Annotated in this window: 80 protein-coding genes, 1 tRNA gene and 1 pseudogene (2 of these 82 running past the window's edge); 51 read left to right on the forward strand and 31 right to left on the reverse strand. The window is 63.3% G+C overall.

Annotation, left to right across the window (positions count from 1 at the left end):
* Positions 1–35, reverse strand: partial view of an FtsX-like permease family protein gene (locus NFR41_RS00865; protein ID WP_251230308.1) — the 5' end (the start) only. 1354 nt of this gene lie to the left of the window's left edge; 35 of the gene's 1389 nt are visible here — the first part of the coding sequence; its start codon is at positions 33–35; its stop codon lies off the left edge, out of view.
* Between the two features lie 273 nt (positions 36–308).
* Here NFR41_RS00865 and NFR41_RS00870 point away from each other — a divergent pair, with 273 nt between their 5' ends.
* Together NFR41_RS00870 and NFR41_RS00875 are read left to right on the forward strand one after the other, a co-directional pair.
* Positions 309–632 carry a hypothetical protein gene (locus tag NFR41_RS00870; protein ID WP_251230309.1) on the forward strand — a complete coding sequence of 108 codons (324 nt, stop codon included), beginning with the start codon at positions 309–311 and terminating at the stop codon, positions 630–632.
* 1 nt (position 633) lies between these two features.
* Positions 634–1143, forward strand: a complete 510-nt coding sequence (locus NFR41_RS00875; RefSeq protein WP_251230310.1) for a VanZ family protein — start codon at positions 634–636, stop codon at positions 1141–1143.
* Between the two features lie 30 nt (positions 1144–1173).
* Here NFR41_RS00875 and NFR41_RS00880 read toward each other — a convergent pair whose 3' ends face one another.
* The 4 genes from NFR41_RS00880 to NFR41_RS00895 form a co-directional block, all read right to left on the reverse strand.
* On the reverse strand, positions 1174–2118 hold the full coding sequence (locus NFR41_RS00880; RefSeq protein ID WP_251230311.1) for an NAD(P)-dependent oxidoreductase: 945 nt from the start codon (positions 2116–2118) through the stop codon (positions 1174–1176).
* Positions 2119–2352: 234 nt separating this feature from the next.
* Positions 2353–3012 carry a DNA-3-methyladenine glycosylase family protein gene (locus NFR41_RS00885; protein ID WP_251230312.1) on the reverse strand — a complete coding sequence of 220 codons (660 nt, stop codon included), beginning with the start codon at positions 3010–3012 and terminating at the stop codon, positions 2353–2355.
* 73 nt (positions 3013–3085) lie between these two features.
* Positions 3086–3871 (reverse strand): GTP pyrophosphokinase, encoded by a 786-nt coding sequence (locus NFR41_RS00890; RefSeq protein WP_251230313.1) that lies wholly within the window; start codon positions 3869–3871, stop codon positions 3086–3088.
* 922 nt (positions 3872–4793) lie between these two features.
* A complete protein-coding gene (locus tag NFR41_RS00895; protein ID WP_251230314.1) occupies positions 4794–5960 on the reverse strand; it encodes a helix-turn-helix transcriptional regulator in 1167 nt (388 codons plus the stop codon).
* A gap of 604 nt (positions 5961–6564) precedes the next feature.
* On the opposite strand from NFR41_RS00895, the gene NFR41_RS00900 reads away from it, so the two are divergent.
* The 7 genes from NFR41_RS00900 (at position 6565) to NFR41_RS00930 (ending at position 16021) form a co-directional block, all read left to right on the forward strand.
* The gene (locus NFR41_RS00900) at positions 6565–8481 is read left to right on the forward strand and encodes an FAD-dependent oxidoreductase (protein WP_251230315.1); all 1917 of its coding nucleotides are present in this window, start codon (positions 6565–6567) and stop codon (positions 8479–8481) included.
* Between the two features lie 207 nt (positions 8482–8688).
* Positions 8689–9177, forward strand: coding sequence for a hypothetical protein (locus NFR41_RS00905; protein WP_251230316.1), 489 nt, complete (start codon positions 8689–8691; stop codon positions 9175–9177).
* A gap of 131 nt (positions 9178–9308) precedes the next feature.
* A complete protein-coding gene (locus NFR41_RS00910) occupies positions 9309–10982 on the forward strand; it encodes a c-type heme family protein (RefSeq protein WP_251230317.1) in 1674 nt (557 codons plus the stop codon).
* Positions 10983–11124: 142 nt separating this feature from the next.
* Entirely contained in the window at positions 11125–11847 is a 723-nt protein-coding gene (locus NFR41_RS00915; protein ID WP_160213344.1) for a response regulator transcription factor, read from the forward strand.
* A 236-nt stretch (positions 11848–12083) separates the two neighbouring features.
* Positions 12084–14603 carry a molybdopterin-containing oxidoreductase family protein gene (locus NFR41_RS00920; protein WP_160213345.1) on the forward strand — a complete coding sequence of 840 codons (2520 nt, stop codon included), beginning with the start codon at positions 12084–12086 and terminating at the stop codon, positions 14601–14603.
* Positions 14604–14617: 14 nt separating this feature from the next.
* Positions 14618–15283, forward strand: a complete 666-nt coding sequence (locus NFR41_RS00925; protein ID WP_160213346.1) for a 4Fe-4S dicluster domain-containing protein — start codon at positions 14618–14620, stop codon at positions 15281–15283.
* A gap of 60 nt (positions 15284–15343) precedes the next feature.
* Entirely contained in the window at positions 15344–16021 is a 678-nt protein-coding gene (locus NFR41_RS00930; protein ID WP_251230318.1) for a molecular chaperone TorD family protein, read from the forward strand.
* Between the two features lie 498 nt (positions 16022–16519).
* Here NFR41_RS00930 and NFR41_RS00935 read toward each other — a convergent pair whose 3' ends face one another.
* Entirely contained in the window at positions 16520–16660 is a 141-nt protein-coding gene (locus NFR41_RS00935; RefSeq protein ID WP_251230319.1) for a hypothetical protein, read from the reverse strand.
* A 326-nt stretch (positions 16661–16986) separates the two neighbouring features.
* Positions 16987–18585: a helix-turn-helix transcriptional regulator gene (locus NFR41_RS00940; protein ID WP_251230320.1), complete on the reverse strand. Its 1599-nt coding sequence runs from the start codon at positions 18583–18585 to the stop codon at positions 16987–16989.
* A 253-nt stretch (positions 18586–18838) separates the two neighbouring features.
* Here NFR41_RS00940 and NFR41_RS00945 point away from each other — a divergent pair, with 253 nt between their 5' ends.
* The 3 genes from NFR41_RS00945 (at position 18839) to NFR41_RS00955 (ending at position 23019) form a co-directional block, all read left to right on the forward strand.
* Positions 18839–20356, forward strand: a complete 1518-nt coding sequence (locus NFR41_RS00945) for a flavocytochrome c (protein WP_251230321.1) — start codon at positions 18839–18841, stop codon at positions 20354–20356.
* Positions 20357–20701: 345 nt separating this feature from the next.
* On the forward strand, positions 20702–21739 hold the full coding sequence (locus NFR41_RS00950; protein ID WP_251230322.1) for an alpha/beta fold hydrolase: 1038 nt from the start codon (positions 20702–20704) through the stop codon (positions 21737–21739).
* Positions 21736–23019 carry an amidohydrolase family protein gene (locus NFR41_RS00955; protein WP_251230323.1) on the forward strand — a complete coding sequence of 428 codons (1284 nt, stop codon included), beginning with the start codon at positions 21736–21738 and terminating at the stop codon, positions 23017–23019. The genes NFR41_RS00950 and NFR41_RS00955 overlap by 4 nt, the downstream gene beginning before the upstream one ends.
* Before the next feature lie 157 nt (positions 23020–23176).
* On the opposite strand, the gene NFR41_RS00960 is transcribed toward NFR41_RS00955, so the two are convergent.
* Positions 23177–24211 (reverse strand): VanZ family protein, encoded by a 1035-nt coding sequence (locus NFR41_RS00960; protein WP_251230324.1) that lies wholly within the window; start codon positions 24209–24211, stop codon positions 23177–23179.
* 450 nt (positions 24212–24661) lie between these two features.
* Between NFR41_RS00960 and NFR41_RS00965 the strand changes: the two genes are divergently transcribed.
* Positions 24662–25201 (forward strand): GNAT family N-acetyltransferase, encoded by a 540-nt coding sequence (locus NFR41_RS00965; RefSeq protein WP_160213354.1) that lies wholly within the window; start codon positions 24662–24664, stop codon positions 25199–25201.
* A 2589-nt stretch (positions 25202–27790) separates the two neighbouring features.
* Here the strand turns inward: NFR41_RS00965 and NFR41_RS00970 are convergent.
* Positions 27791–28924 carry a helix-turn-helix domain-containing protein gene (locus tag NFR41_RS00970; protein WP_251230325.1) on the reverse strand — a complete coding sequence of 378 codons (1134 nt, stop codon included), beginning with the start codon at positions 28922–28924 and terminating at the stop codon, positions 27791–27793.
* A gap of 251 nt (positions 28925–29175) precedes the next feature.
* On the opposite strand from NFR41_RS00970, the gene NFR41_RS00975 reads away from it, so the two are divergent.
* Positions 29176–29883 carry a nitroreductase family protein gene (locus NFR41_RS00975; protein ID WP_251230326.1) on the forward strand — a complete coding sequence of 236 codons (708 nt, stop codon included), beginning with the start codon at positions 29176–29178 and terminating at the stop codon, positions 29881–29883.
* 145 nt (positions 29884–30028) lie between these two features.
* Here NFR41_RS00975 and NFR41_RS00980 read toward each other — a convergent pair whose 3' ends face one another.
* Complete coding sequence (locus tag NFR41_RS00980; RefSeq protein WP_160213357.1) at positions 30029–30211, reverse strand: DUF6440 family protein; 183 nt, start codon at positions 30209–30211, stop codon at positions 30029–30031.
* 891 nt (positions 30212–31102) lie between these two features.
* Here NFR41_RS00980 and NFR41_RS00985 point away from each other — a divergent pair.
* The 5 genes from NFR41_RS00985 to NFR41_RS01005 all read left to right on the forward strand — a co-directional run bounded on the left by NFR41_RS00985 (position 31103) and on the right by NFR41_RS01005 (position 37314).
* The gene (locus NFR41_RS00985; RefSeq protein ID WP_160213358.1) at positions 31103–31519 is read left to right on the forward strand and encodes a YjdF family protein; all 417 of its coding nucleotides are present in this window, start codon (positions 31103–31105) and stop codon (positions 31517–31519) included.
* Between the two features lie 592 nt (positions 31520–32111).
* Positions 32112–32807 (forward strand): response regulator transcription factor, encoded by a 696-nt coding sequence (locus tag NFR41_RS00990; protein ID WP_251230327.1) that lies wholly within the window; start codon positions 32112–32114, stop codon positions 32805–32807.
* Positions 32807–33985: a HAMP domain-containing sensor histidine kinase gene (locus NFR41_RS00995; protein ID WP_251230328.1), complete on the forward strand. Its 1179-nt coding sequence runs from the start codon at positions 32807–32809 to the stop codon at positions 33983–33985. The genes NFR41_RS00990 and NFR41_RS00995 overlap by 1 nt, the downstream gene beginning before the upstream one ends.
* An 85-nt stretch (positions 33986–34070) precedes the next feature.
* Complete coding sequence (locus NFR41_RS01000) at positions 34071–34850, forward strand: ABC transporter ATP-binding protein (protein WP_251230329.1); 780 nt, start codon at positions 34071–34073, stop codon at positions 34848–34850.
* A gap of 10 nt (positions 34851–34860) precedes the next feature.
* Entirely contained in the window at positions 34861–37314 is a 2454-nt protein-coding gene (locus tag NFR41_RS01005; protein ID WP_251230330.1) for an ABC transporter permease, read from the forward strand.
* 152 nt (positions 37315–37466) lie between these two features.
* On the opposite strand, the gene NFR41_RS01010 is transcribed toward NFR41_RS01005, so the two are convergent.
* Entirely contained in the window at positions 37467–37838 is a 372-nt protein-coding gene (locus tag NFR41_RS01010; protein WP_251230331.1) for a DMT family transporter, read from the reverse strand.
* Positions 37839–38125: 287 nt separating this feature from the next.
* Here NFR41_RS01010 and NFR41_RS01015 point away from each other — a divergent pair, with 287 nt between their 5' ends.
* The 8 genes from NFR41_RS01015 to NFR41_RS01050 all read left to right on the forward strand — a co-directional run bounded on the left by NFR41_RS01015 (position 38126) and on the right by NFR41_RS01050 (position 48415).
* Positions 38126–38800: a response regulator transcription factor gene (locus NFR41_RS01015; protein ID WP_251230332.1), complete on the forward strand. Its 675-nt coding sequence runs from the start codon at positions 38126–38128 to the stop codon at positions 38798–38800.
* Positions 38797–40086: a HAMP domain-containing sensor histidine kinase gene (locus NFR41_RS01020; RefSeq protein WP_251230333.1), complete on the forward strand. Its 1290-nt coding sequence runs from the start codon at positions 38797–38799 to the stop codon at positions 40084–40086. Before NFR41_RS01015 ends, NFR41_RS01020 begins: the two co-directional genes overlap by 4 nt.
* Positions 40087–40213: 127 nt before the next feature.
* Positions 40214–41248, forward strand: a complete 1035-nt coding sequence (locus NFR41_RS01025) for a hypothetical protein (RefSeq protein WP_251230334.1) — start codon at positions 40214–40216, stop codon at positions 41246–41248.
* A gap of 3 nt (positions 41249–41251) precedes the next feature.
* Complete coding sequence (locus tag NFR41_RS01030) at positions 41252–42424, forward strand: WD40 repeat domain-containing protein (RefSeq protein ID WP_251230335.1); 1173 nt, start codon at positions 41252–41254, stop codon at positions 42422–42424.
* A 1-nt stretch (position 42425) separates the two neighbouring features.
* Positions 42426–43304 carry an ATP-binding cassette domain-containing protein gene (locus NFR41_RS01035; RefSeq protein WP_251230336.1) on the forward strand — a complete coding sequence of 293 codons (879 nt, stop codon included), beginning with the start codon at positions 42426–42428 and terminating at the stop codon, positions 43302–43304.
* A complete protein-coding gene (locus NFR41_RS01040; RefSeq protein ID WP_251230337.1) occupies positions 43295–44512 on the forward strand; it encodes a hypothetical protein in 1218 nt (405 codons plus the stop codon). Before NFR41_RS01035 ends, NFR41_RS01040 begins: the two co-directional genes overlap by 10 nt.
* Complete coding sequence (locus NFR41_RS01045; protein WP_251230338.1) at positions 44509–46521, forward strand: hypothetical protein; 2013 nt, start codon at positions 44509–44511, stop codon at positions 46519–46521. Before NFR41_RS01040 ends, NFR41_RS01045 begins: the two co-directional genes overlap by 4 nt.
* A 517-nt stretch (positions 46522–47038) precedes the next feature.
* Positions 47039–48415 (forward strand): MATE family efflux transporter, encoded by a 1377-nt coding sequence (locus NFR41_RS01050; protein WP_251230339.1) that lies wholly within the window; start codon positions 47039–47041, stop codon positions 48413–48415.
* Here the strand turns inward: NFR41_RS01050 and NFR41_RS01055 are convergent.
* The 5 genes from NFR41_RS01055 to NFR41_RS01075 form a co-directional block, all read right to left on the reverse strand.
* The gene (locus NFR41_RS01055) at positions 48376–48621 is read right to left on the reverse strand and encodes an antibiotic biosynthesis monooxygenase family protein (protein ID WP_251230340.1); all 246 of its coding nucleotides are present in this window, start codon (positions 48619–48621) and stop codon (positions 48376–48378) included. The genes NFR41_RS01050 and NFR41_RS01055 overlap by 40 nt on opposite strands.
* A gap of 38 nt (positions 48622–48659) precedes the next feature.
* Positions 48660–48733 (reverse strand) — tRNA-Gly (locus NFR41_RS01060).
* A 93-nt stretch (positions 48734–48826) separates the two neighbouring features.
* Entirely contained in the window at positions 48827–49075 is a 249-nt protein-coding gene (locus NFR41_RS01065) for a hypothetical protein (protein ID WP_251230341.1), read from the reverse strand.
* Between the two features lie 89 nt (positions 49076–49164).
* On the reverse strand, positions 49165–49320 hold the full coding sequence (locus NFR41_RS01070; protein ID WP_251230342.1) for a hypothetical protein: 156 nt from the start codon (positions 49318–49320) through the stop codon (positions 49165–49167).
* Positions 49317–49832 (reverse strand): hypothetical protein, encoded by a 516-nt coding sequence (locus NFR41_RS01075; RefSeq protein ID WP_251230343.1) that lies wholly within the window; start codon positions 49830–49832, stop codon positions 49317–49319. Before NFR41_RS01075 ends, NFR41_RS01070 begins: the two co-directional genes overlap by 4 nt.
* A 183-nt stretch (positions 49833–50015) precedes the next feature.
* Between NFR41_RS01075 and NFR41_RS01080 the strand changes: the two genes are divergently transcribed.
* Both NFR41_RS01080 and NFR41_RS01085 read left to right on the forward strand, forming a co-directional pair.
* Positions 50016–50585, forward strand: a complete 570-nt coding sequence (locus NFR41_RS01080) for a TetR/AcrR family transcriptional regulator (RefSeq protein ID WP_251230344.1) — start codon at positions 50016–50018, stop codon at positions 50583–50585.
* A 20-nt stretch (positions 50586–50605) separates the two neighbouring features.
* Complete coding sequence (locus NFR41_RS01085) at positions 50606–52072, forward strand: phytoene desaturase family protein (protein ID WP_251230345.1); 1467 nt, start codon at positions 50606–50608, stop codon at positions 52070–52072.
* 88 nt (positions 52073–52160) lie between these two features.
* On the opposite strand, the gene NFR41_RS01090 is transcribed toward NFR41_RS01085, so the two are convergent.
* A complete protein-coding gene (locus tag NFR41_RS01090) occupies positions 52161–52493 on the reverse strand; it encodes a hypothetical protein (RefSeq protein WP_251230346.1) in 333 nt (110 codons plus the stop codon).
* Between the two features lie 11 nt (positions 52494–52504).
* On the opposite strand from NFR41_RS01090, the gene NFR41_RS01095 reads away from it, so the two are divergent.
* A complete protein-coding gene (locus tag NFR41_RS01095) occupies positions 52505–52807 on the forward strand; it encodes an MptD family putative ECF transporter S component (RefSeq protein ID WP_432762676.1) in 303 nt (100 codons plus the stop codon).
* Positions 52808–52941: 134 nt separating this feature from the next.
* Here NFR41_RS01095 and NFR41_RS01100 read toward each other — a convergent pair whose 3' ends face one another.
* Positions 52942–53271 carry a winged helix-turn-helix transcriptional regulator gene (locus tag NFR41_RS01100; RefSeq protein WP_251230348.1) on the reverse strand — a complete coding sequence of 110 codons (330 nt, stop codon included), beginning with the start codon at positions 53269–53271 and terminating at the stop codon, positions 52942–52944.
* 112 nt (positions 53272–53383) lie between these two features.
* Between NFR41_RS01100 and NFR41_RS01105 the strand changes: the two genes are divergently transcribed.
* Positions 53384–53917, forward strand: a complete 534-nt coding sequence (locus tag NFR41_RS01105; protein WP_251230349.1) for a nitroreductase family protein — start codon at positions 53384–53386, stop codon at positions 53915–53917.
* 74 nt (positions 53918–53991) lie between these two features.
* Positions 53992–54207, forward strand: a complete 216-nt coding sequence (locus NFR41_RS01110; protein WP_251230350.1) for a hypothetical protein — start codon at positions 53992–53994, stop codon at positions 54205–54207.
* Positions 54208–54345: 138 nt separating this feature from the next.
* On the opposite strand, the gene NFR41_RS01115 is transcribed toward NFR41_RS01110, so the two are convergent.
* On the reverse strand, positions 54346–55023 hold the full coding sequence (locus NFR41_RS01115; protein ID WP_251230351.1) for an MATE family efflux transporter: 678 nt from the start codon (positions 55021–55023) through the stop codon (positions 54346–54348).
* 235 nt (positions 55024–55258) lie between these two features.
* Here NFR41_RS01115 and NFR41_RS01120 point away from each other — a divergent pair, with 235 nt between their 5' ends.
* Together NFR41_RS01120 and NFR41_RS01125 are read left to right on the forward strand one after the other, a co-directional pair.
* Positions 55259–55729, forward strand: a complete 471-nt coding sequence (locus tag NFR41_RS01120; protein WP_160214449.1) for a MarR family winged helix-turn-helix transcriptional regulator — start codon at positions 55259–55261, stop codon at positions 55727–55729.
* Positions 55723–56151, forward strand: coding sequence for a pyridoxamine 5'-phosphate oxidase family protein (locus NFR41_RS01125; protein ID WP_251230352.1), 429 nt, complete (start codon positions 55723–55725; stop codon positions 56149–56151). The genes NFR41_RS01120 and NFR41_RS01125 overlap by 7 nt, the downstream gene beginning before the upstream one ends.
* Before the next feature lie 3 nt (positions 56152–56154).
* On the opposite strand, the gene NFR41_RS01130 is transcribed toward NFR41_RS01125, so the two are convergent.
* From NFR41_RS01130 to NFR41_RS01145, 4 genes are all read right to left on the reverse strand, one after another.
* The gene (locus NFR41_RS01130) at positions 56155–56667 is read right to left on the reverse strand and encodes a hypothetical protein (RefSeq protein WP_251230353.1); all 513 of its coding nucleotides are present in this window, start codon (positions 56665–56667) and stop codon (positions 56155–56157) included.
* Positions 56664–57311, reverse strand: coding sequence for a hypothetical protein (locus NFR41_RS01135; RefSeq protein WP_251230354.1), 648 nt, complete (start codon positions 57309–57311; stop codon positions 56664–56666). Before NFR41_RS01135 ends, NFR41_RS01130 begins: the two co-directional genes overlap by 4 nt.
* Before the next feature lie 292 nt (positions 57312–57603).
* Positions 57604–58800, reverse strand: a complete 1197-nt coding sequence (locus NFR41_RS01140; protein WP_251230355.1) for an ATP-binding protein — start codon at positions 58798–58800, stop codon at positions 57604–57606.
* A gap of 245 nt (positions 58801–59045) precedes the next feature.
* Positions 59046–59315 (reverse strand): hypothetical protein, encoded by a 270-nt coding sequence (locus NFR41_RS01145; RefSeq protein WP_251230356.1) that lies wholly within the window; start codon positions 59313–59315, stop codon positions 59046–59048.
* A gap of 440 nt (positions 59316–59755) precedes the next feature.
* Between NFR41_RS01145 and NFR41_RS01150 the strand changes: the two genes are divergently transcribed.
* The 7 genes and pseudogenes from NFR41_RS01150 (at position 59756) to NFR41_RS01180 (ending at position 67075) form a co-directional block, all read left to right on the forward strand.
* Positions 59756–60370 (forward strand): DUF6088 family protein, encoded by a 615-nt coding sequence (locus NFR41_RS01150; RefSeq protein ID WP_251230357.1) that lies wholly within the window; start codon positions 59756–59758, stop codon positions 60368–60370.
* Positions 60363–61364: a nucleotidyl transferase AbiEii/AbiGii toxin family protein gene (locus NFR41_RS01155; RefSeq protein WP_160214444.1), complete on the forward strand. Its 1002-nt coding sequence runs from the start codon at positions 60363–60365 to the stop codon at positions 61362–61364. Before NFR41_RS01150 ends, NFR41_RS01155 begins: the two co-directional genes overlap by 8 nt.
* Before the next feature lie 329 nt (positions 61365–61693).
* Positions 61694–62782 (forward strand): annotated as a pseudogene (locus NFR41_RS01160) (VirB4-like conjugal transfer ATPase, CD1110 family); the annotation flags it as partial.
* A gap of 210 nt (positions 62783–62992) precedes the next feature.
* The gene (locus NFR41_RS01165; RefSeq protein WP_251230359.1) at positions 62993–63211 is read left to right on the forward strand and encodes a hypothetical protein; all 219 of its coding nucleotides are present in this window, start codon (positions 62993–62995) and stop codon (positions 63209–63211) included.
* Between the two features lie 9 nt (positions 63212–63220).
* Positions 63221–63562 (forward strand): C97 family peptidase, encoded by a 342-nt coding sequence (locus tag NFR41_RS01170; protein WP_251230360.1) that lies wholly within the window; start codon positions 63221–63223, stop codon positions 63560–63562.
* Positions 63563–63751: 189 nt separating this feature from the next.
* Entirely contained in the window at positions 63752–65224 is a 1473-nt protein-coding gene (locus NFR41_RS01175; RefSeq protein ID WP_251230361.1) for a helix-turn-helix transcriptional regulator, read from the forward strand.
* 126 nt (positions 65225–65350) lie between these two features.
* Positions 65351–67075 (forward strand): FAD-dependent oxidoreductase, encoded by a 1725-nt coding sequence (locus tag NFR41_RS01180; protein ID WP_251230362.1) that lies wholly within the window; start codon positions 65351–65353, stop codon positions 67073–67075.
* A gap of 213 nt (positions 67076–67288) precedes the next feature.
* On the opposite strand, the gene NFR41_RS10565 is transcribed toward NFR41_RS01180, so the two are convergent.
* From NFR41_RS10565 to NFR41_RS01210, 7 genes are all read right to left on the reverse strand, one after another.
* Positions 67289–67876: a Fic/DOC family protein gene (locus NFR41_RS10565; protein ID WP_432762679.1), complete on the reverse strand. Its 588-nt coding sequence runs from the start codon at positions 67874–67876 to the stop codon at positions 67289–67291.
* A gap of 200 nt (positions 67877–68076) precedes the next feature.
* Entirely contained in the window at positions 68077–68247 is a 171-nt protein-coding gene (locus tag NFR41_RS01185; RefSeq protein WP_285833834.1) for a ParA family protein, read from the reverse strand.
* A 448-nt stretch (positions 68248–68695) separates the two neighbouring features.
* A complete protein-coding gene (locus NFR41_RS01190; protein ID WP_251230363.1) occupies positions 68696–69205 on the reverse strand; it encodes a helix-turn-helix domain-containing protein in 510 nt (169 codons plus the stop codon).
* A 127-nt stretch (positions 69206–69332) separates the two neighbouring features.
* Complete coding sequence (locus NFR41_RS01195) at positions 69333–69602, reverse strand: hypothetical protein (protein ID WP_160214441.1); 270 nt, start codon at positions 69600–69602, stop codon at positions 69333–69335.
* Entirely contained in the window at positions 69599–69970 is a 372-nt protein-coding gene (locus NFR41_RS01200; protein WP_251230364.1) for a hypothetical protein, read from the reverse strand. Before NFR41_RS01200 ends, NFR41_RS01195 begins: the two co-directional genes overlap by 4 nt.
* Positions 69971–70223: 253 nt before the next feature.
* A complete protein-coding gene (locus tag NFR41_RS01205) occupies positions 70224–71234 on the reverse strand; it encodes a DMT family transporter (protein ID WP_251230365.1) in 1011 nt (336 codons plus the stop codon).
* Positions 71231–72247 (reverse strand): AraC family transcriptional regulator, encoded by a 1017-nt coding sequence (locus NFR41_RS01210; RefSeq protein WP_285833835.1) that lies wholly within the window; start codon positions 72245–72247, stop codon positions 71231–71233. Before NFR41_RS01210 ends, NFR41_RS01205 begins: the two co-directional genes overlap by 4 nt.
* Positions 72248–72659: 412 nt before the next feature.
* Here NFR41_RS01210 and NFR41_RS01215 point away from each other — a divergent pair, with 412 nt between their 5' ends.
* The 7 genes from NFR41_RS01215 (at position 72660) to NFR41_RS01245 (ending at position 81198) form a co-directional block, all read left to right on the forward strand.
* Positions 72660–73100, forward strand: coding sequence for an MOSC domain-containing protein (locus NFR41_RS01215; RefSeq protein ID WP_251230367.1), 441 nt, complete (start codon positions 72660–72662; stop codon positions 73098–73100).
* 244 nt (positions 73101–73344) lie between these two features.
* Positions 73345–74103: an SOS response-associated peptidase family protein gene (locus NFR41_RS01220; RefSeq protein WP_251230368.1), complete on the forward strand. Its 759-nt coding sequence runs from the start codon at positions 73345–73347 to the stop codon at positions 74101–74103.
* A 351-nt stretch (positions 74104–74454) separates the two neighbouring features.
* On the forward strand, positions 74455–76164 hold the full coding sequence (locus NFR41_RS01225) for an ATP-binding protein (RefSeq protein ID WP_160214435.1): 1710 nt from the start codon (positions 74455–74457) through the stop codon (positions 76162–76164).
* A 4-nt stretch (positions 76165–76168) separates the two neighbouring features.
* Positions 76169–76876: a response regulator transcription factor gene (locus tag NFR41_RS01230; RefSeq protein WP_160214434.1), complete on the forward strand. Its 708-nt coding sequence runs from the start codon at positions 76169–76171 to the stop codon at positions 76874–76876.
* Positions 76877–77112: 236 nt separating this feature from the next.
* Positions 77113–79638: a molybdopterin-containing oxidoreductase family protein gene (locus tag NFR41_RS01235; RefSeq protein WP_251230369.1), complete on the forward strand. Its 2526-nt coding sequence runs from the start codon at positions 77113–77115 to the stop codon at positions 79636–79638.
* 14 nt (positions 79639–79652) lie between these two features.
* Positions 79653–80315, forward strand: a complete 663-nt coding sequence (locus NFR41_RS01240) for a 4Fe-4S dicluster domain-containing protein (RefSeq protein ID WP_160214432.1) — start codon at positions 79653–79655, stop codon at positions 80313–80315.
* Between the two features lie 211 nt (positions 80316–80526).
* Complete coding sequence (locus NFR41_RS01245) at positions 80527–81198, forward strand: molecular chaperone TorD family protein (RefSeq protein WP_251230370.1); 672 nt, start codon at positions 80527–80529, stop codon at positions 81196–81198.
* 105 nt (positions 81199–81303) lie between these two features.
* Here NFR41_RS01245 and NFR41_RS01250 read toward each other — a convergent pair whose 3' ends face one another.
* Complete coding sequence (locus tag NFR41_RS01250; RefSeq protein WP_251230371.1) at positions 81304–81906, reverse strand: metallopeptidase family protein; 603 nt, start codon at positions 81904–81906, stop codon at positions 81304–81306.
* Between the two features lie 568 nt (positions 81907–82474).
* On the opposite strand from NFR41_RS01250, the gene hdcA reads away from it, so the two are divergent.
* From hdcA to NFR41_RS01265, 3 genes are all read left to right on the forward strand, one after another.
* On the forward strand, positions 82475–83425 hold the full coding sequence (hdcA, locus tag NFR41_RS01255; RefSeq protein WP_160214430.1) for a histidine decarboxylase, pyruvoyl type: 951 nt from the start codon (positions 82475–82477) through the stop codon (positions 83423–83425).
* Between the two features lie 67 nt (positions 83426–83492).
* Entirely contained in the window at positions 83493–85070 is a 1578-nt protein-coding gene (locus NFR41_RS01260) for a basic amino acid/polyamine antiporter (protein WP_251230372.1), read from the forward strand.
* A 1402-nt stretch (positions 85071–86472) separates the two neighbouring features.
* Positions 86473–115343, forward strand: part of the annotated coding region (locus tag NFR41_RS01265; protein WP_251230373.1) for a hypothetical protein (this coding region is incomplete at its 3' end). 4902 nt of the annotated region lie beyond the right edge of the window; 28871 of its 33773 annotated nt are in view.

Raw genomic sequence — 115343 nt, forward strand, 5'->3', positions numbered from 1 at the left:
CGTCTGATGTTGCCGAATGCGATTTTTACGAACATAGTGCCTCCCTGGGTTTTGCGGATGCTTCGCACTGTACGGCGCTCGGGCGGAGCGTGCCATCGATTGCGCTTACCGGCTGCGAACGTTTTCGTAAGGTTGCGGTGGTGGTGGCGGGCGAATCGGCTGGCACACTGGTCGCACATGCGCTAGCACCAGTTTCGGGGGAGAGTGAGGGAGGCCGGGCTGCGTATAAGGCGCCAGCTCTTGCAGCCGTGCGGTGTGGGCTTTGCGGGACCGGCCGGCGATAGGGCGAGCTGGGATATAATCGGCCCATGGATGATTTCGAGAAAAGATGGGCGCGGTTGCGCGACCAGCTGGGAGCCGAGGCCCGGGGCGAAGCGCAGCCGCGACTGTGTTCCCAGCGAACGCTCTTCGGCATCAAGAGTAGCGTGGAGGCTGCGATCGACCAGGTGACCGCCGAGCAGGAGGAACGAGCGCAGCGCAAGCTTGAGGCCGAACGTCAGCGTCGGCGGGAGGCGGCGGGCGCGAGGGGAGCCGAGGCCCGGGGCGGCGCGGATGGGCTGGCCGGCACTGCGAATGCAGCCGACGGCACGGTCGATGCGAGCGCCGACGCGGCCGACGGGGAGGATCTGTAGCATGGCGCTTTCTCGACGGCGGGCGCTGCGTTGGGTTACCGGCGCAGCCGCAATCGCGTGGATGATGGTGATCTTCTCCGCTTCGGCCCAGACCGGCTCCGACTCCGGTGGCATGAGCCGCACCGTGGCCGACGGACTGCTGTCGCTGTGGAGCGCCCTGACCGGCGCGTCCTTCGAGGGCGCTGCCCGGGACGCGGCCATAGAGGCGCTGCAGCTGCCCATTCGCAAGGGCGCCCATATGGCCGAGTACGCGCTGCTGGCCGTGCTGGCCTTCGCGCATCTGCTTACCTATCGGCCATGGGCGCGGATGGAAGTTGCCGCGCTTGGTAAACCTGCAGCTCTGGCCTGGGCTTTCGCTACCCTGTACGCGGCCACTGACGAGTTCCACCAGCTGTTCGTCCCCGCCCGTGCCGGCATGGTTACCGACGTGCTGGTGGATTCCGCGGGTGCCCTGGTCGGCGTGCTTCTGGCGTGGCTCGTTCTGCGCGTCCTTCGCCGTCGCCCTCGCTAACCGCCTGCAGCCTGCGCGATGCTGCAGACGTTAGAGAACCGCATTCTGCTGGTGGCCGCCCAGCCACGCATAGAGGTTGTCGAAGACTATTTCGGTGCGCTCTTCCATGGATTCGGCGGTGTAGAAACCGATATGCGGCGTGACCAGGATGTTCGGGCAGTGCAGCAGCGGGCAGTCGGCGGGTAGCGGCGGCTCTTGGTCGAACACGTCGCAGGCAGCGCCGGCGATGCGTCCTTCGCGCAGGGCCTCGGCCAGGGCATCGGCGTCCACCACGGGGCCTCGTGCGGTGTTGATCAGCAGCGTCGTCGGCTTCATGAGCGCCAGCTGCTCGGCTCCTATAAGCCCCTTCGTGTCGGCGGTAAGCGGGCAGTGCAGCGTGACGATGTCCGAACGCCGCAGCAGCTCGTCTAGCGACACGGACTCGTCGATAGCCGGGTCGCTTACGGGGCGGCGGTTGTGGGCTAGGGTGCGGCAGCCGAAGGCCTTGGCAAGCTGCGCCACGCGCTTGCCGATGACGCCGGCGCCAACGATGCCCACGGTCTTTCCCGCCAGCAGGTTCGCAGGCAGCCCCGCCTTCGTGGCGCCCTCGCGGCAGCGCACCTGGGCGGCGTCCACGCTGCGCAGCAGGTCGATCATGAAGCCGATGGTCAGCTCGGCCACGGCCTGGGTGGCGTAGCCCGACGCGTTGCTGACGGCGATGGACCGCTCGCGGCAGACGTCAAGCGGGATGTGGTCGACGCCGGTGAACGCCACGTCGATGAAGCGCAGGTTGGGCGCGGCGGCAACCGCTTCGGCAGCCAGGGGCATGTTCGCCAGGATGACGGCTTCGGCGCTACCGATCTGCCGGGCTTGGACGGTGGGGTCGGCGCTGCGCTCGCAAACGGCCAGGCTGTGGCCCATCGCGGCCAGCTTCTGCGCATGGCCTTCGATCACGGCGTCAGAAACGCCCAGGCTCTCCAGCAAAACGATGTCCATACGCCCATCTTCCTCTCGTTGTCGTACCAGTGCGTTAGTTCGCCTATTGTTCCACAACAGATGCGGCAAGCGATAAAGGGTGACAAAGGGTCACACCAAATGCCATAGTTTTTTGCCACGTGGTGTGACCCTTTGGCATCGGACGGCGGTGCCGACGCTTCACCCGTGTTCGCCCCGCTAGCGCGTATCCTCGTTACCCGTGTTCTCCCTGTTAGCGCGCCGCTTCGTCACTCTCTAGGGGCGACGTTTCTTCGGCGCCGGGTCGGTGAGGCCCTGGACGGCGCCGTGGGAGACCTCCCAGAAAAACAGCGAGGCGGTGGAGCCGTAGGGGCGCAGGCGTCGGCGGTACTTCGCGAAGAGCTGCGGCGTGATGGCGCGGTGGCGGTAGACCATGCGCATGCCCCGTTGGATGGCCAGATCGCCGAAGCTCAGGATGTCCGGCCGCCCCAGGCAGAACAGCAGAATCATCTCCGCCGTCCAGCGGCCGATGCCCTTGATGGAGCAGAGCGCGTTGATAGCCGCCTCGTCGTCCATGGCGGCCACCTCGTCCAGGTCGAAGCACCCGTCGCGCACAGAGGCGGCGAAGTCCTTGATGTAGAACGTCTTGCGGAAGGTAAGGCCGCAGCCCTGGACGTCTTCCTCGCTTGCAGCACAGAGGGTTTCGGGCGTGACAGCGCCGAACCGCTCCACCATGCGCCGCCAAACAGTCTCTTGAGCTGCGGTGGAGATCTGCTGCCCCACGATGGAGCGCACGACGGACTGGAACAGGTCCTCGTCCATGGCGCGGCAGATGTGCCCGCGCGCTTCGATGGCGTCGACAGCCGCCGCCAGCTTCGGGTCGGCCGCCCGCAGATGGGCCAGCTCGACTTCGCCGTATTCGAAGTACCGCGTCATAATCGCCCCCTTGTTGCGGTCATCATAGCAGGTTGCAGGAGCCGCCGGTCGAACGCGCGATCGCGCAGCGCGGCTACTCGTCGGTCTCCTTGGCGTTGTCCAGGAAGGTCCGCAGGGCTTGCATGCGCGCGTCCAGGTTCGCGGCGGTTTCCGCCAGGTCGGCCAGCTCGTCGGCGACGGCTTGGGCCTCGGCTTCGGGAAGATTCTTCTTGTAGCGCAGCTGGTGTTCCAGCGACGCCCAGAAGTTCATGGAGATGGTACGTAGCTGTACCTCCACCTTCACCAGGCGTTTCTCGCGCTCTAGGAAGATGGGAATCTCTACGATTAGATGCAGGCTGCGGTACCCGGTGGGCTTGGGGTTGCTCACGTAGTCGCGCCGCTCCACCAGTCGCACGTCGTCTTGGGCCAGCAGCGCGTCGGCCAGCGTGAAGATGTCTTCGGGGAAGGTGCAGACCACGCGCACGCCGGCCACGTCGAAGATGTTGCGCTCGACGGACTCCACAGACAGGGGGAATCCCTTGCGCGAGAGTTTCTTCGCCAGGCTGTCGGTGCTCTTCAGGCGTGTTTTGATGGACTCGATGGGGTTGCGGTCGTGCTGCAGGCCGAATTCCGCATCCAGCACACGGAACTTTGTTTCCGCCTCCATCATGGCGCACTCGTAGTAAGTCATGAGCCGGCGGTAGGGGGCGACATTACGCTGGATTGCGGCAGTGAGTTCGTCGCTGGCAGCCAGGCGCGTCACCACCTGGGTGGCCACATCCTCGCGACGGCGCTGCAGCTCGTTCAGTATGGTGACTCCGTTGTTGGAGGCAACGCGGTCAGGCATGTCATCGAAGAGGGGGCGGGCGAAGGGGTTCATGGCGGCTCCTCAAGCTCTTGGTTTGCCCTCATTGTGCCAAAGGTTCGAAGGAAGGTGGCAGTTGGCGACACGGTTTCGTACGAACAGCAAACTAGAGCCAGTGCACCCCGTGGCTTCCACCCTTTCGCAACGCCGCGCCGCCCAGTGCCCCTTCCGCCCCTCGCCTTCTTGCCCCTCTCGTCACTATCCGGCGCTCTTCGGCGTCGAAATGCCCATATCCGTTCACTTTGTTCAGCAATTATCGAGCTTCTGACCTGCAGTAACTTAGAAATCCCCAGTTCAGAGCGTTGAAATCTGCTGGACAAGATGAACGGATATGGGTAGTTTTTCGGGGGGGGGGTCGCGCATTGGCGAGCGTGCGTTGGCGCGACCCCTTGTCGCCCTCTGCCATCCACCCCCCGGTGCCCCTTGCCTCGCCGTATTGGGAGCCTCGATTTTTGGCTGGTTTCTCCGCTTTTGCATCAGCGATGGCTGAAAACTCCGGTTTTGCATGGCCGATTGGCTGATATCTTCGCTTTTGCATAGGAAAGGGCCGCCCCTCTCATGCAAAACCGGAGATATCAGCCAAAAAGTCGCCGATAGGACTCTCCGCCCTCATAGAAAGACTCGCCTCTTTGCGAAAAAACGAATAGAAGTCGACAAGAGGGATGGCGAGCGGCAGGGAAGAGGCGGTAGGGGAGCCATCCGGCGGCTACGCGTGGCTGGCGTCGATGGCGTAGCCGGTGAAGAGGCGGTAGGGGAGCCATCCGGTGGCTACGCGTGGCTGGCGTCGATGGCGTAGCCGGTGAAGAGGAGGTAGGGGAGCCATCCGGTGGCTATGCATGGCTTGCGTCGATGACGTAGCCGGCGAAAGGGGGGCGGGTTGAAGGGGGGCGGGAGGCAGCAATTCGACGCCGCTCACGGCTGATGAGCGTGCCGGATGCTAGCAATAACGATTCATCAGATTCGAAAATTCCTGGCGGCTGTGAACGCCTGCTTTCTTGTACATGTTTCGCAGGTGCGTGTAGAGCGTTGCCTTGGAAATGAAAAGCTCTTGGGATATGGCGGCATTGTCTTTCCCTTGGAGCACGCGAATTGCGATCTCCTTTTCGCGCTCGGTCAGCTTGATCTCGGCGGCCATTCGCTCCACGCACAGGCGGCATGCGCTCTCGTCGGCTCTATCGAGTAGGGTCCTCTGATCTTGAACCACCTCGCGAACCTTCTGCTCGTTCAGCAGGAACAGAGACGTGAGGATGGAAACAATGCAGATGGAGGCAATGATGAAGAGGCTGTCGACGCTGAAAAGTGCGGCAAGGGCTCTCAGCCCCTCCGCAGCAAGCGTGCACAAGGAAAGGATGGCCGACCCTAGAGAGAACGCGGCCAGCGGGGGAACGGTCGTTTTCGCGGCGGCGATGCACCATATTTCCCAGGCGAAAATGATGAAGAAGGTCCACCCGAATCCAATCGCCACCACCTCGTAGGGTTGCTGATCGGCCTCGATGGCGAACACGAGAAACGTACATATCACGATGATGGGAAGCATAAGCCTGAAGACGAAGGTGAGGTCCACGTTGCGCGGCAGGAACGCCGCAATGCCGGCGATGCACAGCGAGACCGCTAGACCCACATAAAGCGTGAGGAACTCGTCGGGTGCTCCGGTTTTGCCTTCGGACAGGCCGTTGGTCAGAAGCAAAGCTGCGCCGAATATTCCTACGCCCAGAAACACTCTGTAGGGAACGGTGCGGCTGCGTCCTCGCAGTGGCCCATCAGCCGTGCTTTCGTCGCAAGCGCCTGCGCGCTTCACCACGGCAAACCAGACGCCTGCCGACAAGGCCGGAAGCAGCAGTTGCGCGGCTTCGACCACGAAAGGCGGCGTGGCGACGAAGATCAGCGTCCCGATGTAGGAGAGCGCATACGATCCGGCGATGACCAGCAGAGAGGCGCGAATGCCTACCGAACATAGCTGCTCTCCCCAAAGCACGGCGATGCACGCGGCGCTGGCGAACATAACGCGGCCGGCTATCGAGAGAGGAAACGCCTGCGCCCCGAGTAGCGGGGCGAGCAGAAACAGCCCAACGCCGAGGCAGAGAATTGCGGTTGAGGCAACCATGAGCGCTTTTCGGTTGATGCGGTTCGTTCTCAACACAACGATGCTGAGGACGATGAGCACTGCGGCATAGACGACGTCTTCCCCAAACGCTGCGGACCGCTCCGCTGCCAGCAGCATGCTTTGGGCAGGTATGAACAGTGTGGGCGAGCCGCCTATCAAGCTCCATGTTCGCAGTAGTCCGAACCCCAGAATAACGAGAGCGGCAAGAGGGGCATCTGCAGGCGAGAGCACGGCGGGTCTTGCCCACGGCTCCCTCCCCCTGCGAGCTGAGCTCTTGAGAGACATGCTGGCGTCACCCCCCCCCCTATGCGTTGGTTGATTCCTTCCTTGTCGCTATTATGGCACAACCGCGCTTCCCTCGTTTCGCGCCGTTTCAAGGCCTTCGTCATCATGCCTGCTCACATGATCTATACCTAAGAAATACCAAACCCTATGACGCTGCTTACCCATTATTTCCGCAACCATGGGCCCTTGGGCGGTGGTTGCCTCCCGATAGACTCCTTCTAGGTCGAAGCGGCCGTGTGCGAATGAGCGAGGAAGGTCGTTCGGCCAGCTGTTGGGAGTCTGCGAAGGGCAGGCGAGCGAAAGGAAAGGAAGGGTTGATATGAGGGAGACGAAAACGGGTATCGACAGCTCCATGAGCCGGCGTGCGTTTCTCGCGAGCGCGGCTGCGGGAACGGCAGGCATTGCAGCGGCGGGTATTTTGGCTGGCTGCAGCAGCGGATCGGGAGCCAACGGCGCGAAAGAAGACAACGATCGGGACGGTCGTGCGGAAGAGGGCGATGCGAAGAAGACCGATGCGGTTGCTGCCCCCGATGTGTTCACCGACGGAATCTATTTGACGAAGGCGGTGAGCATGCATGGCCCCATCAACGTTAAAACCGTGATTGCCGATGGGAAGATTGCCGAAGTGGCCGTGCTCAACAACCGCGAAAGCTATGTTATCGGCGAAGCCGCCGTGAAGGCCATGCCGCAGCGAATCGTCGAAAGTCAGTTCGTCGATGTCGATTGCGTGACCGGAGCCACGCTGACGAGCATGGCGATTCGGAATGCCGTCCGCGAGGCTATAGGCAATGCCGGTGGGGATGCGCGCGATTTCGAGGGCTACGTGGCGCCCGAACTCCAGAAAAGCGATGTGTCCAAGGAGTGCGACGTCGCCATCATGGGTGCGGGCATGGCTGGGCTTATGGCGGCTTGGCAGCTGGCAGAGGATGGGAAGAACGTCATCGTTTTCGAGAAGATGCCCTATGTCGGAGGGTGCCTTCCCATTACGAGCACGGCCTGGAACGCTCAGGAGACGATCATTCAGAAGGCGTGGGGGCCGGAGCAGATCTTTGAGGGCTGGAACACTATGCAGGCTCAGCTTGATCAGTACCTCAACGGCAGAATCGAACCCGATAGCCCCTATTACAACCCCGACATGCCTTTCATCAAGCCCATGTTCGAAGCGGTTCGCGACGCGACGGACAAGATGATTAATATCGGCGTGGGCTTTTGTCCGATTAGTGACTGGCCGGCTCCGCAGCTTGCGCCGGGCGCGTTCTCTATCGGCGGCAAATTCTGCCTGGATATCATCACCAACTACCTCACCTATCAGCTTGGGGTCAATATCATCACCGAAGCGCCGGTGACCAAGCTGGTCATGGACGGCGATGCCGTGAGAGGGCTTGTTGCCGAAGGTGCGGACGGCACAACCTACAACGTCTCGTCTAAGGCGGTTCTGCTTGCCAGCGGCGGCTATGCCTACAATAAAGACCTGATGAAGCAGTACCAGCCCGACGACTTGAAGTTCACCATCATGGCTCCGCCGTGGGCGACGGGCGAAGGCATGCTCATGGGGCAAGATGCGGGGGCTGCCCTTGTCGCCATGGATCAAGGGGTCACCAGCCATTACTCCGGAGCCGTATCGAACGCCGAAATCTCCTACATTCACTACGTGTGCCCGGGCGTTGTCGTGAACGGTAACGGCAGTCGATTCGTCAGCGAGAGCTTGGAGTACAAGCAGGCTCTGAGGCAGTTCAAGGAGCAGGACTCCACGGATTTCTACTGGGTGTTCGACGAGATATCCCGTCAGGGAATGGTTCCTTCCGGCAATTCGTACCGCCTGGACTACACGTTTTTGCTGGAAACGGGCGACGCGACGGAAGGGGAGAACTACCGCGATCTCGCCGAGAAGCTCAACCTTCCGGAGTTGGTAGCTTCTCTTGACGCGGTCAACGAGTGCGTCGCGAACGGCACCGAAGACGAGTTCGGCAACGTCAAGCTGCGCACCATGTTGGTCGACGGCCCCATGTATGCGATCAAGGTCACGCCGACGCCCTATATTGCACAAGGCGGTCTTATGATCGACCCAGCGTGCCATGTGCAGCGCGAGGACGGCTCGCCCATCAAGGGCCTGTATGCTGCGGGCGACGTTACCGGCTCCGTCGAGAACCGCGATGGCGCCATGTACCGTATCGGCTTGACGCAGGCCATCGGCTATGGCCTCATTGCCGGAAGGACTATGGGCGCTGAGGTTTAGCTGCGTCCTTTTGCTATAGGTTTCCGATTCTTGCGAAGAAGGCCCGGCGAGTTGGGCTGCCCTTCGTTTCTCAGGTGAGAGAAAGAGGGGTGGCGCAATCGCAGGGCCTTTTTCATGGGCGAATTGCACGACAAACGGCGCAGCTTCTGTCACAATCGAATGGGCTACACAAAATGCGGGGTCTTTCGATAGCGGGAGGCTATGGGGATGGCGGAGGATAGCAGCGGTGCCGATAAAGTGATTGCGAGCTTTCGGGCTACGGATGGCTCGGGGGTGTGGGAACTGTACCGCTGGGGCATTTCCGTAGGCGGGCAGAAACATTATTTCACCAAGCAGTCCCATATCGTGTCCACGGGCGCTCTCGGCAGGACCGAGCGGAGCATGCAGGTGGTCGAGGAAGCCGACGATGGATTCGGTTCATTGGCTGCTTTAGCGGTCTACCAGGAGACAGGCAGCTGGCGGGATGCGGGATTGGCGGCCTGGGCCCTGGGCGGTTCGGATGTGCGGGTGCGGACCGAGGAGCGTCAAGTGCCGGGTAGCGTACAGCTGTCCATCGGCGGTCTGCGACTGGGCCGCCGACGCGACGTCTCGCTTCGCTATCGGGAGGACGGCCGGTGGGTCCAAGCAGATGCTATTGCCCGCTTTGCCGACGCGACCTTGGTTGCCATCAGGGATTATCGCATGAGCTCACTGTGAGGGGAGAAGGTGTTCAGGGCGTTGAGGTAGAGCAATCGCTGACCTCGCGGCTCCTTTGAACTCGGTGAGTCGGTATGGTAGGATTCCCGGGACTGCGCGTAGGCGGAGGGTTTTGGCGAAGACAGGGAGCCATGAGACATCGCAGGTTCAGCCTGAAGACCATCTATTTGGCCGTGCTTACGGCTGCGTTTTCCCTGTCGTTCTTCGCGTTCGTCATGTTCGATATCGGCTCCCAGCAGCGCCAGGCCGAGGCCGCCTTGCTGGAAGAGGCCCGCACCTTCGCTCGGGAGATGGACGCGGTGTGGCAGTTCATGGACAACTCGCAACACACCATCAACAACACCTCCGACGGCACCTACGAGTTCAAAGGCCTCCATTGCGCCGTGGTGGGCAAAAGCGTGGGGCGCCTGTTCTCCGTGGGCAGCGACTACGCCATCCGCTACACGAACTTCGACCCTCGCAGCGAGCAGGATATCCCCGACGCGTTCGAGTCGGAAGCCCTGGCATCGTTCTACGTCGATTCTTCGGTGACGGAACGCTACGGCGTGGCCGACTACAACGGCGAGCAGCGGTTTCGTTACATGCAGGCGCTCGAGGTGGACGAGAGCTGCTTGGAGTGCCACGGCTCTCCGGCCGGCGAGCTGGACATAACGGGGCACGCGAAGGAGGGCTGGGAACGGGGTGGCGTTGGCGGTGCCATCAGCATCGTCATTCCCATGGACCAGCAGCAGCAAGCGCTTCGGGAGAACGTCATCCACGACACGCTGTTCTTCCTGCTGCTCATGATGGTGATAGGCGGGGTGGTGTATCTGACCACCACCAAGTTCGTGATGAAGCCGCTGGGGCGTTTGCATGGCGCGTTCGAGGAGATGGGCGAAGGCCGCCTGGAAACCTATGTCGACGAGGGCAATGCGGCGAAGGAGGTGGGAAGCCTCATCGACGAGTTCAACGGCATGGCGGGCGAGCTGCGCGGCATGTACGAGCATCTGGAATCGCAGGTGCAGGTGCGCACCGGCGAGCTGCGCCAGGCCAACGAGCTGCTGGAGCGCCAGCGCGACTCTCTGGAGAAGCTCAACGGCGAGCTGGCGCAGGAAACGCAGTTCAAGTCAGACATGCTGTCCATGGTGAACCACGAGCTGCGCACACCGTTGACCTCCATCATCACCTTCGCCCAGATATCGCGCGACGCGTGCGGCCCCGACAGCGACAAGGAGCGGCGCGCCTGGGATCACGTGGAGAAGAACAGCCAGATCCTGCTGACCATGATCAACGACATGCTGGACATCGCCCGCTCCGACGCCGGCACCGTGCATGCCACGTGCGAGCCCATGGACCTGGGGGACGTGGTGGCGCTGGTGCGCGGTACCATGGCGCCGCTGGCGACCCGCTACGAGGTGTCCTTCTCCGCATCGGTAGCTTCGGATGTGCCGCTGGTGATGGGCGACTACGAGAAGACCGCCCGCATGGTGGAGAATCTGGCCAGCAACGCCATCAAGTTCACGCCCGATGGCGGAAGTGTGGACGTGCGCGTGACGCTTGCGAAGAAGCCGGCGGCGGTGGTGATCGCCGTGAGCGACACCGGCATCGGTATCGCCGACGAGGACCAGGGGCGCATCTTCGAACGCTTCGTGCAGGTGGACAGCACTTCTACGCGCAAGTACGCGGGAAGCGGGCTGGGCCTTGCCCTGGTGCGCGAGTACGCCGACCTGCAGGGATTCGCGGTGTCGGTGGAAAGCCGGCTTGGCCAGGGCGCCACCTTCACCATAACCATCCCAGCGAATCTGATTGTGGACGGGGACGAGTGATTCGGCGCATGTGACGGGAGACGGCGGCGTGTGCGGCTGAGCAGGCGGGTCGCGCGGTCGAGCGGGATGCGGGCGGCGCGACCGGATGCGGGCCGGCGCGTTCAGCCGAGGCGGGAAGACGAGCGAGGGCAAGGAGACGTTAATGCACAAGATCATGGTGATCGACGACGAGGAGGAGCTGCGCCAGGCCCTGGAGGAGCTTCTGGTGACCAACGGCTACGCCTACGTGGGGGCGGCCGACGCGGTGAGCGGCATGGAGTTGCTGGCCCGCGAGAAGCCCGACCTGCTGCTGCTTGACGTCATGCTGCCGGGCATCAACGGCTTCGACCTGTGCTCCCGCATTCGCGAAGAGGGCCGGCGCGTGCCCGTCATCTTCCTCTCGGCGAAGAACGATATCGTGGACAAGAGCATCGGTTTTCGCGTGGGCGGGGATGATTATGTGACGAAGCCCTTTGATGCCGCCGAGCTGCTGCTGCGCATCGAGGCGAACATCCGTCGCCACAAGGAGGACCTGGATTTCTCGCGCGTGCACAACCGGAAGGGGTCGGCGCGTATCGGGGAGCTGGAGGTACGCTTCGGGGAGTACGAGGTGCGGCTTCGAGGGCAGGTGGTGCCGCTCACCACCAAAGAGTTCGAGATTCTTGCCTGCTTGGCGGCCCATCCCGGCAAGGTGTTCACCCGCCAGCAGATTCAGGAGCACGTGTGGGGAGAGTCCGACGAGGGGCTCAAGCCCACTAACAACATCACCGTATTCGTGCGCAAGATTCGCGAGAAGATCGAGGAGAACCCTTCCGAGCCGAGGTACTTGTTAACGGTTCAGCGGGTGGGCTACAAGATGGCAGAAGCCGTGGAGCAGCTCTGTTGATACCGGTTTGACCAGGGAATTTATCTGCCGTTAAGATTTTTTTAACCGGCGGTTTCCCGAAACGGACCAAAACTAACGGCCGATTTATAGCTTCGTTTCGACCCCAGCCGTAAAGTTGCTCTCAGAAGCCCGGGGAGAGGGCTTTTCAGCTTGCCGAAGCGAGGGGCCGTCCCCCTCGTACCCCTCGTGGGTGCAGGCGAAGACGAGTGCTCGGCCATTTCGACAGGAGGAGACCTATGGCTGAACAAACGACGCAGGGGTTCACCCGCAGAAGCTTCATCAAGGGTGCGGCTGCGCTCACCGCTGCCGGTGCGCTGGTGGGCTGCAGCTCCCAGACCGACAACCTGAAGGAGATCGACGCCGATCAAGTAGCCGATTCCTCGCAGGGCGATACCCAGGTGAAGGCCGACGCGGTTCCGGTTCCCGAGACCAAGATCTTCGCCGGCGCCTGCCGCGCCCAGTGCGGCCAGGGCTGCTACCTGAACGTCCACGTGCGCGACGGCCAGGTAGTGCGCACCACGGCCGGCCACTTCGACGACGGGCCCGAATTCGACCGCATCTGCCCCAAGGGCCTCACGCAGCCGGCGCGCGTTTACAGCTCCGAACGCCTGCAGTACCCCATGCGCCGCGTGGGCGAGCGCGGCGAGGGCAAGTTCGAGCGCATCAGCTGGGACGAGGCCATCAAGGAGGTCACGGACAAGTTCAAGGCCTACACCGAGGAGTTCGGGCCGAAGTCCATCGCCATGTTCCTGGGCAGCGGCAACACGGCAACCCTTGGCGGCGCGGCGCCGGAAGGCTCGCTCATGAAGCGCCTGCTCGCCGTCATGGGCGGCAGTCGCGTGTTGCCCGATCGTGACATCGCTACGCCCATGGCCTGGGCTTACATGTTCGGCGCTGGGCCTTATGCGAACCGTTGCTCCGATACCGTCAATGCGAAGCACCATGTGATCTGGGGCGGCGACATCGCCGTGTCCGACAAGCAGCGCGCCCACTTCTTCCTGGAAGCGCGCGACAACGGCACCGAGCTGGTGGTCATAGATATCGCCTTCCGCACCATGCCTTCCAAGGCCGACTGGTTCATTCCCGTGCATCCCGCTACCGATGGCGCCTTGGCGCTGGGGGCCATCCGCTACATCCTGGAGCAGGGCTGGGAGGCCACCGACTTCCTTCGCGACCATACCGAAGCTCCTTACCTGGTCAAAGAGGACGGCATGTTCCTGCGCATGAGCGACCTTGGCGTCGAGCCTACCACCACTACCAATGCGCAGGGCCAGGAAGTGACCGTGGACCCGCAGTTGGTGTGGGACGAGGAGACCCAGGCCCCCGCGCTGCCCGCCGAAGCGGTAAGGCCGGCGCTTGGCAACGTGCCCGAGATCGAGGGCATCAAGGTGCGAACCGAGATGGACATGATCCGCGAGGCCGTGGAGCCGTGGACCCTGGAGCGCACCACCGAGGTGACCGGCGTGAGCGCCGAGGACATCCAGCATCTGGCCCATTTGTACACTCAGGAAGGCGACGTGCAGACCGACATGAAGTTCGGGCTGAACCACTACAACAACGGTATGTACAGCTCCAAGTGCGTCAACGCGCTGCTGTTGGTGGCAGGCCAGATGGGGCGCAGCGGTTCGGGCCTGTTCACCGGCGAGCCGAACTTCGGCGAGGGCAACGTTGAAGCCGCCATCACCATGCCCAGCTCCTCCGGCGAGGCGCCGCAAGGTATCGGTGCGATTCTGAACTGGACTGATTTCTGCAACAATATCGTACTTACGGGCAAGAAGATGGGAGAGGACTTCCCCATCAAGGCGTTCTACGTGTCCTGCACCAACATCGTGTCGAACCAGACCGAGCAGAACCGTACCATCGAGATGCTGAAGGCGCTGGACTTCTTCGTGGTCCAGGACATGACCATGAACGACACGGCCCTTTACGCCGACATCCTGCTGCCGGCATGCCATTGGTTCGAGAACGCCGACCTGCGCGTCCGCTACTACACCAACCCGTACCTGCTGTGGAACGAGAAGGCTGTTGAGCCGCTGTACGAGAGCAAGCCCGACGCCGAGATCTACCGCATGATCGCCGACGCCATGGGCTACGGCGACTTCTTCGACTTCACCGACGACGAGTATCTCAATGTGCTGCTCACCACTCCTTACGGCGTGGAGAACGGCATCACCATCGACAAGATTCGCGAGAAGAACTACCTGAAGTGCTCCAACGATCCCACCATTGCCTTCGAGGGCGGCATCTTCGGTACGGCGTCCGGACGCGCCATGTTCTATCGCGAAACGGCAGCGCCGGACTACAACATGGGCCAGGAAGTAGACATCGAGAAGGAGAAGTTCGCCTGCTATTGGGAGCCGGCGAAGGAGGCCGACCTGTCGAATCCCTTGCGCGAGCAGTTCCCCTTCACCATTTGCTGCGAGCATATGCGCACCCGCGCCCACACCCAGTGGTACGACGTAGACTATCTGAAGGAGTTCGAGCGCCAGCCCGTTTGCCGCATCAACCCGGAGGATGCCGCCGAGTACGGCATCAAGGAAGGCGACACCATCCGCCTGTACAACGACCGCGGCTCGGTTACGTTGCTCGCCACCATCAATCCTGGCCAGCAGCGCCGTGCGCTCCATTGCCCGCGCAGCTTCCTTACCCGCGAGCACATCGACGGCGACCTTGCCCGCACCACGTTCAATGAATACAACCAGGCATGCAGGAACCAGTCGTACTTCGACTGCGCTGTGGCCATCGAGAAGCTCTAAGGAGGCTGAGATAGATGACTCGTTACGGAATGGCCATCGATCTGCGCCGTTGCATTGGATGTCAGGCCTGCGCTGCTGCCTGCAAGGTTGCGAACAACAATCCCAAGGACGTCGCCTACAACATCGTGTACACCAAGCCCGATCGCGATTGGGAGGGCTCCTTCGGCACCGCGGTGGTGAAGGGGGCCCTTGCCAACGACAACGCCGGCGGCACCTTCCCCAACTGCACTATGGTGTTTCTGCCCGTGCAGTGCCAGCACTGCGAGAACCCGGCCTGCGAGGCGGCTTGCCCCACGGGCGCCACCTCGAAGGACCCCGAGACCGGCATCGTGTCGGTGGACAGCGAGCTGTGCATCGGCTGCGAGTCCTGCATCAAGGCGTGCCCCTACGAAAACGTGCGCACGCTGGTGAAGTCGCCGGAGTACTATCTTGACGTGGTTGTGGGCGAGCACGACGCGCCGCCCCATGTGGCCGGCACCGTGGAGAAGTGCACGTTCTGCAAGAACCTTATCGACCGCGGCGAGGTGCCCGCGTGCATGCAGCTGTGCCCGGGCCGCGCCCGCTACTGGGGCGATTTGGACGACCCGAGCTCGGATGTGTCCAAGGCCATCCAGGGCCGCGACACGGTGTTTCTGATGGAGAGCGCCGGCACGCAGCCGAACGTGTACTACCTGCAGTAGGTCGTGATGTGCGGGGTGGCGCCTCGTTGCCGGCGCCGCCCCTTTGCGTTGGAGGGGGAGATGAGGATGGAGTTGGAGTCGGTACGCAGGGCCATCGGCGTGGCCGATGCCTGCGAGTTGCTGGACTGCGCGTTCGCCTTTCCCGATGCGGCCTTCGCGGAAGGGGTCGCAAGTGGCGCCGTGGCAAGCGACGTGCGCAGCTGCCTGGCTGACGCCGGCGTGCCCGAGGGCGATGCAGCGGCTGCGGCTGCAGCCCTTGCGCCTTGGGAGGGCGCCGACGCTGCCGGGCTTCTGGCTGCCATGCGGCGCACCTATTCGTTGCTGTACCTGGCCCCCGGCGGCCATACGCCCATCTTCCCCTACGAGAGTGCGTTCCTGCACGTGCAGCGCGGGCTTTCCAAGGCCCCGGCGCTGTTCCGATCCCGCGTGACGCTGGACGTCGAGCGCCAGATGCGCGAGGCGGGCGTGCGGGCGAAGGACGACCGCGTCGAGCCTTGCGACAGAGTGTTCGAGGAGTTCGAGTTCCTATCCTACCTGTACGCGCACCAGGCTGAGGCTCTGCGCTGTGGCGACGACGGGGAAGCGGCTGTTTGGGGCGAGAGGGCCCAGCGCTTCGTCCAAGAGCATGCCGGTGCCTGGATGCCCGCTTTCATGGAGCGCACCATCGAGCTGGCGCCCGATTCCCCCTACGCCGGCTTGGCCCAGGCGGCCTTGGCCCTGTTGCGGCAGCTTCCCTAGGGCGCACGGGACTGCATAGAGGGCTGGCGACGCCCTGCCCACCCCCCTTCGCCCCTTTTGCCGCCCGGCGCCCACCCCCCTTCGCCCCTTTCGTCATCCGGCGCTCCCCTTTGCCCCCTTTGCCCCCTTCGCTCCTCTCGCCTCCTTCGCCGTCGCCCACCCCCCTTCGCCCCTTTCGTCATCCGGCGCTCCCCTTTGCCCCCTTCGTTCCTTTCGCTCCTCTCGCCTCCTTCGCCGTCGCCCGCTCCTTCGTCTTCCTTCGCCCCTTTTGCCGCCCGGCGCCCACCGTCGCCGAAGTGCCCATATCCGTTCATTTTGTCCGGCGGTTTTCGAGCTTTTGATCTGCGGTAACTCAGAAACTCCCAGTTCAGAGCGTTGAATTTCGCTGGACAAAATGAACGGATATGGGTAGTTTTTCAAAGGCGTGCGCATTGGCGAGCGCGGATTGACGCGACCCTTTGCCGCCTTCGCAGCTCTGACGTTGTTGCGACAGCTGCCTTAGCCGCCGCAGCGCTGACCGAAATTCGCGTCGTGCGTCGGCGCGCTTCGACTTTTGGCTGGTTTTTCCGCTTTTACATCGGCGATGGCTGAAAAACCCGGTTTTACATGGCTGGATGGCTGGTTTTTCCGGATTTGCATGGTTGGGCGGCACTTTCCTTATGCAAAGCCGGATTTTTCAGCCAGAAAGGGGCTGCGGGGCTGGCCGTCGGCGCGGGCGGCTAGGGGCTGCGGGGTTGGTCGGCGGCGCGGGCGGCTAACGGAGGCGGGGCAGGCCAGCGACGCGGGAGCCGGCGGCAGCAGGTCTTGCCCGGTGATGCGGCCGGCTAACGGCAGCAGGTCTTGCCCGGTGATGCGGCCGGCTAACGGCTGCGGGGCTGGCCGGCGGCTCGGGCGGCTAGCGGAGGCGGGGCAGGCCAGCGACGCGGGAGCCGGCGGCAGCAGATCTTGCCCGGCGATGCGGGCGATTAGCGGCGACGTGTCGCTTCTACGAGGTCGATGGCCTCCTGCTTGCCGTGAATTCCCAGCTTGGCGTAGACGTTTCGCACGTGCATCTTCACGGTGTTGCGCGACAGCACGAATTTCTCCTCCATGAAGGCCAGGTCGCGGCCTTGGGCAAGCTGTTCGAGCACCTCCGTCTCTCGCGGGGTGAGTCCGAAGCGGTCGGCTAGGGCGCGGCATGGGTCTGCCCAGTAGCGCTTCTCGTCGACGGGGGTTGCGCCTGCGCTCGCGGCATTGCCGTCGCGGCGAGCGCCGTCCGGGGCGGGCGCCCCTGCAGCCGAAAGCATCCTTGCGGCGGCTTCTTCGCCGCTTGCGTCGCCAGGGCTCGAAGCGGCCCTTTCCGCAGCCGGGTCCGCTGGCGAGAAAAGCGGGAAGTCCCTGGCGACGACCAGCAGCAGCACGACGTAGACGAACACGAGCGCCAGCGACGTCGCCTGCGACGCTTCGGGCAGCTGCGCGCCGGCGTTGGCAGCCAAGGCGGCCGCTACGGCACCCGCGAAGTGGCCGAACACCGTTGCCAGCCGCGTCCCGGCGGCAGCGCGAACCATCCTGAGCCTCGTACGTACGAGAGATACCGAGATGACCCAGATGAGAATCTCGAACAGGATGGTACCGCAGTCGGCTAGCACGGAGCTGGCCCGCGGCGCGGCAAGGTCGATCAAAGGCTCCAGCAGGAAGGCGCCGGAAACGCAGATGATTGCGGCGGCGAACAGGGAGCGGGTGTCGGCATTCGGGAGGCACCAGGCGCCGGCGGCGATGGCGACGAACACCGTGACGGCGGCGATGGCTCCTACCGAATTGCCCGGCGAGGCTCCCGTGCGAAGGTAGCCCAGCATCAGGGCCGTGGCGGCGATGCAGGCCAAGGCTTTGACGAGGAATTTGCGGCTCCAGCCGGGCTGCGCCGCCGCGTGCCTGTCGTCCAGCGGGTCGGGCGCCGAGCCGTGGCGGCAGGCCAGCGCCGAGGTGGCGCAGCAGCCGCCTATCTGGCAGAGCGCGCCGAAGATCAGCGCGGCCTCTCCACCGAGGGGCGTCAGCTCGAAAACAAGTCTGAGCAGGCATTCGGCCAGGAACGCAAGGGTCATGGCCAGGCCGGCGGCCTTCGATGCGCGTGCGGGCGCCATAGAGGCGAACAGCAGCAGCACGGCGGCGCTCAGCGGCGGCCCGACGCTCTTCACCAGGAAGATGAGGGCCAGCAGCGCGCCGTCGTCTCGCGGGGCGGCCGTCGTCAGGGCGATAGACCCTGCGACCAGCCCGATGCAGCCCAAGGCCATTCCCCGGCGCAGGATGGCGCTCGAAAGGCCGTATACGGCTGCCCGCCGCCGTTCGCGTCGACGTGCCGCCAGGCAAAGCAGCAGGAAGAACAGCAGGTAGGCAGCCAGGGATGTTCCGCGTATGGAAAGGTAGTCGCCCGGGGGAGCCGCGAGGCAGAGCACGGCGTAGTCGCACGTCCAGGCGCCTGTGAACATGAGGATGAGGCAACACGACGAGGCGAGGACGGCCGGCGGGGCGACAAGCGGGCTCGGCCCGACGGGCGCCGCGGTCCGCTTCGAGGCGGTATCGGCCACGGTCTCCTCCCTTCAGCCGCGCCGTTTCATGACGAATGCCCAGTATAACCCATCGCCCATCCCGTCACACCCCTTTTGGGCGTAATGGGCGCCGCGGGAGAAAACACCCATGGGGGGCGTAGGTGATACGCGCACGCAGCGATATGGTGCGCTTAGCTTGAACGTTATCCAAAACGGATCGGGCAAGCGGCGAGCCAGGGCTCTGAATGCGGCGCGGAGGGCGCCGGTGGCGACTACAAGGAGGATGCCGACCATGGAAACCAAGACCGACTTCACCAAGACCGATTCGTGCGTGCCGAGCGGGCTGACGCGCCGTAGCTTCCTCGTGGGCGTGGGCGCCCTCGGCGCATGGGCGGTGCTGGGCCTGAACGGCTGCGCTCCGTCGGGCGCGTCGAAGGGCGGCGACGATGCCGCCGGCTCGGATGCCATGGACGAAACGTTCGACGCTGTGATCGTGGGCACCGGCGGCGCAGGGCTTTCCGCTGCTATTGCCGCCCATGACAAGGGACTTTCCAACGTGGTGGTGCTGGAGAAGATGGGCGTGGCCGGCGGCAACACCAACTTCTCGTCGAGCGGCATGAACGCTTCGGAAACCAAGTTCCAGAAGGCTCAGGACATCGAGGACAGCAACGAGCTGTTCGCCACGGAAACCCTGGACGGCGGTCACAACACCGGCGACGAGGAGCTGGTGCAGTTCATGTGCGACAATTCCGCGGGAGCCATCGATTGGCTTGACAGCCTGGGCATCCCCCTGGACAACATCACGCTGACTGGCGGCATGTCGGTCAAGCGCTGCCACCGTCCTACCGACGGATCGGCCGTGGGGCTCACGCTGGTGCCGGGTCTGATGGCGGCCGTGAACGAGCGCGGCATCCCCGTGCGCATGAACTGCGAGGCCACCGAGCTTCTGACGGACGACAGCGGCGCCGTGGTGGGCATCAAGGTGAACGAGAACGGCAAGGAGAAGAACCTGGGCGCGCAGGCGGTCATCCTGGCGACCGGCGGCTTGGGTGCCAACCAGGAGATGGTGACGAAGTACCGTCCCGACCTGGCCGGCTACGTTACCACCAACCAGCCCGGCGCAACCGGTGACGGCTACGTCATGGCCGAGAACGCAGGCGCCGAGCTCATCCAGATGGACCAGATCCAGATCCACCCCACGGTGGAGCAGGAGACCTCCACGCTGGTTGCCGAGGGCGTGCGCGGTGGCGGCGCCATCTTGGTGAACGCCGATGGCAACCGCTTCTTCGACGAGATGTCCACCCGCGACAAGGTGTCTGCGGCCGAGCAGGAGCAGCCGGGCGGCTATGCGTGGTGCATGTTCGACCAGCAGGTGTACGACAACAACAAGGCCATTGCCAAGTACGACAGCGCCGGCATTGTGACCACGGGCTCCGATGTGGCCGACCTTGCACAGAAGCTCGACATGGACCCGGCCACGCTGCAGGCCACCGTCGACGCCTACAACGCCATTACCGCCGACGGCGCGACCGACGAGTTCGGCCGTACCGAAGGCTGCATCGTCTTCGAGCCGGGCGCCATGTACGCCATCAAGGTGGCGCCGGGCATTCACCATGCCATGGGCGGCATCCGCATCAACACCCGCAACGAAGCGCTGGACGCGGACGGCAATCCCATCCCCGGTCTGTACGCAGCCGGCGAGGTGACCGGCGGCATCCACGGCAACAACCGCATCGGTGGCAACGCCGTGTGCGATATCGAAGTGTTCGGCAAGAACGTTGGTGAAGTGGTCGCCGAAGCCCTCGCCTAGGGCAATCCTCCTTTTCGGCGGTTGCGGATACGAAAGGGGCGGCGCGTGCGTGCCGCCCCTTTCGGTTGCATGGGGCCGCGGCGGCTGCGGGACTGGTGCGGCCGATCGCTTTAGGTGTGGGGTGCCGGCGATGCGCCGTCGGAGGCGCCGCTCGTCAGCCCCGCCAGGCCGCCGCCTCGCGGGCTGCTGAAAATTCGCGGGGGCTGTTGGGGGCAGGCCGACTACAATAGGCCCGCGACCGCAGTCGCCTTGCGCCGCAGCAAGCTTGCGCGGGCGCGGGCGGCCGCGCATTCTGTTCGCGGCTGCTCACGAGGGGCGCCGGCGCAGACGAGAGAAGGAGGCCCTATGGGCAGCACAGGTGGCGCGTCGGACGGCAACGGCATGTCGGGTACGGCAGGCGCGGCGGGGGAGGGCGCACCTGGCACCGGACGCGCAGATTATGAGGAGTGGGTGACGCTCAACGGCGATCGGCAGAACATCGCTGTACTCTCCGAGGACGTGTCCAACCCGGTCATCCTGTTCGTCCACGGCGGTCCTGGCATCTGCGACCGCCATTGGGTGCGGCACTACCAGTCGGGGCTCGCGAAGGACTACACGCTGGTGTTCTGGGACCAACGCGGTTCCGGCAAGAGCTACACGAAGGCTGTCAAGCAAAGCGTTCCCCAGGTAGAGCAGTACATCCAGGACGCGAAGGTGCTGGTGGAGTACTTGTGCGAGAAGTTCGGTCAGGACAAGATCGTGGTAGCCGGGCACTCCTGGGGCACCGTCATCGGTGTGCCGCTGGTGCAGCGCTACCCCCAGCACATCGCCGCCTACATCTCCCAGGGCCAGGTGGTCAACGGGCCCGAAAACGAGCGCATCTCCTACGAGTTCTGTCTGCGTGAAGCGAAAGCCGCCGGCGACGAGAAGGCCATTGCGGCCCTGGAGGGCAACGGCCCGGTGGAGGGGGTCTATCCCTCCGCGAAGGCCATGCGCGCCCAGCGCGACTGCCTGGTGCGCTACGGCGGGTCGGATTACCAGGACCGCAGCGGCCTGATTCCCTCGCTGCTGATTCCGCTGGTCAAGATGGAAGGCTACAAGCTTGCCGACATCCCGAAGTACGTGGCTGGCGCCCTGTACCTTTCCGATGTCATGTGGCCCCAGGTGGTGGAATGCAACTACGACGCGAGCGCGAGGGCCCTGGGGGTGCCGGTGCTCATGACCGTGGGCCGGCACGACTACAACACCCCCTTCGAGCTGGCCGAGGCGTGGTTTAGCAGCCTGGAGGCCCCCTACAAGGAGATCGTCTGGTTCGACGACTCCGCCCATTCGCCCATCAAGGAGGAGCCCGAGAAGTGGGGCCGGGCCGTGGAGGCGTTTCTAGAGAAGGTGGTGCAGCGATGAAGAGGGCGTTTACCAATGCGACGCTTCTGGACGGAAGCGAGGCCATGGAGCCGCAGCCCGGGTTCACCGTGGTGACGGACGGCCAGACCATAACCGCCGTGGCGCCCGATGGGGAAGCGGACCTGACCGGGTGCGAGGTGACCGACCTGGGAGGGCGCTACCTGCTGCCTGGCCTGGTGAACCTGCACGTGCATATTCCGGCCAACGGGCGTCCGCGCAAGAAGCCCATGGACGCGAAGAAGATCGTGCGCGTGGCCACGGCCAACAAGCTCACGCGAAAGTACGTCGAGCACATGTACAAGACCTACGTGCGCACCCAGCTGCATAGCGGCGTCACCACCATGCGCACCGTGGGCGGCGTGGAGAACTACGACACCTGGGTGCGCGACCTCATCGAGGCGGGCAAGGTGGAAGGGCCGCGCATCCTGGCGGGCAACATGGCGGTGTCGGTGCCGGACGGGCATATGGCCGGGTCGCTGGCTTACGAGGCAACCACGCCCGAAGAGGCCGCGGCTTTCGTGGGCCGCATCGCCCAGGACAAGCCCGACCTCATAAAGCTCATGATCACCGGCGGCGTGCTGGACGCCACCGAGAAGGGCGAGCCGGGCGTGCTGAAGATGGCTCCCGATCTGGTGAAAGCTGCCTGCGACGAGGCGCATCGTCTGGGGTATACGGTGGCAGCGCACGTGGAGAGCCCCGAAGGGGTGCGCGTGGCCCTGGAAAACGGCGTGGACACCATCGAGCACGGCGCCCTGCCCGACGAGCGCATCATCAACCTGTTCCGCGAGCGTGGCGCGGCCCATGTGGCCACCTTGTCGCCGGCGCTGCCCTACGCGCTGTTCGACCCGGCGGTAAGCCATGCCTCCGAGATGGAGCGCTACAACGGCCAGATCGTGTTCGACGGCATCGTGGCCTGCGCGAAGGCCTGCCTTGCCGCCGGCATCCCCGTAGGGCTTGGCACCGACACCGGCTGTCCCTACGTCACTCACTACGACATGTGGCGCGAGGTGAACTACTTCCGCACGTACTGCGACGTGACGCCGGCCTTTGCCCTGTACACCGCGACGAAGCGAAACGCCCAGATAGCGGGCCTGGGAGAGGTGACCGGCAGTATCGAGCCGGGGAAGGGCGCCGACATGATCGTGGTGGCGCAAAATCCGCTGGAGGACCTGTCGCGGCTGCGGCAGCTGGACGCCGTGGTGGCGCGCGGGCGCATGATCGATCGCCCCGTGGTGAAGAAGATGCCCCAGGTGGAAGCCGAGCTGGACAAGTTCCTGTAGGAAGGGCGCCTCGCGCGGGCCGATGGGCGGTGGGCAGTGCGGGCGATTTGCGAACGATGCCGAGCGCGCCCGGCCGTGCGCTTGCTTTGCAGCCGGCACCCCCCCGGTTGTTCCGAGCGCTGGTTGCGTTCTGGCTGTTCGCAGGTTTGCGGCTGGCCTAGGGGATGTAGTCGTAGGGCATGCGGCGGGCGACGGCGTAGAAGATGAGCAGGAAGGGGAGCGCCAACCACGGGAGCGCCACCAGGGCCGCCAGCGTGAGGGTGCGCGCTGCGTAGAATGCCGCTCGCCAACCGGTGGTGCGCTCGTGACTTTCACAGGTCATATGCACGAAGGCACCACCCGGCGTGCTTCCGTGGTTCACCCAGGGCACTACGGTTTCCAGAACCAGGAACAGTATCGCCGGCGTCAGCAGAAGCGCCCAGGCGGTGAGGCTGGATGCGTCGCTGGAGTCGACAACGCGGATGGCCTCGGGCAACGAGGTGGCGGCTGTGAACAGCTGCACGGCCACGATGACCGACCACAGGACCACGGCGCCCGCGCCCGTCAGCATAAGGTCGATCCACAGGGCCACGCAGCGGCGCACGAAGCCGGGATGCCTGTCGGTTTCCACAGGCTTTGGCGCGTCGGGCAGCACCTGCCCCAGGGCCGCTGCCGCCAGCCACCCGATGCCGCCGCCGAGGGTGTTGGTGATCAGGTCGTCCACGTCGAAGCAGCGGTAAGCGTAAGGGTACATGCCGAATATGCCAGTGAGCTGGGCTGTTTCCACCAGAAGCGACACGGCGAAGGAGAGAAGCACCGTTGTGCCCAGCCGCAGGCGCAGCAACCGTTTGGCGATGAAGCCCAGGGGCATGAAGAACACCGTGTTGAACAGCAGCTCGAACACGGCTCGCAGGCCGTCCTCCTGGATGTTGCCGATGAGCCCGAGCGGGTTGAAATTGGGCTCGATGCCGTAGGTGATGCCCGGGCCGGAGGTGCCGTCGGGCAGCGGCCACAGGGTGAAGCAACCGATGCCCAGCAGGTAGAGCACCGCCAGGTAGGTGCCGACGACCGAGCTTGCCCGCAGCCGCCCGTCGCGATGGTAGAGGTAGGCCAGGATGGGCAGCGTCAGCAGCAGCGAGAAGGCGGGCCATAGGGCAAAGGCGGCCTTGACGTTGCCGCTGTAGTTCGACAGGAATCCGGTTACGGCGCCCATGGGTGCGTCTCCTTCGGTGGTTTCGGGGCGGTCGGTGGCTCATGGCTGTTGACCAGGGAGTATAGCGGCGTTTTTCGAAGATGAGGGCAATGTGACAACAGAGTAAGCCAACTGTTCGCTCCCAGTAAGGCGCCCTGTGAAGGGTGAGCCGCAGCCGCTGCCCGCCGTTCGTCTTTCCTTGCATCCTTGCCGCCTTTCGCTTGCTCTTCGCTCCGTCATGTTCTTCGCTGCGGGCTGGCAGCCCCTTCACCCGCCGCACTTCGTTTCGCGCCCTTTCACGTCTGCACGTTCTTCCGGGCGCGCACTTTCGCCCCCCTCGCAGCCGCTTGCGGTGCACGGCTTTCCCTTTCCGCCACGTTGCCGGCCGCATTAGGGTTTCTGTTACAATGGCGCTCATCTTTCGACGATGCGCGTGGGCTGGGCGCACTGTGCAGACGATGGGGGCTACAAGTGAGCGAAACGACTGTTGAACTGGGTATTCGTGACGACATAGACGAACTTTTGGCGCTTTACGAGACGGTGCAGCAGGCGGTGGCAGGCACCGACAACGATCCGCTGTGGAAGGTGGGCGTGCACCCGTGCCGTGCCCAGCTTGAGGCGGCTGCTGCGGGCGAGACGCTGTTCGTGCTGCGCAAGGACGGGCGCATAGCCGGCGCCATGGTGGCAGACGAGTCCATTACCCCCGGTTACGAGGCTGTTCCCTGGAACGTGCAGGCGGCGCCGGGCGAGTTCGCCACGGTGCACCTGTTCGCCATCCATCCCGATTTCCGAGGCCAGGGGCTTGCCCGGCCGTTTCTTCAGGCGGTGGAGAGAGCGGCTCGCGAGCGCGGGTACAAGGCCGTGCGGCTGGACACGCTGGTCACGAACCTGGGCGCCCAGCGCACCTACGAGCGCCTCGGCTACGCCAACATGGGCCGCCATCACCTGACCTACGGCACCTACATCGACACCGACGAGCCGCGCTTCGTCCTGTTCGAGAAAGCGCTGTAGTTTTTATCGAAGGCGCTGCTGCGTCTCCTGGCCGTTTTCGCCGTCTTCCTGCACTTTTGCCGGCTGCGCCCTTGCCGCCTGCGCCCCACCCATTGGCTGCCGAGCTCGAACCGCGGCTGTCTCGCCGTTCCATTTCCTGTCGTTTGCAGCGACGTCGCCTCCCCGCGTGTGCCCCCCTCTCTGGTGCGCCCCGCAGCCGCCCCCGGCGGCCGTTGCCTCTCTCGCCTCCGCCCGCCCTTGCCCCCAGCCGCCGTCGCCTCCCCGCGTGCCTCCGCTCGCCCTTGTCCCCGACGACCGTCGCCTCTCTCGCGTGCGCCTCCGCCCGCCATCGCCTCCCGCGTGTGCCCTCCTGGTGCGCCCCGCCCCCGGCGGCCGTTGTCTCTCTTGCCTCCGCCCGCCCTTGCCCCAGCCGCCGTCGCCTCTCGCGTGCGCCTCCGCCCGCCATCGCCTCCCGCGTGCGCCCCCCTGGTGCGCCCGGCAGCCGCCCCCGGCGACCATTGCCTCTCGCGTGGGCACATTCCCGGTGTGAAGCTATTGATTTTTGGACTTTCTGGTCACAAAAAAATGGACTTCTGACCTGCGATTTTCTGCAAATCACCTGGTCATATGAGCAAAAACGTCCGCCAAATAATCCGAAATTCAATAGCTTTATCATGCAAGAGAGGTGCAGAGGGCCGCAAGCGGCCGCGGGACGGTGCGGAGGGGCGCAAGCGACCGCGAGGTGGAGCGAAGGGGCGAGAGTAATCGCGAGGAAATACCGAAGAAGCGCAAGAAGTGGAGAAAATGTAAATCAAAGTTAACTTCGCAGAACAGCATTGACTCAGTCGGTGAGTTAGCTTAATCTAACAAATGTCAGCGGACGACAGTCGAGCAGGCAGCCAAACCGAAACTTGCTAGTGAGTGTCGAAGGCAAGCCGGCACGATCGGTACTCGGATGCAGCAGGGCGCCTCCTCTCCCTGGCTGCGAAAGGCCGAATCGCAAGTGCGACGCGCGTCCCGGACGTATTCCGATTTGCTGACCCGGCGGCGGTGGTTCTTCTCGTCTTACCAACCGTCGCACAGCATACCGGCGAGGGTTCTTTCCCCCTCTACCCTCGCCGGTCCCTTCTTTTGAATGAACCCTTCCGACCGAACATCTCGGGCTTTTGCGCGTTGCAAAATGTCGTGTGCAAGTGGTGTAGAGGGCCGTCCTCTGCGCCTGTTTTTTCCGCACGTCCCCCCGCATGCATTCCGTACGCGCCCCGCGCTCTCTATGCTGTCCCGCGCCGCCCTGCGCACGCGCGACGCTCATGTGCAGTATGGCGTATGCTCTGCGCCTGCCCCGCGCGTGCGCTGTCCGTGTGCCCCCTGTGCGCTCTCTGTGTCTGCCTGCGCTTCTTGTGCGCTCCCCGTGCATGGCCTGCGCGCGTCTCATCTTGTGCATGCCTCCCGATGCACGTGCCTCCTTCGTCCCCGCGCGTCCCCGTGCTGCTCTGTGCGTGCATCGTCCGTGCGCCCCTGCGTCCTCGCGCGTCTCCTGCACTGCCGCCTCTGCGCTGCTCTGCGCGCGCATCGTCCGTACACCCCTGCGCTCTCGCGCGTTTCCTACGCACGCCGCCTCTGCGCCACCCTGCGCTCCCGCGCCCTCTGCACATGTTCCATGCGCGCGTTCCCCGCGTACATGCCCCGTCGTTTCCGGCTGCGGCTTTTTGGCTGAAAATGACGGCTTTGCATAAGGAAAACGCTCCCTACATATGCAAAGCCGGAAAAACTAGCCTTTTGAAGATGCAAAACCGAAGATTTCAGCCACCGCCGATGCAAAAGCGGAAAAACCAACCAAAACGTCGCGCTCGGCCGCCAAATAGGAGGGCGGACGCGAGCACATAGGGAGGATGCGGCGGCTGAGGGCCGTCGCTATCGAACGCGAGACGGTTCTCCGAGGCGCAAAAGCATGGCGAGATGCGCCTCGCCGAAGTTGCCGTCGAACGCGGGGTCGAGCGGTTTTCTGAGGAGTCGCTATCGAGCGAGGGACGGCTCCCCTGCGCATTTCGCTGATTCGCCAAGGGGCGCCCGCTGTTGCCCGTGCCGTCTGCGGGCGGTCGTTTGGCGCACAGAACTGCCCCTCGGGCACCCCCGTCGGCGCGGGCGTCTGTAACCGATGACGGTTATGGCAACCGAAACGTGCCATAACCGTCATCGGTTACATGAAATCGTACATAACCGTCATCCGTTACAGCGGTTTTTGCCATAACCGTCATCGGTTACATTGGCAGGCCAGGAGGGTGATTTGCGGCTGCCGTTGGCTACGGTCGCGCGGATGCGCAGCACGGCGCGCGCAGCACGGGGCACACGGCACGGGGCGCGCAGCACGGGGCACACGGCACGGGGCGCGGCACAGGTGCACCCGGACGATGTGCAGGGAAATTTGTGCCGGGTGAGCAGGTACACAGCACGGGGCGTGCAGCATAGGAACGCAGGGATCGCACGGCATAGGTGCACACGGGGCGTGCAGCATAGGAGCGCGGGGATCGCACAGCATAAGTGCACAGGGGGCGTATAGCGCAGGAGTGCGGCGGCTTTCCGCATTGCTGCGGTCTCGCGCTGCCTCTCTCATGAGTAGCCGTAGCGTTTCCGCATGCCCCACAGCAGTCCTGCGGAAACGACGAAGGTGATCGCCTCGGCTATAGGCACGGCAACCCACACGCCGGTGACTCCCAGCATGCCCGGCAGCACCAGCAATGCGGCGGGGACCAGGCCGAAGGTACGCAGAAACGAGATGAGAGCCGAGGGCGCGCCGTTGGAAAGCGCGGTGAATGCCGCCGATGCGAATAGGTTCGTGCCCGCGAAGAGAAAGCTGGCGGAGAATAGGCGCAGGCCGTCGCTGGCCAGCTGATTGACCTCATGGCCTTCGGGGGCGAACAGGCAGGCAACGGCGGGCGCTCCTGCAAGCGACAGCAGGCTCGCTGCGACAGATGCCGCCCCGACGCACAGCAGGCACGAGCGGAACACGCGGCGAAGGGTCGTCCGGTTGCAGGCTCCGAAATTGAAGGCGATAACCGGGGCGCACCCCATGGAGAACCCGATGAAAATCGTCGAGACCATGAACTGCGCGTAGATGATCACCGTGACGGCCGCAACGCCATTCTCGCCAATGAGCTGCACCATCACGGTATTGAACATGAGCGTCGTCACCGCGGCCGCCGTTTGCCCCACCAGTTCCATCCACGAGGGAACATCGTCGGGCGAAGCGAAGCGCAGTCGGGTCGTCCGATCGGCTGGCGGCTGCGACGCGAACTCGTCCGCGAGCAGCGCCGGCAGCTGGAGCGGATAGAGCGCGCTTCCGCGGCGGAATCGGCACGGTGGCTGCTTGTAGCCGATCTTGAAGGCGCGGGTGAAGGCTTGCTGGCTGCCGAAACCGAATTCGATGGCGATGTCCACGATGCGTCGGTCGGTGAGGGCCAGCTGTCGCGCGGCTTCGGTCAGCCGCCTGCGCCAGATGTAGGCGGATGCGGTGATGCCGAGGGATTCGACGAAGCGGCGATGTAGGTGATATTTCGAGTAGTGGGACGCCTGCGCGATGACGTCCAAGGTCAGTGGTTCGCTCAGGTGCGCCTCGATGTACGCCACCGCCGCTTGCGGGCCCTGGAGGTTTCGAGTGCTTGCGCGCTGCACGATGCAGCGCCCCGTGGTGGTCTGGGCGCCCATCTGGCCCGGATTCGCCGCCGTGCGCGGATTGCTTGTCATTCCGTTTCACCTCCTCTCACAGCTTAGGCGTTTCGGTTGCGGCGGTTTTTACCCATGTTGCGGTTTTGACGCGGCATGCGGTGCGCGGGTGCGCGGGTGCGTGGCGTGCCAGCTAGCTGCCGTGGCAGCCGAGTGTCGCGAAATGCCAGCAAGGGTGCTGGCCGGCACAGCTTCGGCGTCAAGCGTTTGTGCGCGCTGGCCGGCTCTGCTACAGTGCAGCCCGACGACCAAGCTACGCCGAAGGAGACAGCATGGACATCGAGACGACCGATCCGACCGAGGCGCCGGAGGGCATGCCCGATCTGAGCGACGAGCGGCTGGCGGCCCAGATTCCGCTTCGCCATTCCGTCCGCAGCTTCACCGATAGGCGTATCGAAGGGCAGACGCGCGCGGCGCTTCAGCGCTTCGTCGACGAGTGCAACGAGCGCAGCGGTCTGTCGCTTGCGCTGTGCACCGACGAGCCCGGAGCGTTCTCCAGCCTGTTGGTTCGCTACGGCTTGTTCCGCAATGTGCGCAATTATATCGCCTGCATCGGTGCGCAGGATCAGGACCTGCAAGAGCGAGTCGGCTATTGGGGGGAGCGCTGCGTCTTGGCCGCGCAGGCGTTGGGGCTGAACAGCTGCTGGGTGGGGCTAACATACAGCAAGAAGAAGGTTGCTGTTCCTATTTCAGCTGGTCAGGAACTTGTTTGTGTTATTGCGCTCGGATACGGCACCATGGCGGGAAAGCCGCATAAGTCGAAGCGCGTCCTGCAGGTGGCGCCCGGGGTGGAGGGGAGCCCCGACTGGTTTCGCCGCGGCGTGGAAGCGGCGCTGCTGGCCCCTACGGCGGTGAACCAGCAGAAGTTCGCGATTTCGCTGGATGGCGACGAAGTGCGGTTCCAAAGCGAAGGCGGCGCCTACACGAAGGTCGACCTAGGCATAGTGAAAGCCCACTTCGAGCTGGGGGCGATGCGGTAGGGGGACGCAGACGCCCGGGCGCACCTGAGTGCATGCGGCGGTTCTCCGTACGCAGGTGCGGGTGGTTGCGCAGCGGATGCTCGTGCGCCCGCTTCGGGGAGCATCGTCTTGGTGCCCTCCCGAAGCGGGCGCACTCGGCGCTTTGCTAGGCGACGGGAGTCACGAGGGGCTTTCCGTCTTTGTCCACCAGCACGGTCAAGCCGCAGCCGCTTGTCATGGACGACGATGCCAAAAGGTAGTTGACCCCCGTTTCGGTATCCACGATCAGCTGACGCACGTTGATGACGCCCTCGGATTCCTGCACCATGAATCGCTCTTCCTTGGCCATTGCTTGTCCTTTCTCTCTTTTTGGGTACTGCATGGAAAGCGGCCAGGCAGCGAATGCGCTGCCGGTCGGCTCCCGAGGCGGCGGATATGATAGTCAAAGGATTATGGTTGTATCGCGTGAACAGGGAATCGCCGTTGTCGAAAGTCTTTGACAAGCGCCTCTGATCAGGCGATTCGCGAAACCCATGCCCCTTTGCGAGAGGGAGCCAAGGAAACGGAAGCCCTGGAAACGAAGGTCCTGGAAGCGGATAACCCAGGAAGCGGACGCCCCGGAAACGAAGGTTCCGGGAACGGAAGTGCTGGAGCACGGCGCAGAGAGGCTGGCTCCGTGTTAGTTTGCGCGCTTGTAACGGATGACGGTTATGGCACGTTTCGGTTGCCATAACCGTCATCCGTTACGCAAAATCGTACATAACCGTCGTCCGTTACAGTATTTTTTGCCACAACCGTCCTCCGTTACATCGCTGCCTTGGGAGGCGGAGGCAGCTTGCGGCTGCCATCGGCCGCATTATCGCCTTAGGAAGAGGCGGTGACTCGCGGCCGTCGTCGGTTGCGTCGCTACCCCAGGAGGCGGCTCGCGGCTGCCATCCGCTACATCGCTACCCCAGGAGGCGGGGCTGGCTCGCGGCTGCTGCCGGATGCGCCGGCGGGCCCGAATTCCACTTCGCCATCCGGGGCGGAGTGCGGCGGCGGCCATGTGTCGTGCGCTTTGCCCGCGTCTTTCGGGCCGGAAGCTTTTCGCCCCTTTCGCGGTATACTTGTCCCCGAAGGTAAAAACACGACCCCGTCGGGTAGTCGGGGTGCGGCCGCGTTCTTGCGGCGAGCCGTCAGTAACCTGCCTCCTTGGTTGTCCCTCCTTCAGGTTTGCCATCGACATAAAGGAGGAACAGCGATGAGCCTGTGCAAACTCACCGTGCGCTTCGAGGAGCCGTTCTGGATCGGCCTCATCGAGCGCGAGGACGGCGACAGCTACAGCGTGGCGAAGCACGTCTTCGGAGCGGAGCCCACGACACCCGAGGTGTTCGATTTCATTCGCGATCACTGGAACGACCTGCGCTTTACCCACGAGATTCAGGTCGAGGTTGGGGAATCCAAACGCATCAACCCCAAGAGGCTTCGCCGCATGATCGAGAAGGAGATGCAATCGGCTGTTGGGCGCGGAACCAAGGCGCAGCAGGCCCTCTCGGAACAGCGCGAGGCAGCGGCGGAGGCCCGCGCGGCGCTTTCCCGGCAGCAGAAGGAAGAGCGAAAGCGCGAACGGTTCGCCAAGCGAGCAGAGAAGCGCAAGAGGAAGCATCGTGGCCGCTAGCGGGCGAGGGCGAGCTGGCGGCGCTGGCGGGGGGGCGGCGCTGGCGCGGCGAGGGCGGACGGAGCAGCGACGGTCGGGCGGCGTAGCGGACGACGCTGAGTGGCGGACGGCTGCGTGCGGGGCGTTGGCGAGCGCGAGCGGGTGGTGCTGGGGCGGGCGGCTCTGGGGGCGAGTTGGTGGCGAGACCGCTATTGGTCGCTCAAATCCTATTCGCGCACCGGGTTTAGCTATAATGTGTGCGCAAGGGGACAGGCTGTTTCGGCCGCACAAGATGCGAGCTTTACTGGTGAGGCCAGGTCTATCGTGAACGGAAGGACCTGCTGTCCCGTATGCGGGGGCGGGCGTGAGCGAAAAGCGTGCAGCGCGATGCGCAAGAACGCTTCCATCCACCGAGGAGTGGGCTTCGCCCCCCATGCGAAAGCGGGGGCACTTGAAGGAGGAGCGTACTTTGTCCCCGCGCGAAACTCGGGGAGGCACCCGAAGGAGGAACTGCTTTGATAATGTCCAACAGCGGGGGAAATCTCGGGACCGCAACCGGCCTTGCCGTCGGCCTTTTTGCCAGCTTCCCCTGCGAAGGTGCGCGGGTGGCATCATGAAAAGGGTGCTGATCGTCGAGGACGAGCGCGAGCTGGCGCAGCTCATGGGCCGCGCGTTCGAGGCGGACGGCATCGCGGCCGTTATCGCCGGAAGCGCCGAGGAGGCGTACGACCTTCTGACCAGCGCCGTCTTCGACTGCCTGATGGTGGACGTGAACCTTCCGGGCGACGACGGCTACGCCCTCTGCCGCAACCTGCGCGAGCGCAGCGGGGTGCCCGTGGTGTTCGCCTCGGCGCGCATCGAGCCCGACGCGCGCATCCTCGCCCTGGAGGAAGGGGGCGACGCCTACCTCTCCAAGCCGTTCAGCCTGCGGGAAATGCTCGCCCAGGCGAAGGCGCTCATGATGCGGCCCGAGCGGAAGACCGGCGCCGATGAGGCCGTGCTCTCCGCCGGTCCGTTTCAGCTTGATGGCAGGGCCAAGACCATTCGCAAAGACGGTCGGCTGATCGCCCTGTCGCCCCGGGAATTCCAGCTCGCGTCGGCCCTCATGGGCAGCGCCGGCCAAAGCCTCAGCCGCGACGCCCTTCTGGCAAGGGTTTGGGGCGCCTTTGCCGAGGTGGAGCCGCAGACGGTCTCCGTCCACATGAGCTGGCTTCGCGCCAAACTTGAGGACGACCCGGCTCACCCCGTTTACTTCAAGACCGTTCGCGGCGAGGGCTATCGCTTCGATCTTCCCGAGGGCGATCGCTGATGGCGAAGCAGGGAGAACGCCTGACGAAGCGGCTTGCCGGCGCGGCCCTGGCCTCTGCGCTTGCCGTCGTTGTTGCGGCTGCTTTGGGCATCGCGGTTGTCGCCAACGGCGGCGAGGATGCGCTGCGAAGCCAAGTGGTCGAACTCAACGACGTCCGGCAGGAAATCGCGGAAACTGCGCCCGACGGCCGCGACGGTTCCCTGCAGGTGGCCGACCAAGCGCTCGCAAGCGCCCAAGATGCGCTGCGGGATGCCGCCGAATCTCGCAACGACGCGGCGGCCGGCGCCGTGGCGCTCACCGCGCTCGTCTCCGTTGCAGCCCTCGCGTTTTTGGCCATCTACCTGCACCGCGCGGTGGCGCGACCTTTCACGCGGCTGGAGGGCTTCGCCGAGGAAGTGGCATCCGGCAACCTGGATGCGCCGCTTGCCTATGAGCGGTCCAACCCCTTCGGCAAGTTCACCTGGGCGTTCGATCACCTTCGCAAGGAACTCGACCGCGCTCGGAAGGACGAGGAACGCGCGAGGGAAGACCACAAGGCCGCGCTCGCCTCGCTCTCCCACGACCTGCGCACCCCGCTCGCGTCCCTTAGGGCCTATGCGGAGGCCCTGGACATGGGGCTGGTGAACTCGGAGGAGGAGCGAGCGGAATACGAGCGCGCCATCATCCGAAAATGCGACGAGGCCTCATCTCTGGTGGAGGACCTGTTCCAGCATGCGCTCTCGGACATGGATCGCATCGCGGTGGCCTGCGAGCCCGTGCAGGCGGCCCCCATCGTGAGGCGCTGCGCCAGCGACTCATCTGGCCTGGCCCAGATTTCCTGCCTGCGCGTGGACGATGCCCGCGTGGATGCCGACGAGGCGCGGCTCGCTCAGGCCATCGACAACCTCATCGGCAACGCCATCAAGTACGCACGCGGTTCGGCCATCGATATCCAGGCCACGGCCGAGAACGGGCTGTACACGATAGCGGTGCGCGATTACGGGCCGGGCATGCCGCCTGAGGACCTGCCGTTTGCCACCGAGCGCTTCTATCGGGGCGCGAACGCGTCGGACAAGCCGGGTTCGGGGCTGGGGCTCTACATCTCGTCCTATCTGGCAGAACGCATGGGCGGCCGCCTGCACCTGGTCAATACCCACCCGGGGCTCAAGGCCACCATAGAGCTTCCCCTTTTGCCCTGAGCCGCAAGCGCTGTGCGCCTTAATGATTCCTTAATGGCCGGCTCTCTATGATGGGGCCGACGGCGCACAAGGGAAAGGACCAACCATGCGCGAAACCATACTCTCGACGCGAAAACTGTCGAAGACCTACGTAGCAGACGGCGTGCAGGCCCACGTTTTGGGAAGCGTCGGCCTTGAGCTCTACAAAGGGGATTTCACCTCGATTATGGGCCCTTCGGGCTCGGGAAAGTCCACGCTGCTCTACTGCCTCTCGGGCATGGATGCCCCCACTTCAGGCGAGGTCATCTTCGAAGGGGAGGACATCGCCCGCCTTGGGCAGGGCCGGCTCTCCGAGCTGAGGGCGCAGCGTTTCGGGTTCGTCTTTCAAGCGGCGAACCTCGTGAGCAACCTCACCCTGTACGAGAACATCGCCGTGCCCGGCTATCTGAAGCGGGGGCGCAGCGCCTCTGCGACGAGGCGCGCCACCGACGAGCTGATCGCGCGCATGGGGCTTTCCGAGGTCGCCTCGCACCTTCCCAGCCAGGCGTCCGGCGGCCAGAAGCAGCGCTGCGCTGTGGCCCGCGCGGTGGTGAACGAGCCGGCCATCGTGTTCGCTGACGAGCCCACCGGCGCCCTCAACCGAGCGAACAGCCTGGAGGTGCTCGACCTTCTGGGCGAGCTCAACCGCGACGGCATCAGCATCCTCATGGTGACCCACGATGTGCGCAGCGCCGTCCGCGGCAACCGCGTGCTCTACTTCGAGGACGGCGGCATCCGCGGTGAGCTGGAGCTGGCGCCTTGGGATCCGGCGCTCTCCGGCGACGAAGCCTACGTTCGCGAGCGCGAGGCCATGGCAAGCGCCTGGCTTGCGTCGCTTTCCTGGTAGGGGGTGTGCCATGGAACCGTTGCGCACGCTTGTGCTCGCAGGGTTGCGCAAGGACAAAGGGACGTTCGTCGGCCTCGCACTGCTTTTGTTTCTCGCCTCTCTTGCGCTGACGCTGATCACCAGCCTTTTCGTTGATCTTTCCGCGCGCGAGGAGGCCTTGCTCGACCAGGTTGCGGCGGGGGATGTTTTCGCCAATGACCTGGTCTCGAACCTCACCGACGAGGACGTTCAAGAGATAGAAGCGCTTCCCGAAGTGAAGGAGGTGAAGGTGACGGAAGCCTTCACGGCTCCGACCCGTGTCGAGGACGCTCAAGGAAACGAGATTGTTAAAAGCTCGCCGCCATTGGTGAACGTCTACGAAGCTTGGGGCTCATCCCTTGAATTCAATATTATCACCGACGACCTCTCGTCGTATCACCGCGATCGAAAGGGGCCGGCGGATGGCGAGGCCTACGTTCGCGTTGCGGAGCGCACCCTGCGCAATGTGCAGGTAGGCGATTTCATCGTACTTGACATCGGCGGGCGGGAGACCTCTCTGCGCGTCGCGGGATTCTATGAAGATCCGCAGCTGGGGACGCCCTTCATGGAGATGAAGCGCTACCTGCTGTCCTCCGGCACCTTCGATGAGCTGTTGGCGGAAATTGAGGAGACGGCCGCATCCGACGTGGGAGTTGCCAGCGGTGCCACGTCCGCGGAGAAGGCGGCGTACCCCATCAGGGAGATCAACGTGATGCTGACGCCCGAGGCGCGCTCCCAGGGCATCGATGGGCATGACCTGACGCAGCTGATCGACGACAAGACTTCGTGGGGCGAATCCCCGCACACGCTCTTCTCCCGGCAGACCCTCGCCGGCTACAGCCTTCTGGTGGTGCAGGTCATCACCGCGGTGCTCGCCGTGTTCTCGCTTATCCTGTTCGTGGTAGCCCTCATCCTGTGCCTGCACACGGCGTCCTCGAGCATACAGAGCGGCTATGCCGACTGGGGCGTTCTGAAAGGGGTGGGGCTTCCGCACAATGCGCTCCGTAGGGCCCTCGTCATGCAGTATGCGTTCGCCGCACTCATTGGCCTCGTCCTCGGCTTCGTCGCGGGCTGCCTTCTGGAGCCGCTCTTCTGGCCGGTGTTCTTGCTCATCACGGGAATCCTCGTAGTTGAGGCGTCCTTTCCTTGGATGGGCCTTTGCTGCTGCGCCGCCCTGTTGGCGGCCCTCGTGGTATGCGTTGCCGTAATGACCCGCAAGATAGGGCGCATCACGCCTTTGGCGGCACTCCGGCAAGGCGATGGCGACATCCGCTTCTCGCCACGCGGGGCGAGCGCGATATCGGGCAGCTGCTTGAGGGCATCGCTGGCATGGCGCGCAATCGTATCTGAGAAGGGGCGCTATGCGAGCATCGGCATCTGCTCGCTGCTGCTGTGCGCCTTCGTCACGCTGAGCTTTGGGATCGGCGGCGCAGTTGCCGGCAATGACGCGGTGTACAAGGCCTTCGGCGTGTGGAAGAGCGACGGCTCGGTTCGCTTCGACGGGCAGGAGGTGAGCCTTGACGAGGTTCGCGAGACCATAGAGAGCGTCTCTCCTATCACGCGCGAGTGGGAAGAGAGCGTAGCGGTGCTCAACCTAAACGGCGAGGCGTGCACTTTCGCCGGGGTTTCCGATACGGATGTTGTGGAAGAGGCGTCCATCGTCTCGGGACGCGCGCCAAAGCACGCCAATGAGGCGCTTGTGGGATTGAGCCTTGCCCGCGCCAAGGGGCTCTCGGTGGGCGATGAGCTGCAGGTGGAGAAGGGCAACGGCGAGGAGCGAACCTATATCGTGAGCGGGCTGCTCTCGTCGGTGTTCAATGGCGGCAACAGCGTCGTTCTCACCTATGAGGGGCTTCAGGAGCTGGTGGAGCTGAAGCCGGAATCGGAAGCCTCTGGCATTTCGCGCCAATATCAGCTGGCCGATCCCGACAAGATCGACGAGGTGGTAGAGGCGCTTGCAAGCCGATTCGGGGATAGCGTTGACACCGAATTGACCGGGCTGTTCGAATCGGCCTCGAACTTGCTCCCGCTCGTCAGGGACATGATGACGATTATGGGCTATGTCATGTCCGCCTTCGCGCTGGTTCTTGCCTGCGTTGCCGTGATGCTGGTCAGCAGGCGAACGCTCCTCTCCGAGCGCCGAGATATGGGCGTCTATCGCGCTATGGGATTCACGGTGGCCTCATTGCGCGCCTCGTTCGCGCTGCGCTTTCTCGGCGTGTCGGCGGTAGGTGCCCTGGCGGGGTCGGCTCTTACGATGGCAGCTGGGGGCGCTCTGATCAGCTCGCTGTTCGGCCTGTTCGGCGTCGGCGCGTTCAGCCTCGCGCTGCCTGTTTGGGAGGCGCTCGCCATCAGCGCGGCCTTCGCCCTCGCCTTCGCCCTTTCGGCCTTCGGAATGTCAAGGAGAATCAAAGACGTTAGCGTCCGCGAGCTCGTTGTGGAGTAACGTCCGCCGAGTTCGGGGAAATCACCGGCGGCACCTGGGTAGACGTCTGCAAGCTTCCCGCATAACGGAGCCGTTTGCGGCGGGAGCCAGGTGCCTTAGCCGGGCCTCTTCCGAACGCGAGACAAGCCGGAACGGCTTCGTGCACGCAGGGCCTAGTCGCGCTGTGGGCTGATCTGCTCTACGGCGGCCTGCTTGTCGGCGAGTGCGAAGCCGCGCGCCAGCTCCGCGATGCCGGCTATGATGAGCGCCATCCCGACTCCTAGCAGCCAGTTGAACGGATCGCCCCACAAAACCATGCCGATAACGGCCGTCGCCACGGTTCCGATGCCTCCCCAGAGCCCGTAGGTAAGCCCGATGGGAAGCCTCATCAGTACACGGGAAAGCATGAGGAACGAGGCCGCATACGCGACGATGGTGGCCAGAGCCCAAAGCGCATTCTCATCGAGCAGTCGTCTCGCCGCGATGCGCAGAAGAGGTAGAAGGCCAGCAGGGTGCCGAACGGCACGACCTCCAAGAAGACCCATATAGGCATCGCTTCGCTGTAGTGCGCTATGAGCGCCCCCGTGTACTCGCCGGCGGAGCCGAGCTTGCCGATGCGACCCTTGAGGTTCCGCTCGATGCTCGCGCGATAGCCTTTCACTTGCGACTGCATGAAGTCCGCGAGGAAAAATGGGACCAACGCTGTGGACATTGGGCGAATCACGTTAATGGACCATCGGGCGACGCCCGTGGCTTTGCCGCGGAGGACTGCTTGGGCTTGACAGTTTTTTGACTTTTCCGTCTTATGATTCCCAGGATTGGAGGCAACAGCATGACCCAAAAGATTCTCGTGGTTGATGACGAGCCCATGCTCACCGACCTGCTGGACGCGCACCTGACCCAGCGCGGATATTTGGTTTGCAAGGCTAACAACGCAGAAGAGGCCCTGGCGAAGCTGGGTTTGAAGCCCGATCTTATCTTGCTGGACATCGGCATGCCGGGGACAGACGGGCTGCAGCTGTGCCAGACTATCAGGAGCCATGTAGGCTGCCCTATTTTGTTTCTTACGGCACGTATCGCCGAGCAGGACAAGGTTGACGGCCTTGCAGTCGGCGGGGACGACTACATCACGAAGCCCTTCAGCCTGCGAGAGCTGACGGCGCGCATCGAAGCGCACCTGCGCCGGGAGGCCCGGGGACGCCAAACATCGGAAGTGGTGGCCGCGCAGGGCCTCCTCATCAATCGGTCCCAGCGGAAGGTGTTCTTCGGGGATCGGGAAATAGCCTTCTCGAAGCGGGAGTTCGACATCTTGGTTCTCCTGGCGTCCCACCCCAACCAGGTTTTCGACCGCGAGCGCATTTACGCGGCGGTATGGGGTATCGACGGCCAAGGGGATGCCGGCGTCGTCAAAGAGCACGTGCGCAAAATACGCCAGAAGCTCTCGGAGGCCTGCGGCAACGAGCCCCTTGAAACGGTCTGGGGAATGGGGTACCGGTGGAAGGCATGAAGAAGAAGTCGCTCAAAGGCGAGTTCGCCCGCACCGTGGCGGTGACCATGCTCGCCGTTGCTCTGGCCAGTGGCCTCGCGATCTTCGGCTGCAGCCAGCTGCAGAAATCCATTCTGCCGGATTCCAACGAGGCGTGGCTCACCCAGAGGATCACTGCCGCCGACGGCACGGTCTCGGAAGCGACCACCCGAGTTGAGATCGGCGGACAGGCGCAGTCGCTCGGCCGTCTTGTCCAGGACGGCGCGGAAGGCGATCCCGGCCAAACGGCGAGTTACGCCATCGAGCGCATAGACTCTAGCTTCTCGATGCTCACGGATAAGGCGAAAGCCGCCTACCGCGCCTCGCAGGTGGCCATGGTCGGCCTGCCGCTCCTCTTCACCGTCCTCGGCATCGCCCTGGCGGGGCAATGGTTCTATCGGAAGAAGCTGGAGCCTCCCATCCGCGCGCTCGCCGACGCGACCACCCACGTCCGCCGCCAAGACCTCGACTTTCGGGTGCGCTGCGCTTCCGCCGACGAGCTGGGCCAGCTCTGCATTGCCTTCGAGAGCATGCGTCAGGCCCTCGTCGACAACAACCGCCTTCTGTGGGACATGCTGGAAGAGCGCCGAGCCCTCCAGGCGTCCGTGGCCCACGATCTGCGCAACCCTATCGCCATCATGGGAGGCTATGTGGAGCACTTGCAAGAAAGCCGCAAGGCGGGCCTCCTGACCGATGAGGAACTAGACCGGGCGCTTGTCAACCTGGAATCCGCCGCCGACCGCATGGGGCGCTACACCGAAGCCATGCGCGAGGTGGGAGCCATCGAGGAGGTGGAGGTTTGCCTTAAAGAGGTAAGCCTTCCGGGGTTTCTGGAGGGGCTGGGCGATTCTCTAGCCGTGCTGTGCCGCGGCAGTTCCGCGCAGCTGACCTGCCGCATCTCCGTGCCGGAGCGCACAGCTGTCTTCGACGGCGAGCTTCTGTACCGCATTCTCGAAAACCTCGTGGGCAACGCCCAACGCTTCGCCCGCCGCGAGATCGTCCTTGAGTTCCACCTGGAAGGGGAATTGCTAGCAGCCACGGTAACCGACGACGGACCCGGCTTCTCAGAGACAGCGCTCCGAAAGAGGGACGCCCTGTTCTTCACCGAGGATGCTTCCGGCGGCCATTTGGGGCTGGGGCTTGCCATGAGCCGGATATTCTGCAGGAAGCTGGGAGGATTCTTGGAGCTGTCGAACGGCGATACGGGCGCCTGCGCAAAGGCGCTGATTGCTGTCAATCGCCCCCAGGGAAGCGTTGAGAAAAGCTAGCGCAAAATCGCCGCCGTCGATTTTCACCAGCGCCTCTTCAGCATCTCTGAATTTTTTTTTTCGCCGCTTGACCGGTTTTTGACTTTTGCGCCCTAGGCTGGAGCAGAAGATGCAAAGGAGGTCCTGTATGCGAATGAAGCCTATTTTGGCCATGCTGCTGGGGGCGGCTCTTCTGCCTATCTCCGCCTGCAGCGGTTGCGACATTCCGGAAGAAGTTCCCGTACCTGCGCAAAGCGATGCGCCGAACCCCTTCGAGGAAGCCCAGGACGACGCAAGCCTTATGGCCACGCTCAGCCACGAGGCCGCCAATCCGCCCCTGTCCGACAGCGGTGAGCGGGAGCCGTTTCCCTACGATGGCGGAGAGTTTCGCCTGGACTATCGCTTTTCTGTCAGCGGAGACCTGGAAAGTGTAGGGTTTCTCCTGTTCTTGGACGGGAAACCCCAGCCCTACCGTATCGACGGCCAATCGTCCGATTATTCCTTTTGCCATGCATTCGATGCGGCAGAGGATCAAGACGTTGCCTTCCTCTTCGAGCCGGTGGCCGGGCACGGCGGCGACACGCTGAACCTGACTATCGTCAGCATCACGAACCCCGACTTCCAGCCGGACATGGAAAGCACGTCCAGCTACGGGTGGTATCACAATGCGCTTTCCGCCAGTGTGGAGATGCGCTTCAACGCCGACCCCCCTTCGTCCGCCACCACAGCGCCGAACCCGGTGGAGGCTCTTTCCTCCTGCAGCGTGCACGAGGAAAAGGTCACGTCCCAATACCTGGAGAACGACCTGGCCCAGGCGGGATGGCCGGATATAACCATGGACACGCTGGACGACGGAACCTATTACACGCTCACCCTCGATGGCGACACGGTGTTCGACAACCTTCCCGTTACCGAGCCGGTAGCCGTGCGTTTCACCCTGTGCGGCACTCCCGGCGCGCGTTACCACATCTCCTTTTTCCTCGATCACCAGCCGATGGCGATGAGCGGAGAGGCATCGAGCGCCGTAGAGCTGAGCAAGGGGGGCGTGGCCGTGGTGGAGGGCGTCATCGACCCGTCCCTGTTAGGGAAGCTCAGCACGTTCTACTGCGTGGCGGTGCCTGCCGACAGCGCGGGCACGCCCTTCTTCAAAACCAACTCGATACTGCTCTTCCAGGAGGCCTAGATCATGAGAAAAGCACTTTGCGCCGCATTGGCCCTGTCGCTGCTTGTCCTGGGAGCCTGCAGCGCCCCGGCACCAACGGACAACTCCGAAAAAGCGGCGCCGGAGACACCGGCCGCCCCGCTGCCGGCTTCCGATGTCATGAAGAACGATGACCCCTCCCAAACGTCAGGTTTCTTCGCTTTCGACAGCGCTTTTTTCCAGGGAAAGCTGACGGGCTGTTCCTATGCCCAGGCGGGCACGTTGCTCGTCTGCGCTGATGAGCTGTACCTCTACGATACCGCCTCCGGCACGGTGCTGGCCCATTGCCCGGCTCCGGCGCCGATGCGAGACTTCGGCGCAGCACCGTTCAAAGACGGCATCGTTCTCACGGTTATGGGCGATGCGGGGGCGGTCGCGTACATCTACGACAGAGAGTTGAAGTTGGAAGAAACTCTGGCGCTGGAAGAGCTTCTGTCCGGTGATCCGGTGGTCGATCCCGGCTGCGTGGCGGCGTCGAGCGACGGAAGGCGGCTGGCCATCGCGGGCCTTAGCGCCCTCTACCTTTACGACCGTCCGGCCGGCCAGCTGACCACCCTGCTCGACACTGCCCAAGGTGCCGGCGGCGCCAGCTGCATGGCGACCTCGCTGAACGGCGCCGCATTCACCCCCGACGACGACCGTGTGGCCTTTTTCGGCGACGGCTTTTCCGCCGAAAGCGGAAAGAGCGAGGACAGCGCGCCGGTATGGGGAACTATAGGCATCGACGGCAGCGAGCTTGAGCTTGATTGGCTGGAATCGGAGGGCGTGGAGGAAATGCTGCGAGCCGACGGCCAGCTGTTCTTTCCCCCCGCGATTTCCCATGTCGACGGGAGTCTTCCCTGGGTCGATGCGGTAAGCGGCGCCGCGCATCGGCTCGCCTTTTCCGCGAGCGACGAGGGAGGGGACGGCATCTACGTGTCCGAACAGGGAAAATATGCCGCCACCGCCGAACTGGGCGACGTGCTCACCGTGCGGGTCTATGCCGTTGACTCCGGCGAGCTTCTGGCCACCGAGACCATCGAGGTGGACGACTCCCTCTATGTGGGGCGGATTCCCCAGGTGATCCTTCTAGATGATGCGCAGGCCGCCATCGTGCTTCTGGGCTGCGGCATAGAGGAAATCGACACGGTAGTCGCCACGTTCAGCTTTGGAGCCTAGCATGGAGATTCAGTTCGATAACGTAGCGAAATGCTACAAGGGCAAGTACGCCCTCAAAGACTTTAGTGCCACGCTGGGCGAAGGCGTCTTCGGGCTGCTGGGCGAAAACGGCGCCGGGAAGACGACGCTCATCAGCATCCTCGTGGGCATCTTGCGCGCCGACGGCGGGACAGTGAGAGCCGATGGGCGCGACGTTGGGGCGCGGGGCCGCGCATTTCTGGCCGATTTGGGCTATATGCCGCAGTACCCGGTCTTCTACCGCGACTTCACCGTGGGGGATTTCCTCCTCTACATGGGAGCGCTGAAGAGTCTGTCCCCGGCTTTGGCGCGAAGCCGCACGGCGGAATTGCTGGACACCGTGAATCTGTCCGACGCGCGGAACAAGAAGATCGGCGCCCTTTCGGGGGGCATGCGCCAGAGACTCGGCATTGCCCAGGCCATGCTATCCGACCCGAAGGTCCTGGTGCTGGACGAGCCCACAGCCGGTCTGGACCCGGGCGAGCGCATCCGCTTCCGCAACCTTATCTCCCGTTTCGCTCCCGGACGCACCATCCTTCTGGCCACCCACATCGTGCCCGACGTTGAGTGCATTGCCACGGAAATCCTGCTGCTGCGCCGCGGCAAGCTGCTCATGCAGGGAGCGCCGAGCGCGCTGGAGCAGAGCATCGCGGGCAAAGTATGGGAGGTAACGGCGGACCTGGAACAATCCCGGCGGCTGGCCGAACGCTGCTGCATCGGCAACATGAAACAGGACGGCCCCCTCTTCTCGCTTCGTATCGTCAGCGACGAGTGCCCCTGTGAGGGGGCTCGGCCGGCGCGACCGAACCTGGAAGATGTGTTCCTGTATTTCTGCCAGGACGGCGACGCATCATGCGCCTAGTCTGGTACGAATTCGCCAAGCTTTTCTGCCGGCGATCGGTTCTCGTGCTCTTCGTCCTGTTCAGCGTTATAAACCTGGCTAAGATCTACAGCGAGTGGGATGCCTATTCGTTTCTGGCCGACGGCGGCGGCGAGCGCAGCTGGCATACCGTCTACTGGCAGCTCTACGACCAGTACCGAGGCCCCATTGCGCCCGAAAAGGTGCAGCGGCTGCTGGCGACGTGGCAGCCTTTGGCCCAGGCCACGGCGGACATGACCGCCAACACCGCCACCGACGACGCCAACTCCCTGACGGGAAACCTCTACAGCGATCGGAATCTACTGGAGAAGTACTTCATCGACCCCATGCGGTATTGCTACGAATATGGCGACCGTGCTGCATCGGTGGCGGAAAAGGCGCGCCAGAACGCCGAGGCCGCGGCTCAGGCCGGGGCCTTGTACCAACAGCGGGAAAGCGCCGCCCTGTACCAGATCTACGCCGGTCGCACCGTACCCGACTTCGCCTACACGGAGATGGCCAACTACTACCTGAACTACGACTTCTCCCTCGTTCTCGTGCTGCTTCTAGGACTCTACGGCGTGGCTGGCACCTTTGTGGAGGAGCGGGAAACGCAGATGGACCGATTGCTGCTCACGAATCCCAATGGCGGCAGCCGCACTGTTCTCGCGAAGCTGATGGCAGCCAGCGGATTTTTGCTGCTGGTGACCACGTGGTTCTCGCTGCTTGACCTGGCGGGCTTCGGGGCCGCCTTCGGCACCTTAGAGGGCTTGGATTTGCCGGTGTACGCCATCCCCAGCTTCGCCGAGGCGCCGATCGACCTCAGCGTCCTCCAATTCGCGGTGCTGGCGGCGGCGCTGCGAAGCGGCGGGCTCTGGGCTTTGGGCATGGTCTGGCTTGCGGTGTCGCTGCGGGGCAGAAACGCCCTCGTTCCCCTTGTCGCCAACTTCGCGCTCACCGCCGTGCTCGTCATCGGCGGCGCCAGCGCGGCCTATTCCCACTTTGTCTGGGCGAAAGCGCTCGATCCCTATTCGCTGCTGGCGGGCCGCCCCCTCCTGGCCCAGACGGAGTTTCTGGACATCGGTGGCTTCCCCGTCCTGTCCTGGCAGGCAGCGCTCGCAATCTCCCTGGTTGCGGGGCTCGCCATTGCCGCAGCCATCTATCTGCTTTCGCCGCGAAACACCTACTGCCCCATAAGGAGGCTGCGATGATGGTACTCGCCTATGAATGGAAGAAGCTCATGATCGGGCAGCGGGGGCTGGCCTGTCTGCTGGCGGCCCTGGTGGTCAGCGGGGTTTTGCTGGCGGCGACCGAACAGCCCCAGAACATCGCTATGCAAGAGCACCGATCCGATTACGCCTGGTGCCTGGAAAGGCTGGACGGGGCGTTGAACGACCAGAAGGAGGCCTGGCTTCAAGACGAGAGCGAGGCCATCACGGAAGCGAAAGCCGCCCGTGCCGAAGCGCAGGAAAGCTACTACAGCGGCCTCACCTCGGCTGAGGATTACGAAAGTGCAGCGGCCCAGGCCGGGGAGGTGCTGGCCCACGAGCGGGGCTTCGACGCCGCCTTCCAGCAGTACCTCTATGTATCGGAGAACCCGACCAACCGATACTTCCTTGAGACGAACGGCTGGGCCGGGCTTCTCTCCGTCCAGACGCTGGATTTCGCGGTGCTGCTGGCCGTCTTGTATCTGGCCGCCGCGGCTTTCTGCTCGGAATACGCCTGCCAGATGGACGCGCTTTTGCGTACGACCCCCGAGGGCCGCGCAAGCGCCCGGTGCAAGGTGCTCATCGTCGTCGGTTCCGCCGTTGCCCTTTGTGTCGCGCTTTCCCTTCTCCAGCTCACGTTCTTCGCGGTGAAATACGGGCTGCCCCACGGGGACTATCCCCTCCAGAGCGTTCCGCTTTTCGGCACCAGCGAGAAGAGCCTCTCCCTTGCAGAGGCGTTCGTAGCGGCCGCCGCCCTCCGTTGCTTCGGCGCGGTGATGCTCGCGGCCGTGCTCCTCTTCGCCTCGGTTATAGTGAGGAAGTACGCACTGACGGCTCTTATCGGCGCCGCTGCTACCCTCATCCCCCTCATCGGACTACCGGAGCAATTCATCTTCCGCCTGCCCCTTCCCCTGCCGTTCTTGCTGGCGACGGGATTCTTGGAGGGCGGCCGCCTTGCTCAGGGCGACGGAGGGGAGGCAATCGCCGTGTTTGCCGAAGTGTCCCCGTGGGAATTCGCGCTGGTGGCGGGAATTTCGGCGGCGCTTACGATGCTCGCGCTGTACGGAACGGTGCGGCGCAGCACGAACTGCTGGCTCTTGGGGAGAAGGCCCCGCTTCGGCAGCAAGGCAAAGCCCGCGGCCGCCCTTCTGCTTGCCGTCGCCCTTCTGCTGCCCGTAACCGGATGCTCTTCCGAGGCCTCCGAGACCGTGGTCTACAACTCTGCCGCCCAAAGCTTGACAGGAGACGGCTTTGCCGTGGCGCTCGACGACGAAACCCGAACCTACACCTTAGAACGCGAAGGTGCCGCAGCGATGGCCGTGGAAACATCGCCGCTTTTCGGCGCCTTTTCGGACGGGGAGTCCGTGACGGGCGCCTATGTGGCCGGCTCTTGCATTTACTACCTTACTTCGCGAACCCAACAATACATCGACAGGGTTGGTAATTACAACAGCACGTTCACGCAGTTCAGCATCGTGCGCCTTAATGCGGACACGCTGGAGCGCCACGTGATTTTCGAGCAGATCGCCGACAGCGACCGCTCCCTGCTGGGAATCGACTACACGGTCGGCGATACCTGGGCATTTCTTCCGGATTGCCGCAGTTTTTTCCTGAACGACCGCAGTTTCTTTTTCGTGGTGAACGATAAGATCGTCGAGGTGGACCGAGCCGCGCGGTCGGCGCAGACGCTCGCCATCCCCGCCAGCGGCAACATAGCCTTCGACGGTCGCGCCATTTACTTTGTAGACGAGGATTCGCGCCTTCAGGCCTACGACACCCAAACCCGGGAAGTTGCTCCCGTGGGAAACATCGTCGCTCGCAGCTTCTGTCTCACCGAGGACGGCCTTTGCTTCGTCAACCGCCTGGACGGCGATGCAGTCTGCACCTGCACCAAAGACGGCTCCGATGCTGTAATGGTGTTGGAAGGGCCTGCCCTGTCGGTCGATTATGAAGACGGCGAGCTCTCCGTCACTCTGAAATCGGATGGCCGAACGGTTCCAGTTGAGTTATGACGGGCGGTTTTTCGCCTATGCGCAACTGGCCCAATGCGCGCTGCCTGCCCCCTCTTGCGCTACGAGGGTTGATGCCCGCCGCCGTCGCTTCGCCCGCATTTCTTGGTGACGCAGGGTGGGGATAACGCCATCTCTGCGTCATCCCGTGGTAACGCGGCGTGCACCAAGCTGCGCGGCCAGCAGGTTGCTGCATAGCCGCCTGTGAGCCCGTCGGTCATCCAGTCGCGGGCGTTCTCCTGTGACGCGGGCACCGATTCGCGCCGGCCCCTTGCCAGTTCGTGCGCTCGATGGGATAATCCATGCATTCGAGTAATCGCATCGACAGGAACAGCCATGAAGCTCTGCATTGGGGCGGCTCCGGAAGCATACAGACGAGACGCTGACCGGAGCGAAGCCTGATAAATCGTCGGCCCTGCAACCCGCCACGGGTTGCTTCGGCTTACGCAGATAAACGATGGGCACGGGAACGGGCATGCGTCCGTTCCCTTTTTGTTCTCACCCCATCGAAAGGCTTTCCATGTCAGAACCCACGAATCACGCGCCGTCCCTCCTGGAAGGAAGCGCCACAAGACGCCTGGCGGCGTTCTCCGCCCCGCTCGTCGCGGCGAACATCCTTCAATACGTCTACCAGTTCGTCGATATGGGCGTCGTTGGCAACGTCGTCGGCGAGTCGGGGCTCGTCGCGGTCAGCAACGCCTCCGCCATCGTCTTTATCATCAGCTCGATAGCCATAGGGCTCATGTCGGGCTGCACCGTCGCGGTGGGCGACCGCGTGGGCGCTCGCGACGAGCAAGGCCAGCGCCGTGCCTTCGCCGCATCCCTCGGTGTCGCCCTTCTGGGGGCTGCGGCGACAACGCTGGCAGGCTATGCGCTCGCGAAACCCATATTCGCCCTCATGGGCGTCCCCGATGCCTCTCTCGCCCCAACGGCCGCGTACCTCGAGGTCGTCTCCCTGGGCGCCGTCGGACTCTTCCTGCTCAACGCAGCGTGCGCGTTCCTGCGGGCGCAGGGTGATTCCGCCGGCCCACTCGCCATCATGGCCTTCTCCGCCGTCGCAAACGTGGTCCTCGACGTTGCTCTCATCGCGGGTGCCAGCCTCGGCGTGGTCGGCGCCGCCATCGCCACCGTCGTCGCCCAAGGCGCCGGAGCGGTCTTCGCCCTCTGGCTTGCGCGCCGTCGGTATGGCTGCGCTCGCTGCCTGCTCCGCTCCATGCGCGATGCCCGGGAGCGGGGAAAGGCGGTCGCGGCCGCACGGGACGTGCTGCGCGTGGGGGCTCCCATGGCCGTGCAGCAGGCCGTCATCAATCTCTCCTACGTTTTCGTGACCGCGTGGCTCAATTCCTACGGACCGGCCATCGCCGCCGCCTCTGGGGTCGGCCTCAAGATAAGCACTGTCGCAGGGCTTCCCTGCTGGGGCATCGGGCAGGCCATCTCCGCAGCTGTGTCGCAGAGTATCGGGGCCGGGATGCCCAAACGGGCGGTCGCGTTCGCCAGGTCGGGCTGCCTCATGTCCGTCGTCGTCACCGTGTGCATCCAGGTCGCCGTGCAGCTGGGCGCAGAGGGGCTCGTCTCGCTCTTCGGCGAATCGGACCGGGAGCTCACCGAGGCGGCGATCCTCTACCTTCGCATCACCTGCAGCGTGAACGGTGTCTTCTACGCGGCGATGTACGCCCTCGACTCGTTCGCCCTGTCGTCGGGCGCGCCGAAGCTGGCTCTTGCGAACTCCTTCATTGACGCCTTCGCCGTGAGGGCTGGATTGGCTTGGCTCCTGTCCGCTCCCCTGGGCTTTGGCTTCGTCGGAATCTACGCGGCGCAAGCGGCAGCACCGGTGCTGCCCGCCCTCATCGGGTTCGTTTATCTCAAGCGGTGGACGAAAAAGAACCTGAGCAGGTAGCGATCGGGCTCGCCGCCGGTCAGGGGGAGGAAGTACTCGTAGCGAAGGTTGCCTCGCTCGGCGCGAATGGCATCCACCGTGCCCGAAGTCGTCATCTCCTCAGCGAACCGCCGTGCGCTTCCGTTGGTGCCGCGGTAGTAGATGTTCACGGTGATGGACGCGGGCGTTTTTCCTTCCGTCGATCTAGTGCGGTCGGCTGAAAACACGAACGCCGCCCGGGAGGACGGCGTTCGGTGACTGTTTATGGAGCGGGCGACGGGAATCGAACCCGCGTGGTCAGCTTGGGAAGCTGAAATTCTACCATTGAATCACGCCCGCAGTGAGGAAATATTATACTCTAACCTCCTTAAACCCCTCGGTCATTTCAGCAAATCATCACGAGCGACGCCTAGGCGGCGGCTCGAAGGAAGCTCATGTAGCGCTGAACTCGATCCACGCCCGCGCGGTGTCGGCTGTGCAGTCGTCCACGTCCTCGGCGGTCATCTCGCAGATGGGGATCGCGCCTATGGCGGCATCGACGTATTGCAGGTAGCGGCGCTCGTTCGCTATGGTCTCCTTGCTGACCGAGCCGTTGCTCCTGATGCCGATGTAGCGCCCGGCGTAGCTCCCGATCGGGGTCGTGCAGCGCCCGGGCTCGCTCTTCCCTTCGCCCTGGCGCACCTAGCCGCGCTCTTCGAGCCCGCGCTCAAGCACGGCGTTCTTCTCGTCCTCGAAGGCTTCGACCTGCGATTTGAGGTCGTCCTTCCTGTTTAAGCGAACACCGTGCGAGTGAGCTTCTTCTTGCCGTCGAAGTACACGCGGTACTCGCTCGGCACGCGGATGGTCAGCTCGTAGGCTGTTGTGCGCGAGTCCTTGCGCCTGCGGCGCGGGAGCCCCCTTCTTCTTGCGGGCCTCGTCGATGTCATGGGGTTTGTCGCAGCGGAGCTTCTTCGTTTGCAGTGCCTTCCTTCTTGCGGCGACCCTTGTAGAGGTAGTTGAGCAGCCCTAGCTTCGGCACGAGCCGGCGGGTGCCGATGCGGCATCCCTGCATCTCCCCGCGACCGAGGAGCTTGCGTATCTCCTGGCTCGTGGTGCCGGTGAAGGCGGCCACGTGGTCGGGCGTCATCATGTAGGGGTAGTCCTCCAGCATGAAAAGGTACAGCCCGTCCGGGTCGGCCGCCCTGAGCCTCTGCTCGTCCGCTTCAAGTTCGCCAATCTGTCCTTCCGCATCCCCCTCCCTTCGCTTCTCTTCAGGCAGCGCGGGAGCGTCGAGCGCATGATGCGCCGCAGCTTCCCATGGGCCAACGATGCGAACGTGTCGAACGCGCAGTTGACCTCTGCGCCGCTTGGTGTGACTCAGTATGTGAGCGCATTCATCCGTCAAGGTTCGTGCCGCTGGACACGCCACCGCTTCATCGGTTTCAAGAATGGCGCTCATTTCGACTCCCTCACGCTAGGTCTGTGGGCCGGCTGGTTCAACGAAAGTCATCGCAGCTCGACAGATGTTCTCGAAACGAGAAGAGAAAGCCCGCCTTTTTCTATTCATTCTCCACTCAGATATCTACTTGAAATTGAATATATTTTCAATGAAAATGTATTCAATCTTTGAGAAGGAGCAGAGATGGGAACACGACAGGAACAGCGCGAGCAGAGGCGATGGCTAATACTGAAGTGCGCCCTCGATCTCTTCGTGAGGCGCGGATACCAGGAGACGACGATTGGTCAGATAGCTGAAGCGGCGTCCATGAGCACGGGGCTCATGTTCCACTACTTCCCATCCAAAGAAGACCTATACCTGGCCTTGGTGTCTATCGGCGAGGAAGGGACCAACGCGCCGAAAGGACAGCAAACGGATGACCCGATAGCTTACTTTCGTGATTTTTTGGAAGAGCTCTTCGCGCTCACCGAAGAGGAGCCTTGGATCCCCCAGATGTTCGTGCTTATGGCTCATGCGCAGCGCGAAGGGGCTCCCGAGACAGTGAGGGATGTGGCGCTCCGCGTCGACCAGGCCGAATACTCGGCAAAGATAATCGAGCGCGGGCAAGCGGCGGGAGTCATGCGCAACGGCGATCCGCTGGCTCTGTCGCGGACATTCTGGGCTGCGGTTCAGGGCGTCATGGAGCGGTGGGCTTCCAATCTGGAGGAGAAGCGCCCTGACCCCGAATGGCTTCTGGGTATATTGGCGAAGTAGAAGACGAGCGAGGAGGAGCCATGACAGAGAGGATCGTTGTCGTGGGAGCGGGCATCGCCGGACTTGCCGCAGCCATATACGGGCAGCTTGCTGGATACGATGTTGAGGTGTTCGAGAAGAACGCGGTGCCTGGAGGCGAATGCACGGGATGGGACCGCAGGGGGCACCACATAGACAACTGTATTCACTGGCTCACAGGGAGCAAGTCCGGAAACGCTTTGAACGACGTTTGGCTCACCACGGGTGCACTGGGCGATGATACAGAGTTTGTGCCGGGCGATAAGTTTTTCACAGCCCGCATTGACGGTCGTGAGGTCACACTGTGGCACGATTTGGACCGCACCGAGCGCGAGCTGTCGGCGCTCTCGCCTGCGGATGCCGGCGAGGCTAAGCGGCTCATGCAGGCGGTGCGCCAGGCGAGATGCTGCGAGATTCCTGCCGAGAAGCCCCTGGACATGATGGGAGTGCTCGACTATCTGAAGATGGGCCTGCGCATGAAGGACATGCCGAAGGTCATGAAGGCATACGGCGATGTGAGCCTAGGCGAGTTGGCGGAGCGCTTCAAGGACCCGCTTCTTCGAATGCTCGTCGGCGCATACATGCCTGCGGACTACGCCGCCTACGCATTCATCGTTTCCTATGCCACCATGGCCTCCGGCAACGGAAGGGTGCCCCGAGGGGGCTCGCGCGCACTGGCGCTGCGCATGTCTGCGAAACTAGAGGAGGTGGGCGGCCGGATCCATCTGTCAAGTCCGGTAAAAAGAATAAGGCAACACGAAGGCCGCGTGGCGGGCGTTATCCTCCAAGACGGTACGGAGGTTGCGTCCGACTTTGTGGTGTATGCCGCTGATATGAGCCTTCTGTTCGGAGGCCTTGTCGAAAGGGAGCTCATGCCCGAGGAATGGGCCAGGGCATACAAAGATCGAAGCAGCTATCCAGTGATGAGCGGACTTCAGGTGGCCTTCTCCATCCCCGAGGAGTCGGTGCCGTCGGGCACTACCTTGTTCGCATGCGCACCGTTCAGGGTGGGGCCGAGGGAGGCGTCTTGCCTGACCTCGCACTGCTACGACTATGAACCCACGTGGGCCCCGGAGGGCAGAGCCGTGGTACAGGTCAATCTCACCCAAAGCGATGCCGATTGGGAGTGGTGGAAGTCCCTTGGTAAGGCCGACTACCGGACATCCAAGGAGAGAGCTGCCGCCATTTTTGCCGATCGACTAGTAAGTGCGTTTCCGAAGGCGGCGGATGGACTTGAGCTGCTGGACGTGTGGACGCCGGTTACCTACGAACGTTTTTGCGGAGCATACCGGGGAAGCTATATGGGGTTCAAGGCCACACCCAAGACCAAGTCGCCGTCTTGCAAAGGGGTCGTTGAGGGCCTTCCAGGACTCTATCTTGCAGGTCAATGGATGACAAACCCAGGAGGTCTCCCCATAGCGGTTACTTCGGGGAAGTTCGCTATACAACGAATTCAAAGATCGAAATAGCTGGTAAGCGACGACTCCTTCCGGCAAAGCTTTTTTGTATAAAGCTGCGTGCAGCTCGCCGTCTCGAACCGCCCCATCCCCGCCGACCTCATCGGCCGCAGACGTCGGTGCCCATCTTCTCCCAGGGCCCGTCGGCCCCGAAGTCGCGCCCGATGACGTTCTCGAACGCCCTGCTGACCTTCCCCTTGTACGAGTTGTACCTGTGGTAGTCGGTCTCTCGGCGGATGCCGCAGCTTATGCCCATCTCGCGCATCATCTTCAGCACGGTCTTGTCGGCCATGATGGCCCTCTGCTCGAGCTCCTGCTTGCGCGTCATCGGCACCAGCAACACCATGGGCACGAAGAGCACCAGCGGGCGCGCCATGGTGAGTACGGCCGCCTTGCCGCCCTCGCCGATGGACTGCAGGAATGTGATGGCCATGAATCGGCGCCGTGCTCTGCGAATCCGTCATGATAATCGGGAAGCGCTCCAAATGGTCGACGGCCATCGGGTTTGCCGTCTTCATGCTCTGCTGGTGGTTCGGAATGCAATCCCTCATATTCTTCTCAGGCGCCGATTACGTGCAGATGGTCGTCGAGATGGGCATGAGCGAGGACTATGGATGGGGTCTGGTGAACTGGACCCAGAGCCCGATGTTCTATCTCTGCGGTGCAGTCACCTTCGCTTGCGGCCTCCTCGGCAGCCTTCTTGGCTTTCGGGTGTTCAAAAAACACTTCTCGAAGCTTCAGGGGTAAATGGACAAGTGCGGCATTCGTCACAACGGTCGAGCGCACGGCCGTTACCGGCGAAGCTGAATGGCACTTCTGAAAACAAGGGGGCGCGGCGCTGCATTGCGCCGCGTCCCCTTGTTTTGCGATGCTCTAGGCCATCATGCATCCTGCTCCATGATGTTCGCGCCCCACGCGCACATTGCGTCAAGGACCGGATATAGCGTCTCTCCCAGCGGCGTCAGGGAGTACTCCGTTTTGGGAGGGACGACGGGGTAGACCTTCCTTCGTATGAGCCCGTCGCTTTCCAGCTCGCGCAATTGCTGGGCGAGCATCTTGTCCGTCGCCCTCGGCACGCGCCGGTGGATCTCGCTGTAGCGCAGGGTCTCGCCTTTCAGGTGCCAGAGGATCACAGCCTTGTACTTGCCTCCTATCAGAGAAATCGTCGCATCGACGGGGCAGTTGAACTCCCTTTTCGCATGAACACCCATAAGCCTCCTACTATCCATTTGGGAAGTACCTACCCGAATAGTGCATTCTTCCTGTGCGTCGGTCCCAAGTATATCGTTGGTACCGTCAAGAAGGACGAAAAGGAGGCTTCGGATGGATTTTCTGGATTTGGCGAAGAAGCGGTGCTCGGTGCGCGAATACGACGCAGGTCGCCCCGTCGAGGACGAGAAGGTCGAGCGGATCCTCGAAGCCGCGCGCGTGGCTCCGACCGCTGCGAACCTCCAGCCGGTCCGGCTCGTCGTGGTCGACGACGAGGACGGGATGCGCAGGCTCGGCCAGGCAGCGAACGTGTACGGCGCCCCGCTCGCGATCATCGTGTGCGCCGACCGGGAGAAGGCATGGCGGCGCCCCTCTGACGGAAAGTCGACCGCGGACATAGACGCCTCCATCGCGACGGACCACATGATGATGGAGGCGACGGACCTCGGTTTGGGGTCGGTCTGGATCTGCTGGTTCGACCCCGCCCTCATCGTGGAAGCGTTCGGCCTGCCAGACTCTTTCGAGCCGGTGAACGTGCTCGCCATAGGCTATGGCGTCGGACCCGGCAAGCCGACCGACAGGCACGACGTGGAAAGGCTCTCCCCCGAAAGCCTGCTGGTGGACGGGTCGCGCGCCGGCATGGCGTAGCGTCGCCGCAAGGGGAGGGCGATCGACCAGAAGCGCGCTTCCACGACTTCGGCAACGCAAACCAGACAATGCGCATGGTAAAGCTCGCGCCCGAGATTGGCACCGCCGCTACCGACGCGAGCGCCGCCAATAAAATCACTTCGCTCGTGTGCTTGGCGGTCGTGACTGCATTGGCGGCGACGTTGGCCGTGCTGCGCGGGAAGCGCCGCAATCATGCCGACGATGAGACCGAAAGCGAAGAGACGGGAGAGGAGGATTCGGAAGAAGAGGAAGGGCTGCGAGATGAGTAACCCGCGACAACAGAAGAGATTTGAGATCCAGGATGAAGAGCGCCCCTCGATTGAGGGGCGCTCTTCGCTTTACGCGCTCGGATTATTGCTGCGACCGATACTCTGCCTGCAGGCATTGGCCCAAAGGAGCCAAAAGCGCTATTGCGCCGCTGCTTCCGAGCTTTCGGGAGCGATGGTCTTGCTTTCGCTGAGCGAGCCCTTCGATTGCGCGACAAGGACGAGCACCAAGAGGAACGAGAGCAAGTCGCCGATGGGTTGCGCCGCGATGATCCCGGGAAGCCCGAAGGCCGCCGAGCCGATGAGCAGCGCGGGGATGAAGAAGATGCCCTGCCGTCCGACTGCGATGAGCGCACCCTGCTTCGCTTTTCCGAGGGCCAGGAAGAACGCGGAGTAGACAGCCTGCACCCCGAAGGTGGAGAAACTGAGCGCGTTCCAGAACAGGGCGATTGCCCCGATGGCCACGATGGAGGCATTCCCTTGGCTGAATGCCGAGAGCAGCGGTTCCGCGAAGGCGATGAGGAGGACGGCCGCCACGCACGCGAAAGCCGTCTCCCACACGCATGCCGTCTTCGTGGCCTCCCGCACCCGGCCGAACTGCCGAGCCCCGTAGTTGAAGCCCGCGAAGGGCTGGTAGCCCTTGACGAAGCCGAACGCCACCATGCTCGCCAGGTTCATGATGCGCGCCACGATGCCGAGCGCGGCCACGGCGGCGTCCCCGTAGGAAGCGGCGAATACGTTGGTGAGCCAGAGCGCCACCGAGACGAGGAGCTGGTAGGTCAGGTTGGGGACGCCGATCTTGAGCACCTGCGCATACATCTCCGCCGTAGGCTTGAGATTTCGCGGCGATAAGGCGAGGCTGCTTTCAGAGGGTGAGGCTTCACTAGATAGATCGTCAGTCGTCAACTCGTGCAGCTTTGACCGCAGTGACCTGGTTCCGCCATCGTCGTCCCTTTTCGATCGCTGATTCAATGTAGCCTACAGTGTGCATACACGACTATGGTATAGTTAAATAGTTCTATATAGAACTATTATCGCATGAGGAACGAACACGATGGAAACAAAGGGCGGATTCTACATCGCGCAGATCAAGCAGCTTCAAGACAGGGTGTTCAATCGGCTGCTCGATGAAGAAGGAATCGACATCACCGGAAGCCAAGGGCGCATCCTCTTCATCTTATGGAAAGAGGATGCATTGTCATTGACCGAGATAAGCGAGCGCGCCTCCCTTGCGAAGAATACCGTGACCGTCATTGTGGACCGCATGGTTGCGAAGGGCGTATTACAACGCGATGCGGACCTTCATGATCGGCGCCAGGCTATCATTTCCCTCACCGATAAGGCCAAAGCCATGCGGGATGACTATGAAAAGGTATCCCAGCGAATGAACTCTTTGTTCTATGAAGGCTTCACCGAAGATGAGCGGCAGGCTTTCGAGAACTATCTCGCACGAATACTAGGGACACTCAAGGATGCGGAGAACGACCAAGAAAAGACCTGCGAAGAGGAGGATATGCGATGCTGACCAGGGAGAAGCTGTTCGATTTCATCCAGAAGCAAAACGTCACGATGCTCGCATCTATCGACGAGGATGGCTTTCCTAATGTGAAGGCCATGTTCGCGCCGCGCAAGATCGAGGGAGACTCGTTTTATTTCACGACCAATCTCTCGTCTTTGCGGACGAAGCAGTTCCTCGAGAACCCGAAGTCGTGCATCTACTTTTACAAAAAGGGACGCTTCAAGTACGAGGGCGTGATGCTCGCGGGTCTCATGGAGGTGCTGCAGGATGACGAGACTCGCCATGAGATATGGCGCCCGGGCGATGAGATGTTCTACCGGCAGGGCGAAACCGATCCGGACTATTGCGTATTGAAGTTCACGGCGATACGCGGTAGGCGTTACTGCGATTTGAAATCAGAGAGTTTTACTGTCGAAGAGCTCGCATAATTCCTAGAATCTGGGTGTCTGGTCTCTTTCCCGTTCGCTAGATGACGTGATCTCCGGCAAGATAGTTGCAGGAATGCCGAGGTCTTCGACTCTCTGCGCCCCGGTTGATTCCAAAAGACAATTGAATTGCGCGATCTGCGGAGCGAGACTGTCAGTTACCTCGGACGCCCACGATAGCGCCGATGCGTCCACGAGCTCACCAGCCATCTGCACGAGCACGGTTTCTCCGTCCAACGTGACGCGATTGAGCCTCTGCATGTCCTCGGCGTCAGCGAGAAGGAAGCTCCAGCCGTCGCGCCTGCGGGCCACAGGGAGGTCCTTCGGTCCCTTCTCGTCCTTATACGCTTGGGCCGCCTCGTAATAGTAAGAGCAGAGCCACAGGCTCTCGCCGTTCACGTCGGAGAGGTCGAGCGTGTAGTTCGTGAGCAGGTTTCCCGGCTGCGGCACGCCGTCGGTCATGCGGTCGGTATCGAACACGTCGATACGACCGCCGGAGTAGTAGGCTTTGACTATCACCTCTCGGAACCTTCCCTTCGCCTTTCTTGCATGTTCTGATGAGCGGGTTGAGCCATATCGCTCTTCGGCCGACTTCCGGCAGGACGGCTGCCAGTTCTTGCCTTGGGCTTCCTGATAGTGGGCGCAGGCCGTTCCTCCGGCAGAAGTCCCTTCTCCTTAACGTAGCGGACAAGCTGCGGCGTCGCTTTGCCCCCGCCCTTCTCCAGGAGCGCATCCAGATCGTCAAGGCATCGGGCACGAGAGGCGTCGATGAGGGCGACCGCCCCGGAAAGGCTCCGCAGCTCCGCGAGATCCCCGACCGCGACGGCCCGCTTCGCTATGGCAGCTATGGCGCGCTCCCCGGCGTCTTCGAGCTTTCTCACGCCGCCCGAGCGCAGCAGCGGCTCAAGTTGCTCGCGCCCGTAGGCGAGCCCCATGCGCTCTCCGGAGATCCTTCTCGAAGGGTGGCTTGCGAGCGCGTATATCCAGTCCCGCCGTTCCGCTTTGGGAGAGTTGTCGGCCACGGTCACGCCCATGGTGCCGAGGATGCTGCGGAACTCTGCCTCGCTCCCCGACACCGTGCGGGCTATGCGGACGCGGGCGCGGATGTCCGCCGTCCAGGAGTACTCGCCGCGCTCGGTGAGCTCCTGCTCCGCTCGGCGCACGTACTCGCTCCGAAAGGTCTCAGGCGCCCCCTTCGGGCTGCGCCTCTGGGCGCGCCGCCACGCCCGTTGCCTGCGGCGGCCTCAAGGCGGTGAGCCCTTGCGTCTCGGCGAGTATGCGGGTGAGAGGCGGGGCGGGGCTGCCGGAAAACTCCGGGAGGTCGGTGCGACTCCGTGCGGGAAGGCGAGGCGGCTGGCGGGGCATCAGGTTGCTGGCGCGGAGGGAGGAGGGGCGAAGAGAAAGCCCGCCGGCTTTGCGGGGCCGATGGGCTTAGGGGCGGAGGCTCTGTGAGCCCTATTCGGACGCTGCCAGCCAGGTGGCCAAGTCGCGCACCTCGATGCCCTCGTAGGTGTAGGTGCCGTGATGCGTGTTGGCGATGATGAGCTTGGGGTAGGCATCCCGGACGGCGAGCAGCGGCGCGCACTCGCGCTCGAATGTGGCCGAGTCGGAGATACTGTCGCTCACCTGGATGTAGACCTTCTCGCTTCGGCGCATGGCCACGAAGTCGATCTCCTTCTCGTAGAGCATCCCGGCGTAGACCTCGTATCCGCGCCTCATGAGCTCGATGGCGACCATGTTCTCGTAGACGCGCCCGTAGTCCATGTTGCGCGTTCCCAGCTTCGCGTAGCGGAATGAATGGTCGGCCAGGTAGTATTTGTTTCCCGAGGAGAGGTAGCGCTTGCCGCGCGTGTCGTAGCGGCGCATCTTGTAGAAGGCGAAGGCGTTGCAGAGATAGCCGAGGTACGAGCCGACGGTCTTGTCGTCGGCTTTTGATCCCATCGCCCCCAGGGAGTCGGCGACGCTCTTCGCTGAGGTCACGCTCGACACGTTGTCCATCAGGAAGTCCGCCACGCGGTCGAGGGCGTCCACGTTGCGGATGCCGTGCTTCTGGCGGATGTCGCGCACGATGAGCGTGTCGAACACGTCGGCCACGTAGGAGTAGCGCGCCTCGTCGGTCCGGTAGGCGTAGGAGCCCGGCATCCCGCCTTCGAGAGCATAGCGCTCGAAGGCCTCTCCGGGGTCTTCCAGCTCGTAGTACTCCATGAACTCCGAGAGCGAGAACGGGTAGACGGGAACCGAGAAGGTGCGCCCGGTGAACAGCGTCGCCAGATCGCTGCTCATGAGGAAGGCGTTGGAGCCGGTGAGGTAGATATCATAGCGTTCGGAGGCGTGCAGGCTGTTCACGGCGCGCTCGAAGCCCTCGCACATCTGCACCTCGTCGATGATGATATAGTTGGCCGCGCCTTCAGCATAGCGCGCTTCGATGTACTCGTGCAGGGCGCGCCATTCCATCAGGGGCTCGAACTCGGCGAGGTTGAAGTTCACCTGGATGACGTTCGCGCTCGGGTCGCGCTCGCACACGTCTCGGGCGAACTCCTCCAAGAGCTTCGACTTGCCGCAGCGGCGCACGCCCGTGACCACCTTGACGTCGGGCGTCCCCTCCACCTCGGCAAGCCTTGACAAGTAGGCTTCACGGCGAATCAGGCGCATGGCGGCCTCCTATTCCGAAAAAATCAACATGATTCATTTTCTCGGAATAGGAACCCTCATGCAAGATGCAAGGCGAAGAGAAAGCCCGCCGACCCGAAGGCCGGCGGGCTTGCAAGCTGCTATGCGGCGACCTGCTGGCCGCGCGGCTTGATGCGCCAGTCTTCCTCCTCGGAGGGCCCGAAGGAGCACATCCCGATGGGGTTCCAATCCGCGTCGTATTCCGTCCGCAGGTGATCTACGATATGTCAGCCCTCGATGATGTAGATGCCGTTGTCGCCGGGGTCCATCTGGCGATCGGTTGTGTAGGGGCCGATGCCGAGGGACGTGACTCCCCCGAAGAAGTTTCCCATGACCTGGCATATCCACGCCCAGCCGTAGTCGTCTTGGCTCGGCGCACGGTAGCCTTGGAGCTCGCAGTACTTGAGAAGCGGCTCTATGGTGTCACGTCCTCCGTTCCAATGCAGGTAGATGCCGACCTTGCGCTCGGGCGTGGTGATGACGGCTCGATTTCCCATGATATGACCTCCTGTTGTTCGCGGCGCGTCCTTCCTCCGGATGCGCCTTCCTGGGGAGAGGCGGCCGCCCGAGGGCGCGCGTGGTGGCAAGGGGGAAAGCGAAAACCGCAGGCCTGAGCTTTCGGTCACTTTCGTGGGTAATCAGCGGAGGGTTTTTCGTGGCCCTTGCCGCCGCGTGCGCCCTCGGGCAGCTTGGCTCCCAGGACGGGGCGTGCGAAGGAGGTCGGAGCGAAACGACAGGGCTGCACCGCTCTGTAATCTGTCGACAAGATATGAAGAGGAGGGTGTCAGCGATACGGCTTTCGAGATGCGCGATGAAAGCGTCGAAAGCGTCTGACGTATCGGAAGTACTGCCTGCCGCAAAGATTGCCTGCACAATTTTCAAGTAGTATAGATGTCACAAAAATGGTATAGTTTTTGTGACATGAAAGGAAGGTGGGATGACGAGGCGTAGGACGATAGAGGAGCTGATCTCCGAAGCACGGCCGGGAGATGTCTTCGTGCCGGCAGATTTTGCCGAGACCGGTTCAGCAGACGCTGTTCGCAAAGCACTGTCTCGATTGGTGAGCGCTGGTGAGTTGGAGCGACCGATAAGAGGGCTTTACCGAAAACCGCGACGGAGCGCCTTTTTGGGCAAAGGGGTTCCCGCTAGCCCCGACGAGATAGCCGAGGCTCTAGCCCGCAAATTCGAATGGCATATTGCGCCCTATGGGGACACCGCGCTTAACAGGCTTGGCGTGGACCCTCAAGTACCGTCGGTCGTGCGCTACGTGAGCGATGGGCCGTATCGAACCTACCAGTACGGCCCCTACACTATTGAGTTTCGGCATACAGCCAATAGGGATCTGTCGAGGTTGAATCCTGTCGCTGCTACCGTAGTGCAGGCGCTGAAGGCGCTCGGGAAGAGCGGCGTGACGGGCGAGAAGCTCGACATCATCTCCTCGCGGCTCGATGATTCCCAGATGGACAAGCTGATATCAGGAACCCGCAATGCCACGTCGTGGGTGAGGGAGGCCGTTAGAGAGATGCAGGAGAGGAGAACCCAGAATGCGTGAGTTCGCAACAATGCCTCAACAAGACCGCGCGGATGCGCTTGTTATCGCTGCGCGCGAGAAGGGTATGCATCCTGCCATAGTCGAGAAGGATTTCTGGGTTTGCTGGACACTCGACTACCTCTTCTCAGAATCTGCGTTTAGGGATTCATTCGCCTTCAAGGGCGGCACGAGCCTCTCGAAGGGGTTCGACCTCATCGAGCGCTTTTCCGAGGATATCGACCTGATTTTCGATTGGAGACTTCTGGGGTACGAGGCAGAAGAACCGTGGGAGAAGCGCAGCAACACCAAACAAGATGCGTTCGTAAGCCAGATCAACGACAGTGCTGGCACATTCCTTCGAGAAAGCCTGCTGCCCGAGATGCGCGCATATCTTGCCGAGCAAAAAATCTCGGGTGCATCGCTACGTATCGATGAGGATGACCCACAGACACTTCGATTCTTCTATCCTCAATCGTTTTCTGATGATTCTATCCTGCAGGAGATTCGTTTGGAAACAGGCGCCCTAGCCGCCTGGACGCCAACGACGGTGGCGCGAATCACCCCGTATATTGCAGAGGCGTTTCCTGAGGCGTTCCCTCAGTCAGATACGTCTGTCTTGACGGTTGCTCCCGAGAGAACGTTTTGGGAGAAGGCAACCATTCTGCACAAGGAGGCGTTTCGCACTAATGGGAGGTTCCCGTCCCGATACTCCCGGCATTACTACGATCTCTACAAATTGACCCATTCCAACGTTAAGGATAAAGCGCTTGGAGATACGGGTCTTCTCAAGAGCGTGGTCGATTTCAAAATGACGTTCTGGCGATCAAACGCGGCTCGCTACGACCTATGTGTCCCCGGTTCTATGAAACTGATGCCCCCGAAGGAATCGATGCCACTAGTCGAGCAGGATTACGTATCCATGCAAAACATGATTTTCGGTGCGGTACCTGATTTCGGTGAGTTAATGTCGAGCATCTCTCAATTGCAGAGCGAAATCAATAACTCGAGGCGATAAGAACGGCATATATTATTCGCTTATCTGAGCAAAACGCTGCACGCGGTAATGATATGGAGACACGCGCTTTGTTGCACCTGCTTAACTCTGAGAGCGAGTATGGCGAGATAAATGGGTTTGCTATCGACTTTTTTAATGATGTTGCTGGAGTTGATCGCATGGCCTATAAGCTGTTCGATATTCAATCAAAAGCGGCGAAGTCTGGAGCGAAAGAGATCGGCGCTGAGTTAGTTACACTGTTTATCAAGCGAGTCGGGATCCTTCCAGCCGAGCGACTTGGTGAGGTCGCCCTGCGGGTCGGTGTCCACGAGGAGCACCCTCTTCCCGCGATGCGCGAGGGCGTGTCGAACCTCGTGCGCGAGTGCTGTCTCACGTTCTCCGTCGGTGCCGCGAGCATCGCCGACGCCATCCACGGCCTCCTCCGCCCGGGCAAGCCCAACCTGTTCTCCTGGGAGGCGGTGGGCGCGGCCGGCGGACTCACGAGCAAGGACCTCGTCTGCCCCTCCTCCCTCGACTTCAAGCCGAAGGGCTCGGGCGCCTGCTTCAAGACCGAGGACATGTGGGGGCAGGTGCTCTCGATCAACCGATTCGGAAGCGAGCTCTCGGACCGCTGCCTTGCCGACATCATCGACCTCCCCATACCGCTTGCCGTATCCATCCACGTGCAGGCCATGGATAAGTCCAAGGCCGTCGCCTTCGTGAAGAAGCGCATCGCCTGGATGGACAAGGAGATCATCGACGAGCAGATGAGCGCGGTGAAGAAAGACTACGACTTCCAAATCCTCCCCTCGGAGCTCAAGTGCTCCAAGGAGGAGGCCGAGGACCTTCTCGGCCACCTGCAGAACCGAAACCAGCGCCTCTGCGTCTACACGGGCCTCGTCTACACCTACGCGCCCACGCGCGAGCAGCTCGATGACCAGGTGATGCAGATCGTGTCGACCGCGCGCCGAAACTCCATCGAGGCCGACGCGCTCGACTTCCGGCAGCGCGAGGGCCTGAACTCGGTGCTGCCGCTCGGGCACAACCACGTGGAGGTGTCCCGTATGATGACGGCCGCGCAGGTCGCCATCCAGATGCCCTTCGCCACCCAGGAGCTCGTTCAGGCGGGTGGCGGCTACTACGGCCAGAACAAGCAATCATCCAACCTCGTGCTATGCAACCGCAAGCGACTGGCAAGTCCCATGGGCTTCGTCGCGGGCAAGCCCGGGTCCGGCAAGTCGTTCTCGGTCAAGCGCGAGATTGAGAACACGATCTTGGCCTACCCGGATGACGAGGTGATAATCCTCGACCCCGCTGGCGAGTACTCGCCGGTGGTCGTAGCCAACGGAGGCGAGTCCATCCGCTTCGCCCCCGACTCCGACACGCACCTCAATCCCTTCGACCTGGCGGACGTGGCCCACCAGTCGCCCTCGGCCCGCGCCGGCCCGAGGGGCGCTCCCTATAATGGGCGTCGACCGGTCATCCGCCGATACGGAGGGGGGGCCGCCGAAAGAGGAGGAGCGAGAGCCATGGTGCATTCCCTCAAGGAGGCGGAGACGAGGGAGACCCTTCGCTGCTGCCACGCTAACTAGCAGCGCGAGGCGCTGCTTCCCGCGGCATAGACGAAGCCGCCGGCGAACTCGTACAACGTGTTCCTGCTGTTCAACCTGGAGGCGGCGTGGGACGAGGGCCACTGCATCCTGGCGCTGGGCCCGGTGGGCGGCCCCTTGCAGGCCTACTCCTACTACCGCCACAGCAGCCAGCTGGAGGCGCCGGGCATCATGGCCGACCTCAAGGAGCCCATGACCTTCGCCGAGCTGCGGGAGCGCTCGGGCTGGATCGTGCACGGCCAGCCGGGGAACTGGTGAAACGAGCACGTGAACTGCGCCATCGCCCTGTGGTGCGACGAGGCGACCTTCCGCGCCGTGCAGGCCTGTGCCGAGGACCGCCGCGCGCATACCGGCACCTACAACCTCATTACCTACAACTGCCTCACCTTCTGCGACGAGGCGCTGGCGGCCGGCGGCATCCACCTGCTCACGGAAAGCGGCCGCGAGCTGCACACCATCGTCCCCAAGGACGCCTTTAGGGACGTGGACCAGGTGGAGGGCGCCCATCCCTTCGAGGCGTGGAAGTACTGGTTCCCCCTCGGCGAGCCGCCGTCAAACGGCCTGCGCACCATCCAGGACGTCCCAGGCACGGACAAGCCGCTGGAATAAGCGGGAGGTCGCGCCCCGAGCGCGAAGCTGGTCCACATCGTGTATGATGGGAGGCGCTCTTCGCCGTAGACGCTGCTTGCCGTCCGCTCGTCGGGCATCTCGTCTTGCATGGGAGAAGAGGTTTTCGCTGTCTGGACTTTTGCGATTCAGTGCGGCATTTCGACAACGTTGCTGTGAGGAAGGTATGCCATGACTGATGGTCGTGAGGAGCCTTCGGCTTCCTATAAGCTGGGGAATGGCTGGGTTATTCTCCATTGGTGCGCCAATCTGACCATTATCCTTACGGGTTTCACGTTCATCCCTGCTCGGATCAACGCACAACCAGATGGGCAGGTCTTCATCGTTTGGGCGATCGTCCAAGTTGCGGTGCTCGTTGTTCTGGGCATAGCCTCGCAGATAACGGTTATGCGCCCGCTTTCCATGGAGAACTGGGCTTCACCATTGCGCATGTGCGCCCTGTTCCTTGCCGGTGTCGCGTGGTATTTCGCTGCCCACGCCATTGCGCCAGCTTTGGGTGGATTCTGGCTCGTTGAGATCATTCCCTCCGCCGTGCTTCTATCTGTCGCATCGGCCATGGGGTTCCTGTACATTGTCGATTACTGTCGGGCCACTTCCGAGACCGATTTCTGGAAGCATGCCGTTCCCGGATCCCTTATCGCCGCCTTTGTTGTGTTCTTTCCCATTGAGAGGTTCCCCCTCGCCGGTTCCGCCCTCTGCTGCCTGGTTTCCCTCGTGTGGTACATCGCGCATCGACGTCTTTCTTCCTCTTTGACGGAATACGAGACGGTATTGCCAGAGGGAGCCGAGGATCGACGTCGGCTTCCCATGGTGCTGGGATCGACGACCGCGCTTTTGTTCGCCGGTGGAATGATCTGCCCCATTGTGATGAATCCCACGAATTTGGCGAGTGCGAGCTATACGATGCTCTATATTCTTTCGCTGCTCTCGCTGACCATCATCTTGACGATTACCCCAGCTCTTGGATGCCTACGGAGCATCTATTCTTACGCGAAGGTCTGCGTTGTCCTGTCGGCATTGGCTTACTGTTTTCTGGTATGTGCCGGCGATGCCTTGGTGGGAGCGACTGCCGCTGTACTGCTTGGCGCATTTACGGTCAACGTGAGCATGATGTTCTATGCGCTCAGCCAGTGCCTTGGCGATCCCCGTGTGCGGTCTCTGCGATTCTGGGGTGCGGCACTTCTCGTGTTCCTCGCGTTTTTTCTCGGAATCGTCCTCGCGTCGATGGCGATACATGCGTCGGGTGACAGGGACATCGATCGGTTCGTGGTTCTCTCGCTCTGCTCGTACCTGTTCTTTATCGTCTGCTTTCGTGAATCGTGGTCGTTCCAGAAGCCCCAGGCACTCGCTGTGAAGCGTATTGCCGTGACGCCGCTTTCGGCTAACTTCCTCGAGAATGAGCTCCATGGACGCTGTCAGGCCATAGCGGATGTCTACCAGCTGACCGATCGGGAGACCGAGGTTCTTACTTGCTTGAGCGAAGGGTGGAGCATTCCCGCGGCGGCTCAGCGCCTGATGGTCTCGCAGGATACCGTACGCACCCATGTAAAGCACATCTATGCCAAGATCGGCATCCATTCTCGCGATGATTTGGTTGAAATCATTAAAATGCCTGATGAGATCCTTCTCCCCAAATCTGGGTGATACGTCGATTTCCCCTAGCGCAAGCGATGACGCGTCAGATTCCTCCTCGTATGCTTCCGTCAGCCCGGTGAATCGGGAATGATCGGATCGCCCGTTACGGAGGGCGAGAAGGAGGGAGGAATCGACATGAGCGAGACGCACGTGCATGGCATCGATGAGGCGAATATGGAGCGGCGGACGTTCCTGAAAGGATCGATGACGGCAGCGGCCCTTTTGGGTGCCGCGGGTATGTTCGGCTGTGCGCCGAATGCTGCTAAGCAGGAAAGGATGAAGCAGGAAGAGGCCGAGACTGCGGACATGTCCGATACGGGCGCCGTGGATCCGACGGCCGAGTACGAGTGCTGGCTGCCACCCCAAGGTGAGGTAGCGTTCGAGTCCGAGCCCGTGACTGACATCGCCCAGACGGAAGACTGGGATGTGGTTATCGTCGGCATGGGAGCGGCTGGTTCGGCCGCCGCAGCCTATGCGTCTGCAAACGGGCTTAAGACGTTGGTGGTGGAGAAGATGAGCGTCCCTGCTGCCAATCCCGGGGATATTTTCGTTATCAACTCGAAGGTTCAGGAGCAGCACCAGTTTCCCTGTCCGACCTTCAAGGACTTCATGGAGGCCCTCATGACCTCGAGTGCCTATCGGGCCAACGGGCCAAAGCTCGCGGCGCTCTATCATCACAGCGGAGAGGCGTTCGACTGGCTCTACGACAACGCCCTGGTGCCGGCGGGCATCGAGGCCGAGCCGACGTTCCCCGCCTTCCCCGGGATCATGATGGAGGGTTGGACGCGCTGCGTCAACGCCAACATCACGTGGGTTGGGGGACGCAACCAGCGGCAGGCTGACGTCCACAAATCCATTGCCGACCTCGCTTTGGCCCAAGGTGCAGAGATTCGCTTCGACACGCCTGCCGTGCAGCTTGTGCAAGACGGGAACGGTGCAGTGACCGGTGTTGTCGTGAAGGGGAGCGACGGCGCGTATACGCAGCTTAACGCGTCGAAGGGAGTCCTGTTGGCGACGGGCGGCTATGCGGCGAACATGGAGCGCATGAAGAAGTACATGCGCCCGCGCGATTACGCCACGGTTGCCGCCGTGCAATTCGCCAACGTCGGTGTGACCGGCGACGGGCACGAGATGGGCCTTGCGGTAGGAGCCGCGGAAGACGACGCGCCCCATTCGGCCCTACTCAACAGCTACGGTATAGTCGATGCGCATATGATGGGCATCCCGGCCCTCTTCATTCCCTGGATTCGCGTGAACGAACAGGGCCGCCGTTTCGTGAACGAGGAGGTGCCCGTCAGCATGCTCGGCGGCGCCATTATCAACCAGACCCACGGACGTTGCTGGACGGTTCTCGATGCCAATTATCCCCAAGCGGCCGCACAGCTCAAAACGGCCTATCTGTCCAACGATCCAACTATCGCCGATGGGTCGGTGGCGGTGATCGGGCAGATGATCGAGGAGGGCGCTTTGATTCAGGCCGACACGGTGGAGGAGCTCGCGGAGAAGATGGGCGTCGACGCTGCGACTCTGAAGGAAACGTTCGAGCGCACCACGCGCGATGCAGCGGGCGGAGTCGACACGCTGTTCGAGAAGGAGTTCCTCTATCCGCTCGATACGCCGCCGTTCTACGCTATCCACGAGGGCTCGACGCTGCTCAGCACGTGTAGCGGCCTGCATACCGACGAGGTCGCCCGAGTTGTCACGCCCGAGGGAGATGTCATTCCCGGTCTCTACGCGATTGGCGAATGCGCCGGTGGTCTGTGGGCTGGCGGTATGTACACCCATCATGTCTATGGCGGTGATTGGGCCGCTGCCATCACGTTCGCCTATCTGGCTGTGCAAAACTTGATGGAGGCTTAGCGTTTCGCTCCTTGTCTTACCCTCCCCTCCGTGGCACGGCTTACTGCCGTGCCACGGCTGTTTCCGAGAGGAATAAGGAGCGAGGGCGATACCGTGAGCGAGCCGCCGAACAGGCTGGGTCGTGCAATGCAGCACCTGAGGGGCGTCTATTCGCCGGCCGGCGCATCGCGCCAGCGCTTAAGCGAGAAGGCCCTGTGCCGATAAATCAGCGTCTCAGTTTTCCTTTGGGCTCACGGTATCATTGAGAAGATCGATCAAGTCGCTCATGTCGACCATTGAGGAAATATAAGCTTCGTATAGCCTCTCGGGGCTGACGGCTTTGAAGTTGAGTTCCCAGCCCGCTTGTCGGGCCAATTGGTTCGCAAATATACGCTGCGTTCTTCCGTTTCCCTCGCGGAAAGGGTGGAGGGCATTTATCTCCGCGATGTAGAACGCCATCCGCTCGATAAAGTCACCGCGTTCGAGATCGCGCAGGTAATTCTCCGCCTTAAGAGCCTCGAAAAGGTTTTGGGAATAGGGAATGATAAACTCCGCGCCGCAGAACAGGGAATTTCCCTTTGAGATGAAGCCCTTTTTCCGTATTTCGCCGGCCCAGTCATAAATCTCGCCGAAAAGAGCCCTATGGATTGCTTGAAGATGGGCGAGGTCGAATGAACCATTGACGGAGTGTTCCTCAAGTTCGGCTGCCGCAACGCCGGTGATAGCGCGCTCGGCATTCCATAGTTCGTCGAAGTTGGTTAAGCCGAGTTTGTTGATGAGAACCTTAGTGCCTGCGTAGACATAGGGGCGTCGGCATCGTATTGGTAGTTATATGATCGGCGGTCAACCATGGGAGGCCGCCAGCTGTTTTGCATCGGCAACATACTAGGCTATCAAGTCGCGATAGGTCATCTCGCCGCGACCGACTTTGCGCAAGTTGTCTTTCTCAGCTTCCGTCATGGTCATATGCTCGACTGCGAGGCTGTGCTCAACCTCTTCGATTACGCGCTCCATCTCCAGAGTCAGTCGGGGTCCTTCCAGCCGAGCGACTTGGTGAGGTCGCCCTGCGGGTCGGTGTCCACGAGGAGCACCCTCTTCCCGCGATGCGCGAGGGCTACCCCCAAGCTCAAGGTGGTGGCGGTCTTTCCCGTGCCGCCCTTCTGGTTCGCTACTGCGATGGCTCTGCATGGCATGGCTCATGAGCCTCCTTTTGCGGTTGCCCGCATCGGGAGGCCAGGCGGCCCTCGCGCAATGTGCGATGGGCGTGCGTTTCGCGAAAATACTGGAAGCGCACTGGAAATATCGGGGTTTCTCGAAAAGCCAAGAAGGGAGAAGGATTTCCCAAGTTTCAGAAATCACGGTTCTGAACTGGTTATTTCTCGACCACGCATTTCGCGTGTTTCGCGGGTGCTTGCGCCGCTAGCAGCTTGGGAAGCTGAAATTCTACCATTGGATCACGCTCGCAGTGGAAGAACATTATGCGCCAAGCGCCCGTAGTGCCCGCAGCGTTTCGGCCGTTTCAGCAAATCCCCACGACAGTGCGCGGTGATTGCCCCTCGGCGGCGCGCCCGCTCGCTCCTGCGCAATCACTCGCTCCTATGCAGCCGCTCTCGGCCCCGCAGCCGCCCGCTTCGGGCCGCCCTACACCCTCCGGCAGGCGAAGACCAGCCCAACCAGGGACGCCAGAAGCACGATGGGCGCCAACCTGACGGCCAGCCATTCGAATCCATGCAGCATCGTGCCGGCGACGGCTTCCTCGGGATTGGCGTAATCCCAGTTCAGATAAGGACTCCCCCATACGGCCATTGCTGCGAGCACGGCTAGGGCGCCAACGCACAACAACGCGAGCAGCACCTGCAGCGCCCGTCTGCGAGCAGCGGCTTTCCGAGCGAACTGCAAGTTCAGCACCTCCAGCTTCTCGGAAAGCGCCCGCAGGTCGTCGGCGGTGGGCTCGGTAACGGTCTCCCCGAGCAGCGTGCTGACGGGCGTGTCGAGCGCCTCGGACAGGGCCACCAGCATGTCGGAGTCGGGAACCGACAGCCCGCGCTCCCACTTCGACAGCGTCTGGCGCACCACGTTCAGCTTGATGGCCAGCTCCTCCTGCGAGATTCCCTTCGCCCGACGGATGGCCTTGATGTTCTCGTTAAGCACTGCACGGCTCCTTTCCGATTGCGTGTCCGGCGCAAGAAGCGTACAGAAAGCTGCCCCGTTGCCGCAAGCAACGCATGATAACACGGGCTATTCGGGGGGCGGGGAAGCCGCGCGGGCGCAGGCGGGCCTAGCGCACTTCGGCGATATAGGCGTTGGCGCTGCGGGGGAACTCCCGTTTGAACGCCTCTTTCAGCAGGCGTTTTCCAGGGGCTCCGGCAGGAATCGGCTCGCGGTGCTTCTGGAAACCGTCCTCGACGAGTAGCCAGCCCTCCTCGCGCCGCTCCAGCGTGAGGGAGCGGTCCTTCTTGAACGTGCTCAGGGTAAGCTGGCGCAGGGTTTTGTCGGCCATGGCGTTGAAGAGCCGCGCCTGCGCCTGCTTCACGGGAACGAGCTTCATCGCTGCCCCCTTTTCAGAAACCGGTCCAGCTCGGCGGCGAACGCCCGTTTCTGCAGCGTGGCGGACAGGTAGAGCACGGTGGCGGCGCTGCCGTTTACGACGTAGGCGGCCCGAACCGATCCGACGCTCTGCTCGTTGACGCGGCATTCCCAGATGGGCAGCCCCTGCCAGCGGACCGTGGTGGCGAATTTCGACTTGAACAGGCCGTTTCCTATTTGGCTCCGGATGGTTCGGGCGGTTTTGCCTTGCAGGCTCGGGTGCTTTCGCAGCAGGGGCCCGCAGCCGCGCTTGTCGAAGGACACCGTCGGCTCGGGGGCGGTGACGTGCTGTGGCGGCTGGAGCGGATATGTGCCGGAATGCGGTTTCATGGGCGGCGTTCCTTCGTCCCGAAGCGATGGCGCGCAAGGGGCGTCAAGGCGATTGTACGCTGGGTGGCACGGGCGGACGCGACGCGGGGAAGGGTTTGCCGAAACGTCACGAAGCCATGCGGCGCCCTCGCACTCCGACGCCTCCTTGTTGCAACGCGAACGTCGGCCGAGTTGCGCCTGCTCTCTCGCCGATCGCCCGTCGCCGCCGCCCGCCTCCTGCTTCGGCTTGCCGCGCCTAGGCGCCTTCCGCCTTTTACCCGTCCTCGGCGCAGCTCGCCGGCACCGGCGCGTCGCCCGAGCCAGTCTCGCGCTTGGCCGTTGGCTGCCATTGGGAGAGCACCAATCCGGCGATGGTGAGCGCGATGCCGCCGACGATTGCGGCGTTCAGCGGCTCTCCTAGCACGATGATGGAGGCAGCGGCGGTGATGGCGGGCACCAGGTAAATGTAGGTGGTCGAGGTGACCGCCCCCAATCGCTTCACGGCAACGCCCCAGGTGACGAAGCAGGAAGCCGAGGCGACAGCCCCCAGGAACAGCAGATTCGCAAGGTTGACCGGCTCGGTGAACGCGTCGGACGCGGGAACGGGGGCGCCGAAGGCCGCGGTAGCGGGCACGATGAAGACCAGCCCCCACAGGAAGGTGCGCTTCGTGGAAGCCACCGTCTCGTAGCCCAAGTCGGCGATGTGCTTCACCAGCAGCGAGTACACCGCCCACACCAGCGCCGCCGCCAGGGCCAGCAGGTCTCCGCCCAGCGTGCCCGGGTCGGCTGCCAGGTCCGGGCTGTTCGATGCGATCGCGCTGCTCGCTCCACTGACAGCGCTAGCCGTGGCTTCGGCGCCTGCACCCGCGCCGGTGCTGCCCATCCCCACGATCACAAGGCCGGCCATGGCCATGGCGAAACCTGCAAAGAACCGGGCCGAAAGGGCGCTGCGGTCTCCGCGAGCTGCCTGCAGCAACGCGGTGAACAGGGGAGAGGCCGCCACAATGACGCCTGCCGCCGTTGCCGTGGTAAGCATCAGCGCAACGTTTTCCAGTAGGTAGTACGCGGCGATGCCCGTTGCCCCGGCGGCGACGAACAGCAGCTCGTGTCGCCGATCTGCCAGGCACAGCATGCGCGGCCGCAGCGCGCACAAGGCCAGGAAGCCCACAGCGAAGCGCAGGGCCAGTATCCACAGCGGCGTGAAATCGGCCAGCAGCACCTTCGTCGACACAAACGTGATACCCCATACGAACACGGTGAACAAGGCGATCAAGTGGTATTTCACGAAACGCCATCCTTTCGGGCTGGGCTCGTCCCGTCTCCCTTGCTGCACTCGCCTGCCGCTACCAATTGCCGGCGATAGCTCCCCGGCGTCAGGCCCTCTCTCCGCTTGAACTCCCTGGTCAGGTGCGCCTGGTCCGCGAACCCGGTTTCAGCGGCGACGGCGGCCGGCTCCATCCCGTCGGCGAGCAGCTTGCAGGCGCGCTCGATGCGCAGCGAAGCCAAGTGCTGCATGGGCGTGATGCGGAACCGTCGGCGATAAGCCCTGATGAGCGCTGCATCCGAAAGGGTTTCCCGCTGCGCGATCTGATGGAGGCGCGACGGATTGGCCAAATTGCCGGCCAAGTGTCGAAACGTTCGCCCCGCGGGGTCGTCGAGGATCGGCGTTGCCGTCGGCCCGAGCACGCTGCCGGCGGCTGCAGGGGTGCCCGCCGCATCGGCGTCGGGACTGTCGGTTTCCGCAAGGAAGCTCAGCAGCGCAAGTGCCGACTTCCGAACAGCCTCCATGCTGGCAGGGCGCCGGGTTTCGGGGGAAGCGGGCACATTCGCCTTGCGATCGCTGGTCTTCGCCGGCACCGCTCCGGAAGCGCGCGTTTCCGACCCCTCCACCGTTTCGCCGGCTGCGTTCAGGTTGTCGATCACCGCGCGGAACAGCGCCACCGCGTCGGCGCTCCTGGTGCGCGGGCCCCTAAGGCGGATGCCTTCGGCGAAGTCGGCCGAGAACGTGAGACTTTCGAAGGCGAGCAGGCCGCTGCCCTGCTGCTGGCAGCCGTGCACGTCGCCGGGATTGAAGACGAACAAGTCGCCGGGTTCCAGCAGGTGCGGTTGGTCGTTCCAGACAAGCCGCCTGGCTCCCTGGGTCACGAGGCCCACCACGTAGTGCTCGTGGGAATGGGCGGGGAAGGGCTGTGCGACGCCGCGGTAGCTGCGGTACTCGCCGCCGATGCAGGGAACAGGCGCAATCGTGCAGCGGGCCGCCTCGGATCGCCCTTCTTCGATGTCGTGCGCCTTCCGCATCTTCCGTCTCGCGCTGCCTTACGCCGCTGCCGCCTCCTAAGCCACGTACTATAGCGCAATCCCGCCGCTGGTTCTTGAACGGAATTGCATGCCGGCTGGCGCAACATGCAGAGTCGTCCCTAGTGCTATGCCCCCTGTGCTATAGCCCGCGTCGCCTTGTCCTCTGTGCCATCTTGCAGCGCACGACGCTCCCGTCCCTCAAGGCCACCGTACCCGCTGCCCTGCCGCTCCGTTTGGCCCATCTGCCGCTTTTGGTTGCGGCATTAGCCTCAAACAAGTATAATATCGACGCGCCGGATCCAACGCTCGTCGGCCGTAGTGCAGCGGCGGCGAGCTCGCATCTTTCTGTTGTTGCACCGGGTATGCCGAGGTGGCGCGCGGCATATCGCCTTCAGGGAAGGGAGCGTGCAACATGGGCACTGTCAAGGCCGTTTGCACCAGCGACGTCAAAGGCATCCAGAAAACCGCAACCGCATCCGTGGACCTCAAGCCCGACTGGGGCATCGAGGACGACGCCCACGCGGGAAAGTGGCACCGCCAGGTGAGCCTGCTTGGTTACGAGCAGATCGAGGCTTTCAAAGCGCTGGGGGCGGACGTGGCGGACGGCTCGTTCGGCGAGAACATCATCGTGGAAGGCTTCGACCTGAAATCGCTGCCTGTGGGCACGCGCCTTCGGTGCGGGGAAGCGCTGCTGGAGCTCACCCAAATCGGCAAGCAATGCCACGCCCACTGCGCCATCTACCACAAGATGGGAGACTGCATCATGCCCCGCGAAGGCGTCTTCTGCCGCGTGCTAGAAGGCGGCCGCGTGGCGCCGGGAGACGCCGTCGACCTCGTGGGCAGCGAGGGGTAGGGAGCCAGGGGCGCCAGTGCGCCAGCGCACCGGGCTGGCGACAATGGAGCATGGCGGACTGCGTGCGGTTGTGTTGACGTGAATGCGCTCGTAGCCGCGACGGGCTGTTGCTATAGCGGTCGGACGTGAAGCTTTCCGCTGGACGCGACGAACCCAGTGCGTCAGGCGACGATTGTCGCGCGTCGAGCGCACCAACCCAGGTGGCCGTTGCCGGCTGCTTGCGAGACCCTGCTATCATGGGACCATGTGCGGAAAATGCGTCATATTGGAATACGACGAGGTGCTCGACGTTATCCACGAGCTTGAGCTGGGCGTCCCTGTGGGATTGGGCGCCGACTGGCCGGCTCGACCGACGCGATGCGGCGACCTGGTGGCGCGCCCGGGATCTGTGATTCCTGTCATCGTGGCGCAGCCGGTTGCGGCGACGCCCGGCGTTGGACGCGGTTCGCAGCTGGCAGGTCCGATAGCGCCCGCCACCTTCACCTGGGGATTTCGGGAGCCGTGGGGCACGGGGCTCGTGTTCAACACCCGCATCGAAAGCACCGACAAGCCGCTATGGCGCGATTCCATGGAACATCGCCGCTGCATCATCCCCGTGCGTTCGTTCTTCGAGACCAGCGCCACCGAAACGGCGCCGTCCCCGCGTGATGGCCGCCCTGCGAAGCGCTCTTACGAGTTCACGGTACCGGGAAGACCGATTGCCCTGATAGGCGGCGTATGGAAGGACGGTCGCCTGTCCATGGTGACCACTGAGGCGAACCGCTGGATGGTTCCCGTGCACCACCGCATGCCGCTGGTGATTCACCAAGAGGAGCTGCCGGTGTGGTTCGGTCCCGACTACCGCCGGCTGGCCGACCGCTCGTCTGTGGAGCTGGCGGTCGCCCCCGAGCAGCCCACGGCGCCGCCGACGCCTCATCCGATGTCGGGCTCGGCGTCAGGTTCCGCATACGGCCCCGGGGCCGGCGGCAATCCTACCCCGGGAACCATGACCCCGCTGTTCTAACCGCCTTCAGCCCGTGTCCTCCTCGCGCCCCAGCGAGCTTAAGGGGAGCTTGGCGATACCTGGGCGGTTGCTTAGCTTTTGCTGGGAATGGCTCGGCCTCGCCTGTCTCTAGCGCACAGCGTGCGCGCCCTGGTACCCTTACGGCCGACGCGCGCTTTCGTTCAGCAGTGTTGGCGGCGGTCCAGAGATGACGGCTCATGCTGGTAATGTCGGGTTAATCAAAGTATTATCTAAAACTTATCGCGGACGTTTGCGCCTCGGCGCGACTCGGGCTTATGCTTCTTGCCGATGCCCCCTGAAGCGGCTATGGGGGTGCTTCAGGGTTGTCGGTGCATTGGCGGGAGGAGGAGAATGCGCAGGCTGGGTATCAAAACGGTGTACCTTGCCGCTCTGACGGCGGTCTCCATCGTCACGTTTGTCGCCTTTTCGCTTTTCGACGTGCATGTTCAGCAGCAGCAAACCGAAGAGGCGCTGTTGGAGGAGGCGCGCACCTTCGCGCGCGAGATGGATGCCGTCTGGCAGTTCATGGACAATTCGCAGAACGTGATCAACTATTCGTCGGCGGGGGACTTCGACTTCAAAGGGCTGCACTGCTCAGTTGTGGGGAAAAGCGTGGGTGCTATCTTCTCGGCGGGGAACGACTACACCATTCGCTACACTAACTTCAACCCCAGAAGCGCCATGGATCAGCCCGACGAGTTCGAGACGGCGGCACTGACCCGTTTCAACGAGAATAAAGAGATACGCGAATACTACGGCATCGCCGACTTCGAGGGTGAAGAGCGCTTCCGCTATCTTCAGGCGCTCAAGGTGGACGAAAGTTGTCTCGAATGCCATGGCGAGCCTGCGGGAGAGCTGGACATCACCGAACACGTGAAAGAAGGGTGGACGCTCGATTCGGTGGGAGGCGCGATCAGCATCGTCATCCCCGTCGATCAGCAAAAGAACGCGATGACGGCGAACGTTATGCGCGACGCCGCCTTCTTCCTGCTGCTCTCGCTTGTCATCGGGCTGGTGGTGCTGCTGGTCACCACGGTTTTCGTGTTCGGCCCCATGAATCGCATGAAGAACGCTTTCTCCGCGGTGGGCGCCGGCCGTTCTCAGATTTCCGTCGAAAGCGGCGGTGCGACGAAAGAGGTTTCCGAAGTCATTGACTGCTTCAACACCATGGCCGAGGAAGTGCGGTCCGTCTACGCCAACCTCGAAGAGCAGGTTGCCGACCGCACGCTTGATCTGAAGCGCGCCAATGAGAAGCTGGAGCGAGCCAACGAGAAGCTGGAGCGGCAGCGGGACGACTTGACGGCCTTGAGCGTGCGCCTGCAGGAAGAGGCTCGCTTCAAATCCGACCTGCTCTCGATGGTGAACCACGAGCTGCGCACGCCGCTGACCGCCATCATTACACTGTCCCAGGTTTCCGTCGAAGCCGGCGAGCTCGAAGGCGGCCGGGACGCCGTGGAGCAGAAGTCGTGGGAGGAGGTCCGGAAAAACGGCACCATCCTGCTGGAGATGATCAACAACATGCTCGACATCGCGCGCTCCGACGCAGGGGGCATGAAAGCGTCCTGCGAGGTGATGGATATCGGGGACGTCGTCTCGTCGGTACGCAGCGCCATAGCGCCTCTGGCTCAGCGTTTCCGGGTGTCGTTCGAGAGCCATGTGGCAAGCGATGTCCCGCTTGTGAGCGGCGACTACGAGAAAACTCAGCGCATCTTGGAGAACCTTTTGGGCAACGCAGTGAAGTTCACGCCCGACGGAGGCCATGTGTGCCTGCGCGTGGAGTGCGAGCCGGCGTCGGGCGACGTGGTGATGCGCGTCATTGACAACGGCATCGGCATTCACCCAGATGACCAGGAGCGCATTTTCGAGAGGTTCGTGCAGGTGGACAGCACGTCGACGCGAAAGTACAACGGAAGCGGATTGGGTTTGGCCCTGGTGAAGGAGTACGCAGAGATACAGGGGTTCTCCGTGGCCGTCGAAAGCGTGCTGGGGGCCGGGTCGGAGTTCTCCGTGCGCATTCCCGCTGGCTGCACGGTGATAAGCTGCGAAGAGGGGGAGGGGTAAGTCAATGACCAAGGTGATGCTGATCGATGACGAGGAGAGCATGCACGTGGCCATCCGGAAGATGCTCGAGAAGGCGGGTTACACCTTCTTCGGCGCCATGGACGCCGAAGAAGGGCTTGCCATGTTCGCGAAGGAGCGCCCCGACCTTCTGCTGCTCGACGTCATGCTGCCGGGGATGAACGGCTTCGATTTGTGCGAGCGCATGCGCACCGAAGGAAGACGCGTGCCCATCATCTTCCTTTCCGCGAAAAACGACATCGTCGACAAGAGCGTGGGCTTCAAGTCCGGCGGGGACGACTACGTGACCAAGCCCTTCGACTCGACGGAACTGCTGCTTCGCATCGAGGCCCATATACGACGCCATAGGGATATAGTCGAGTCGGCTCGCAGGGACGGCCGGGACGGGGTGGTGACCATAGGCGGCTTGGAGATTCGCTTCGACGAGTACCAGGTGTTCGTCGATGGGCACCCGGCAAATCTGACCACGAAGGAGTTCGAGATAGTGGCTCTGCTGGCATCCCACCCGGGCAAGGTCTTCACGCGTATACAGATTCAAGAATGTCTGTGGGGTGAGGGGGAGGCCGACGCAAAGACGAATTCCATTACCGTATTCGTACGCAAAATACGCGAAAAGATAGAGGAAAATCCCAGCGAGCCAAAGTATATCCTTACTGTGCAGCGAGTGGGATACAAGATGTCGGAGCGGGTATAGCAAGGGCTTTTACCGGGTGTCCTGCTGTGTTCCGGCAATATCAGGGGCTGAGCTAGCGGCGGTTAACGAAAACTTTAGCCAAAGATAATCTCAGGTGAGTCGATATTATCGTGCCCCTTGCGTATGGTGTTCGTAAGCAAGGGGCAAGCCGGCTGTTTCTTCGAGGGGGCTGATTTGCCTTGCCCTGCGCATGGCATGTCGACGAAGAGGGCTGGATAGGAGAAGAGGGGGCATTTATGGTAGACGCAACCCAGAAGCGAGGGTTTTCCCGGCGAAGCTTCATCAAGGGAGCGGCGACGCTGACCGCCGCTGGCGCCCTAGTCGGGTGCAGCGCGAACACCGATGACAAGGTGACGGTCGAGCCGGGCAAAGCCGTAGAGGAAAAGAAGCCGGATGCCGACAAGCAGACGCAGGCTGTGGCGCAGCCGTCCCCGGACAAGATCTACTCTGGGGCTTGTCGCGCTCAGTGCATACAGGGTTGTTATCTGAACGTGCACGTGCGCGATGGCCAGGTGGTGCGCACGTCGGCCGGACGTTTCCCTGACGAGCCCGAGTTCGAGCGAATTTGTCCGAAGGGGCTCACGCAGGTGGCGCGCGTGTACAGCTCGGAGCGCTTGCAGTACCCCATGCGGCGCGTAGGCGAGCGAGGCGAAGGCAAGTTCGAGCGCATCAGCTGGGACGAAGCCATCGCCGAGATTGCCGAGAAGTGGAAGGGCTACGTAGACGAGTTCGGCGCGGAGTCCATCGTCTATTTCGTGGGCAGCGGCAACTGCGCGCTTCTGGGAGGCGGTACGGCGGACGGCTCCGTCATGCAGCGTCTTCGCCAGGTAACGGGTGCGACTAATATCACCACCGACCGAGACATGGCCACTATCGACCGCCTGGCGAAGGTGTTCGGCTACGGCGGCTGGGGAAACCTGTGCACCGATTTCGTGAACGCGAAAACGTTCGTCATCTGGGGTGCCAATCCCGTGGTCTCCGAAAAGCAGCAAATGCATTTTATTCTAGATGCCAAAGACGCCGGTGCGCGCATAGTGGACATCGACATCGCCTACAACACCGTCTCGTCGAAATCCGATTGGTTCATCCCCGTTAACCCCGCCACCGACGGTGCGCTTGCCCTGGGCGCCATTCATGAGGTGCTGGAGCAAGGTTGGCAGGACGAGGAATTCATTCGCGACCATACCGAGGCGCCGTTTCTGGTCAAGGAGGATGGCGCGTACCTGCGCATGAGCGATCTGGGCGTCGAGCCTACGGAAGGCCCGGTGAATCCCCAGACGGGCCAGCCGACCGTGGTCGATCCCTGCGTGCTGTGGGATCTGGAGACCGAAAGCGCCGTTGCGCTGGCCGATGCTGTGAGGCCTGCGCTCGAGAGCGTTCCGCAGATCGAGGGATTCGCCGTGCGGACGGTTTTCGAGATTATCCGTGACCAGGCCTCCGAATGGACGGTCGAGCGTGCCTCCGAGGTCACGGGCGTGCCCGAGGCTGACATCAAAGAGCTTGCGCGTACCTATGCCCTGGACGGCCCCGTCACCACGTTCTCCCAGTACGGATTGAACCACTACGCCAACGGCACCTACAACTACGGGCCTGTGTTCTCGTTGGTGCTGCTTACCGGCAACATCGGAAAGCCGGGGGCGGGGTGCGGCATCCACACTGCCGGTATGGGCGTGAGCAACGCTGCCGGATGCATCGCGGCTCCCAGCAGCGCGGGCGAGCCTCCCCAGGGCGGCGGTCGCAATATCAACTGGAACCAGCTGTACCCAGTGCTTCAAAGCGGAGAGAAGCTTGGAGAGCCCTTCCCCATGAAGTCGCTTTACTGCTCGTGCACGAACCCCATGTGCGCCAACACCGAGCACAAGGAGACGGTCGAGCTCTTCAAGGCGTTCGAGTTCGTCGTGGTTCAAGAGATGACGATGACGGAATCGGCTCGCTACGCGGACATTCTGCTGCCGGCGTGCCATTGGTTCGAATGCGTCGACCTGCGACAGCGAGCCTACAACTATCCCTATGTCATCCTGCAGGAGAAGGCGATCGAGCCTTTGTACGAGAGCAAGCCCGATTTCGAGATATACAAATTGCTTGCCGACGCTTTGGGCTATGGTGACTACTTCGACTTCACGGAAGAAGAGTACATCGAGATGTGGCTTGACAGCGACAGCGCCCGCTCCATGGACATTACGCTCGACCGTTTGAAGCGGGAGAAAGTGGCGCGCGCCGTCACCAAGGATATTGGGTTCGAGGGCGGTGTTTTCGGAACGGCCAACGGCAGGGCGCACTTCTACCAGGAAAACCCCGTTCCCGACCATATGATCGGCCAGGATTTCGATCCCGAGAAAGAGCGAACGTTTTTGTACTGGGAGCCCGCGGCCGAGGCTGATCTGGCGAACGCTGTGCGCGAGAAGTACCCCTTCACCGTATGCTCCGAGCACATGCGCACCCGCACGCATTCTCAATGGTGGGATGTGGGTTACATGGACGAATTCGAACCGCAGCCCATCGTGCGCATCAATCCCGATGACGCCAAGGAGCTCGGCATCAAAGAGGGCGACAAGGTCAGGCTGTACAACGACCGCGGCGACGTGACGCTGATCGCCACGCTCAACGCCGGTCAGCAGCGCAAGAGCGTCCACTGCCTGCGCTCCTTCCAGGCAATCGAGTTCATCGAAGGCAACCTTTCGGACCTGACGTTCAACGACTATAACCAAGCATGCGCCAACCAGGCTTACAACGACGTGGCCGTGGCGATCGAGAAGCTGTAGGGGGAGTGGTTTCGATGACGCGATATGGAATGGCTATCGATGTGCGCCGCTGCGTTGGCTGCCAGGCCTGTGCAGCTGCCTGCAAGGTGGCGAACAACCTGCCGAAGACCATCTCGTACAACGTGGTGTATACGAAGACCGATGAAAACTGGGATGAGCTGGGTACTGCGGTGGCAAGGGGCGCCGTGGCCAACGACAATGCCGGCGGGACGTTTCCCGATTGCACGCTGAACTTCCTACCCATGCAGTGCCAGCATTGCGAGAATCCCAAATGCGAGGAAGTGTGTCCCACGGGTGCGACGCAGAAGCGCGAGGACGGGATCGTGTGGGTGGATTCGGAGCTGTGCATCGGCTGTGCTTCGTGCATCAAGGGATGCCCCTACGAGGGGGTGCGCACGCTCAACGAGAGCGAGCCGGAATACTATCTCGACGTGGTGGTGGGCGAGTTCGACGCGCCGGTGCACAAAGCCGGGGCAGTGGAGAAGTGCACGTTCTGCAAGAATCTGGTCGACCGCGGTGAAGAGCCGGCGTGCATGCAGCTGTGCTTGGCCCGAGCGCGCTTCTGGGGCGACTTGGACGATCCGAGCTCGGATGTTTCCAAGGCCATCGAAGGTCGCGAGTACCATCTGATGCAGGAGGCGGCGGGCACCGGCCCGAAGGTCTACTATCTGCTGTAGGGCGCATGCGGTGCTGGAGACGGTGCCGACGTTGGTGTGCTGATGATGGAGAATGAACAGGCGCCGCAGGCTTTGCCGGTGGCGCCTGGCTTCGGTCGGAGGGAGTATTGTGAGGGAAAGCGACGAGGTCAGAAGGCTTGTGGGTCTTGCTGACGGGTGTGAGCTCATGGCGGCAGCTCTGCGGTTTCCTACCGACGAGCTGGCATCCGCTTTGACCGATGGCGCCTTTGCCCAAGACGTCGAGTCGTGCTTGTCCGATTTTCTTCCGCGAAACGGCTTCGGGGAATCCGAGGGGTGCGAGCGGGAGGCGGCAGGCATCGCGGCACGGTTCGGCGCTTTTATGCGCGAGGATACGGGGGAACTTTGCCGCGGATTGAGAAGGGGATTCTCGATTGCCCATGTGAGGCAGGCGGGCGGCGTCGCGGTGTTTCCTTACGAAAGCGCCTTTCGGCACCGAAGGGAGGGCAAAGAGGGCGAGCCGGCGCTGTTCCGAGCGCCTGTGGCCTTGGATGTCGAGCGGCAGATGCGCTCTGCCGGCGTGCTGCCGCGGGATTCCCGAACGGAACCGTGCGACAGTCTTTGGGACGAGTTCTCCTTCCTTTCGTATCTCTTCGGTCAGGCGGCCTCTGCTTCTGCGGAGGGCGACGTTCGGGCGAGTCTTCTCTGGAGTGGCCGTGCGCGCGTCTTTTTCGACGATCACGTGGCGATGTGGGCCGACGATTTCTTTGAGTGGACAGCGGCAGAGCTTCGGGCTCAGGTTGCCGCAGGGGTGGTCGACGCTTCGTGTGAAGAGTACTACGATGCATTGTTTGCCTACGGGCGCTTGCTGCTGGAGAGCATCGGGCGTGCGACGGGGGTGGTTTGGCCGCCGCACGTGCTGTAGCTTGAGAGGGGCCATGGGTTTGGCTGACGCTGTTGGCTGCACCGCGCCCGTCGTATGTCAGGCTGCGGGGCGTGTCTGGCTGGGGCCGCAAAGGCTGCGATAAGGCTAATACCCCATGTCGTAGAGCCGGTCGTCGTCCAGGCCGAAGTAGTGCCCCAGCTCGTGGACGACGGTCTTGCCTATCTCGGCGACCACTTCCTCGCGGCTTTTGAAGCAGCGCTCGTGGGGGCCTTTGAACACGGTGATGACGTTGGGGATGTCGTCGTCGTAGCCGTCGGCGCGCTCCACGATGGAGATGCCGTCGAACAGTCCCAGCAGGTCGTTCGGGCCTGGCATGTAGTCATCGTCGCCTTCGGCGGTGTCCGCGTCTTCGGCAGCGCCCATGTCATCGGCGGCCAGTGCATCCCCGTTGGCCTCTTGGCTCTCTTCGTCTCGCCATGTTTCGGCGTTCTGCCATTCGCCCTTGCCGTCCCAGTCCGCGTCGTCCTCCCAGCTTGCGCCGTCGCCCCAGTCCGCGTCGTCCCCCCAAGTCCCCTCGCCGTCCCCTTCGTGCCAACCATCTGCACCCAGGCCGTCCAGGTGGTATTCGCTGGGCTCGTCCTCCCAGGTGACGGCGACGTTCTCCAGCGCCGCAAGGAACTGCTCGGGCATGGCGTCGAGCGCTTCTTGGATGGCGGTTTCGAATTCCTCGTCGGTCATGGGGTACATGGGCGCTCCTCGGGTGTGCGGCGGATATGGCGGTTTAGCGTTCGGCTTCGGCGTGCTTGTGCTCGGCGTCGGCTGTGGCGGGTGCGTATTCGGCGTCGATTGTAGCGAGTGCGTCTGTTCGGAGCAAATTCGCTACCTGCTTAGCCGATGCAACTGCGGCTTCGAGGAGAGCTGGCCCACTGCATCCTATGCGGTCGCTGCGCCCGCCGCCAGCTGGCTGCCCGCCACTTGCTGCCTGGTGCCCGCTTGTCGTTTTCACTCGCCCTGCGCTAGCGCTTGCAAGTTTATCGCGCACACGCGCATCGGCCTAGAGCGCACAGTCTCGGAAACCCATTCGCCTGCGGAGTTCTGCTGACCCCGCGTTCGATGTTGGAATATCAATTACGGAGAAACGTCAGCGCCGCATCGCAAAATCAACGGTGTTCCGCCGCTCGTCCGAAACCCGCCAAATCGTCCTAGAGTGTGTCATGAACAAGCGGTTTATTCGCGAGCGGACGAGCCTGCGCCGGCTTCCGAATGCGCGTTCAGCGTGCGAGCAGGCATGCACTGTAAAGAGAAAGGACCAGCTATGACTTCCGAAAAGCGCGACAACAGGATGGTGGCAACCTCGCTGGGGCATCACGAGAAGATGCGCACGCCCCACATCGACCGCACGGCCATCAGCCCCTACGACCAGTGGTGCGACGGCTATGGCATGCCCGGCGCCTACGGCAACGGCTACGTGAACGTGCTGAAGGTGTCGTGCGGCGCGGTGGACAAGACCAAGGACGCCCTCATCGACCGCATCGTCACCTACGACAAGGCCGAATGCGCCGATGCTTACGTGGGACAGATCAACATGCTGACCGCCAGCTCCTTCAACGGCGTCCAGGGCCAGATCTGGGGCCACGACCTGGCCGTCCACGACGACATCAAGAGCGGATCGATCGAGCCTCTTTTCACGGTAAAGCAGTTCGATGGGTCTGATCTGAAGGTGTTCGACGCCAAGCCGCTTATCCAGGCTGGCATCGAATTGTTCGGCACCGACGCCGACCGTCGCTACCATCCCGCGCCCGGCGCCCACGTGATCTGCGCAAACAAGGGCGTCGTGGCCTACCGCCCGAAGGAGGGCCAGCCCCTCAAGGACGGCGAGGCCTACGGTGTGTGGTGCTTCATCGCCATCTCGCTGACCACCGACCCCGACTACGCTGCGAACCTGTTCATCGAGGACGCTGGCACTTGGACTGAAAACGACAGCGAGCAAGACCTAATCAACTTCCTGGACGAGCGCCGCAAGGAAATCGTCTGGTCCGTGGTGGAGTGCGGCAACGACTCCGGCGTGCTGTTCGACCGCACCTACATCGCCTATAACTACGTGATGATGAAGCCCAATCAGATCGGCAACGCCATTACCGTGGGCCCCTACGTGACGCTGGCCAAGGACGCCATCCCGTCGGAGGGCTTCGGCAAGCTCAACGACATGACCATCACCGAATGGCTGAAGGACCAGGGCTTCCAGTCGCTTACCGGTTTGAAGTAAGCGTCGGGAGCATTTGAAGCGACGGCCCCCGACCTTGTGCCGGGGGCCTTATCTTAAGGAGGCTATCATGGCAGAAACCAAGACGGCCGTTACCGCATCGGAGAAGACGACAACGACCACGACCACGACCGCAACCGACGTTGCGAAGCAGGCCGGCAGCGGCAAGCCGGCGAAGGGCTCCGCGGACGCCAAGAAGGTAGGGCTCGTCGGCCTGATCGCCATCGTCATCTCTGCTATGGTGGGCGGCGGCATCTACGACCTGCCCCAGAACATGGCCGCGAGCGCCTCGGCCGGCAGCCAGATTGTGGCATGGGTCATCACCGGTATCGGTATCTGGTTCATCGCGAACACGTTCCGCGTGCTTGCTCAGGCGAAGCCGGACCTGAAGAACGGCATCTACACCTACGCCGAGCGTGGTTTCGGCAAGTTCGTGGGATTCCTCATCTCCTACGGCTACTGGATCTGCAACTGCTTCGCGTTGGTCGCTTACGGCGTGCTGATCATGTCCACCATGGACTACTTCTTCCCGGGCGTGTTCGGCAGCGGCAACAACTGGCCGTCGGTCATCGGTGCGTCGCTGATCACCTGGCTGATGCTGTTTCTGGCCCTGCGCGGCGCCAAGAGCGGCGCGTTCCTGAACGTCATCGGCACCATCGGCAAGATCGTGCCGGTGCTGGTGTTCATCGTGCTCATCCTCACCATCTTCCAGTTCGGCATGTTCATGGACGCGTTCTGGGGCGTGGCCAAGGACGGCCATGCGCTGGCGTTTAACTTCGGCGACGTCATGAACCAGGTTTCGGGCACCATGCTGGTGACGTTGTGGCTGTTCATCGGCATCGAGGGCGCGGTCGTCGTGTCCGGCGAGGCAAAGAGCCAAAACGACGTCTCGAAGGCCACGACCATCGGCTACCTGGTCATCCTGGCAATCTACGTGCTGGTGTCCCTGCTGCCTTTAGGTGTGTATAGCCAGACCGAGATCGCCGGCATGTCCGACCCGTCCATGGCCGTGATCATGCAGCAGAAGTTCGGCGACTGGGGCGCTGTGATGGTCAACGTCGGCGTGATCATCTCGGTGCTGTCGTCGTGGCTGGTGTGGATGCTGATGCTGGGCCAGATGCCCCTGTTCGCCGCCCGCGACGGCATCTTCCCCAAGCGCTTCACCGAGCAGAACAAGAAGGGCGCCCCGTCGTTCTCGCTGCTGTGGACCACGATCGTCATTCAGGCGCTGCTAATATTGTGTCACTTCACCAGCGGAAACGCTTGGAACACCATGATCTCGATCACGTCGGTCATGGCCATGCCCTGTTACCTGATCTGCTGCTTGTTCCTGTGGAAGATCGCGGTGAAGGAACCGTGGCCGAAGGGCATTCGCTTCTCGAAGACCAACGCGCTCGTCACCGGCGTGGTCGGCACGATTTTCTCGCTGTACCTGGTGTACGCTGCCGGTTTGAACTACCTGATGATCGCAGCGTTCGTGTACGCAGTAGGTATCCCGCTGTTCATCATCGGACGGCGCCAGGCGGGCCAGAAGGGCAGCGTGCTCTCGCTGTTCACCACGGTCGAGAAGGTGCTGTGCGTCATCGTGATCGTGCTGGGCATTGTGGGCATCATCTACAGCATCTCCAGCGGCGTGTTCACTGCGTAAGGGATGCGAGGCCGTCTGCGCCGAAGTCGTTTGGCGCAGACGGCCCGTTCGGAAAGCGGTGCCGCTGCGATGCGTCCGAGGCAGGCGGTTCGGAAGCGGCGCCGCTGCGAAACGGTGGTTTGCGAACAGTGCACGAGGGGCAGGTTCTGCGGGAAAACCGCACGAACCTGCCCCTCGTGCGCTGTTGCGCGCGGCTGGCCGGGGAGTGCGGAGAGCTGCAAGGCTTCCGTCCCTCCGGCCTTTTGCGCGTGCGGGCAGTGCTGCTGCGAAGGGGTGCGCTGCGAATCCCGCATAATCGGCAGGTTCGTAAGAAAAAATGCACGAAGTTGACGATTGTGCGGTGTCGCGCGCAGCTGGCGGGAGAGTGCAGAGAGCTGCAAGGCTTCCGTCCCTCCGGCTTTTGCGTGTGCGGGCGGTGTTGCTGTGAAATGGCGTGTTGCGAACAGTGCACAAGGGGCGGGTTCTGCAGAAAAACCGTACGAACCTGCCCCTCGTGCGCTGTTGCGCGCGGCTGGCGGGGGAGTGCGACTGATTGGGGCGCGCGGCTGGTTGGGGAGTGCGGCTTGTTGGGAGGAGGGGGCGAGGTTGTGCGGCTGGCGGAGGGACGAGGCCGGGAGGGGGGCGAGGCCGTGCGGCTGGCGGAGGGACGAGGCCGTGCGGGCTGGTGGAGGGGCGGGGCCGGGAGGGGGCGCCCGTGCTCAGACAGTCCTCGCTTCGCTGCGGAACTGCGCGCGGGACCCCCTCCCGGCCCCGCCCTGTGCGTTTTCCTTCGGGCCTCGCTTCGCTGGCCGTGGGGAGCTGCGCTCCGTGGAGGGCCTCGCCTCGCTGACCGTGGGGGAGCCGTGCTTCCCCTAGGGCCTCGCTCCGCTGGCCGTGGGGGAGCTGTGCGCCTCGGAGGGCCTCGCTTCGCGGGCCGTGCGGGGGGGTGGGCGTGGCGGATGCTGCTGTGGCTGCCGCGAAGTGACGCAAGAAGTTGTGGGTTGCAGACGGCGACACACAAGGGGTCGGGGGCCGTGGGGAGCGTTGGTGCAAGGGTGACGATAAGGTGACGCTAGCCCGGTGCACACGTTGACAATTATCATTATCGATAATTCCGAGAGTTAGGGATAAGGGCTGCTCAAGTGGGAAAAATATGGACAGATGACAAATCCGCTACAAAAAGGTGACAAAGGCTATACACTACACTATTGGAGTTTTGCGCCCTTTGCGCGATTCTCTTGACAAACAGAACGGTTGCTGTCGTGTAGCAGCGGGCAGCGACTTTGATAGGAGAAGCAGTGCGGCGATGGTTCTCGGCATGGTGCTGGCGGCCGTCGCAGGATAGGCTTTGGGAGAGCATATGGGTACTTTGCGAAACGAGAAGAGTTCATTCGACTCCATCGCTCATGGGGGGGGGTCGTCCATGGATAGCCACGTTGCGAACGGCTCGGCGCACGCAGCTGCCGAAAGCGCTGGTGCTACCGATGCTGCGGTTGCGTTCGAGGAAACGCCTTCGTTCCGCACGAAGCCGTGGGTGCGGGCCCTGTCCGTGGTCATGTCCTTCCTGCTGGCGTTCACCATGTTCGATGCTACGGGCCTGACCCCACTGTTGGACACCGCCCAGGCGGCTCCGCAGGACCAGGCTCAGCCCGCAGGCGACGGCGATGCCAGCGGGGATACGGCAGACGACGCCGGCGCGCTGCCCGACCCGGATTCCCCGGGCGCCAATGATGAGCCGTCCTCTGCCGACGAGCCTGACTCCCGGGGCGACGCCGACGCCGATGAGCCCGACTCCCAGGGCGACGCCGACGCCGACGAGCCCGACTCCCAGGGCGATGCCGACGCCGAGGATGAGCCTGCGGCTCCCTCCGAAGAGCAGATCGCCGCGGCTGCCGAGGCGCTGCTGCCCGAAGAGGGCCTTGTGGATGCCGCCGACGTGCTGCCGTCCGCAAACGGCGGTTCCGGCGACGTTTCCAGCGTGGTCAGCCCCTCCCTGGCCCTGTTCAACGCGCCCCTGGCAAGTTCCGGGGCGTTTTACGTCCGCTCCAGCCGCCTGCGGGCTGAGGTAAGCCTTGGCAACCTGGGCGAAAGCCTCGCCGGCGGATACCTAGCGGGCGCTAGCAAGGATGACCGTCTCGTGCTCTCCTTCGGCGTTCCCTACCTGTACGAGAACGCCGACGGCGGCCTGTCCTCCACGCTGTCCGAAGAGCGCTGGCGCGTGCTGCGCGGCACCGTGGAAAGCCCCGCGGACGCCAACGGCCCCCGCGCCGTCATGTACGCCTCGCTGCCCGAGGGGTGGAGCGCGTGGCAGGAGCACGGCAGCGGCTACGTTGCCCTGACCGACGACGACCTGTCCGCCGGCGTGTCCGGCCGTGTGCTGCTGCGCTACGACGGCAACGACGGCAAGCTGGACGCCGAAACCGAGCTGCCCACCGTGGAGTTCGGCTTCCGGGGCACCTCCGATGCTGGCGCTGCGGCGTCGGTGTCCTTCGGCTACGAAGTGCACTCCTACACGCCGCGCGTCACCGAGGACGCTCCCGATCCCCGTCCGGTGCTCGCCGACGTGTCCCTGGCCACGATCGGCACCGTCTCGCTGGTCAACGACGAAGCCGATCTGGGTATCTCCATCGATGTGGAACCCGACGATGCGCCCGTGGCCGCCGACGGCGCGGGCTACCTGAGCTCCATCGTGAGCGTCAAGGCGTCCAAGGCCGCCACGTTCGTGCGCGCCATCACCCTGGGCGCTGCCTTCCCGGCCGACTGGGAGGGCCGCGCCGGCGTGCCGCTCTCGGTGCTCATGGCCAATGTGGTCGACGACGAAGGCTCCGCCCAGCCTAACGACGGCGACGAGGGCTCCCCCGACCTTTCCGACGACTTCCGCCGCAGCAACAGCTTCATCGGCGTGCCCGGCGCAGGCGGCGTGCTGGTGGCCGACGTCACCAATCTCACCGAAGCCCAGCGCCGCCGCTTGAACCCGGTCGACCCGGCCAGCTTCCAGCAGGCCGGCGTGGAGCTGCTGCCCTACACGGTGGACGACCAGGGCCGCATCCAGGTGGCTGCCACCGGCATCAAGGGCCGCGTGCTGGCCAACGAGGAGCGCCTCTTCTACGTGGCTGCCCCCTACGCCCAGGACGCGCTGGACCTGGAAGAGGCCACGACCCAGAATCCCCAGCCCGACACCTACAAGCCTGTGACCGCGGCCTTCGACGTGCAGACCACCTGCGTGTACAAGGGCTCCACGGTTGCCTATCCCCAGCGTTTCGTGCAGCGCATAGCCTTCAAGAAGGGCGCGGATAGCCCCATCCCCCCCGCTGCGCCTGAAGCTCCTGCTCCCGATGACGAGGGCGTGGAAGGCGACGAAGCCGACCCCGACCCCGATAGCGAAGCCGACCCCGACGCATCCGGCGAGCAGCCCGCCCCCGACAGCGAGGCCTCCCAGGAAGAGCCCGCCACCCTCACCGCCGAAGAGGGCATGTACTTCCTGGCCAAGCAGAAGTCCCAGGTGCTCGGCGGCCACGGCATCGCGCTTTACGCTGCGGTGGAGAAGCTGCCCGACACCTACCTGGACCCCAATCTGCACATCTCCAACGGCACCCGCGTGGAAGGCGCCACCAACACGGTCATGATCAAGACCTCCGAGCGCGTGGAGATGACCCTGCAGCCCAACCTCACCGTCGGCGGCTATCTTGGCATGCCCGACTACTACCCCATGGAGGATCGCCAGGCGGCAGCTGTTATCTTCCGGCTGGACATCCCGTACCTGTACTTCGACGAAAAGGGCTCCAAGGAAACCCTGGACCAGAAGGAGTGGGAGGACGCCCAAAGCCTTTCCAACCCCAAGGTGCCGAACAACTTCCAGCGTCTGGCCTACTTCCCCGACAGCGATGCGGTGAACCGTTACGACTTCTCCCGCGACGGTGTGAACTGGCTTTCCGTCGATGAACTGACCCATCCCGAGACCGGCGACATCACGAATGGCCTGTCCGGCACGTGGTATCTGCGCTACAAGTCCACCAGCTCCACCAACGCCTACCAGCTGCGTCCCGGCGCCCAGACCCTGTCCGGCCGCGTGCAGTTCGTGGGGTCGGTGCCCGACAACACCGGCGCCACGGCGCTTCTGGGTTACACCTACCAGTACTATGTGAATGCCAACGGCGAAGAGATCAGCGCCCAGCAGCCCACGGAAGTTGAGCCGGGCCGCCGTCGCGCCGACGGTGCCCAGAACGTGCTGCGTGCCACCTTCATTCAGACGAACCTGAAGTGGGACCTCACGAACCGCTCCATGAACACGCCCGTTCTGTGGGACCGCTACAACTACGCCGTGTACAAGGTACAGGTGAAGAACAACTCCGACACCCGCGACTCGGAAATCGACTTCATCAACTACGTGCTCATGTTCGACGCTGCCACGGGTTCCACCTCCGGCATCCGTCTGGAGGACTTGCTCACGTGGAAGAAGAAGAAAGGCTCGGACGACTTCGAGAAGAACACCTCGATTTCTGCCAGCGAGGAAGGCGCTACCTATATAGGTAAGCCGAAGGAAGGCGGCGCGCTCATTTACGACGTGTCCACCCTCACTGACGACGAAATCGCCCAAATCGATATGGTGGACTTCTCCAACGTGGCTGACTTCGAGCTGAAGGAGCTCCCCTACGCCACCGGTGGACGTGTTGGTCAGATCACCGTAGATATCCACGAGGACAACATGCCCTACGGCAAGCACCTGTTCTCGCACACCGACAAGGCCAACGAATCCGTGGGTGATGACTTTGTGCCGCCCGAGGACGAATCCGACGTCCACACGTTGTTGGTGGCCATGCCCTACACTACCAACTACGGCACCGGCGAAGGCGGCTACGCCGAGGCGAAGCTGGAGACCTACGCCACGGTGAACTTCGGTAACCGTGGTTACGACGAAGACGGCAACTCCAACGACTACCAATGGATGAAGAACGTCGCCACCCGGTCGCGCTTTGCTGCGCCGGAGTTCAAGGTGAGCCTAAACAAGCGCTCGCAGAACATCCTGAACGGCACGCTGTCCAGCCAGCAGAACGCTCCCCTGGGTGAGATGATCACCTACGTGATCGATGGCATGAAAAACGACGGCAACACGCCTTTGTACGGCGACGACCCGAACGTGTCCTGGGGTCCGGTGCTGGCCGACGGCCTGCCCAGCGGCTTCCAGCTGACGGGTCTCACGCTGCGGGTGGATGCCAGCGACCAGTCGCGTACGGAAGGGGAGGGCGACGACGAGCATCCCGTGGCCGACATAGCGGACTGGTACGACGTCTCCCAAGGCAACGCCGTTTTGGAATTCGAAGTGAAGAACAGCTCGGGCGCAACCTCCTGGCGCGCGGCACCGGCTGCGTTTGCCGAGATCGAGCGTGGCCCCAACGACGCCTACGCCGTCTACCGTCTGGGCTCGGTTGAGCGCGCCGCCGACGGCATCGCTGAGATGCTGGAGAAAGCCGGCGTGGCTGCCGTGCCCGGCCGCCGCTACACCTCTCCTCCGGCCTACACGTTTACCGGCCACTTCCGCCTGAAGTTCAAGAACCATCTGCCCGCTAAGACCGCCATCACCAGCTCGCTGTCGGTGACGGGCCTTATGATGGAGCGCACCTCCAACGGCGCCAACGGCTGGTACGACAACCAGGCTGATATCACCTACGGCAAGCGCCTGTGGGTGGTCAACCCCGATCACTACACCCAGAACCGCGAGACCACGGTGGCTGCGAAGTCCACCTTCGTGCCCGTGGACCCGGCGCCGCAGAACACCGCCAAGGTGTTCTCCATGTACGATGGCTCTGGCAGCTCCGACGTGAACATGACCACCGAGGCCGACCGCCGCAACGCGCTGGTGAATACCGCCAACGCCGGCTACCGCTTCCGCTTCGGCGACAACTCCACCTCGCGCATGGCCCCGGCGGTCATCGCTATAGGTCCCATCCCCGATCGCGATATCACCGATCCAGCGGCGTCGAAGGACCCGCAGTTCGTGGCTAACCGCCTGAAGCTGAGCTCGGCCTTCTTCGGCGACGACCCGCTGGCCAAGGTGGAGAAGATCACCCTGGGCTACTACGCCTCTACCGCCACCACCGACATCCTGCGCCGCACCATGGAGGTGCCGCTGAGCAGCTTCACCGCCGAGCGCGACGCGGACGGTAACCTCACGGGCAGCTACTACGTGGACATGGCGGCGCTGGGCATCGGGTACCTGCTCGACGTGCGCATCGACGTGGATGCCTTCAAGTCGAGCTCTCCGCTGAGCACCGCCGACGCCATGGTGGAGATTATGGGCACGCCGGTGGACGTGGGCGACATCACCGTGGCGTCCTCGTTCAGCACCGACTACGAGTCAAGCCCCAACCTGGTGGCCAAGGACAACGCCACGCTGCACTCCATGTACGTGCCCATCACGCCCGTGGTGTCGGCGTCCTACGGCTATGTGGACAACAACGGCACTACTCGCCATAACCAGACGGTGCCTTACCGCTGGGGCGACATGGACGACGAGGTCACCTACTTCCGCTACGACCTGACCAACAGCTCCCCCTACGCCATCAACGACTTCGACATGGACCTGATGGTGAACGGCCTGGCCCAGCAGGACGACGGTACGTCCACGGTGTGGCGCGGCTTCCTCACCCGCTCGGTGGTTATCCCCGGTTACGCCTACGGCGACGTGGCGGTGCTCGACCAGTACGGCAACCCGGTGCTCAACCCCGACGGTAGCGCCAAGACCGAGACGCGTTGGTACTACCGCTACGGAACCGTGGGCTCCATCGATGTGTTCGACCAGTTTAATGCCACGGGCACCATCATGAAGGCCGAAGACGAGGTGGACCCCAATAAGAGCTACGACATCGAGGCCGCCGTGAAGGCGATGGGGGCTGCAGGCGGCACCGCGAATTTGGGAGACGGCTCCACGCTGACCATCGACGCCGCCACCGGCAACCTTATTCTGAAGGTGGCCACCGACGGCATGGTCAACGGCAAGCACTCCAGCGGCGCTTCCGAGGCGGCTCCGGTGAAGATGGTGCGCGTACGCTTCTCGAAGGTGAACGACCGCGTGACCTCCGGCGCCTGCCCGGTGATCTATCTGTACGGTCGCGCCGACACCCACAGTAACGTGACCACCGACGTGCAGGCCTTCTCCACCACGCCGGTCTACGGTCCTGACATGATGCTTCCCACGGGCAAGCGCATGGAGAACGGCGTCAACCGCCTGGTTGCCAAGGCCACCATGACCGTGGGCACCTTCGCCGGCTCCGTCACCTGGACTGCTACCAAGTCTGCCGGCGCCCGCCCGAACCTGGGTACCGAGCAGACCGCCGGCGCCCCGAGCGGCGTGGAAGTGGCCAACTACTCCGACAACAACTCCTACGACTTCACCATCAAAAGCACCGGGCTCTCGCGCTCCGACGATGCCACGGTTTCGGTGAACGTGGACGACCTGAGTCCTTACCTGCAAACGCCGGTGAACGACGTGCAGGGTTTCAAGACCCGCACAGTCACTTTGGACGAGGGTGTGTTCAACTTCGGTTCCACGGTGCGCAAGGATAACACCCCCTCCAAGTTGGAGACGTCGCTGGTGAAGGCCACCTTCTACTTCCGCGACGTCGCGCTGGGGACCGCAACGCCCTTGGGAAAGACCGTGGTGCTTTCCGCTGCCGACTTGAAGACGGCTGCGGCCGGCGCCGGTGCCGACGGCAAGTTCGCCATCGACGTGACCAGCGGTTCCTTCGCCGGTTGCGCGAACCTGTACCTGGAGCGCATCGAATTCACCTACACGGAAATCGATCCCTACCTTGATACGGAAGACACCGTCAAGGTGCGCCTCACCGGCAAGGTGAACCATTGGTACAACAACGTGGTGACGGAATCCTCCACCGGCTATTCCAGCGTGCAGTATTCACGGGTGCGTGCCACCGGCCGTATCAACCAGACGGCGCCGCTGGACGCCCCGAAGTACACCGTGGCCAGCCAGGCCCAGTTCCGCGTGTACTACCCGGCGCTTTCGGTGCACACCTTCGGTCAGTACGGCCCCGACGCATCCCAATACATGAATACCCGCACCGACGGCGACAACAGCTGCTCCGATGGCTCCCGCACCACGGTGGGCGTGCCCTACGACCGCGACTTCAAGCTGTGGACCAACATATACAACGAGCGGGGCATCTCGTCGCTGGACGACCTGGACGTTACCATGCAGCTGCCGCTTTCTTACGAGGGCGCCCTGCAGCTGGACGGAAGCACGGTCTACGATTACGTGGGCTTCCATACCACCCGCGTCACGGTGAACAGCGAGCTGTTCGACACCTTTAAGAAGGGCACTGTGGGCACCATCGAGTTCATCGGCTACGACGAAGGCGCCGGTGCCGATGCGAAGGGCTCCGTCAGCTGGACCATCCGTCCCGACGACGTCTATGCGGCCTTGGACCGAGGCACCTTCCCCGGCCCCGAGGCGCTGCCCGACAGCTTCGTAGACGACAACGGCTTCTCCCTTGACCGCACCGCCGACGGCGATCTGGTGATCACCGAGAAGATGCTGCGCGACCACGGCATCAAGAACCTCAAAACCGTTATCCTGCACGCGTGGCAGGACATGGACATCGAGCATTCGTCCGATCGCAACCAGCAGAACGTGGTGTTCGAGGGCTTTGCCGACCACAACTTCGACACCGCTGTCACCATGACGGCCGAGGCGAAGAACTACCTGCTGAAGCTGCGCGGCGACGAGCTTAAGGCCGCCCTGGCTGCCGGCATGGTGAATAATCCCGTGGTCCGCACCGACCGTTCTAACGTCTATATGTCGAAGCTGTATTTCGACACCATCAATCGCGCGGGCCTATACGACTCCAACAGCGGCGGCAACACCAACGCGCCTACCACGGCCAATCGCTTCTCGCAGTACGTCTACGGCTCCGGCGACACCCACCACATCGGGCACTCCGGCTATTCCGCAGGCGAGTACAACTTCGCGCTGGATGTGGGTTATAAGTCCCAGGTGTCGCTCATTTCCGACTTCCGACAGGTAAACTCTGCCTACAACGAGGTTGCCCCGGAAAACAACTGCGGTACCGAGCAGGGACCCCATGGGCGCAATTCCGACGGATGGCAAGGTCGCAACCTTACCTACGTGGGTCCTGAGACCTACAACTCCGGCATGGTTTTGCATATGACCCAGAAGATTCCCAACGAGTACTTCGACTCCTACTATATAAAGGTACGGCGTCAGGCGGCGGAGTACCTGGATCAGCTTCGCGTCACCTATTCCGACGGCAAGCAGCTGGTAGTGGAAGGCAGCCAGATCAAGGAGCTGCTGGAAGGCACCGACGCCGACTCCGTGCAAAACGACTACGACGGCGAGAAGTACTTCAAGCTGAACCTGCTTGCCCGCGATGCCTCCGGCAACCCCGTGGCCAGCTTCGGGGCAGGGGATAGCGCCGCCGATTCCTACCGCCATCCGGTGAACGACTACGAGAGCGCTTCGGTGGTGCCGGGCGATCCGCGTTTCACGGTGACCAAGATAGAGTACGACGTGCGCATCAACCAACAGCAGTTCGATTCGGGGGATAACCGCTACATCTCTGGCATGGGCGACTGGACCGAAAGCGACACCGCTGGCGCTACGTTGGGCCGCCCGGACTACGGTACCTGGTTCCGCAACATCAACACCTCCACCGCCGACATCGTCAACCAGATGTCCTTTGAGGTGAACGGCCGCATGTACGCGGAAACCGCCACGGCGGGCGTGAACATGTACGTGGACACCTCCATGGAAGTGGGTGGCACCAACTCCGGTAACGATCGACCGGGCCACGTGTCCGTGGTGCGCTCCGACACGCCCGAGCGCCACTCCTCCGAGTCGTTCCGGGGAGCTTGGAGCTACCAGGACTACCATCGCAGCGGCGGCTACTACTCCCATAACGATTGCCCCTCCTACATGCGTCATTTGCGCTCGCGCACCAAGGTGGTGGCCCGCACCGACGGCACCTACACCATGGAGGGAATCAACTACAACGGCACCGACCACATGGTGTTGGGGGACACTTCGTCGGGGAACAACTACACCGACCACGCCCTGTTCGGCGGCGATGTGAACTTCGCCACCTCGGTGTACAGGCATACCATCTACCGCGAGAACGGCATCTACAGCGGCGACCAGGAGTATGAGACCAACAGCAGCGCCGAGTACGGTCCCAACGACTGGGGTTGGAACTACACCTCCTTCGCCGATAACGTCCATGTGGCCGACACCATGCCCTGGTGCCAGCCCGACGACGACCTGTCCTACTACGGCTTCTTGTCCACGGGTATGCACGTGCAAAACGGCGTGCTGAACCACCTGCGCGACTACGACCGCGCTACCATCACCTTCACCACGAAGCAGTGGGTGCCCACGAAGGCCGGCGATGGCAGCGATGCCACCTACGGCGACGGCTTCCGCGTGTTCGGCGAGGACGCTACGGCGGCGCGCTCCTTCCAGCTGCGCCAGGACGGTCTCTACGAACAGCAGGCCGATAAGACCTGGTCCAAGATCTCCGACAAGGGCCTGGCCTTCCTGACTGGCGAGGGCAGCGGCTACATTCAGTTCACCCGTCCCGACGAGGAGACCCACTCCGAGATCGTGGACTTCAAGAAGGCGAACGCCGACGGCGTGGTGGAGATTCCCCTGCGCGCCAACGAGTTCATAGCCACTTACGATATGGATCTGGGCCCCTACTACGGAAACGGCGACATCACCTCCGAGGGCAAGTACCTGGAGGTGGACCGCGACGGCGACGCCTCCGTGCTGGACATCCGCCTGTTCGGCCGTCCCTACATATATAAGGGACAGCAGCATCCGGGCCTGACCCATGGCGGCTGCGGCGACAAGGCCGACGCGCTGAACCACGTGAGCTCGCGTTACTACAACTTCAAGGACATGTCGCTGCCGGTGAACAACTACACCGCAGCGCAGCCTTCGGGCATCCATCCCGGCGCCAACGACTGGAAGAACTCCTGGAACGCCAGCGTCACTCACCGCAACAAGGACACCGCCTACTTCCTGGGCTACCTCATTCCCTTCGGCTACAAGAGCGACCTTGCGGTGAACAAGGAAGGCAACCAGTACCATTCCACGAACCGCCCCGACCTGCCCGACTACGAGGCCGACAACCTTACGCCGGAGAACGTGCGCTATGAGGTGCGCTTCAAGAACATCAACGACGTGAACGAAGGGGTGGATGACGAGAACCGCGCCGCCCACATCAGCTCGGTGCGCCTGAACACCAGCTGGGGCGCCGCGTTCACGCAGCCGGTCACCGGTAGCGCCGACGCCATCCGCCTGCAGCGGGTGTACCTGCCTGCGCAGTTCGTGCCCGTGGGAGGCCATACGCGCGACGACAACTGGTTCCGCGCCCAGGACTTCAAGTTCACGGTGCACAATGTGGCCAGCGGCACCAACGCCACGGTGTCGCTTTCCTGGACCGACCTGGTGAACCTGGGGCTGCTCTCCGGTTCCGTGAGCGGCACCGGCACCGCCGCCACCTTCACCGGCGACGCTACCGGCAGCGCCGAGTACCCGGGCTGCTACATCATAGATGTGGAGAAGTACCTGCGCATGACCGAGGTGAAGCGGGCCAATGCCGGCTTGTCCGATGAGGACATGTTCGCGCTGCTGGCCGGCCAGTTCGATGTGAACATAGCCGGGCGCACCCTGGCCGACGGCCAGACCGAGGCCGACGCCCGTGCCGCCGTGGTGAACCTGGTCAAGGCCGGTATCGTGGGCCACTACCAGGCCACCGACCGCACCAACACCCTGGGCGGCGCATGGGTTGGCGACGCCGACGTCGACCTCACCTACGCCGCGCCCTACGTGACCTCGGTGGAGTTCGTGTTCACCTCGCCCAACTCCAACCGCGAGAAGCCCGAGACCATGCTGGACTCCGGCGAGTGGCTGGGCGCCAACAAGACTCGCGACAACACCGACTACGCCCACAACTTCGCCTACGCCTACGATGGCGTGTACGCCGACCGCGAGGTGGAGGACTTCCGCACCGCGAAGGCGACTGGCACCGACCCCGCGAAGGGTAACTGGAACTACTGGTCCACGCCTTCCTTCGACAAGCAGGGCAACGGCTTCGGCGGCATGCGCATGACCGCGCACCTGACCGTGTCCGACGTGGTCACCCGCGACCCGAACAAGAAGGCCATCGTCAAGACCGAGGACAACTCCCGCAGCTACGACCTGTCCCACCGCCTGGGCGCCCTTGTCACCGACATGCAGCGCGGCAAGAAGGTGGTCATGAACGGCACCGAGCAGCGCATCTTCGCCTACGATGCCGACCAGTACTCCGTCACCTCGCCCTGGAGCTACGCCCCCGACGCCACCGACGGCGCCGGCAGCGGCATCCCCAACGGCGATTTGTACGCCGGCGACTACGTGGAGTACCTGCTGTACCTGGGCTCCGGCGTCACCGACGATGCGGGCAACGTGAGCAAGGTGCGCACCGACCTCACCTTCGCCAGCCTTGACGACGGCACCCCCTTCGAGCTTGACCCGCTGCCGCTTGAGCACGTGGACGCCCGTTTCGAGGTGCCCGTGGGCCAGCGCATCGTGGGTTGGGAAGTGGAGAAGTACTACGACAGCGCCAAGAACGTCTGGGTGGAAAACAACACCGCCTCCGCCGGTGCCGGCGCTGTGCTGCCCATCACCGCCACCCTGGCCGACGCCGACGGCAACAACGCTGCGGTGGTGCAGCCCCAGACCGACCTGTCCCGGGCCACTATCGCCGAGGACGGCACCCGCACCTACGGCGAAGGCGCCGAGCAGTACGACCTCAACCGCAACCTGCACCTGTCCGTGGGCAACGCTTACGCAGCCGACAAGGGCCAGGCCAATGCGACAAGCCAGATCGATCCGGGCCGCGGCGTGTGGGTGCGCGTCATCACCCAGATGACCGACGAGCTGGAAGAGGACGAAGACTACCAGTCCAAGGAGAACCAGACCAACCGCTCCGACAACCCCAGCTACCAGGGTCAGTCGCTGCAGGCGAACTTCTACGCCGTGGCGGCCCCGCTGCACGGCTACACTCAGTACCGCACCTACAACAACAGCGGCACGAGCAGCAGCAACAACAGGGGCACGGCCGACTTCGCCAGTGACTCCTCCGAGGTCGGCTACATCACCGGTCCCCATACCACCGGCGCTGGCGTGGCCGACAACTGCCAGGCCACCAGCGCCACGTTGCTGCGTTACAGCTTCATCGCCGATAAGGACGTGCGCTTCGACGGCAAGGAGCAGCTGTCGGCCCACGACTATGCCAACGTGGTGTTCCACAATCATGTGAAGGAGAAGCCGGGCGTTGACCCCGACCCGAACCGCGTGGCCGTGGAGCCCGAGTTCTGGGATCCCAACACCCAGACCATGAACCCGGCTTCCTCTTCGGGCCAGCTGGCCAACGCCGACGGCAACCGCATGCGCTTGCGCATCAACAACATCCGTAACTCCACCTGGCACGAGTCCACCATGTCCGTGACCGTGTCCTTCATGCGCGGCGTGAGCGGCACCGGTACCGAGCAGGGCTCCTATGGCGACGGTACCGACGGCTTCGATGCCTTCGGCAACCCCGCCGGCAAGCGCTACTTCGAACTGACCCACCAGCCCACTTACGTGGCCGACGAGACCGTGGAGGTACTGGGCTATCCCAGCGACGACATCACGAAGAACGCGGCATGGAATAGCACCACGCCGGCGAAGGTGCTGGGGCTCACCAACGCCTCCTCCGACGCCGACCGCGCCCAGGCCCTGATGCCCGACAGTGTGAATCTGGACGCTACGGCCGGTGCCGACGGGCAGCTGCGTCCGGGCGTGAAGATCGAGTACTACGTGCCCGATTGGCATCGCGCCGACACGCCCAGCACGGCAAGCTTCGACTCTCGGGCGTCCATCGTACCCGAGAGCGCCCTTGCCCGGGCTCTGGGCACCACCACCGGCGAGTGGGTGAGCTACGACGAGCTTAAGGCACGCTACACCGTGGGAGACGTTACCCAGGGCGGCACGGTCACCCCCGAGGGCCATACGGCCAACGGCAACGTGTTCCGCGACGTCACCGGCGTGCGCATCACCTACTACGACGTTCCCGCCACGGCCGACGGCACCACCGCCTTCCCGCTGGACGACGTCTCGCTTCTGGGCGTGGCCCGCTACCAGGACACCCGCCTTGACGACACCGCGGTGAACCACGGCGGCGGCGAGCAGCAGAACCTGTGGTCGCCTTACGGTCAGGTGGACGTGTCCTTCACCCACGCCGACCGCCAGAACACCACGCTTGACTTCGTGGACTTGGATGCCTCCAACGCCCAGAGCGGTTCGAAGGCTGCAGCAGTGCTGGTGGACAACGAAGCGGTTGCTCACGACACCATTCTGACGAAGCAGGACGAGGCCAAGCGCAAGGTGACCACTATCTGGCGTCGCACCCCGGTCTTGCGCTTCCAGAATCAGGTGTTCCAGACAGAATCCGAAGCGGCCGATACCTACGACCCCGAGGCGAAGCAGAAGACCACCTATGTTGCCGGCGAGCAGCTGTGGTACAAGAACAGCCTGGTGAACGTTCCGAAGAACACCAACGTGGGCATCACCACCCTGGAAGGCGAGCTGTACAACCCCGTCTTCTACGAGATGATTCCCACGCGGTACCTGAAGAACAGCACCGAGGGCACCATCGACGCCGCATGGCTGGCCAGCCGCTTGCACGTGAGCTGGGTGGAGAACGCCCGCAGCAAGACCGACGGCACCGTGGCCAATCCCGACCGCGACGTGTACGCCGAGCGCACCAACGGCATGAAGCTGATCGTGGAGCCGGTGGCCGACTACACGCTGCCCGACTACGGCGGCGCCATGATATATACCAATAGCTACGGCTCCACCCAAAGCGGCCACGGCTCCTACTTCGCGGACCTCGACCCGCGCGGCACCTTGGGCTCGGGCGAGAGCGCCAAGAACGTGAGCCAGGACACCACCTTCACGCTGTTCAAAATCTCGTGGATACCCGTGGACGACCCGCTGCCCGAAAACGCCGTCGAGGCGAGCCGCACGGTGAACGCCGGCGGCCAGGGCGGCTCCATCGTCAATCCCGATATCCAATACGACCGCCCCGTGGACGAGATCATGCCCGACTCCACCCGCATGGAGGTGGGGGACCGCATCGAGCTGTACTTCGACGTGTATGCTTCCGTGGACGACCTGCCCCAGGTGTACCAGCGCTCCGGCATCGTGGGCGACAACCTGGGCCTGGGCCAGGGCACCACTGGCATGGAGCCGGCATACTTCCCGCGGGTGGGCGAGTACTACTACACCGACTACTGGCACGAGGGGTCCGGCTGGACCGGCCACATTAGCCCGCTGCGCAACAACGGCGACTACCTGGGCGCCGGCAACGGCTACACCGACGACAGCGTCCGAGACTTCCAGGGTGCCTTGCGTTTCGCCACGGAAAACGTGGTCATGGACATGGACTACCTGATGCTGGACTCCGCCTTCTCTGGTGACAAGCCCGAGCAGACCGACACCTGGGAGATGTTCGACGGCAGCTACACCTACATCCCCGGCGAGAGCAACTCCTACGGGCATTACTCCACCGGCTGGGACATCAACGGCTGGGGCACCAACGGTATGACTCCCTATGCCCACCTGAACGGCCAGCACTCCAACATCAACAGCTCGGCCGGCGCTGCGGTGGACACCACCTCCGCGGGCTTCCTGCTGGACACGGACATGAAGACGTCCAACAACAAGCAGGTGGTTCGCTACACGCCGCGTCCGAACCCCGGTACGAAGCAGTCGGCGGAGACCGAACTGCCCTCCGACACCCATTACGTGTGGTGGTATGACAGCTACAACGGCCATAACACCGGCGGAAGCGCCCAGAACAGCGAGAACGCGGCTTCGGGCGGCGCCTCGGCCCTCACCAACGCCAACCGCTACGTGCGCGACTGGTACACCTACGTGGTGAAGCCCCGCGTGAACGCCACTACCGACGACGCTCGCTGGAACAGCGACACGCCGCTGGTGTGGTCGGAAACGCGCCTGCATATGAACAAGGCGTGGCTGGCCACCTCCAGCCGCTTCGTGTCCCACTCCGTGGCCACCGAAGACTCCGGTGTGGCGAACTACGAGACCCAGCGCATCTACAACAGCGAAGACGCCCATGCCGGCTGGCATTTGGGCAGCACCGACTACTCCGGCCAGCACTACCGCGACCATCGCGCCGTCATGATGGGTCAGTACACCACGGTGCTCCAGTACAACCAGGAATTCACTACCGAGCTCACGGCCTATAACTACGGCGATCGTAACCTGGACGGCGTGGAATTCACCTACGTGATGCCCCGCGGCGTGGAGCCCGCGTTCGCCGACGAGATCGATCCGGCCGACCTTGAGGCTGCCACTCAGCAGATCAAGGAGAGCTTGGCACGGGCTTACCTGCTGAAGAGCACCACGACGGTGGCGGGCGACTACGCCACCGATCCCTACGCCGGTTCGGAGTGGGTCGACATTTCCGGCCTCATGGACGTCGAGGTGGTGCAGAGCCCTGCCAGCGCCTTTGCCGGCTACTACGCTCCTAGCGCCTTCCAGGATCCGGGCCGCTCGTCGGTAGCCGTGACCTCCGACGCCTCGAAGAGCAGCTATACCGCCGTGCAGGCGCAAACCGACACGAACAAGTCGGAAGAGTACCGTGACAGCTCCCAGCCCTGGGTGCTCAAGCTGACCGTGAAGCAGGATTTGGCCAAGTGGTTCGGTCGCGCTATCGATGGCCGCAGCTGGGACGGGGCCGACCCCGACGTGGTGCGTGATGCCGGCGAGTACGCGGCCTACGCGGAGGCCATCGCCGATGCCCTGGCCGGTAACGGCGGCTACCAGATCAAGGTGGAGCTTGACTCCCACGTGTTCGGCAACAACGAGTCCGAGCGCTGGTACGACCGCGTGCTGGTGCGTCCGTGGGACCGCCCGGCTTCCGAGGGCGGTGCGACCGGCCAGAACAAGGTCGCCGGCGAGGAGCCCAGCCGCTCGAGCGCCTACTACCAGGTCTTCGACATCGACCACTTCGAGGGCCTGGCCCAGCAGCGCACCAACCATATGCAGCCCTTCGGCATGGACTACAAGTACACGCTGCAACGCTACTATCGCACCCGCACTGGCGAAACCCAGCTGGCCGGCAGCCCCAACATGCCGTCCGTAAACGGCTGGACCGTGCAGAACAACACGGTGCGCACCACTACCGTCGGCGACACCTCCACGGTGGCTGACCCCATGGGCACCGCTGCCGCTAACGGCACCTTCTGGAACCAGGCCTACAAGGGCGAAGGGTCCAAGGGCCCGGTGCTCTACGCCCAGACCGGCACGAGCGCCGTTATGCGCAAGCCGGTGGTGCGCGTATGGAACTCCGTCAGCCTGCCCGACGTGCTGGACGGCGACAGCGACAGCGGCACCATCACCGACGGCGTGGGAAGCACCTCGGCCAACTACTACATGGAGGCCGAGACCGATACCCGTCAGGTGAACGTGCACGTGGAGAACCGCTTCTGGTGGGATTCCCTGGCACGCAACTTCTCGTCCGGCAACAGCTACTTCAACTGGACCGTGGACGGCCACAGCTTCGTGTACAACGAGAACCGCTGGGCCACCTACTCGCTCATCGGCGGCCAGATGGGCGATTTGGTGCTGCCCGTGGTTACCGTGGTGCTGCCCTACGGCATTGCCCCCATTCATCGCGAGACCCGCAAGCCCTACGGCCAGTGGCCCGGCCTCACCCAGGAGTTCCTCTACGAGGATTGGGATATCGCTCAGTCTGCGAACGCGAACTGGAACAGCGCTGCCCAGGTGAACCAGAACGAGAGCCGTCAGTGGCTCATGGACAACTTCACCGCCACGGTCACCTATGAGAAGGTGGAGGCCGATACCACCCAGTATCCGGCCAGCCAGATCAACGACGACAACTACCGCTTCGTGCTGCGCTTCCTGCCCAAGGGCAACGACCTGTCCGGCGACCCTGACGCCGAGCAGCGCATCAAGTCGCATCAGATGGACACCTTCAAGTTCTCCATCGCCATGACCGACGAGCCGGAATGGTACGAGCTGCCCCTGAACAAGGAGGCGGCGCGCTCCACCGAGTCCATCCGCACCTACGTGACCAGCGCCATGACCGGCTACAAGCAGCTGACTGACAACGAGATTTCGCATCCCAACGTGGGCGCCGACCCGTTCACCGTGGGGGCTCCGGCCCGCTACCGCGGCCCGGGTTACGGCGGGGCCACCTGGGGCAACCGCCAGGCCGACACGCGCCTGGACGCGGTGAGCGCCTCCTACGTGACCGTTTGGCGCCACGACGGCGACGCTGACGACCGTGCGGCCAACACCGGCTCCTACCTGGGCACCGGCATTACCACCGATGCCCATGGCTCGGCGGTCTACCGCTACCAGTGGGAGTACGACAACCTATATCCCACCTGGTACTGCGGTGGCGACTGGTCCGCTAACGACCATTACTACGGCAACGCCTTCGAGCGGGTCAACCGTCTGCCTTACAACTTCTACAACGCCGGCACCCAGACCAACGACGGGGTGCAGTACAACCACCTGACCGGCTACTTCGGCACCTACACCGAGCAGGGCGGCCATGTGCGCCCGGCCACTACCAACAACGGCGGAACGGCCACGGTGGGGCTTACCGGTCCGGCGGACAATCAGGGCCTGAACGTGTCCGAGTACAACTTCCGCACCCAGTACGGGCTGTCGAGTACCACCACGCAGAACCTGAACAACAACGCCCAGGATGCTTCCGGCGCGCTTACCACCGACAGCACCAACTCCGGCGCCACGAAGACCGAGAAGTTCGCCACCCGTGCCGACGGCCAGCAGGCCACCCACGTGGACGGCGGTGCGTTCGCGGCCACGAAGCTGCGCCTGAAGACGCCTACCTTGGGGTCGGACTTCCTGGTGCAAAACGAGCCGGACGACCGTCCCACCGACGACGCCGTGAACGGCGGAAACCTGGGTGCCAACGACACCCTGCCGCTTCCGGGCACTGCTGACGGCGCGCTGCTTGCCAACGATGGCGAGAATGCCGTGGAAGGCACCTTCGAATACGACGACGAGCTGTGGTTCTCCGCCACGCTGCGCAACACCGTTATCGCCAACAAGAATGCCTCGGCCCAGCAGGGCAAGGAAGGCGCCCTGCTGCACTCCAAGCTGGTGTTCTCCATCTACCTGCCCGAGCAGGTGACCTTCTACAACAAGGCCAAGCTCATGAACCTGGGCGAGACGGTGACGCCGGCCCAGTTCGAGCGTCTGTTCTGCGACTACGAGGGCGACGACTACCCGTTCTACGTGGAATGGACTTACAAAGACCGCCACACCGACACCGGCACCGAGCGCGACCCGGTCACTAACGAGGCGGTGTATCCCAAGCGGGAGAACCAGCAGAAGAAGTACCTGCGCCTGACGCCCAAGCAGCTGGTGGCCATGGGCTGGACCGTGCGCGTGCGCGTGCAGCCCGACTATGATGCCGACGCCTACGCCGGCCTGGGCGACAAGGGCAACCGCCACTCCGAGTACGGCAAGCCCGACGTGGACGACCCCAACGATTTGGTGGACGCGCCCGACGTGAAGAGCCGCATCCGCAGCGGCGAAACGGTGATCTTGGAGCTCACTCCGCCCGACGACGCCTCCGACGCCGAGTTCCTGAAGCATGGCAGCCTGCTCGCAGCCTTCTGGGACAACGTGCGTGCCGACGGCTACCTTGGTGCGGGCGATGCGGTGACCGTGAAGGTTCGCACCCGCATCGACAACGTGGGCGACGAGGAATCGGCCCTTGAGGGACTTACTGATGAGAACGGCGAGCCGCTCACCTTCCAGGAGCAGATGGAGACGCTGCGCGCCTGGTCCACCGAATCCTCCACGGCCTACTTCGCCCTGGAAGATCGCGACGTGACCTGGCTGCCCAAGACTACCGGCTGGTCCCACGTGTTCGACAAGGACACAACCGTGAAGCTGTCCCGCGATACGAAGGTGTACCGCGCCAAGACCGACGGCAGCGGCAACGTCGTCTACGGCGCCGATGGCTACCCGCTCTACGAGCCTGTGGTCGACCCGGCCGGCGACGCGACGCAGACCGTCACGTTCAAGGCGGGCGAGCTGTACCTCAAGCCCACCATCGAGGAGAACTCCCAGGTTGTCTACGGCGTGGGCGGCTTCAACAACCAGTCCCCCGAGTACTTCCAGTGGGAGGACGAGGACTCGCTGGTCTTCGATTCCGAAGCCCATGAGGACCCCGACACCCTTGACTGGGTGGACGCGATTGACTACGACCAGGACGGCCAGTACGAAAGCGGCGACAAGATCTGCCGTCCCGACGGTACGCCCATCGTTCGCCCCGAGCGCCACATGACCTCGGTTTGCGGCACGTTCCAGATCCGCAAACCCGCCGCCAGCGTGCGTGCCGACACCCAGGTGGTGCGCGTGCCCACCAACGAGGTGAGCTCCACCGACTCCACCCAGTCCAGCAACAACTACCTCTACATCACCCAGGCCATCAACACCGGCGCTGCGGTGAACAGCTTCATCGTGGACTGGCAGGTGCCGCTGTGGGCCATGGGCACTCAGACGCTGCAGAACGCTCCGCTGGCCAACGCCACCACGCCCACCGGCAAGGTGGACCCCTCTATCGACCAGGTGTTCTCCGGCGTGTGGGAGATTCCCGGCACCACGAAGTTCCAGATCGTGAATCCCGTTCTCCACGGCGATGCCTACGACACCTCCCAGGGCCTGCACTACTTCGACCAGAAAGGCGACGAGGTCGATTCCTGGCGCGTGGATACGAGCAACGCATGGTCCGAGGACGGCGTGATTCGCTATCCCTACTTTGTCAACGAGGACAACGATTACGCCGGCAAGAGCGGCCCGGTCAAGTACGACGACTTCCGCGAGGCCCGGGACAACGGCGAGCTGCTCTACCTGGTGCGCGAGGAGGCCTACCGGGTAAACGTCGACACGCCCGAGGCTGCGGCCAACCGCGCCATCGAGGAGAAGCTGTGGGTGCTGGTGTACGTGCGCCGCGCCTCCAGCGACCCGAAGGACCCTGTCAACGGCTTCAACGAGCAGAACGGTTCGGTGCTCAACAGCCGCGAGAACTTCTCTGTGCCCGGCACCGACGCCGACCGCGACTACTTCTACGGCGAGGACGACGCCTCCGACCCGAACACGGCGGGCGGTGGCTACGGCTGGGAGCTGGTGGGCACCACCCGCGTGTCCGAGCACTCCAACAAGATCTTCACCAACATCTCCAAGGCCGGTACCGTCATCCGCCAGGTGCGCTGGGTTATCCGCGCCTGCGAGACCGATGCCAACGGCAACCCCATTATCACCGACGAGACCCTGTCCCACGAGGTGCCGGTGCCCACGGGCTTCCGTCTGGCGGTGGACGCCGACCCCGACACCATCGAGCGCGAGATGCCCGACGAGATTGACCCCAACCGCAACAACACCGGATGGCTCAAGCGCAAGGACTACAACGACGAGGTTATCTACAAGTTCGTGAGCCGCACCTTGGGCAACGTCAACTACCTTGACATGAGCAAGGTGTACAAGATCGGCCCCAACGAGCTGTACTTCTACGGCGAGGTGATCAAGACCGAAGGCGGCGATGGCGGTCGTACGCTGTCGGCTGCCGAGCGCGAGGCGGCCCTGAACGGCATCGCTCCCACCACGCCGGTGGGCGGCGACGACTGCTGGAACCGCACCATGCAGGGCGACCTGATCGTGCGCGAGTACCAGTCCCAGTGGGTGATGGGGTCGGCCATGCCTTCGGGCGTGAGCTCCAACGCCGCCGGCGTGTTGGGCCATGCTTTCATCACCGAGCTGCCGAAGGTCCACGACACCACCCGCTCCGCGGCGCTCTATGGCACCCGCGGCGTGGAGGGCAAGGCAGCTGCCCCCGGCCAGTCCATCACGGTGCTCGCCGACGAGGACGCCCCCTCCCAGGTGACCCAGGCCGTTGCCGGCATGTTTGCCGAATCGGGCCTTGAGGCCGATATCCAGACGACCGCCGAAGGCGACGGCACGGAAGGGGAGGACCCCAGCCTCACCAAGTCCGACTCGGTGCATGTGAACCACTTCGCCACCGTGGTGCCGCGCTACGACGACACAAAGTACGCCTCCTTCGAGCGCAGTCGCGCCGGCTTCTTCCGTTCGGAGGAGAAGCCTACCATCAAGATCGACGTGAGGCAGTGGTACTTCACCGGCACGCCTTCCGGCGGCTACCGCTGGCTCAACGACGGCATCATGCTGGACCCTGAGGACTCGCTGTTCCTGCGCTACGAGGTGACGCTCTACAACATGTCCACCGGCCAGCTGCAGCTGCTGGGTTATGACCCCGAGGCCGACGGCTACGGCGTGGACACCTGCACGAATCCTTCCATCTCCACGCTGCTGCCCCGTATCCAGAACTACGGCCCCACGCCCGGCACCATGTTGAATGACCTGCCGGCGCTCACGTCCAAGCAGCAAACTCGCATGAACCAGGCGGCGTCGGTGCGCGCCATCGGCGATGAGCTGCGCAACCTTTCCGAGATCGAGGGCGAAACGCCCGCGGCCACCCAGGCCCGCATCGAGGTTATCGCCAAGAAGCTGGAGGCACTCTGCGGCAAGGAGTTCACCGACAGCGCCGGCGCGGCCAAGGAACCCGCGATCTTAAACGGCGAGGACGTGCCCGAATCCACCCGCGGCGAGGTGGACGTGTACATCCGCTCGCTGCGCAACTCGGTGAAGAGCCTGCGCGGCTACAAGGCGGCCACCCAGGACCCCGAGACCGGCGTCATCACGCCCGAGGGCTACTACGGCAACGTGTCGGTGGCCGACGCGCGCCGCCTGGCCACCTCCATCATCGCCCAGAGCAACGCGCTCGAGGGCTGCATCTCCAAGGAGCGCCCGTACAGCCGCGTGCTCTCCTACGTGCCCGCCACCGACCTGTTCGCCACGGCGCCCGACAGCCTGGCCCCGGGCCAGACGGTGCCTGACTACTCCGGTACCCGCAACGTAGGCGATGGCTTCGACTACACCGACGGCTTCTCGTCTTCCTACGGCGCCAACCAGTCCATTAACCGCCAGGTGGGCGCGGGGATGTACCTGAGCCCCCTGAGCGAGAACTACACCCGTCCTGCCAGCGCCGTCGGCGCCTCGGATGCGTCCCACATGAACAACCAGATCAACTTGTGGACCTACCGCGTGGTTCAGTTCCGCCACTACAATCGTGACGACGAGGGCAACCTGTGGCAGCAGGTCAGCGACACCGAGTGGAAGTTCATGGGCATCATGAACGACGACGGCACGGTGAAGACCCCCGACCAGCTGAAGGCGGAGGCCGAGGCCGCGGGCGAGACCTACGAAGCGCCCACCGTGCCTAAGGGCTCCACCAAGGACGTGGGCAGCCTCACTGAGTACGACGAGATCCCCATCGAGAGTTCCACGGCGGCCATCCGTCCTTCGTCGAACCCGGCCGAGGACATGACGCTTCTGGGCAACGGTCTGGTGCCCAACGGCGGTTCGGCTGCCTCATCGAAGGACGAGTACAGCTACATCTACGACGAGATGGACGACGTAGACCTGGTGGGCGTGGGCACCACCACCAACACCCGCCGCTCGCTCACCTGGAACTTCACTGGTCAGGCCGGCAGCCGCGGCGTGCTCAATGCGGGCCAGGCCATCATCATCGACTTCATGATGCAGTTCAATCCCGCTTCGTCGGCCTCCACCGACGTGGGCAATGCGTTGATCTTGTCGGCCTACGCTGACAAGGCCGGCAGCTACAACTTCTACGACTACCCGCTGACCCGTACCGTCACCGAAGGCGACGATGGCAGCGGCACGTCCAAGGTGCAGCTGGTTACCAAGGGTGACATCTTCGACCACGATAGCACCATCACCAAAGACTCGTCCTACCGTTCCGACCTCAATGACGGTAATGGCAACGGCGACCGCAGCGAGACCCTGCTGCGCAAGGACGGCCCGTCGCTTTCCTGGTCCAACAACGACAACGTGGTCCAGGAGAAGATGGTCCAGCCCAAGTACACCGACGAGAAGTTCTCGAAGCGCAACCAGACGGCCCCGGTGCCCGAGGGTACGTCCTACACCTACGAGGCCATGCAGCAGTACACCGGCATCAGCGACAACACCGCCGCCCTGTACCAGCACTCGGTCATCGTGGACACCATGCCGCGCGAGAACGACAAGTACACCTCCGCCCTGGCCATGGACGGGGCCAGCACCAGCTTCAAGCTGCGCCAGTCGCAGTGGATGGGCTGGCTGCAGAACCTCGACTCCATCACCATGGAGTACACCGATACCACTCCCGACGCCGACGGTAACATCAAGGGCAAGTACACCCTGCGCATCGCCGATGAGGTGGACAAGGTCACCGGCGAGATACGGCATGCCCAGGCCACGGTGTGGGTGGGTCCGATCAAGTCCGAGGGTAGCCTGGCCGCCGGTAATCTGAAGCTGACGCCGCTGACCACCGATTCGGTGGTGGAGCCTATCGACGTGGCCCTGGCCGACGGGGAGAGCAGCACCTGGACCAGCGCCGACCAGTTCGACAGCTTCATCACCCGCTGGACCGCCCAGAAGACCACCGGCATCACCTATGGCGCCGACGGCCGCACCGAGGTCGAGAAGCTGGATCCGTCGGTTTCCATGGCCACCGTCAACATGGTGGAGCTCAACGACCTGAAGGCCTACGTGGCGGCTCATCCGGCCGAGGCCGAAGCGCTCACCCGCTGCATCGCCTCCATCTGGTGCCGCGTGCTCGACGACGATCTGGTGCTCATGGCTCGCAACGGCGATGTGCGCCTGAAGTACGACCTGAAGGCCCCGCTGAACCTGCCCAAGTACCTGGGCAACGCGGACAAGACCTTCATGTCCATCGACCTGACCGCCAACGACTTCGATAACGACGGTAACTTGCTGCCCACTTTCACTCCGCTGCAGCGCTACCTCTACGAGACCAGCCAGTGGAACACGTTCATGTCCATGGTCGACTACGGCTCCGGCGCCGCGGGCTACCGCTACCGCAAGTACGAAGACAAGCCGGCCGGCGTCTACGTGGACGCCCCCGATGGTTACGGTTACCTGGGCAGCTACGTGTGGCTGGACAGCAACTGGGATACGCACCTGAACGACACGGTGCCCGGAACCCCCGAGACCACCGACCTTCTGGGCAATCCCACCACCTACCACAAGGCCGACAACGGCCGCTACATCCTGTCCACGGAGAGGTCCATTGTGGGCGACAAGTACGCCTACACCTACGAGAACGGCAAGGACACCTCGAAGCTGCTGACCGACCTGGACTACGACGGTAAGCCCGACGATCCTGGCATCAACGGCGTGAGGGTGGAGCTGCTGAACAAGTGGGGCATTCCCGTGAACCGCCAGGGCGAGGCCGTCACCCAGGTGCGCGAGAGCGCCAGCTCCACGAAGATGGTGTGGGTGAAGGCCGACCCGCAGACCGGCGCCCCCCTGAAGGACATCGTGGGCGAGTACCAGCTGGCCTCCAACGACGAGTCCGTCGACCTGGGCGCCTACGTGTACGTCACCGAGTCGGACTACTACAACAACCACGGCTACTTCATGTTCTCCATGCTGACGCCGGGCGAGTACCGTCTGCGCTTCACCTTCCCGCGCCAGTACGCCAACTACGCGCTCACCACCAAGCGCATCGGCGCCGATAACGCCCCCATCCTCAACGACCTGGGCGAGGCCGAGGCGCTTTCGAAGGACTACTCCGCGGGGCTCATGGTCAACCGCACCGGCAGCTCCATGGTGGTCACCTCCGACGTCATCGAGGTGAAGCCGGTGGCCTACGACAAGGCCAAGTACGCCGGCGGCGGCGAGGTTACGGGCAACGAGCTGTACGACGCCATCATGACCAGCTACAACGTTGGTATCGCCATGCCCGTGGTCTATGAAGGCGTAGCCTATCGCGACGACAAGCTGGCCGGCTACGAGGACCAGGAAGAGGACATGGAGGAGGGCAACGGCGACGCCGGCAGCGGCAACCCCGGCGATCCGGACGAGGGCAACCCCGGCGGCGACGAGGGCGGCGACGCCGAGGGCGCTTCCGATTTCGGCGGCGGCATCTCCGCGTTCTCGCTCAACCCCGACAACGCCCCCGACTACGACGCCAGCCAGGGCGAGCTGCCTCCGTTCATCATGGTGAACGGCAAGCCCACGCTGAACATGAACCGCTACGTGGCCAAGGACGGCTCGGTTGACCCCGAGCTCATCGACGGCGTGCTGGACTGGGTCAACGTCAACCTGGACGAGGACAACCCCTACGAGTATGCAGTGTCCGTGGACGAGATGCGTCTGAAGAACATGCTGGTCAGCGTTCAGGTTCAGAACGAGGAGACCGGCCTTTGGGAGCAGGCCTACGACACCAACGGCAACAAGGCCATCACCCAGACCGACTGCTACCTGGAGGTTAGAGTGAACGGCAGGTGGACGCGCGCATTCGACTCGTTGGGCAACAACCTGGTCAGCGCCGAGGTGATGAACCAGCTCGATATGGACACCGACTGGCGCTGGGTGCCCTACACCGCCACGGCGGCCGACGCCACCGGCGCTTTCGACTTCAGTCTGGAGCCGGGCCATACCTACAAGGTGATCTGCCGCGACACGAAGAACCGTATCCTGAAGCCTTCGGTCATGACCTGGGATAACGACCCGCTGCACCGACCGCTCATCAACGCCGAGGACCAGAAGCTCACTCCCGAGGGCCGGCCCAACGACGAAGTGGCAGCCATGTGGGACAACGACCTGTGGCTGAAGAGCGGCGTGGCCGAGACCAACAGCTTTGCGGCCGTGGTGCCCACCGACGCCTCGGGCAAGGCTATCTACGAGGATCCGAAGAACATCTGGAAGGGCTACAAGATCTACGACAAGCTGGCCCTGGGCTGGATTGACGGCACCAAGGGCTTCTTGGGCAACTACGTCTGGAGCGACAAGAACGAGGGCACCGAAGCGGGCGGCCAGCTCTACGACGGCCTGCAGGGAGATGTGCCCAACATCGGCGTGGGCGGCGTGAAGGTGACCTTGGAGCAGTACTTCTGGAAGCCCAACGACGCTACGTCCGATGGCACCTACGACCCCGGTTCGTTGAACAACACCTCCGTGGGTGGACAGTGGGTGCTGAGCGATCTGGAGTACAAGACTACCACGTCCTCCAGTTCTGGCTCATACATCTTCAAGGGAGTGTCCACCTACGTGACCGATCCTTCCGCGCCTCCCACCGTGGAGGAGGAGGACAAGGCCCGTTACCTGGCCGGTTACCGGGTGCGCATCGACCTTGACGCGCTGAAGGACGTCACCAGCGATTGGGGTCTTACTTTCCGCAACGCCGCCACCGGCGGGCTGGTGCCCACCTACGACGAGGAGATCGACTCCGACGCCGCCATGGGATTCGTCCAGGTGATGGATGGCGAGAACCCCTACATGCGCGACGGCGAGCCGGTGTACGCCTACTACCTGAACGAACAGGGCAGCGGCTCTACCTCGGCCTCTGGCTTCGGCCAGGGCTCGCAGGTTGCCGCCGGCGGCCATGACGCCGACGTGTCCTACCAGCAGATGATCGTGGTGGCCGGTAACCTGGATACCATGGCCAAGGAGAATCTGGCCAACTACCTGGTGAGCGTTGGCAAGCTGACCGAGGAGGACGCCCGGACGGCCACCCTTACCATGCTGCTGGATTCCATGGACGGCCGCATGGTGGCCGACTACCTCATCTCGCGCCAGCTGCTGACCGAGGTCGAGGCGGCCAAGCTGAACCTGAGCAGCCCGGCCGTGGTGAACCGCCTGAAGGAGCAGGCTGCTTCCGCCAGCGGCGCTGCCGCCGAGAACGTGCGCTCCGTGCGCGGCGGCTTCGGCGCTTCCGCCACCACGGGCCAGTACGACCTGGGCGCCGCCCAGCGTATCGAGCACTGGGACGTGGGCCTGGTGGAGGTGCCGCGCAGCAGCGTCACCGGCCGCGTGTGGAACGACGAGGACTACGACGGCATCTGCCAGCCCAAGACCGACGAGAGCGGCAACGTGCTGACCGACGAGGACGGCAACGTGCTCTTCGATGGCATGCCGGGCGAGCCGGTGGCCATCGAGCAGTACTACTACGACCCGGACAACGTGGCGGCCGACGGCACCCACTGGTTCCGCAACGACAATTTCGGCAACGACGCCCGCACCTCGGCCGCTGCCGACTGGAAGGAAGAGACGCGCCAGGACTTCATGGGCCGCGACTACACGGTGTGGGTGCGCCAGTACCCCGACCCGGAAGATCCGGCCACCATGCTCACGCTGGAGCTGAAGGAGCAGGACAAGACTTATCCCATCGGGCAGTCCCAGGCCGACGGCTTGGTGCGCACGGTGACCGACGAGAACGGCAACTACCGCTTCGACAACCTGCCCACGGCCTACACCGCACCCGACGGGCGCCACTACCTGGCCTCCTACCGCGTGGTGCTCATGGGCCTGCATCAGGAGGAGGTCACCGACGAGGACGGCAACGTGCTGTACTCCACTCCGTGGATGATGACCCACTACCACAGCGGCTCCGACGTGCTGGCCGACTCCGACGTGCGCGACACGCGCCCGGGCACCCAGGACGCCTACAAGGTGATCGGCCGCGAGGTGGACGCCGACGGCACCACCCAGCTGCGCGCCCTGGACGGCCAGATCATCCTGGCAGCCAAGGCCGGCGCCGACCGCCTGTACCCGAACCAGATCTCGCAGGTAAGCGTTGCGCTCTCCGATGTGTACGAGGGTGCCGATAGCGGCCAGAGCGTCACCTACGACTACCTGACCCGCCGTGACACCCAGGTGCAGGGCGGCGATATCGGCGAGCTGGCCGTACCGCGCCGCGAGATCAGCGGACGCGTGTGGCACGATGCCGACTACGACGGCCTGCAGGCCATGACCACCGACACGGTGCCGAAGCTGGACGACGAGGGCAATCCGGTTGTCGACGCCGAGGGCAACCCGGTCATGGAGACCGTGAACGTCTACGATCCGACCGAGCCGGGCCTTGAGGGCGAGACCGTGCGCCTCAGCCAGTACTACTACGACGAGACCATGGTCAACGACGAGGAGGGCGACCCCAACTTCGGGACCCACTGGATCCGCAACGCCGACTTCTGCGTGGCCGGCTACAACAACCTGGCCGCCATCGCCACGGGCGACTGGGCCCAGGGCGCCTACGTGTCCGACGGCCGCGTGTACATCAAGACCAACGGCGAGGGCGTCTACTCCTTCAAGAGCCTGCCCACCACCTACATCAAGAACCTGACCGCCGACGAGGTGGGCAAGGTGAGTCGCCTGCGCCTGGCCTCCTACCGCGTGGAGCTCATGGGGCTGCACGAGGACGAGGAGCGCGCCGACGACGGTACGCTTATCTCTGCGAAGCCCTGGATGATGACCCGTTTCCACGTGGACAACCTCGTGGAGAACCCCGACGGCACCACGTCGGTGGACGTGCATTCCGATTCCGACGTCGACGACAGCCAGGCGGGCACCTTGGACGTGTACGCGCTGGAAGGACGCATAGACATCGTCGATCAGCTGCTGGACGATGAGACCGTCGATCCGGTGGGCTCGCGCGGCGGCAAGGGCCAGATCATCTTGGCCGGCCCTATCCGCGGCGTTGATCCGGGCGAGCAGACGGCCCAGGTGATCATCCCCGCCGAGGACGTGGTGGTGGGTGCTGCGGGCACCGTGGTCTACGACATGATGCGTGCTCGTTTCGACGAGGATGAATCCTACAGTGGTGGCGACGCCGGCCAGCTGCCCATTCCCACGCGCTCGCTGGAAGGCCGCGTGTGGCGCGATGCCGACTACAACGGCCTGCAGAGCAGCGACGCCGACAAGGAGCCGGGCATCCCGGATGTGAAGATCACGCTTGAGCAATGGTACTTCGATCCCGAAGCTGCTGCCGCTCCGGCTAACCCCGGCTTCCTGGACGAGAACTTCGACGAGACGCTGAACTTCTCCGGCAAGATTGACGCCTCCTACACAAGCCAGTGGGTGCGCAACGATCGTTTCGCGGCGGACGGCTACGCGGCCCTGACCGGTCGTCTGGCCGTGGTTGCCGGCGACTGGGCTGCTAGTGCCTCTGTTGCCGACGGTGTAGTGACCATTAGCACCAACGACGAGGGCGTCTACCGCTTCGACAACCTGCCCACGGCCTACACCGACCCGGCCACGGGCAAGCA

It is taken from the genome of Adlercreutzia aquisgranensis (assembly GCF_943193145.1).
GTDB classification, from domain to species: domain Bacteria; phylum Actinomycetota; class Coriobacteriia; order Coriobacteriales; family Eggerthellaceae; genus Xiamenia; species Xiamenia aquisgranensis.

Excerpts from the sequence above, each read along its gene's own strand:
- NFR41_RS00870 (WP_251230309.1), top strand. The coding sequence starts at position 309 with ATGGATGATTTCGAGAAAAGATGGGCGCGGTTGCGCGACCAGCTGGGA.
- NFR41_RS00875 (WP_251230310.1), top strand. The coding sequence starts at position 634 with ATGGCGCTTTCTCGACGGCGGGCGCTGCGTTGGGTTACCGGCGCAGCC.
- NFR41_RS00880 (WP_251230311.1), bottom strand. The coding sequence starts at position 2,118 with ATGGACATCGTTTTGCTGGAGAGCCTGGGCGTTTCTGACGCCGTGATC.
- NFR41_RS00885 (WP_251230312.1), bottom strand. The coding sequence starts at position 3,012 with ATGACGCGGTACTTCGAATACGGCGAAGTCGAGCTGGCCCATCTGCGG.
- NFR41_RS00890 (WP_251230313.1), bottom strand. The coding sequence starts at position 3,871 with ATGAACCCCTTCGCCCGCCCCCTCTTCGATGACATGCCTGACCGCGTT.
- NFR41_RS00895 (WP_251230314.1), bottom strand. The coding sequence starts at position 5,960 with ATGGTTGCCTCAACCGCAATTCTCTGCCTCGGCGTTGGGCTGTTTCTG.
- NFR41_RS00900 (WP_251230315.1), top strand. The coding sequence starts at position 6,565 with ATGAGGGAGACGAAAACGGGTATCGACAGCTCCATGAGCCGGCGTGCG.
- NFR41_RS00905 (WP_251230316.1), top strand. The coding sequence starts at position 8,689 with ATGGCGGAGGATAGCAGCGGTGCCGATAAAGTGATTGCGAGCTTTCGG.
- NFR41_RS00910 (WP_251230317.1), top strand. The coding sequence starts at position 9,309 with ATGAGACATCGCAGGTTCAGCCTGAAGACCATCTATTTGGCCGTGCTT.
- NFR41_RS00915 (WP_160213344.1), top strand. The coding sequence starts at position 11,125 with ATGCACAAGATCATGGTGATCGACGACGAGGAGGAGCTGCGCCAGGCC.
- NFR41_RS00920 (WP_160213345.1), top strand. The coding sequence starts at position 12,084 with ATGGCTGAACAAACGACGCAGGGGTTCACCCGCAGAAGCTTCATCAAG.
- NFR41_RS00925 (WP_160213346.1), top strand. The coding sequence starts at position 14,618 with ATGACTCGTTACGGAATGGCCATCGATCTGCGCCGTTGCATTGGATGT.
- NFR41_RS00930 (WP_251230318.1), top strand. The coding sequence starts at position 15,344 with ATGAGGATGGAGTTGGAGTCGGTACGCAGGGCCATCGGCGTGGCCGAT.
- NFR41_RS00935 (WP_251230319.1), bottom strand. The coding sequence starts at position 16,660 with ATGCAAATCCGGAAAAACCAGCCATCCAGCCATGTAAAACCGGGTTTT.
- NFR41_RS00945 (WP_251230321.1), top strand. The coding sequence starts at position 18,839 with ATGGAAACCAAGACCGACTTCACCAAGACCGATTCGTGCGTGCCGAGC.
- NFR41_RS00950 (WP_251230322.1), top strand. The coding sequence starts at position 20,702 with ATGGGCAGCACAGGTGGCGCGTCGGACGGCAACGGCATGTCGGGTACG.
- NFR41_RS00955 (WP_251230323.1), top strand. The coding sequence starts at position 21,736 with ATGAAGAGGGCGTTTACCAATGCGACGCTTCTGGACGGAAGCGAGGCC.
- NFR41_RS00960 (WP_251230324.1), bottom strand. The coding sequence starts at position 24,211 with ATGGGCGCCGTAACCGGATTCCTGTCGAACTACAGCGGCAACGTCAAG.
- NFR41_RS00970 (WP_251230325.1), bottom strand. The coding sequence starts at position 28,924 with ATGACAAGCAATCCGCGCACGGCGGCGAATCCGGGCCAGATGGGCGCC.
- NFR41_RS00975 (WP_251230326.1), top strand. The coding sequence starts at position 29,176 with ATGGACATCGAGACGACCGATCCGACCGAGGCGCCGGAGGGCATGCCC.
- NFR41_RS00980 (WP_160213357.1), bottom strand. The coding sequence starts at position 30,211 with ATGGCCAAGGAAGAGCGATTCATGGTGCAGGAATCCGAGGGCGTCATC.
- NFR41_RS00985 (WP_160213358.1), top strand. The coding sequence starts at position 31,103 with ATGAGCCTGTGCAAACTCACCGTGCGCTTCGAGGAGCCGTTCTGGATC.
- NFR41_RS00990 (WP_251230327.1), top strand. The coding sequence starts at position 32,112 with ATGAAAAGGGTGCTGATCGTCGAGGACGAGCGCGAGCTGGCGCAGCTC.
- NFR41_RS00995 (WP_251230328.1), top strand. The coding sequence starts at position 32,807 with ATGGCGAAGCAGGGAGAACGCCTGACGAAGCGGCTTGCCGGCGCGGCC.
- NFR41_RS01000 (WP_251230329.1), top strand. The coding sequence starts at position 34,071 with ATGCGCGAAACCATACTCTCGACGCGAAAACTGTCGAAGACCTACGTA.
- NFR41_RS01005 (WP_251230330.1), top strand. The coding sequence starts at position 34,861 with ATGGAACCGTTGCGCACGCTTGTGCTCGCAGGGTTGCGCAAGGACAAA.
- NFR41_RS01010 (WP_251230331.1), bottom strand. The coding sequence starts at position 37,838 with ATGGGTCTTCTTGGAGGTCGTGCCGTTCGGCACCCTGCTGGCCTTCTA.
- NFR41_RS01015 (WP_251230332.1), top strand. The coding sequence starts at position 38,126 with ATGACCCAAAAGATTCTCGTGGTTGATGACGAGCCCATGCTCACCGAC.
- NFR41_RS01020 (WP_251230333.1), top strand. The coding sequence starts at position 38,797 with ATGAAGAAGAAGTCGCTCAAAGGCGAGTTCGCCCGCACCGTGGCGGTG.
- NFR41_RS01025 (WP_251230334.1), top strand. The coding sequence starts at position 40,214 with ATGCGAATGAAGCCTATTTTGGCCATGCTGCTGGGGGCGGCTCTTCTG.
- NFR41_RS01030 (WP_251230335.1), top strand. The coding sequence starts at position 41,252 with ATGAGAAAAGCACTTTGCGCCGCATTGGCCCTGTCGCTGCTTGTCCTG.
- NFR41_RS01035 (WP_251230336.1), top strand. The coding sequence starts at position 42,426 with ATGGAGATTCAGTTCGATAACGTAGCGAAATGCTACAAGGGCAAGTAC.
- NFR41_RS01040 (WP_251230337.1), top strand. The coding sequence starts at position 43,295 with ATGCGCCTAGTCTGGTACGAATTCGCCAAGCTTTTCTGCCGGCGATCG.
- NFR41_RS01045 (WP_251230338.1), top strand. The coding sequence starts at position 44,509 with ATGATGGTACTCGCCTATGAATGGAAGAAGCTCATGATCGGGCAGCGG.
- NFR41_RS01050 (WP_251230339.1), top strand. The coding sequence starts at position 47,039 with ATGTCAGAACCCACGAATCACGCGCCGTCCCTCCTGGAAGGAAGCGCC.
- NFR41_RS01070 (WP_251230342.1), bottom strand. The coding sequence starts at position 49,320 with ATGACATCGACGAGGCCCGCAAGAAGAAGGGGGCTCCCGCGCCGCAGG.
- NFR41_RS01075 (WP_251230343.1), bottom strand. The coding sequence starts at position 49,832 with ATGAGCGCCATTCTTGAAACCGATGAAGCGGTGGCGTGTCCAGCGGCA.
- NFR41_RS01080 (WP_251230344.1), top strand. The coding sequence starts at position 50,016 with ATGGGAACACGACAGGAACAGCGCGAGCAGAGGCGATGGCTAATACTG.
- NFR41_RS01085 (WP_251230345.1), top strand. The coding sequence starts at position 50,606 with ATGACAGAGAGGATCGTTGTCGTGGGAGCGGGCATCGCCGGACTTGCC.
- NFR41_RS01090 (WP_251230346.1), bottom strand. The coding sequence starts at position 52,493 with ATGGCCATCACATTCCTGCAGTCCATCGGCGAGGGCGGCAAGGCGGCC.
- NFR41_RS01100 (WP_251230348.1), bottom strand. The coding sequence starts at position 53,271 with ATGGGTGTTCATGCGAAAAGGGAGTTCAACTGCCCCGTCGATGCGACG.
- NFR41_RS01105 (WP_251230349.1), top strand. The coding sequence starts at position 53,384 with ATGGATTTTCTGGATTTGGCGAAGAAGCGGTGCTCGGTGCGCGAATAC.
- NFR41_RS01110 (WP_251230350.1), top strand. The coding sequence starts at position 53,992 with ATGGTAAAGCTCGCGCCCGAGATTGGCACCGCCGCTACCGACGCGAGC.
- NFR41_RS01115 (WP_251230351.1), bottom strand. The coding sequence starts at position 55,023 with ATGTATGCGCAGGTGCTCAAGATCGGCGTCCCCAACCTGACCTACCAG.
- NFR41_RS01120 (WP_160214449.1), top strand. The coding sequence starts at position 55,259 with ATGGAAACAAAGGGCGGATTCTACATCGCGCAGATCAAGCAGCTTCAA.
- NFR41_RS01125 (WP_251230352.1), top strand. The coding sequence starts at position 55,723 with ATGCTGACCAGGGAGAAGCTGTTCGATTTCATCCAGAAGCAAAACGTC.
- NFR41_RS01140 (WP_251230355.1), bottom strand. The coding sequence starts at position 58,800 with ATGCGCCTGATTCGCCGTGAAGCCTACTTGTCAAGGCTTGCCGAGGTG.
- NFR41_RS01145 (WP_251230356.1), bottom strand. The coding sequence starts at position 59,315 with ATGGGAAATCGAGCCGTCATCACCACGCCCGAGCGCAAGGTCGGCATC.
- NFR41_RS01150 (WP_251230357.1), top strand. The coding sequence starts at position 59,756 with ATGACGAGGCGTAGGACGATAGAGGAGCTGATCTCCGAAGCACGGCCG.
- NFR41_RS01155 (WP_160214444.1), top strand. The coding sequence starts at position 60,363 with ATGCGTGAGTTCGCAACAATGCCTCAACAAGACCGCGCGGATGCGCTT.
- NFR41_RS01175 (WP_251230361.1), top strand. The coding sequence starts at position 63,752 with ATGACTGATGGTCGTGAGGAGCCTTCGGCTTCCTATAAGCTGGGGAAT.
- NFR41_RS01180 (WP_251230362.1), top strand. The coding sequence starts at position 65,351 with ATGAGCGAGACGCACGTGCATGGCATCGATGAGGCGAATATGGAGCGG.
- NFR41_RS01185 (WP_285833834.1), bottom strand. The coding sequence starts at position 68,247 with ATGCCATGCAGAGCCATCGCAGTAGCGAACCAGAAGGGCGGCACGGGA.
- NFR41_RS01195 (WP_160214441.1), bottom strand. The coding sequence starts at position 69,602 with ATGAAGCTCGTTCCCGTGAAGCAGGCGCAGGCGCGGCTCTTCAACGCC.
- NFR41_RS01200 (WP_251230364.1), bottom strand. The coding sequence starts at position 69,970 with ATGAAACCGCATTCCGGCACATATCCGCTCCAGCCGCCACAGCACGTC.
- NFR41_RS01210 (WP_285833835.1), bottom strand. The coding sequence starts at position 72,247 with ATGCGGAAGGCGCACGACATCGAAGAAGGGCGATCCGAGGCGGCCCGC.
- NFR41_RS01215 (WP_251230367.1), top strand. The coding sequence starts at position 72,660 with ATGGGCACTGTCAAGGCCGTTTGCACCAGCGACGTCAAAGGCATCCAG.
- NFR41_RS01220 (WP_251230368.1), top strand. The coding sequence starts at position 73,345 with ATGTGCGGAAAATGCGTCATATTGGAATACGACGAGGTGCTCGACGTT.
- NFR41_RS01225 (WP_160214435.1), top strand. The coding sequence starts at position 74,455 with ATGCGCAGGCTGGGTATCAAAACGGTGTACCTTGCCGCTCTGACGGCG.
- NFR41_RS01230 (WP_160214434.1), top strand. The coding sequence starts at position 76,169 with ATGACCAAGGTGATGCTGATCGATGACGAGGAGAGCATGCACGTGGCC.
- NFR41_RS01235 (WP_251230369.1), top strand. The coding sequence starts at position 77,113 with ATGGTAGACGCAACCCAGAAGCGAGGGTTTTCCCGGCGAAGCTTCATC.
- NFR41_RS01240 (WP_160214432.1), top strand. The coding sequence starts at position 79,653 with ATGACGCGATATGGAATGGCTATCGATGTGCGCCGCTGCGTTGGCTGC.
- NFR41_RS01250 (WP_251230371.1), bottom strand. The coding sequence starts at position 81,906 with ATGTACCCCATGACCGACGAGGAATTCGAAACCGCCATCCAAGAAGCG.
- hdcA (WP_160214430.1), top strand. The coding sequence starts at position 82,475 with ATGACTTCCGAAAAGCGCGACAACAGGATGGTGGCAACCTCGCTGGGG.
- NFR41_RS01260 (WP_251230372.1), top strand. The coding sequence starts at position 83,493 with ATGGCAGAAACCAAGACGGCCGTTACCGCATCGGAGAAGACGACAACG.